Raw genomic sequence first — 115,343 nt, forward strand, 5'->3', positions numbered from 1 at the left:
CCGTGAATCGCTAAATCCATCATCGCCAAACAGGCGTAATGCACCGCTGCGTTGACTACCATGACTCGCCAGCGATCAGTTCGTGCAGGTGGATGAACGATTTGCCGAGCCGGCCGCCATAGTTACCCGCGCTGATGCGTTTCAGTCCCGGGACTTCTGCTGCGGCGAGGATTGCTGCACGGGTTGCCGTTTTTAGGCATTCCAAATCCGAACCGTTGAGAATGATCTCCATGATGCAGTGGACGCCCTCGGGGACCTTGGATTTCTCGCCGAGCTTCTCTTTGAGGGTGGGGCAATACTCTGCATACGTCGACGCGATGGTGAAATCGTAGCTGCTGCCCGCCTTCGAACCACTCGCGGCGACACCGCCCGGGAACGTCGTAATGCAACCCGGAACCGATTCGCTCGCGACCGCCGCTCGTTCGGCGGCATCGATCGCGGTGTCTTCGTCACCGGCGTAGAACCACAGGTTTCCGCCCATCACGCCGTCGGCGTATCCGAATCGTCGCGACAGGAAGAACTCGCCGCCGAGAATCGGGATCACCCATCCTTTTTCACCGTATCGCTCGTCACGAAACTGATGCCGATCGCCAAAGAATGCGATCTTGCGACCGAGTTTGAAATAGTCTTCGCTGTCGATGCGATTGAAACAGCGAGCGGTCGGGCAGGTGAGCACATTTTGGCTAATCCGTGCCAGCATCACGCGTTCGAGATGTTCGCGGCGATCCTTGCGAAACCGCGGCACGTGAAATTGCACGACCGCGCCAATCCGTCCATCGGGCGTTTGACTCGGATCGACAATCTCAGCCACTCCCGCTTCGCAATCACACAGAATCGTGCTGCTGGCGTGACCCGTCGCTGCCGCGGTGGCGCGGTCGAGCCAGCGGCGATCGCGCGCCGTGATCAGGACTTCTCCATAGATGCTGCGGAAACCCTCGGCGTAGGTGTCTTCAACGAGTTCGTTCAGCGGCAGGCGTTCGGGCGTTGAATTCATGATTGCGGCCGCCCTTTGCCAGGGTACACGTCGACTTCTGTGACGACTTTGTCCATGTAAATGTCGTGTGATTGCATGGGGATTTCGTCGAAGATCTGGCATTCAAAGGCGAGTGAAACCAGCGGCGTGTCGGGGCGTGCGTTCTCGAGTAGTTTGTCGTAGTAACCTTTCCCGTGCCCCGTGCGACCACCCTGTTTATCGAACGCAACGCCCGGCACCAGGATTAAATCGAGCCGTTCGACGGGCACTCGTTTGGCCTCGACCTCACGCAGTTCCTCTCGTGGCTCGAGGATGCCGTACATGCCTTCGGCGAGTTCGTCCATCGATTCGAGATGAAACAGTTCCAGCTCACCATCGACGCAGAACGGAATGATGATCTCTTTGTCGCTGGCGACGGCCGCGGGCAGAGCCTGGCGCGTGCGAGCCTCGGCGCGTACATCGACGTACCACATCACGCAATTTGCTTGTTGATACTCCGGCAGCCCCATGACGGTATCGGTGATGCGTTGGCTGACGCTGTCTTTGTCGGGTTGAGCTTTCCGGGCCGCGTGAGCCGCCGTGCGGATTTCTTGCTTGCGGCGTCCGAGTTCATCTTGATCGAGCGTAGTCATGAAGGTGGGATCGTTGGCAGTCGGAAAGAGAGAAATTAAGCACCGTTGCGTAAGTTTTTCGCAAAAACGACAGGTGCGCGGGCGTCCCGCCCGCTGGTTTTGAGGGATGCCGACGGGACGCCTGCGACCCCTTCCATCAAGAAACGAATTCGAGAGGGGTTACAGCTTAGCAAATCGTGCGGCGGGGGCGTCCCAGGCTTGCGTGTTTTGCGGCGAGTATGTCTTGGTCGGGAAACTCGTGCGGATCAGCCCACGTGCTTCCTCGATCGAATGCAAGTGACCGGTGCCGATCATTTGCATGACAACGTTGCCGATCGCTGTGGCTTCGACCGGGCCCGCAACGACGGTGCGGTTGCATGCGTCAGCGGTCATCTGGCAGAGCAGTTCGTTGAGCGAGCCGCCGCCGACAATATGAATGGTGCTAATTGACGACTCCGTCAAACGCTCGAGTGAACTGAGTGTCAGCCGATACTGAAGCGCCAGTCCTTCGAGTGCGGCGCGGAACAGAACGCAGTTGTCGGTGGGCACGCGCTGCCCCGTCCGGTCTGCCAACGCGTTGATCTCGTCGATCATATCCGTCGGCGCCAGCAACGCGGCGTCATCGGGATTGATCAGCAGAGAGAAGGCCGGAGCGGCCGCGGCTTGCTCGACCATTTCGGCCCATGAAGGTGCGGTCCCCCGACGCTGCAGTGCCGCGCGAATCTGCTGGAAAATCCACAGCCCGCCAATGTTCTTGAGCAATCGGGTGCTGCCGTGAACGCCGCCTTCGTTGGTGAAGTTCAGCTCCGCGCAGAGCGGCGTGATCTTCGGTTCAGGCAATTCGACGCCCATCAACGACCAGGTACCCGAACTGATGTAGCACCAATCCGGCCGCGCGGGGGCGAACCCGGCCGCGGGCACCGACAAGACCGCTGAGGCGGTATCATGCGTGGCCGGGACGACCACGGGCACGTCGTGCAGGCCAGTCAACTCGGCCACGCTGTTTTGCACCACGCCAATTTGCGTTCCCGCCGGAGTCGGCGTGGGGAACCAGGCCGCGGGCAGGTTAAACGCGTCGAGCAGTTTCTGCGACCAGGTTCCGTCGACCGGTGATAGGAGTTGGGTTGTCGAGGCATTGGTGGCCTCGATCGTCCGCTCACCCGAGAGCATCCAGTGGAACAGGTCGGCCATCATCAATAGCGAGTTCGCGTTTCGGTAGCCGACGTCTCCCGCCCGCTCAGCGGCCAGCAATTGATAGAGGGTGTTGATTTCCATGAATTGGAGGCCCGTCTCAGCAAAAATCTCCTCGCGGGAGACCCGCTGCATCGCGTCTCGCATGCGGCCCTGGTTCCGCGGGTCACGGTAGCATCGGACGGGGCTGACGAGTTGATTGTGCTCATCGAGCAGTCCGAAATCGACGCCCCAGGTATCGACGCCGACGGACGCAATTTTCGCTCCGGGAATCTTTTCGAACTGGTCCGCCGCCAACCGCAATCCGTGGGTGATGTTCTGCCACAGACCGAGGTGATTCCAGAGCAGGTCCTGCTGCATCCGGACGGGCTGATTCTCAAAACGCCAGATTTCGGCCAGCTGAATCTTTCCATCTTGGACGCCGCCCGCGATCACACGCCCGCTCGAGGCGCCCAGGTCAACTGCCAGATGAACCGGCCCGCGTAGGTCAGTGGCCACGGTATCACTCACGGTCTTGCATCCTTCAATGGTTGTTTTTTCAGCCCGGGGGGCGGCAGATGAATTGCCGGTGGCGCCCGCCACCGGAACATGCCTAGGAATATTCCAGTCGCCCGGAGGGTGACACGCTCGAAAAATAACGAAAAAGGTGTCGTCCACCGGACTGAGTCCATGCTGTTGTAACCCGAGACGGGTGGCTGACGCCACCGGCAGACCATATTTCGCCCGCTGGGCTGGGAGGTCGCCCTGGGCCTGTCCCCCCGATTGAAATTCCTCGCGAAATCTTCTTAATTTGCTAGCAATACCGGCCCGGATGGGGACGGCTGCCGCAAGGTCCGGTCTGGACGCTCGTTACAGAACCGACTGTCTCGCCCACGCGACCCGCCGAAGAGGGCTCGAAATGGGGACGAATCTGAATTTCGTGAAAACAGATGTTGACCCGGATCGTTCGGTACGTAGGCTAGTTCATACCTCCGCGAGTTCGCCTTCGCGTGGAGCCGAACGCGGTCAGCTCGCGGCCATGGGCTGACGTTCGTTGAATCGGCCGGGGAATCCAAAACGCCCCTCAGAAACCTTGGTTTTTGAGGCGATTTGGGTTATTTCGGTCTCTTTTACGACGACTCCACGGGCCGGGTACAGGATGTGCCCGGTTGCGGACGCTCGCTCGGTTTCTCGTGGTCGCGATCCGGTGGGACAAGTCCCCCAGACCGCCCCTCCCCCCAGCCGATCATCGGTCGGTTATGCTATTGGGAACCTTCTCGTCGTGATTGTTTGATATCCGGCTGCCCCCCCTAACCGAGTGACCCACCATGCCGTTCCGCTTTGTTCCGATTGCCTGTTTGCTGCTGTTCTTCGGGGCTGCGACTTTGACGTCCCCCGCGCATGCGGAAGACCCGCAGGCTGGTTCGCAGTTCTACGAAGTTCGCACCTATGTGCTGGGAGAGAACGGCGACGAAGCGCTCGTCGATGCGTATTTAGAGTCCGCACTGCTGCCCGCCCTCGAACGCCAAGAGATCGGCCCGGTCGGTGTCTTTTCACCGTCCGCCGACGACAAATCAGGCACGCCAGCAATCTACGTTGTCATCCCGTTCGATCGACTCGAGCAAATCGCCAGCGTGCGTGACGCATTGGCCGCCGATGCCGACTACCAAGCCGCCGCGAAAACCTACCTGCAGCGTCCGCATACCGATCCTCCTTACGCGCGTATCCGCAGCGAACTGCTCTCGTCGATGGAGTGCTGGCCGACACTCAAGGTCGCCGACGGCAGCCTGGAGAACGACGAGCGGGTGTACGAGCTGCGAGTCTACGAGAGTGCCAACGAGCGGATCGGCGATTTAAAAGTCGAAATGTTCAACAACGGCGAGGTGCCGATTTTCCTGAACGTCAACATCACTCCCGTTTTTATTGGTCAATGTCTGTTGGGGCCGCAGTCGCCGAGTCTGACCTACCTGACCGTTTACGAGAACGAAGCGGCGCGGCGTAAGGCCTGGGTTGACTTTATCGCCGATCCCGATTGGAAGGTGCTCAGCAAGAATCCGAAGTACGCCGGTACGGTCAGCCATATCGACAAATTCGTATTGTCCGCCAAGCCGTACTCGCAAATGTGAGCTGCCGGTTCTGTCCGCCCATCGGCTAGCTCGCTAGGATTCTCGTCATGACACCAATGATGAGACAATATCACGACGCGAAAGAAGCGTGCGGCGACGCACTGCTGTTCTTTCGCATGGGCGATTTCTACGAGCTTTTTCTCGAGGACGCGAAAACTGCTGCCGGAATCCTTGGGCTGACTCTGACCAGTCGCGACAAGGACAGTGAAAACCCGACCGCGATGGCTGGGTTTCCTCACCACCAGCTCGATCAGTATCTGCAGAAGCTGATTCGAGCGGGCTACCGAGCAGCGGTCTGCGAGCAGGTCGAGGATCCCAAACAGGCCAAGGGGCTCGTCCGTCGCGAGGTCACCCGCGTCGTCAGTGCGGGCACGCTCACCGATGACGGACTGCTCGATCCTCGCGAGCCGAACTATCTCGCTGCGGTGATTGTCGCCAAGCCCACGGGGAAATCGAAAGGCGCGGCCGTCGATCCTGCTGCCCACACGGTGGGGATCGCCTGGGCGGAGCTCTCGAGCGGTCGTTTTGAATCGGGCGTCTTCCCTCGCAATCGGCTCGACGATGAGCTCGCTCGGATTTCGCCTGCCGAAGTGATCTACTGCGAAGACGATCCGCACCTGTCCCCTGACACCACGATGCCTTGGGCGTGGACCCGGCGCCCGGGATGGAGTTTTGCTCGCGAGGCAGCGGAAAAATCGCTCACCAAACAACTCGCCGTATCGAGTCTCGAAGGGCTGGGGTTCGAGTCCGATTCGGGCCCCGCGATCCGGGCCGCTGGCGCCGTGCTGTCCTACCTGCAAGAAACGCAGCGAGGTTCGCTCGACCATTTTCGTACGCTGACCTGTCACAACCGTAGCCCCGTACTACAGATCGACGCTGCCACGCGGCGCAGCCTTGAGATCAACCGCACGATGCGCACCGGCGGTCGTGACGGAGCGTTGCTCGGCGTGATCGATCGCACCGTCACGCCGATGGGGTCGCGACTGTTGGCGGATTATCTCGCCGCACCACTCGTTTCACCCGATGAGATTGCCTACCGCGCCGATGCCGTGTCGGAACTCGTTGCCAATCATTCGCTCCGCGGCGATGCACGCAAAATTTTGCGAGAGACCTACGACCTGACGCGATTACTCGCGCGGATCGCGACCGGTCGCACCGGGCCGCGTGACCTGCAGCAGATCGCCGCCACGCTGGCGGGTTTACCCGCCCTCAAAGCGAAACTCACCGATCGCGTCAGCCATTGTTTGGGCGAACTCGAATCACACTTGCATCTCTGTCCCGAGCTGCGAACGAATTTGCAGAACGCGCTGGCCGACGAATGCCCTCTATCAGCGGCCGACGGCAATTTCGTACGCGCCGGGTACGATGAAGATCTCGATGCCCTGCGAGAACTCGCCAAGGGAGGCAAGCAGTGGATTGCCTCGTACCAACAACGCCAGATGGACGAGACCGGCATCGCCAATCTCAAGGTTGGTTACAACCGCGTATTCGGATACTTTCTCGAAGTCTCCAACGCGCACAAGAGCAAGGTGCCAACCGAGTTCATTCGCAAACAAACGCTGAAGAACTGTGAGCGGTACATCACTCCCGAACTGAAAGAGTACGAGGAGAAGGTGCTCGCCGCCGATGACAAAGCCAGTCTGCGTGAGCAGGAGATTTTCCAACAACTGCGGCAGATGGCTCACGCGAGCTTGGCGATTTTGCAAGAGGTCGCCGACGCAATCGCACGCGTTGATGTACTCGCCTCCATGGCGGAAGTGGCCGCCGTGCAACACTGGGTTCGCCCTAAGATTACCGACGACAACACGCTGCGGATCGAGGGCGGGCGTCATCCCGTACTCGATGTTTCAATGCAGCATGGCGAATTCGTCCCCAACGATTGTGTCCAGAGTCCCGCCGACGGCATGGTGTTGTTAATCACCGGCCCCAACATGGCTGGCAAGAGCACCTACATTCGGCAGGTGGCACTGATCACGTTGCTCGCCCAGACCGGCAGTTTCGTACCTGCCGACGCGGCGGAAATCGGTGTCGCCGATCGTATTTTTGCTCGGGTCGGTGCCAGCGACGAACTCAGTCGCGGGCAGAGTACGTTCATGGTCGAAATGGTCGAGACCGCTCGCATCCTCAATACAGCCACGTCCCAAAGCCTCGTGATACTTGACGAGATCGGACGTGGCACGAGCACCTACGATGGTCTCTCGCTGGCGTGGGCGATCACCGAGCATCTGCATGAACAGATTGGCTGCCGCACACTCTTTGCAACCCACTACCACGAACTCGCCTCACTCGAAGAAACGCTGCCCCGCGTTCGCAACCTCAACGTCGCGGTCAAAGAGTGGCAGGACGAAGTCGTTTTTCTGCACCGGATCGTCAGCGGCAGCGCCGACAAGAGCTACGGCATCCAAGTCGCTCGTCTCGCGGGCATTCCGCCGGAGGTCAACAGCCGCGCCAAAGACATCTTGTTTCAACTCGAGACCAATCACCGCGACAGCCACGATCGACCCGCGATCGCTCCACCGAGCAGCGTGAAATCTGGAGACACTTTCCAGCTCACCCTGTTCGGCTACGCCGACCATCCGATGATCCAACAGCTCTCCAACCTTGACTTGGACAGCATGACGCCCATGGACGCATTGCAGTTCCTGCAAAAAGCCAAGCAAGAGATCACGAAGTAAGACTCGCGTGGATGACCCGTGACGAAGTCTCCCTTACTTAAGCACCTGTGCATAAGTTTTCTTCTGCATCTCCGCCTCCTGACGACCAGACTCAATTGTCCAGTCTCCCCTCTCCTCCGAAGCGGGGCAGAGGGGAGACTGGGACGTTGTTGCTTCGCTCGGAATCAAAATGCAAGGCAGGATAATAGCATCAACCCCAAAGATTTAGCGGTCCAGGCTAGCGCCTAATCGGCTCTTCTCGGGGGCCTATCCCGGAACTTATGCGAATGTGCTTGCCGTCGCCAGAGCGTGGGACGCACGCTCTGGTGAGCGTCGCTACGCGGTCGATTCATTCGCGGTCGCTTCGCTGAAAACGAATCGTTTGCGGTGCCAGATTGGATTGCTCGGCACATTTTGCCCAGCGATACTGGTGGAGATTCGGGTGGGGAGGCATGCTGAAAACACCTCGGACGCACGCTCGCATCGGATGAGCCTTTAAGAAAGGCAGGGATCCGGATATCCTGTCGAAACGGCAGCGATAAACCCACGAGTACTCCAGCAATCGAGAGTCTGAATATTGTCGAACACCAGTCTGGCCCAGCGCCCCACCACCGACCCCGCCACTATCCTGCGTTTTCGTGATCGACAGTACGCCGCTGACCTAATCGCCGCAGCAATTCTGGAGTTCGATCTCTTTAGCTTTCTACAAGAGCGAGCCGGGATTTCCTTCGCTGAACTCTGTGAACACTTTGGTTGGCAATCACGGCCTGCCGATGTGCTGATGACGCTATGTCGGGCCAGCGGCTTTGTCGTCACCGATTCCAACGGCGGCACAAAGTTAACCGATGTGGGTCGCGAATACTTGACCAAGGACAGCCCTTGGTTTCTCGGACCCTACTACCGTCCGATTGCCGACTCGGCGGTGCTCAAAGACTTTGTCACGATCTTGAAAACTGGCAAACCCGCTAATTGGCAGGCCAAATCGGACGGTGCCGATTGGCATGAATCGATGAAGGACGAAACGTTCGCCAATAGCTTTACCGATCTCATGAACTGCCGTGGTATCGCGTTTGGTCAGCATCTCGCCGAAGCGGTCACGCCCTATATGAATGATCGGACTCACATGCTCGACGTTGGCGGTGGGTCGGGGATCTACAGCACAACGATGGTCGCCCGTCATCCACACTTGCGAGCCACCGTGCTCGAACAGGCACCCGTGGACGCGATTGCACGCCGCGAAATTGAACGAAACGGCTTGAGCGACAAGGTCAGCGTCGCGTCGGCGGATATGTTTTGCGATCCGTGGCCAGATGACGCCGACGTGATTCTGTTATCGAACCTGCTCCATGATTGGGACATGGTGGAAGCACAATCGATCGTCGATCGGGCGGTCGCAGTGCTGCCTCCGGGCGGCTTGATCATCATCCACGGAGCCATCATCAACGCTGAGAAAACCGGCCCGCTGCCCGCTGCCGAGTATTCATCGCTGTTGATGAATATCACGCAAGGCAAGTGTTATAGTGTGGAGGAGTACCGTGATTTCCTGCGTCCTCATGGCTTCGAAATGCATCCCTACCAAGACACCGTTGGTGACCGCGGCTTCCTCACGGCGACGAAGCTGAAATGATGCTTGCAAGGCACGAGCGAGGAATCGGTATCCGAACGCTCCTCGCTCGGTATGGTCGTTCGCGGAGCGTTCGGCCGCTCATTCAGACAGCCGTTTCCTACTCGTTCCTAGCGCCAACGATTGTATTTCTATCGCTCTTGATCTCGGCGGCATCCGGGATCGTGACGGCAGGCGACCGCGAAGCCTCCGCTTTCAACATCACGTTACGCGATGCCGACGACACGGCAAAAGTGACCACGGAAGACGAACGCGTTATCGTGTCGATTCGCAGCTCGCGGGGCATCGGCAGAGCTACGATTGAGCGACGTGGCGCCTCGTGGCCGGAACGCGTCGTCATGCGGTTGCACGTCAGTGGCCTCGAGAGATTCCAGGTCACCAACGGTACCGTCACGCTGCACGCCTCCGTTTCCAGCCATGCCGCGACACCACGTGTTCGGCGTTGGAAAAACGATCAGGAAAACGTCCTGCTCGACAAAGAGAGTCGATATTGGATGCCCGTGAAACTTCTGGATTCCAAGGGGCAGCAGACGAGAGAAGTCCCCATCAAGGAGGGATACTTTGAAATCCTGCTTCCCACGGCATTTTTTGCGGGCAATCCGCCTGAAGTGACACTGCAGTGGATCGACTTTTACCGCGGGTAGAAAAGTGGCGGAGGTGGATTCAGCTCAGGTCATCCGGAACCGGGCCGCCAGCAGGCGAGAGGGGATCAGCAGGGCGAAGATCAGCACGGCAATCTTTGCTCCGACCGCGAGCATCGTGATGGTTGCCGCAATCGGGATGATCGCCATCAAGCCCGAACCAATCGTGGCCCCAATCCGTTGCGGCGAAGGGTTTCTCGCGGCGACGTAACCGCGGTACAGAGCGGTGGCCAGCATCAGCAAAATCGCCGCTGGAAAGATCGCCACGGGATCGACCCGCCAAGCAGTCGTCCACGCCCTTCCCAGGCCGTCGGCCGACCAGGCAGCCATTCGCGGTGCGAAGGCGAGCATCATCGCGCCAATTCCCATCATGACCAAACCGACCGGTAGATGGACCGTGCGATCCCCCACCGCCTCACGGCGACCGAACGTGGTCAGGCCGGCAATGTACGTTCCCATGCCGATCGCGAACGCTAAGGCAACCGGAGTGAATCCCCACGCGAGCGGATCACCCAATGTGACGCGTTGGAGCGCGGCCAGGGTTTCCTCGTCAACGAGTTTCGACAACGCTGCACTGGCCGAAGTCGCACCGAGCAGGAAACTCAACGTCCGACACGCGCCCATCAGCAGCGGCGCTAGGGGCGTTCGTTTGAATGGCCCGTCATAAAAAACGATGCAGATGCTTAGTATCACGGCAACTACGGCAGGCACCCAACCGAGACGGTTGTCGCAACAAAAACCAACGGCAATCGGGGGCAAGACGCCGAGGAATAGCAGCCCCCACCCCGCGGCGCGAGCGCTGCGGACCGAGATCGCGCGGCGGGCGAGCGGTCGTCCGCGGCGGGCTCGCACGTCGCGGCGCAGATCGAAGACATCGTTGAGAATCATGCCACCCCAGTAGAGCGACACCGCTGAGATTAACGTCAGCCCCAGCACGATCCAAGGCTCTCGCTGGTCGCCATCGGGAGCCGCTCGTCCCAGTGCGCCCGCGTACCAACCACTGCCCCCGAGAACCAGAAGGAAGGCGGCGGAGACGTCGGCGATGATCGTGAACATATTGGGCAATCGCACCAATTCGGCCCAGGACTTCCAGTTCGCGCTGCTCATATTTGATCGCTTCTCATCGTGCTTCTTAACGCCGCAACATGCGACTTTGACGTTCGGTGATATGAATTCCATACCGTGACAAATAACGGCTGGTGTCGTTCGTGAAATTCACTTCCATGTCTTGGTTTTCGAATCGAAATCGACCGATCGGCGGCGATGAGATCGGACGAATCGAATACAGTTCAATCACGCTGATGAGGTGAGCGGGATCTGTCGATGGGGCCGCGGTGCTGGGTTCGGTCGATTCCGAATCGGATTCGTCGGTGGAATCCGGCACGGTGGACATCGCGACAACGGGATCGCTCCAGAATTCGATCCGCAGCGGCAGCCCGCGTCCAAAACCGGTCTCGGTAGAAGCTGATTTGGCGATCGCCACGACCACCTCGGTGGGACACAGTTCGGGCCAGGTTTCGGTACCGAATTCAGTGAGCCGATGCTCGCGAACATCCGTTCGCAGATTCCCGCGGATAATCCATACCTCGCGTTGCTCGAGTCGGCCCGAGGCGAGGGTGAGGTCATGGTCGGCAGCGATCCGTTCGAGCATCTCGGTCCACGCGCCCACACGCACACTCGGCGGTAAATGGTTGGCGACGGGTTCGCCCGACATGCCACCCTCATGATAGATGGGGGCCACCGCACCCTGGACCCATTGGTCCAGGCGGCCCACGTCGACGCGTTGCAACGTGACCTCCTCGCCAATCTGTTCACGGGTCCACGCCAGTCGCCCGTCGCTGATTTGTTGCAGGGTATGTTTGCCGTCTCCATCGTGCATGGCGACCTGGAGATTGAACCAGCCACTGCCGCCGCCCGCCTGTTCATAGGTGCCCACGCCAATGACTTCCCGATCGCCCACCCGAACTCGCTGGCGAATTTTGGCGTCAAAGGCGGGACCGAGGGCAATCTGCTCGATCACCCGTGCTAATAACCGCCGGGCAGGGTCGGTGGCTTGCGGGGGTTCTGGATTTTGAGGTTCCGATGCGCCCTGAATCGTCGCAGCCGATTCGCCGACGGCATATTGAGGCACCGCGCCGACCAACATGGCAATCCAGACCAAGACTAAGAATGCGGTTGGGTAGGTCCAGCGAAAGACGCCCGAATCACGGGCCAGGCGTACTAAACGGGGCGGATGACAGGCCATGCGGTGGTAGGAATCAATCTTCATATGCAGGTTGTGACGATTTTAGCAAAGATTCGGAGCCCAGATTGCCGATGCAACCCCATAGCGATGGGTCCGAGAGCGGATTCAGAGCGTGTGGCGACGCGATCGTAAAGATCGGCGGTCGTCCAAGTCCATCCCATTCGATCCCGATTCGTCATCAGGCGAATCACCACCTGTTCGGTTTCCGTAGCGTAATTCACTCTCGAATTGCCGGGGAATTCGAACCCAGCGACCCATGACGGGGGAAAACATGAAACGAATCGTCACTCATTTGGCGCTCACGGCGACCACGGCGTTCATCGCCACCGGGTGTGTGCCGGTTCGCCACAACATGCCACCGGAGCAGCGTATGATGCAGCCCGGACCTGGCGTGGGCGGCCCCGGCCCCGGCGTACTTGGGCCTCAAGCCTATAACCCTATGATGGGGGCAGCGGAATCTGCGACCCCGATGGCGGAAGCACTTGCTAGCAGCAAAGCGGCCATCGGAAAGCAGATCGCAGAAGCATCTGCCGAGAATACCAACCCGGAAATTTCGCAGGTTGGATACGATCAAGTCGACGTTCAGACCGCCGGCTTCCGTAGAATGATCCAGGACGGCCCGTCGCCTACCGGCGGAGCTCAATGTGGCTGCGGCGGTCATGGTGAAGCTGCTGGCGGCCTCGCCGGTTCGAGCTGCCTGGCCGGTGGCAATGGCGGTCAGTTCATTCCGCCCGGTGGCGGCGTGACGATGACGTCGGGCATGCCCGGCATGATCAGTACCGCTCAGGTCACCTTTGGCAGCCCTGATGGGATGCACGTCCGGTACGATGTGACCGGATCGGGCTTGTTCGATAGCGAACCGCTCGTCGTGCCCGCCCGGCAGAACTTCCCTCAAGGCGGTCTCTATCGCCTGAAATTGACCAATATCCCCAGCCGACCCGGCGTGGAACTGTATCCGACCGTTGAATTGGCCTATGCCAATCCACGCACCGGTGCCTACCTGGCTCACAACTCGGTACCGCTGCAGTTCAGCGAAGAGGACTTCGACCAGGTCTTGACGGGTAACTTCGTCACCAAAGTCATCTACCTTCCGGATCCGGAATTCCAAGGACCGGCCATTGCGGGCATCGATACGCTCGTTAGCACGCGGCTCGATCCAGGCATCGATCCGATCGTCGAAGCCGACCGTCGTGGTAGCATCCTGGCCATCATCCGGCTCGGTGACAAAGACATCGAAATGGCCGGTGGCAATATGGTCGGCGTCGCGAACAACAGCATGATGGGACCACCGATCACCGGTCTACCCTCGCCGTTTGCTCCCGCGATGACCGATGGTTGTGGCGGCGGACCTGGGGCTGGCAAAGTCGGTGGACCACCGAGCCTGCCCGGCATGGTCGCTGGTGTCAACGCTCCACAGTACGGCATGCCGTACACCGGCACGCCGATTGGATTGCCCGGACCGCCCCACATCCCATTGGGGGCTCCCGCGGGCTTGAAGAGTCACACGATTCGCAACCACACTGCGATGCACATGCCACAACCTGTCAGCAACGTGAAAATCGATGTTCGTCAGCAACCCGGCATGAGCTATCCCAACCCGGTCAGCCGCATCAAAGTGACCGAGCAGAACATCCATCCCGGTGTTCCCAATGCTCGACCGCTGTATGACCAAAGCAGCCAGCGAGTCTATTAATCACGATGGACGGTAACCGACAGTGAATGAATCAACCGAGTAGCGACGTTCGCCAGAACGTGGAGTCCACCGCCTCACGGTGGTAGCGACTCTGTTGATTCGATGCGATTGAATGTGTCGCTGTCGCTAAATGAGCGAAGCGGACTCCTGTGGTCCGCTTCGCTTGTGTTGAAGTCGCTGGGGGCCCTTGCCCCGAGCGAACAGGCTCAGTCTGGGACGGGACAATGGTCCCATCCTACGTCCAATCTTACGGATGATTTGAATCGGTACCCGATACGAAACGATCAAGAAATGACCATTCGATCCGTCCTCCTGTTGTTGATCATCTCCGTGGTAGCGTCCATCGCGCCCGCTGCGGATCCGATGGACCTGCTCGGCCCTTCAAGCCGTCATCGCCTGCTGACCGGCGACATGCCGGCCGGTGTGATCGCATCGGCTCGCCAAAATATGGGGCGTCAACAACCGCCACCGACCTATTATCAACCGGTGGCATTTCACGGCCCCAAAGGCGTGCGTTTCTCGTTGGCCCAGTATGGGTCCTTCGGCGAGGGCGAATCCGACTTGATGGCGGGGCTGATGATCGGCCAAGTCTATCGTTTTCGGGTTACGGGCATCCCTTTTCAAGCCGGCGCCGAACTGTATCCAACCATTGAAATGGTCGACCGGACGTATCCGCCCCCCGGCCTGGCGACAACGTATCCGATCCCAATCAACCTTGACGAAGATGACATTCTGGCGGCACTCGAAGGGCGATTGGTCACTCGCGTGATTTATCTCGAGGACCCACAAACGGCCACCCCGCTGCCCGAAGGCCCGAACGGGCCGACGGCGATGGACGTGCCGGAGAACCAAGACCCCTTGGAAATTGCGGACTTGCGTGGGCGTACGGTCGCCATCCTGCGGATCGGTTCCCTCGCGCCCCCTCGGGCTGAAATCCTACAAGCTCAATTCTTTTTCGGTCACCCTTCCTGGGCACCCATTTTCAAGCCACAGCCATGATCGATATCGCCGAAGTATTGAAACGTTCACGAACGACTCACGCGTCTTCGCATGTCAGCGTACTGGTATGCCTCGCCACGATTGCCACTGGTTGCACGGGAGTTCCGAACGCGAACCCCTTGGCAGCGCCGCTCAGTCAGGCACCCGTCGCAAAAGCCGCACCGGGCGCTCATTCAGCTGTTTCGCCCGTCCAGCCCGCTCAACAGGCCAGTCGCGAAATTGCCCAGGTTGGCTTTCGGAAATCAGTCCACGTGGGCGATGATAACTGTGTCAGCAACGATTGCGGTTGCACGTATGGCCCCTGCGCAAACGGATGCAATGCGACACCCTACGGATATGTGATGCCCATGGTCCAACAACCGTGGCAGTACGATCCGCAAGAGTTCCTGTGCGATGGCGGTGACCAACGGCCCCATGCCGTGCTGACTCGTGATGATTTCATCCGCGGCTTGCAGCCCGAAGATACGGTGTCGCATTACACGACCGAAGCTGGCGACATCGAATTCGCAGCATCCAATCGAGTCTGTGTCTACTCACCTCGCTTTGGCAACGTGCGGCGAATCACTGGCGCGATCCAAGGCGACGGTGCGATTGCCGTGGCGGGTGCCACCCGTCCGGTCGGCCCGCAAGACGTCAACTACGATTTGCCCGGTCTGGTCATGCGTGACACGGTTGAGGTGGGCCAGGAAGAATTCACACGCCGCATCGACTCGATGCGTGATCGCAATCGCGGCGTGCGGATTGAAAATGTTCAACAACCACTCCAGTCCGTCGATGTACGTACGGTGCTCGCAGGGATCCAGAACGTTGGCATCTCAGAACTCGACGAGTCGCTGCTGGCGTTGTTAGAGCGTTACGCCGTCGCTGCCACCATCTGGACCTTGGACGAGAGTGTCGAGGTCGCGATTGGAGATCTCGCACCGCCCGTGCTGACCCGCGATCAAAAGGTCGATGCCTTGGTCGTCTACGACTTCCCAGGTCCCGGCAGACTCAACCTGATCAAACTCGCCGACAAGACAGATGCTCCGATTGGAGACACGGTCACATTCACCTTGCGGATGCAGAACGTAGGCGACTCAGCCGTCTCAGGGGTTGTCGTGACAGACAATCTCGTCACACGACTCGAGTACGTCGCCGACAGCCAATCGGCGAGCGTCGAAGCGGAGTTCGAAACCAAACCCAACCAGGTCGAGTCGTCACAATTGATCTGGCGTCTGAAAGAAGAGCTCGCCGTCGGCGACAGCGTCACGATTGAATTCAAATGTCGCGTACGTTGAGCTCCCGTTTTTCGGAGTGGATCTTGTAAAAGATCCCAACAGCACTACTGTAGTCGCTGGCAACGTTTGTGATTTGAGCTCATCCGACGGCAGGGTGCGTTGGTGTACAGTGGAAGGTTTTTTCAAGGCATCGCTCCAGTATCCAATCTGTTTTCAAAGACGCGTTCCTGCCGAACGAATATTCGGCAGAGACTGGCAACACCATTGGCGTACCATCGACCGGGATATCCCTTGCCAAGCCCGCACCTCTGCAGAGCTTTGCTCCGTTTTTCCCGGCAGGCCCAGTCGAATTTCCCGGCAGGTCCAGTCGAACGCTGTCAGTCCAATCCCCATCAAGAAATCGTTGGATACTTGAGGCACGCTTCCAAAACCTCCGGCGCACGCTTCCGTCGGATGATCCGAGATTTTTCGAATGGAAGGTATCGGATCTATGTAACCGTGTCACTTAACCAATGACAATACGCTCACTCGTCGCGGTGCGCCAGCCACTGCGCCCCGATCGACTCTGGAATTTGCAAACGCAGATCCAAATACGTTGCTCGGCATCCTCCAATCTCGTCGCTGGGAGTTCTTCCTCCGTTTCAAAGTTCCAGTCGCTGCAGAATGACGGCTTGCAATTGGGGCACCGCTGGCCCTTCAGTCCACACACTCAAACCAATTTAAGTATTCTCTACCTCGCCACACGAAGGTGGCGATTCGCCTGGACCGCGAGCGGCCCGGCAAAACAAACCGACAGTGGGATCGCCAGCGAAGTCGCCATCAAGACTGTGACGAACTGAACACCGGCGTACGGCCAGAGAGCGTACCAAGAACACGCCGCGGCGATCACGACGACGCACCAACCGGTGATTGCAATGGCAATCTCACGCCAAGAGAACATGTGCCGGCTGGCCAGCCACACCACGCCCGCATCGAAAACGATCTTGGCCACAAGAGCAATATAAAAGAGTCGGTAGGACCACACCAACCAATCGTTGGCCACGCGAGTGACCTGTTCCCAGTCTCGTTGCTGCAAGAACCATCCCAACATGCCTATCAAGGGACTCATCAAAGCCGTGCAACAGGCCGCAAATAGCCACAAGATAATGGTTTGTCGTCCCCGCAAAAGCACACACACACTGCGTAGCGATCCGCCCAACATGACCATTAAAATGGCAAGGTAGATCGCGGCGACCATCCGCAGTGGCACCGTCGAGGATGCACTCGCTTCGGCAACGGTCGCCCACCACCGCCAGGCTGTCTCACGATTGCTTTGCCAGGCGAAGCAAGTCAGCCAGAGCAGCGTCACGCACAGCATCGTCAGCACATATTCGGTTGCGAACTTGCGTAGCCGGATGAAGGCCATCGGCCGCGACGGGATTGGACTGGCGATGAGGTAGCTCGGCAACGAACTGCGAGCTCCCCAGACGGCCGGTTCGACCTGCACTGTTAGGACCCCGCCTAACGCTGCAACGAAAACCAATGCAAAGATCGCACTCCCTGCCGATACCGGGATGACCCAGAAAAGCAATGCGACGACCGGAAGCATCCCCAGCAGTCGCCGTAGCATGCTCGCTCGCGACCGCTTGGCATCGTACCAGTTCAGTGCCTCCGGCCAGTGAGAGAACGATCGCCGGGCCACGGGCTCGGTCGACTCGCGAGCCACCCTGTGGTGAGCCCGCTTGGTTTGCTGAAAACGCCCCACCCGCGACTGCTTCACGCTGTAGACCGCAAACAAGACTGCAGCGATGTAGCACACCCCGATGCCCGCAATCGCCCAGCGCATCTGCGTGGGGTGATCAAAGGAGACGGCCACTGCCCCCAAGCCGACAAAGTACAGCAGCGGCATCGCGGAGATCGCCAGCACGATCCGCTGCCACGCAGCACGAAAGGGCATCCACACGAGTGCGCATGCGGTAATCCCGCATGCCGACATGCCCAGGGACTGTGAGACAATCGGGAGGGCGGGCGCCCCGAAAAAGCGGCAGACCAGCACCGTGGTCCCCCACACCACTGTGATCCAGACTGTGATCCAACCAGCCGGAATGATCGCGAGCTTCCAGTTCGCAATCGGCAACCGCAGTAGCCATCTGTCGTAGCCGCTGGTCGGGTCGAGTAGGTTGGACTGACGTGAGAACCCAAACAAACCAATCGGGCATACGAGGGCAACCAGCACCGACAGGAAAATGAACCCCATCGACGTTTGTGTCAACCAATGGGGAGCCTGCGAGAGAGTCGATACAACTGTGAGTGTGCATGCGACAACAAAAATCAAAAACAGGATCCACAAAAAGATCCGATACCGGGTCCAGACGTACTTCGTCAGCGCGATGGTTTCGTTCATGCTGTCACCTCTTCTACGATCGCTCGCGATGGAACGGGTGCCGGATCGTCATTCATCACCCGAGCGGCAAACCAGCGTTCGAGACTGAGCGGCCGGATCTCACGGATAGACTGACCGCCGAGGGCTGACCGCACCGCGTCCTCGTCGGTATAGACCGACCGATCCACCGCGACCGACCATTCACGACCACGGTTCTGCCAACCAAAGAACCCCGGCAACTCGTGTTTGGAAAGGTCCTTTGCCGAAAGTTCGCAAACGATTTCAAGGTACCGCTCGGGCAATTGCTCCATCGCAATGACTTCCAATAACCGACCTTGCCCGATCACGCCAACGGTATCACAGACCCGCGAAACTTCGTCGAGTAGGTGACTAGAAAACAGCACCGTGCGGCCTTCGTCCGATGCCGTCCGCACAACCGCCTCCAGAATGTCCTGACGGGCGATCGGGTCCAGCCCATAGCTTGGCTCGTCAAGAATCAGCAGTGCGGGACGATGAGCCAGTGCCACAAGCAACCCGGCCCGAGCACGCCCACCCTTGGACAGATCGGCAAGTCTAGCAGTTGGATCCAGCGAGAATTGCTGCACGAGTTCATTGCACAGATCGACGTCCCAGTTGTGGTACAAGGCACGCATGAATTCAATCAGCTCGCCCACTCGCATCCAACGCGGCAGGACATCCTCTTCGGCGACGTATCCGACATGCTGCATGACGCTTTCAGGTGTCCGCGCCGGATCTTCGCCGAGCACGCGAACATGCCCCGATTGCGGTCGCAGACCGCCGATCAAATGCCGGATCAAGGTCGTCTTGCCGGCCCCATTGAGACCGACCATGCCGAACACGCATCCGGCGGGGATCGACAGCGTGATGTCATGCAGCGCCTCACTGCGGCGGAATGCACAACTCAAATGATCAATTTCGATCGCAGGATTGGAGACACTCATTTGGATTCCTTGGCAGGAGTAGGAACGGGGACATCTTGGAGCTTCGCGTCACGCTGGGTCATCTGCGCCAGCAAATCATCGAGCGGAATCCCAAGCTGCTTGGCTTGAATCAGCACGCGATCAATGTGCGGGGCAATCAACCGTCGACGCTCGGCCGCGTTCAGCTTCGCCTCGCGGGCCGCAACGAAGGTTCCGACGGTTCGGCGTTTCTCGACCAGCCCCTCGTTCTCGAGTTCGCGGTAGGCTCGCGCGACCGTGTTCGGGTTCACCCGGCTACTCTCGGCCAGCCCGCGGATTGTCGGCAATTCATCGCCGACGGCGAGCTGGCCGGAAACGATTCGAAAACGAATCTGTTCGACGATCTGTTGATAGATCGGCGGCCCATCAGTGGTAATGTGCAGGAGCATCTTGTTTCCTTGTGTTAATTCAACGATACAAGAGTGGGCTGGCGGAGTCAAGTGCTTTTCAGACGTGGTCTTACGCGGTGTTCCCTGGCACCGTCGGTGCCTAGCCCCATGCGCTGCCGCAGCGTGTATTCTGAGGCCATGCTGCGTTCCTCTTTCGTCTTCCTGTTTGCCGCTCTCCGCATGTCGAACCTCCTTCCCTGGCCAGTCCGCCAGTTTTGGCGAACGATCGCTGTCTTGTCTTTGTTGCTGTCACCTCTGATCCAACCTGCATCGGCAGCCTCTCCGGTGCCACCGCCGTTTGTGACGTCGGTCGGCCAAGAGGACTTGGATGCCGACGTTTTTGCGGACTGGATTGGCGGGGTCGAAAACAAAATCGATGAAAGTCGATGCAAGCGGGGGCCGCTCGATGTGATCTGGACGCGCGAAACACGACCGGATTGGCGCGGCGTTTCTTTCGGTCGCGACAAGGCGGCAGGCATTCGGCACCTGCGCATCGGTTTTCGCAAATCGATCACCATCGGCACGGTCGTTGTTCGCGGCGGAGGGGCCCTCAGCGTGCTCAAACCGGACGTTGCCTACCCAGGTGATTTGGGTGACGACACGCAGTGGATTTCTGCGGAGCGGTTGGTCACTGGAGAGGCAGGCACTCGAGTCGTGTCACTGGATGAAGTGGATCAAGACGAGTACGCGTTTTGGGTATTGCCACCGTCGACGCACACACGCGCAATCCGATTCACCCATGATGCTTCGCCATCGCAGCATGATCCAGCGGGAGAGGTGGGCAACGTGTGGGTCTTGTCCGATCGTGTTGCGAATATCGGGCCTCAAGGCAACGCTGTTTCACGCAGTCATAGTGAGTCGGTTGATCGCGTGATCGATAGCACCAATGACACGATGTGGAAGGCCTGGGCAAACACCGAGCAGGATGCGTCCCAGGGCGAACTCATCAATGCGGCAAACCCCGAGTGGATCATTGTCACGTGGCGGCAACCGATTCGGCTTAACGGCGTAGCGTTGATGTGGGCAGGTTTCTCTGCTTGCGATTTACAGGTGCTGCGTGAGGGTGTCGGACTGTCACCTACTGTTGCGCCGGAGTCAAGCTGGGTCAACGTCGCGAACGCTATCGAGATGGAAGAGCATTATCCGATGCCGCTCTGTCCGACGTGGCTGGCGGTGAAATCGCCGTCGACTGATTTCGTCACAACGACCGCGATGCGGCTGCGGATCAAGGCCCCGTCATCGAGCAATCACGATCATCTACGCAGCCAAATCGCGGGTGGCAGACGGGTTTGGTTGGGTGAACTCGCCGCGATCACGAACCTAAAGAATGCCCCACTCTCGTCTGCCATTCTCGAAACCCCTGAACGTGCCCATGCGCCGGTACCCGTCCGCTTCCGCCTCCCTCGCCCCGGGCTCGTGACTCTGGTCATTGACGATGACCATGGGCAACGGGTGCGGAATCTGATCAGTGAAACGCCGTTTGAAGCTGGCGAGCACGTGGTTTGGTGGGACGCCAGCGATGATTTGGGTCGCGATCTCGATTCGCCGCAGCACGGTCTGTACAACATCCCCACGCACCTGGTCGCGCCCGGTCGATATCAGGTTCGCGGCATCTGGCGAGACCCGCTCAAACTCGTCTATGAAATGAGTGTTTACAGCAGTGGACATCCTGCCTGGGAAACCGAAGATGGGACGGGTTGCTGGATGACGAACCACACACCACCGACGAGTGTCGCGTTTGTTCCGGGAGATCGAGCTGCTGATGGCGAGTCGCTGGTGTTCATGGGTGCCTATGTGTCCGAAGGTGGCCACGGTTTGCAGTGGGTGCGTGAAGATGGCACGAAAGTCGGCGGCCAAGGACGTGTGGGTGGGCATTGGACGGGTGCTCCGACTCTCGCCGTGGACCAGGGAGATGGATGCATTTCGGATGACCTGTGCTACGTGGCGTCGGTATGGGAAGGCGAACTGCGTATCACTGCAAAGACGAAGTCGCTGGCGGACCGTGAGATTCTTAAGCGGACCATTGGTGACGACCCCCAGCCCAACAGAATTCCCGTCGACGAGCGACCCATCGTGCTAGCCGGATTCGACGGTGGCGATCATCGCTTCGTGCTGGCGGGACTCGCTGTTTATAACCGACAGATCGTCTTGTCGTTCCCGCGACAGAACGAACTGCGGCTGATCTCCGTCGACGCGCCCGACGCCGAGGTTCGCCAACCAATCGATCGACCCCGCGGAGTGGCCTTTGATCAAGCCGGGCAATTATTCGTGATCAGCGGTAATCGCGTGCTGCGCCGCGAAGACGCCAGAGCGAATTCGCCGACCCAGTTTATTGATACGGGGATCGATTCGCTGCAGGATCCGAGACAGATTGCGATTGATGACATCGGTCGTTTTTACATCAGTGATCGCGGCGACGCTCACCAGATCAAAGTCTTCTCCGCCGATGGGGCCTTTCTCCGTGCCATTGGCAAACCCGGGCCGCCATCAGTGGGGGCTTATGATCCACTGCACATCAACACGCCCAACGGCGTGGCAATTGATCGACGCGGCTATGTCTGGGTCGCGGAATGCGATTTTCGCCCCAAACGAATCAGCGTGTGGAATCCGAGGCTGGAAACGACTCGAGACGCGGAGTTGGTCGATGCATTCTATGGGCCTGGCGAGTATGGCGGCGGAGGTGTGCTCGATCCAATCGATAAGTCGAAATTCTACTACAAAGGCCTGGAGTTTGCCTTGGACTGGGAGCACGGCACCAATCGGCTGGTACGCGTTTTTGATCGCCCCCCGACCTGGCTGCACAGTCACTACGGTAGTTGGTCTCCCGACACGCCGTTGTATCCCAACCTTGATCGACACCATCCTGATCGCGCGGAAGCCTCCCGATACTTCACCAGTTGTTACACGTCGAACCCAACCAATGGTGACGCGGTCGCGTTCGTTTGGCGCGATGGAGCGGACCATGCGAGACTGGTTGCGGGCGTGGGAGCGGCGCAGCATTGGGATCTGCTCAAGACGGCGGCGTTTCAAGACCGTTGGCCGGCGGGTATCGATCTCGCGAGCGATCGTGGTGACGCGGCAGCGTTCTTTTGCTGGAGTGACACCAGCGGCGATGGGGAACCTCAGCCGGAAGAGGTATCGATCCGCCCCGGTGCGTCGGGTGGCATCATTATCGACAACTCACTGTCCGCCATTGTCGCCCGGCTCGATGGTGAGGCAGTCCGATTTCGAGCCACCATCGATCCGGCGACGGGTGTGCCCTCCTACTCGATCGACGATCCGGACGTGTTGCTCGATGAGGTTCAAGGGCCCGTTTCATCAGGCGGTGACCAAGCCCTCGCTACTGAAGATTCGGTCATCTTCACCAACGCCCCACGGCCATTTTCTAATCATGGACTCGGTGGGGCCGCTGGTGGCCATCCGACTTGGAGTTACCCAAGTCTATGGTCGGGGTTACACGCCAGTCACGAGGCCGCCGTCCCTGATCGTCCGGGCATGATTGTCGGACACACGCGACTGCTCGGAGGACTGATCCGTCCCTCTGAAGCCGCTGGGCCGATGTTCTGTGTCAATGGAAACATGGGTAACATGTATCTGATGACCACCGATGGCATGTTTGTCGCGACCCTGTTTCATGACATTCGACTGAGACCCAAATGGTCCATGCCCCATGCCGTCCGTGGCATGGACGTCAGTGATGTGTCGCTGCACGACGAGAACTTCTGGCCCTCGATCACGCAGACGACCGACGGCGAGGTGTACCTGGTTGATGGCGCCAATACCAGCATTGTCCGTGTCGATGGTCTCGATTCGATTCGCCGCTTGCCATCTCAATCGATTGAGATCACGGCCGCGGATCTTGGCCGTGCGAGCGAATGGACGGCAGCGGCCGAACTGGCCCGTCAGGCTGATTCCGTTCACTCCCCGCTGCGGGTTTCGATTCGCAGCGAAATGCCTATTGTCGACGGAGATCTCAGTGATTGGCCGGCCGACGAAGGCTGGGCGATTATCGATCGCCGTGGTATCGCGGCGAATTTTAACAGCAACTCGCGGCCCTATGACGTGGTGGCATCGGTTCGTATCGCCGACAATAAACTCTTCGCTGCATATGAGTCCGCCGAACCAGATCTGCTCCGCAATCGTGGCGGTGCCTCCGAAACGTTGTTCAAGACCGGTGGCTGTTTGGACCTGATGTTGGCTACCGAACCAGAACACAATCATTCGAAATCGCGTGACACGCAGGAGGGTGATATTCGGCTATTGGTCACACAGGTCGACGGGAAGGCTCGTGCGATGCTATACCGCGCCCTTGTGCCGGGGACTGACGAGCCAGTCAAATTTAGCAGCCCATGGCGGACAATCGAGATTGACCAAGTTCAAGATGTCAGTGATCAGGTGGATTTCGCGACCAACAACAAAGGGCATTTTGAGTTCAGCATTCCCCTGTCGTCGCTGGGCTGGGATCCACAAGCTGGCGAAGTCTATCGCGGCGATCTCGGTGTGCTCCGTGGCAACGGACGCGAGACCACGCAGCGTGTCTATTGGTCCAACAAAGCGACCGCGATTACCAGCGACGTTCCCAGCGAAGCTCAACTCTCACCATCGCTATGGGGAAGTTGGCAGATCCAGTAGCAGACGATCATCAGGCATCGAATCTGGTAACCGCTGCGACAAACATTGCGGGCACGGCTAGCACGGGATCGCTAGAGTAGAGGCTGGGATCGAGCGGTCGCAGAATAGATTTCCGGGAATCGATCCGTTTCGCCTTCACCCATTTTTAAAATGACAAAGCATTCAAGTCTTCAGATCACTCTTCGCGGTGCGGTCGTCGTCGCGATGGGCGTGGCAGCAATGACAGTCGCGGCCCGCGATGGCATCGCCGCGCCACCTCGCCCGACCAGCGAGGCGGGGGATGCTGGGGGCACAGGCGGTGGCCAGCGTCCCAACGTGTTGTTCATTGCCATCGATGACATGAATGATTGGACCGGTTTTCTGGGCGGACACCCCCAAGCCCATACGCCCAACATGGACGTGTTGGCTCGCCGTGGTGTGAACTTCACCAATGCGCATTGCGTCGCTCCGGCCTGTTCGCCGTGTCGGTTGGGGCTGCTCTATGGCGTCGAACCATTTCACTCGGGGCTATACCCGTTTTACAACCACGACAGAATCCAGCCCTGGATCACCGAGAACTATACCAGCTTACCCAAAACGCTGCGTGACCAAGGCTACGAGACCTATGGTGCGGGCAAGATCTTTCACTCCAGCACGCATTACGACATCGATTGGTCGGACTATCACAAGCCCCAAAGAACGAAACTGGTTTACGCGCCCGAACACGGGTATCAGATCGGACAGTCCGGCAAAATGGCGTTCTGTCCGACGACCAACCCGCTGTCGGAGCACCCTGATTATCAAGTTGCCGATTACGGTATCGAGGTTCTTGGCGACGAGCACGACCAGCCTTTCTTTCTGGCGGTGGGGATTGTCAAGCCGCACTTGGCATTCGTGTGTCCCGAACGGTTCTTCGAGATGATCGAACAGCCCGTCGAGGCGCCCCTGATTCGCAATGATGACCTGGCCGATGTGCCCTGGGCCGGGCGTTCGATGGCCAATTTAGGAGACGATCTCAAGTTCCGAAACGATGCAGCCTGGCAGCGAGTTCGGCATGCCTACCTGACCTGCATCACCTGGGCTGACTTCAACATCGGCCGAGTCCTCGATGCACTCGCCGCCAGTCCCTATGCAGAGAACACCGTGATTGTCCTGTGGTCGGACCATGGATATCACCTCGGCGAAAAGCGGAGCTTTCGCAAGTTTTCACTCTGGGAAGAATCGACACGAGTGCCGCTGATTGTTTACGATCCACGCCGGCATGAGGGCGAACCGGATGATTGCGCTGAGCCGGTTTCGTTGATTGATCTGTACCGAACCATCACGGAACTGGCGGGTGTCAACACGCCTCAGTACGTCGATGGTGACAGTTTGGTGCCCCAGTTGGACAACCCAGCCAAACCGATCTCAGAACCGGCTATCACAACGTGGGGGCGTGGCAACTACAGCCTGCGAGATGCCCGCTACCGATACACGCGATACTTCGATGGCGGGGAGGAGCTTTACGATCACCACACCGATCCGCAGGAATGGACAAACCTGGCCGACGACGCTGATCACCAAAACATCAAGCAACGACTCGCCAGATCGCTACCGCAAGACGAGGCGCCGTTAGTTCGCACTGGCGTCGCCCTATGGAACGTGACCGACGCCGATCGACCGGACAAATTGAAAAGCTTCGAACAAAAAACGTGGCCCAGCTTTGTCAAAAAGCTCCGCCCCAAAATCGAATAGCCGCGAGCTTTCCGGACTTCGAAGCGTATCACGCCATTTTCGCTAGCCCAGTCGACGCGGTCCTGGACCGATGCGAGGGCATCGTGTCTGCCCCGCCATTCTCCTCAGCTGCCGCCTGTAGGGCAGTCCACTGGTTCGTCGTTACTGATTACTGACTGCCGGCTTTCCGATGAGTGGCGAGCACTAGATGTCACCCCCCCGCCATTGCCAGGCACTGGACATATGACTATGATGGGTAGGCTACAGAGTTCTATTTTAGGAGCATCCGGTTCATGTCTCTGAACTTCGGTCACTGTATCAATTTCTTCGCAGGTACGAGAGGGCGAGAGGCATGCCAACTGAAAACGACACTCGCGTGCGGAGAACCAAGCAGCTCGCCGTTTACATTATCGGACTGATGCTGTGGTCGATGGCGGGCGGTGCGAGCGGTCAAGATTTCACGCGTCCCCGGGAATGGACTGACGTATCCGGTCGCTTCAAGACGGAAGCATCGCTGGTGAAGTTAGATAGTGACAGTGTCAAATTGCGGGTGGCCGACGGACGCGAGATTTCACTTCCCACCGGCAGGCTGTCTGAAACCGATCGCGACTTTATAGGTGCAGTGAGAATTCTGCAGCAGTCCTCTCAGCAGTTCGCCATCCTGCAGGAGTATTTGAAAACGGAAGACCTGCATTTGGCTGGCACGGTTGCAAGTCTGCAGAACGCGGCACGTGGTCAGCCCGACGGAATCGTGGCACCGTTCTTCTTGGTTGTTGCTCAGCCGCTGCTTTCGCGAGAATCTCGCTCGCACGATCAAGCTCAGCGAGCCAGTCGGCAGGTCATTGGTTTGATTGAAAAGGTACAGAAGTACTGGCCGAATCTGCATCGCCAAACGCTCTCGTCGACCTACAACAACCTGGCGGTCATAGCGGCGCGAAAGAAGAGCGAATCGGCGTTCGTCAACTATCTCCGATCCAGTGCGAAGACATCGGCACCGGAAATTTCATTTGCCACCCATCACAATGTGTCCGTGGCTTTATCGGACAAGACTATTTCGGCGAGCTTTCGGAGCGACCTCTCAGGGGTACTCACGGGCGGCACGCCGCAGCCTGGGCCAGCAGGGCCACAGCGTTTGGCTTACACCTTGGATCATGACTCGTTTGAACTCACCGCGCGCGGTTCAAATGAGCAGACTCCTCCACTCGATTCACCGGAAATGCGAGCCGGCCTCGTGCGATTGGGGTCTGGCAGCGCATTTTTAATCACGCCCAAACTAGCGTTAACCAATCGTCACGTTGCCGAAAGTGCGAAATCATTTTCCGTTCGCAATGACCATGATTTCAAGTCGTCTGCAACGACATTTGTCGTGAGCGATGATCCTCGTGTCGACCTCGCATTGCTCCAGCTAGCATCGCCAGCTCCTGAAGCCATTTCGACGCTCTCTATATCGCTGACCAATGCACGCGAGCAAGAAGAGATGATCCTGCTAGGGTACCCTCTCCCTGATATCCTCGAGCCAACTTTGACCAGCAGTCGAGGAAGTGTCAGCAAGTACATCAATGATGATCTCGGATTCATTCATGAGGCGTCTTCCGATCCCGGTAGCAGTGGTGGACCTTGCATCAATCTTTCCGGTGAGGTGATCGGTGTTCACTTTGCCGGGAATTTAGCGAGCCGGAATGTAAGAAACCACGCCGTCAGCCCGGCGGCAATCCGGCAGTTTTTGGCGGGAGTGAATGTCGAGCTTACCGATCCGACACGAGCTGCGGCAACGAACTTTGCCGACGTCGTCGAGGCATCCAAGGACGCAGTGTTGTTTGTGGATGTCTATGGCCCGCCATCGGCGCTGGATATTCCGCAACAGGGAGGTTCGTTGGCTGAACCCGTGGTGGTATACGACGACTGTTGCTTGATGTGCAGCGGGAATGGGATGGCAAAATGCGCACGCTGCATCAACGGTTACGTCGAAACGCCTTACATCGAAGTGGTCGCTCGCGATGTCAAGGGCCGACCCATGACGGCTCAGAAATTTGCGAAGAAGAAGTGTTCGCACTGTGACCAGCGAGGCCGGTATCGCTGCCCTCTCTGTGGCGGTTCGGGTAACGCGAAATAACAGCCCGCTCGCCGAAGTCTCCTGTCGTTCCGTAAGAAAGCTTTCATGCCTGCCGCCACTACCAATGCAGTACCACGTCGCGCCGCCGACAAGTCGAGTTCACTGACTCTGTTGCCTCAGCTGACCTGTCCTCACTGTTGGCACCAATTCGCTGCCGAGGATGCGTTGTGGATCGCTGGCCACTCAGACTTGCGCGGCGATGTCAAACTCGGTGAATCTGAGATGCGACGCTTTCTCCCCACTCGGTTCAACGCCAGCGGGGATGCGATCGATGTTGCCGGCGCGGCATCGACCGATACCGCTTGCCCGCGATGTCATCTGAAGATTCCACGTAGCCTGTTTGAGCTGCCCATTTTGTTTTTCTCCATACTGGGGGCGCCCGGCAGCGGAAAGAGCTACTTGCTCACATCGATGGTTTGGCAGGCGAGGCAGATTTTGTCCTCCGAGTTTTATTTGCGTTTTGCCGACGCCGACGCCGCAATGAATCGACGGGTTAACGAGTACGAAGAACAACAATTCCTGGCGCACCATCCCGATCGCCCGATCTCGCTAGCAAAAACGGAGGAGCAGGGCGACCTATACGACCGCGTTCGATTGGAGGAACGCACTGTCAATTTTCCTAAACCATTTTTATTTCGCGTCGGCCCTGGTCTCAAACATCGCAACGCCGATCGCGCGGCGGCGCTTTCGCGGATCATGTGTTTGTACGACAACGCCGGCGAGTCTTTTCTGCCAGGCGCCGATGAGAGCAACGGACCGGTCACCGGGCATCTCGGCCGTAGCGAGGTACTGTATTTCTGTTTTGATCCGACGCAGGATCCTCGGTTTCGACGTGCCTGCGATGGGATCAGCGAGGACCCTCAGATGTCGATGGATGATGCTGGCCAGCCGCGGGCGACCGTTCGGCAGGACTCGATTTTGACCGAGGCAATCACCCGGACCCGACGCGGTGCGTCACTGCGTGAAGACCAAAAACTCTCCGGGCTGCTGTGCGTGCTGGTGACCAAGTGGGATGCGTGGGAGGGCCTGCTGCCGGACGTCTCCACCGAACCGCCCTATGTGGTTACCAAAGACGACGGGCATGTTCTTTACGAGGAACGAATCGAGGAAACCTCCAAAGCGGTCGAAGAATTATTGCGACGCACCTGTCCCGAATTGGTAGCGGTGGCCGAATCGGTGTCCGAGGAGGTTGTTTTTATTCCCGTTTCCGCGACAGGAACGCCGCCGCATCGAAATTCCGAGACTGGGCAACTGGGCATCCGACCGGCGGATATCCAACCATGGTGGGCGGAAGTCCCGATTCTCTACGCGATCTCGCGGCGAACCCGTGGGTTAGTGGGTGTCGTGTCTCGCCAGGGCGTGGGAATGCAAGCTGCCAAGCCAACCCCGTGGCCAAAATCGGATTGATTTCACAACAAACAAATATCGCCTTTCGCGGTCTGCGAGGCAGTAACTTTTAGCTCCCGCAATTCACCCGCTCGCTCCTCTTTCGCCCCATCCTGCACTCGTCATGGCCAATCATTACGAACTGATCTACACCTCGGTACCACGAGGACTGCGGGCGGGCAGCCAAGGTTTTTGCACGGTCGCGACGACGGCCAGCATGCCCACCGGATTGATCGGCCCGCTAGAGAATTTATCAGCGTACCGTCACATCGAGGCTGCGGTGATGCCCGTCAATTTCTCGCATGTGCGGATGAAAGTGGCCGGGCGAAACATCGACGTGCTCTCGCGCATCGGCGACGCGGGCGCGGATTACACCGGGCGGACCAACAAGATTGCTCACCACATCGTGGTCGACGCGGCTGACCGTCCCGCGGGTGGACCGGCAGCGCTGTTGATGAGTGACTTGACGCGTGATGTGTGGGACCGTGAGCCCGGTGAACTGCCGCCGCTGGCATCGTTGCCTCAGGTTCAGTCCAGTCCACGAGTGGCTCGGCAGTGGGCGGCGATGGCGGGTGATGCAGGCTGGGCCGGGCACGTTGCGTCCCATTTCGTCAGTGGCGGGCCAACGATGTGGTTGGTCTATCGCCCTGACCAGAACGCCCAATTACTGGAGATGATTGACGAGTCGCTGTCGATTCTTACTCCCGCACAACGCTGGGCCGCCACCTTTGCGACCTATTGTGGTGACGTGGCGCCAGGCGTGACGCTTCGGCTGCGATGCGTGTTGGCGGGATCGCCAGAGGCCGCGTCCGCAGCGGCGCATGGCGGAATCGATCTGGCGTCGGGGACACTGGGTTCGCCTCCGGAAAGCCCTTACGTTGACGCAGCCCGCCACGGAGTGGCGGTGGAACCCTTGTTGGCCAGGCCCGTCGCCAGCATTCCCTCGCAAGCAACGCGTGCGTCGGCATCCGATCACGAGGCAGACACAGACGATCTGTTCGCTCTGCAGCCCCCGCCCCCGCCGGTCGCCGGGGGACGCCCCACGCACTCCAGCAACGTCGTGCCACCGGCACTGGGCACCTCGTCGAAGAATTGGTCGTGGTTGCTGCCGGTCATCGCAGTGGGCTTGTTGCTAATGTTAGTGGGAGTTGGCGGCGCGGTGTGGGTGCTCAACGAGCGGCGTCAGAACGACTCGCTAACACAGTTAACCCAAGAGAATGGAAGCACGCCGACTCCCGTTACTAAGCCTGCACAGGATGGGAACCCAATGGAGGGCGATAGCGAAACGGCTGAAATACCCGCTAGCACCACCGAAGAGCCGCAAACGAGCACAGTTGATCCGAAGTCTTTAGAACCCGCGGTGCCCTCGCCTGAAATTCAACAGCTAGACGAGGCAAAGAACCTGTTCGCGTCAATCAAGCAAGCCAAAGAGTCGATTATCGAAGGTGCGGATGAGGTACAGAAAACGTTAAATAATATGCAGGAGAGAAACGCAGAAATCCAGAGCGAACTCTCCAGCCTTTCGACAAAATATACTAACCTCACGGATCTTGATGTTCTGCGCAAACCAGGGTCGCTGGAGGAAATATTTGTTGAGCCAGCCAAGAGACTCAATGATGACATTGGGAAACACCAGCAAGATATCGTTAAGCTTCAGGAAAAGAAAACGGAATGGATTGATAAGCTAGTTAGACTGAAAAAACAGTCTGAAAACGCCCTCGGCAATGAGGTAAGTGAGTGGCAAGACATCCCGGTTGACGTCCAAGCAAAAGTCGACCCAGACGAGCAGATGCCAACGTGGACGGAAAGTATTAAAAATGTCAAGATTGGGATCGATCCCCTGCAAAGCCTTTCAGCCGACGCGGATAGTTTATCCAAGCGTTTTATCGTACTTGAAAGTAGTGACCTCGGAGAAATGTCGATAGACGAAACGCGTGCAGATTTCGAGAAAGAACGCGAGTCCCACACTCTGCATGTGTACCTGTATTTGACTGGTAGTGGCAATAATACCAAGCTGAGAGCGGAGATGCGTTGCGAGCTAGCAAACCAAGGATTGATGGATTGTAGTGTCGCCCTAGCAGATGCGCCTAAAGACTCTGGCATCGGCAGCCAAGTCGTCGACGAGCTTCGGGTTTTTCCGAACCAGCAGCTGTATTTGGTTGAGGGCAACGATCACCTCTATTTTCAACTGAAGCCCGATGGCGGTGACAGGAAGTCCAGCGCGGACAGGACGTTCAGCGAGCTCGTAGCGGATCTCGTAAAAGCGGCTGAACCTGTGATTTTGCAATTTGAAAAAATAAAAATCAATATAAGCACAGTAAAAGAGGTAAAAGAGCCCACTGACCTCGATGCAAATGCGACGCAACGAGCTCCATATAACACATATGCATTGATTCAAAAAGCGAAGGAAGTGGTCCCCGAATTCAAGAAGAAGCAGGGTCTAGAGAGCTTAATTAAAAGCACTGATGATTTATTTGGCAACGTTGATCTCAAAGGCGATAACGGCCCGAAAGAAAAAAGAAATCTCTCCAGTTCTGAGCAGGATTTCAAGACTCGCCTGTTGGCTGAGCTCGAGGGAATGCCCAATTCGTTTCCGGAGAGCAGTGATTCCATTTCCAGGGTCCGGGTGGTTGCAAAGCAACTTCATCAGTATCTCAAGAACAGAGACATTGCTAATGAAAAACTCACACAGTTGCTGAACAAGACGCTAGTCGACTTTGGAAATGTTCTTGTATTTACATTATCCAAGAATGTACTCAACATAAACGGGGTGCCTGAAACTGAGATTAAGGAACGCTTTGATTTGGTGTTCATCCCCGAATTACACTATGATTCGCCATGACGATAAACGTTTGCCTGTTGTGCTCATTGTTTCTTACTCGTTTCTCACCTTCCACTCTTTACGTAGAATTTGATGTCGCCGATTGTCCGCCGAATTCAAACCCTGCTCGATAGCCAGGGAGCCGTTCTTGACCCGCAGCCGCTGGGGGAACTGAGCGAGGAATACGCTGCGGCGGTAACGGAGGTAAACGATCGGCTCAATGAGGCCGCCGATCTGGTCCGTCGGGGACTGCGCAGCGAGGCGATCGCGATGATTAGCGGGCCACCGTCGGTGCTCGATCAGGCACTGGACTTGGAGTTCCCCCGCTTCGAAGAGTTCGTTGAGTTGATGGGGTTTTTCGATTGGCCATTACCGCCACACGTGGACCATCATGCGATCGAAATCCTCAATGACGCGATGGTCGAGATCACGCCGATCGAGAAGCTTCTGCGGCGGCAACGGCAACTCGCTCTAGCGCGGGCTCCACTGGCATGGCGACTGCGAACGCTGCGCGCCATCGCCGCAGCAGATCCCGTTTCCATGCACTGGCAAGAGGATATCGAAAGCTGGGAAAAAGTCAGGCAATCGCAACTCGCCGCTGACGTTCGTAGCGCCATCGTCGAAGGCGACTTGAACCAAATCGATGACCTCCATCGCGAGCTAACCGATGAGGCGTGGAGTAGCAAGCCGCCAAAATCCTTGGTTGACGCGGTGCGTAAAAAACGCCGGGATTTGCAATCGTCTGACCTCGTGAATCAACTGGCCGGCGCGGCGGACCAACTGGCCGAGGCATCGCGACAATTTGACGAAGCCGGTGGTCATGCTGCGGCTGACCACTATCGCAATTTACTGGGGCAAGTGACCAAACTGTCCGGGGCCACGGCTGTTCCCGAAGAGACCTCGGCGAAGGCGCGAGAGGGTTTGGAATGGATCGATGGATTGCGTTCCGAAACTGAGCGACAACAACAGCGTGCGGCGGCATTGGGACGGCTCAATGAGATTCTCGATCGACGCGGCGTCAAGGTCGCTGAAGTCGAATCTGCCTACCAGCAGGCCGCAGTGTTCGACGAAACGTTGCCACCCGAATTATTCAATCGTTACCGAACGTTGGTGGATGAATTGAAACTGGGATCGAAACGTCAATTCATGCTGGGTGTGGCTGCCGTTGCGGCAACGACACTGATCCTCATCGGGACGCTTGTTTCGATGCAAATCAGTCGAACTCACCGACAACGCGTGGCCATTGTTGAAACTCAACTGAACAAGCTGCTTGAGGCTGGCCAGTTGACCCAGGCCACTGAATTTATCAACGCGTTCCAGAGCCAGGAAGCGGGAATGGCCAGCGAGCCATCAATCGCCCCCTTAATCATTAAGCACACCGACTTGCTTCGCCGCGAAGCCGAACGGATCGCAAAATTTAAATCCGATCTGGAAGCAGTCGTCGCAGTCGAAACCGAAGCACTCGAATCTAGCCAGATTAGTGAATTGGAGTCCACTGCGGTCACGGACACTGAGATTGCACAGGCCCATGAGCAGCGAATGCGGTATCGGGGCCTGGCAGCTGAGCGGACTCGTAACGACACCGAAGCGTTAGCCGCGGGTTTGGAGAAATCTCGGGACGCTATCGCAAGAATGTCGCAAGTCGACATCAACGAGATAGGTCCCGATGAACTCGTCAAACAGGTGGACGAAACCCACGCGGTCGTCGAGAATCTCAATCAGCTCAAACTCACGCATTCGTGGGCGGCACCGCCGCTGCTGAAGGAGGTTGATTCTCAAGTCGCACGGGTGAAATCGCTGCGGCAACGATTCCAAAGTCAGGTCACGCAGGCACATCTGGCTGCTTCTGAGATGGATTTGGTCCTGTCGGCACGTACACCGCGAGATCTATTATCTCGTTTAAAAGGTTTTGTCGAAGCGGTTCCCAGCCACCCTCGATCGGATGATTACCGTCAAGTGATTGAGGAATCCAAATTTTGGGGCACCATGGATCAGTGGAATCAATACTTGAGCACGACCGCTGCCTTTTTTCGGCCTCCTTTTAGCAAACAGAACGCCGAGGCACAGTCCGAAGCGGAGCAGAAACTCAAGGAAGTCGTTGCCGCGCCCCCGGCAACGATTCCTGCGCCGCTAACTGATGCGATCGACGCGGCTGAATCGCGACGTCAGGAGTTAGCGGCTATCGACGCAGATCTCAGCCGGTCTTTGTACCGGCAATTGATCTCCGTTACCGAACGCAACGGTGCAGGTGAGCGTTATTTTGTCTATCGAACCTACTATCAGCGGAACTCTGATCAATTTGAATTCGAAGAGTCCGCGAGTGTCAAAATACGCAAATACGATACGCTGGCGTTGCTCGACGGGTCTGTTCGCAAGGTGAGCCTCGAGGGAGACTTTCTTATCGAGGACGAACCCAGAGCATCGGTTGATGGATTGCGGGCTGAACTCGGTCGCGACCCTGGTCGCTTTATTTCGGATTGGGATGGTGCCATGTTGGCAACGATGGCTTGGTTGCGAGGCCGTCAAGCACTCGACTCCAATCTCCGTCAGATGCTGACCTATTCTCTCGCTCAAACAATGCTCACGGGAACCCGCCAGTTGAAAACGCAGACGACCCGGGTGCTGCGCGAGATGGAAGGGAATCGACCGCAGTGGGAAAACTGGTATCGCCCGGCACCGCGAATGGTCAAGATCGAAGCGCTGATGTCGACAAAGGTGTATGGCGAATTGAGTCAATTGTATGGCGCGCGGCCCCAACTAAAACAACTCGCCAGCGGACTGGGCGAGTTCCGACTCGAACCGATCGGGATGATGCGTTCGAATCGTCTCGAGAAAGCCTCGGCGGCGCAAATTCCTCAACCTAAAGTTCAGTTTTGGCGAGACGAGGCTGAGTTGAAAAGCGGCAGCCTGCTGGTTGTACGACGCGATCGTAACGATCCGCTGCGGGCCCGCTGGTTCACCGTCGCAACCATCCATGGCCCATTGCTTCAATGGGCCGATACGGTAGATCTTCCGACGACTGGTCAACTGCTGTTTTTTTCCCCTGGCCAATCGCAATCGTCCTCCACTGGCCAACAGCCACTTTGATTCATGCAACGTCGCGACATGACAGTCGAGTCACACCCAACCTTAGTTTTTTAAAATGCAATACTATGTTCGATTCAAAGGTAAGCGCATTGGGCCGCTCGATGCCCAGCGTGTCGAGCAGTTACTGCATCGCGGTCAACTGACAATCCATCACGAAATCAGTGAGACCAAGGGCGTTTGGCTACGCATTGGTGAATGGCAGAAGTCGCAGACGACGTCCGGGGCATCCGGGACGGAGTCTGAAAGGTCCCATCAGGATCCTGCGGGCGAAGTTGCTCGGCAGCAGGGGGCCGATGATGAGTTGCGGCCAGCTTCCGGATCGTCCTCAGTGGCCAGCGATCAGTGGCACCTCGCGATCGACGGCGAACAGGTTGGTCCCTATTCGGAAGCCAAAGTCGGCGAGATGATCCGCGATGGCCAGATCGTCAATGGATCTCAGGTATGGCGGAGCGGAATGGATCAGTGGCGAAATGCTGAGGATGTTTTCCCCGGTGCAATCCGTGCCGCCCACGAGATGCCACGCGTTGATCGCGCGGATTCCGGTCTCTCCGTAGCGAATATGCCTCAGTCCGTCGTTGATTCCGTCGCGTCGCGGAGATCGTGGGTCACCATCGCATGTGTTTTTGCGTATGGTCTGGCGTTGGAAATGTTTGCGTTTGCCGCCGGGCTGATCTATCTAATCGCCAAGGGATTCATCCCCGAGGGGCCCGGCATTTTTTTGCCCATCATGACGGTGTCTGCATTCGTTCTTGCATTTCTTTTGTTGGTGATTGCCATTCACATCACACGACTGTCATTAGCGATGAGTCTATTTGCCATCTGTGGAACAGCCGCTGGCTACCGTAGGCTGGCACTGCATGAAAATCGAATTTGGTTGACAACTGTTGTGATCGGTTCTTTTCTTGGCATCGTGCAAGTTACGGTGTTTTTCGTGTTTCTATCAGTATGAAATTTCACCAGGATATCGCTTTGACTAATGACGCAGCCCACTGCGACAAGGCTCGCCGTATCGACTTGGCTGCCTTCGCCGAGAGCGAGGCAAGATCAGCCTCCCGTTGCACTTGTTGTTTTAATATAAAAGAACGGTGTGAGCGATGAGTACGAACACGGTTCCGGAGGTTCGTCTTTCCATTAGCCGCAGCGATCCTGAAGCGATATTTGGTCTGTCTCCCAGTGGTGGGACATCCGTGCGCACGGGTCTTGCCGGACTGATCGGGCTGGTCGCAACGGCGGCATTCTACGGATTGTTGATGCTGATGCCGAAGGGTGCGTTTATTGAAATGATGACCGAACGAGGGCCGACTCAGTATCTCGCCGTTTTGTTTGGGTTTTGGTCGGCGACGATCCTGTTATTCAAAAGGCAGAAGTTGGCAATTCAACGACGCGCATTGGACTATCCTGTCATCCCTGCGAATCACGACTTTGTGCTAACCCGTCAAACGGCGCCGGACATTTTGACGACGATCTATGCGTTGGTGGACGCACCGGAGCGGTTCATTGTTTTCAATCGAATTCAAATCGCGCTTTCGAGTTTGAAGAATCTAGGTCGGATTGGAGATGTCGACGATATTTTGGGATCGATCGCCGATCGAGACGAGTCGGCAGTCTCCACTTCTTTCGGGATGCTCGCCGGATTCCTATGGGCGATTCCCGTGCTGGGATTTATTGGAACGGTATTAGGTTTGGCCAATGCGATTGGCAACTTTTCTTCTCTGCTGGATGGTCAGAGCGACGTCCAGGGGATCATTGGCTCTCTGCGCGAGGTGACCGGCGGGCTTGCCACGGCATTTGAGACTACTTTGGTGGCTCTGGTCATCGCATTAGGCCTTCAACTCTGGATTACCGCCCAGCGAAAAAGCGAAGAGGAGTTCTTGGATCGCTGCCAAGATTATTGCCTACGTCAAATCCTCAGTCGGATGCGAAGCGAAGATGGTCATTCCACACCAAGTGAATCTGCGACGGTTGCGACCGCACCACGACCGAATATGCCTGTCAAACCTCGAGATGGTGTGCCGCGATGACGCGACGTGTTCATCCACCCGGAGTGTCCTTTTTTGCCTTTCAGGACATCATCACCGCGGTCGCCGGCATCTTTATTTTGATCACATTGGTTATGGTTCTTGATCTGATTGAGAAGGTCGACGCCGCCAGTAACACAACCGTCGGTGACGCGGCGGCGATCCAGCGAATCATTGAGCAAATGGATGCGGAATCCGAACAGATCGAGGCGGAGCTGAATCAGCGATCGCAGCAACTCGGTCGCGTGACGCAAGCTATCGAGGCGGCGGGGACCATGGACGTTGAGCAACTACGTGAACGCGTGGCATCGCGGCGCAAGATCGCTGATGATGTATCCGGCCAAGCGAGCGCCGCCCAGCGACAATTCGACAAAGCAAATCAGCGATTGGAAGAACTGACGCGTCGCGATGCCGCTGAAGAATCAGCGGCCACTACCCAGAGCGAAACATTGCTCGAACAGGCCACGCTGTATCAGAGCCAGTTGGAAAAACTCTCGAGCAGCAGTTCGCCGTTGTACAACGATACCCTCGCCGATGGACGTGACTTGATCATCATCCGTTTGGGTGACCATCCTAGTAGTACCGATCGCTTGTCGATTCGCGACGGGGGATCGCAACAGCGACTGGCATTTAACAATATCCAGTCGCTGATCGATCACCTTCGGCACGCCGACCATCGAAAACGTCACTATTTCATCATGATCGCCCCTGGTGGGGCGAGTGATTTTAAAATGCTGAGGGATTATCTCGATAGTGCGACGCGGACAGCGAGGTATGGGTATGACGTCGTCGGTTCGGAAGATGACGTGATGCTATATTTTGAGCTGGAATTATGAAACGACGCGGCGCCGTCTCAGAAGACAGTTTCGATCTGTTCCTGGACACGATTTGCAACACGTTTGGCGGAATCGTCTTTTTGGCGATCCTGGTGACGCTACTTGTTCAGGTACGTTCGGATCCATCGGGGCATCAGACCCCTACCAAAATCGATGCCGCGAAGTTGCGTGAGCTGGAACTGAAATTGGATCAGGCATCCGTTCGAGTGGAGGCACTTCGAGAATCGCAAGAGTCTTTGCCGCCGCCGGTGATTGATCCGACCAATGTGAAACTGGTGGAATTGGACCAGGAATTTCAGCAGCTACGGTCACAGATCGATCTCGCTTCGGAGAAACGCGATCGGTTGGGGATTGAATTGCTCGACGTCACGCAGGCTGCTATCGAGATCGAGCACGAATCCGAGTCCCATCAACAAATGGTCCAAGAGGCCACCGCTACACTGGCCAGCACGATGAAGCGGTGGCGAGATGCGAAGCAAAACGCCGTCGAGACAATGTCAGTGCCCCGCCAGCGAACCGGTAGGGGGTCGCGAGCCATTGTCGTCCTGTCTCGTGGCCAGCTCTTTCTGGTCGCCTCGCCGGATGATGCCCAGGGAGATTTTTTCGAAAGGCACGTCGAAGCGACAAGCCTTGGCGATGGCGGCTATCGAATCAAACTTCGTTACGGCAAGGGATTGCAACTGGGCGGACCAAAGTCAATTGCCGCCGTTCGTGGTACCGCGCAACGAATCAGCCGCTACGAAGGAACTTTGATCATTGTCGCGTACCCCGATAGCTATGACGAATTTGCGCCCGTAAGAGACGAGTTCAAGCGGGCCGGTCTGAATTATGACCTGTGGGTCATGAAACATGGCGAGCCGCTCGAGATCCACTACGGTGGTTCATCGGGGACGGTGCAGTGAGTTTCGCTCCGTTATGATAGCCATGGATAGATTCGGCGGCGGCGTTTCAGCGGCCCGCCGCGAAGGAACGAGGGGTTCTATTTTTATGATGCGTACTTGAGTTGATTCCCGATGAAAGCTTCTTTTACATGCCCGCAATGTGGATATACCCAAGCTGCCCCGGAGGCTTATATCGGGCGGAAGAGTAAGTGTTTGAAATGTGAGGCAGTCGGCGAGATCATTGCCGGTCCGCCGCAACCGCAGCGACAGGCATCTAGCCGCACAGTTGCCGGTTCCAGCTCAAAATCGAAAGGCGTACCTCGTTCGGAAACCCAAACACACATCCCGGACGCTGGGCGAGACAGTTCGGGTGTGGACGCCCCATTTGCGATTGATACGTCGACGCCGCAGCGATCCGCCGCGGCAAGAGAGCCGGTCAATGCGTTTCAAGCATCCAATCGCACCGGCAGCGCGGGCGTGCCCGAGAGGTATCCGAATCTGACGCTCTACCTAGCAATCGGGACAACCGTCACCAAGGTTCTTGCCATTCTAGCCGCTGGAGTTTGGGGCTTGGGCGGTCTGGGGGCGTGCGCCCAAGCACTCTTTTTCACCGATGCGCCTATGCTAGGCAGAATTGGAGTCACCTTCATCACACTTCTCGTTTTAGCGTTCGGCCTGTTGCTGATCTATCTCTACTACGTGGCTTTCATGGCGATCATCGAATTGATTCGGGTTGTCATGGATATCGAACGTAACACTCGAAGGGTGTGAGTTTAGCGCTGCCTGCAGTTGATCGCCGGTCGCCGCCTCTGAAAGGAACGAAGCCCGATGCTGCGTGAGATGTCAATCTGCGCAGCGCATTGTTACCTCATCGCATTCACAGGCTGGCGGACGTCTGTCTGCTATCGTCGCCTCGAGGCATTCTTTCCGGCAGGTTCTTCCGGGAACTGTCCAACAAAAAAACGGACTGGTGTCGGGTACTGAGTACTTCCATCGCTTCGCGGTTCAACGCTCAACCGTGGTAAGAAGTGAATCACCCGCATTCCATCCCGAAACGCACGCTGGCCTCGAGCTGGGAGGGGGGCTCACTCGCAGTCGCGGATCTGTTTTAGCAGCGCCATGAAAACCATTTCGTTGGCGTCAAAGTCGCGGCTCTCGGCTTGGAATTGGACTAGAATCCGGCCGGCGATGGGCATTTGGTCGCGGGTCGATGCTGGCGCGTCGAGCAGGACGATGCGGGAGAAGACCACCAGGTCGAGATGGCAAAAACTCAGGTCAACCGCCCGCTCGCTATCGTCGGCACCGGCGAGTTGGATCTCTTCGAACTCGACATCATTGTACTGCTGACGCAGCAGTTCTGCGATTTCGTCAATCAGCTCGTCATCGCCACGGGTGATAGGCAGTGTCTCGATCGAGACGAACCCACCGCTGGGCAGATCGAAGGTTGCCCCCTGATCGCCTTCATCGTCACCGCGGGGTGCGAGGGTCCAGTTCTCGGGATAGAGCAGTTTAAGACCGAATCCCTCAAAGGTAGCAGGCATGGGCTGGAGCGTTCGGTTGCGAGTCGGAGGAATCAGGAAGGAGTCGACATCGTCAGCGCGAGACGCATCGATTCAGGCACGGGCATTTTGATGAGTTTGCCGCCTGGTGCAAGTCGACAGCATACGACTGAAATTCTCCCGACCGCGACCACTTGGGACTCACACTCGATGCGGTGGCGATAGTGGATACTGCTCGTCCCCACCCGGTCAACGAATAGCGAGATATCGAGCAGGTCCTCGAATCGAGCCGGCCCCATGTATTCGCAGGCGGCGGCAATGCGGGGCCAGGTCAACGAATCGGGGGTGTCGTGCCGAGGCAAGACTGCGACCCCGATGGACCGCAAAAACTCGTGCTCAACGGATTCCATGATGGGGAAAAACGCTGAGAAATGAACGATCCCGGCCGCGTCGGTGTCGCGAAACTCGACGCGGCGTCTCGTCTGAAAACGGGCTGTTGGATCGCCTGTAGCTTCAGAATCGTTCACTAGCGGAGGTCTACTCGCCCACGAAGGGCAGCAGAGCCATGAAACGCGCTCGTTTGACCGCAGCGGTCACCGCGTGCTGGCTGACGGCGGTACATCCGCTCTTGCGACGACCCATGATCCGACCTTGACGGTTGACCATTTTAGACAGCAAATCGATGTCTTTATAGTCAACGTACATCGGCCGGGGGCGATGACCATCGACGAAAATCGGGTCTTTCTTGCGAGTTCGGCTGCGGACGCGTGAGCGTTTGCGGGCACGGCTACGCGTGCTCATTGGACGTGGGGGCATGCTTTTCCTGTAAATGGAAGGCGAATGGTCTATGTCGGTCGGCTAATTGAACCGAAGTTCTCCAGCCGACTCGCCGAAGGGCCGCATAGTGTGACGATCTCAGCGCAGATTTGCAATGCGTCTCGAATCACAAATTTGAGGAGCCGATTCTCTGTGAGACGGCGGTGTTTGTTTCGGAGACGTGCGTACGCCTACTCTGCTCCAAAACCGCCGCCGCCCGGGGTTTCGATCCGCAGTCGATCGCCTGCCTGAACGGACATCGAGACGCAGCCCGGAAGAGGGGTGATGGTCTCGCCACGAGCTAACGATTGCCGGCCCGATTTTCCCGGTGATCCGCCCTCGGCGCCGGAGGGCTGGGTCGTCCGGCGAGAGGTGATCAGCGACAGCGTCAGGGGCCGAAGGAATTCCATCTCACGAACCATGCCATCACCCCCGCGGTGGCGTCCCGTCCCGCCGCTGTGGCGGCGAACCCCAAATTCCCATAGCCGTACCGGCAAGCGGGACTCCAGCACCTCGGGGTCAGTGATCCGCGTGTTGGTCATGTGCGTGTGGACGGCATCGGCACCGTCAGCGTGACGGGTCGCCCCCGCACCGCCGCCGATCGTTTCGTAGTATCCAAACGTGCTGTCTCCGAGCAGTAAATTGTTCATCGTTCCTTGAGACGCCGCGGCCACACCGAGTGCGCCTAGCAACACGTCGACGACCCGGTTGGACGTCTCCACATTCCCGGCGACCACGGCCGGGCAACGCCTGGGATCGTCATGGCCGGGGGGATCGAGCAGTCCTGGGGGGATGATCAATTCGATTGAGTCGAGCACGCCATCGCACAACGGCAGTTCGTTCGGTGTCACGCATCGCAGCACATACAGTACCGCCGCAGTGACGATGGAGCGGGTCGCGTTGAAGCCGTGCGGATGCACGTCTCCGGTGCCGGTAAAGTCAACGGTCAAACGCGGCCTCGAGTCGGATTCGCGGGTGCCGCTCGGTCGCAAGGAAACCTGTACCGGCGTCCCGTCGTCGAGTTGATCGGAAAAGGACCTTGGCGATGTGCCGAGGGATTCGATCCATCTCGCAGTCGCTTCGCCAGCGACACTCATCAACCGAGCGAGCAGCTCAGCGAGTCTGCCCGGCGGAAGCGAACCTGATAGCATTGACATCATCCGTGCTCCCTCACGCCCCGCCGCTTCGGCTGCAGCGATGTCGGCCATGTTCTCATCGACATTTCGCGACGGATAAGGAGCCGTTTGCAGCAGCTCACTGAGTTTCGCGTGATGCGAGACACCGCCCCGGGTCAACGCCATGTTGCGGATCAACACACCTTCTTCAGCCAAACAGGTCGCCGCGGGCGCCATCGAGCCGGGCACCATCCCGCCGATCTCTGCATGATGGCAGCGGGAGGCAACGAAGTAATCGCATGGCCATCCGGCCGGTCGCCTCGGTGCCTCTGACTCGCAAAATACCGGTGTCACGACAGTCACATCCGGTAGGTGCGAACCGCCTGCAAAGGGATCGTTGCTAATGTAGCAATCACCATTCATCATCTCGGGAAATGACGCAATCATACTGCGCACGGTATGGCCCATTGCTCCCAAGTGAACCGGCACGTGTGCGGCATTGGCGACGAGCGACCCGTCACCGAGGAATACCGCACAGCTATAATCACGCCGTTCCTTGACGTTCACGCTCACGCTCGTGCGGCGGATGACCTCGCCCATCGCTTCGGCAATCCCTTGGACACGGCGGCTGACGATCTCCATCTCCACGGCCTCGTGCCCGGATTCGGTACCGCGACCGGCATTCACCGGTGGGACGCGCGTTCGCCGCAACTCGATCACCCCATCCCCGCCCATCGTCGCGGTCCAGTCGGCTTCGACGACGAGGATCGAATGCGGCGAAGCAACGATCGCTGGCCCGGCGATGGAATCTCCGCCGATGAGCTGTTCGCGATCGAGCACCGCCAATTCGCCATTGCTCGAGCGAGGGGGTTCCAGGCATCGTTCCCCGCCGTGGTTCTTACTCGGTTCATGTGGCGAAAGTGGATCTGGCTTTTGAAGGGTTGTTTCGCAGCGCAGAGAAACGATTTCGATCGGCATGCTGATGCGGTCATATCCGAACGTTGACTTGTGCTTGGCATCCATCCGAGCGGCCAGCGTCTGGGTCGGTTCGAGCGGTAGTTCCAGTGTCGACTGCGTGCCTCGGTAGCGCAGGTCGGCCCATACCTTGACGTTCACTTGCTCGTCTCGGGCGGCCAGGCCCGCGGAAGCTGTCGCGGCGGAATGGTCACGGATCGTTCCGCGATCCGAACGAGGGGCCACGGAACGATCGACGACTTTAAGATCAGCAAGCGACTCTTCGTCATATAGGAGCTTGAAACAAGCATGCCGCAATGTCGCTGCGGCATCGTGCAGTTCCGCCAAACACGCCGCTGAGCTGACACGCGCCAACGGCTCTGCATGGGACGGATCGTCCTTGGATCGGCCCGGGGCGATCGTGCCTTGTTGTGCGACGGTCATCAGGCGACCGATCGCAGCTTGGCCGATGCCGACGGCCGACAAAATACCAGCTTGCGGATGATCAACGATATGCGACATGCCGAGTGATTCGGCGATGCGGCAGAGGTGCCCGCCTGCGGCGCCGCCGAAGCCGACCAACGTCATACCCCGAACATCGTTGCCCGCCGCCGTGGTCACGCTCCGCACCGCCTCGGCCATCTGCGTGACCGCGATCCGCAGAAAACCTTCCGCCAACTCGTGCGGCGATGTTGCAATCGAGTCGGGGAGCGATTGATGAATGACCTTGAGTGCTCGGTGCGCCGCCGCGGTATCCAGGGGGAACGGGAAACGCTCAACGGGCAGTCGCCCCAGCACGACATTGACATCCGTGATCGTCAGTGGCCCGCCACGCCCATAGCAGGCCGGTCCTGGATTCGCACCGGCACTTTCAGGACCGACGAACAAGCGACCGTCACGGCATCCACAAATCGAACCGCCCCCGGCCGCGACCGTATGAATATCCATCATCGGGCTGAGGACCCGGATGCCACCGATCTGGCTCTCGTGGCGTCGACCCGTCTCACCGTCGAAACGGCTGACGTCCGTGCTCGTACCGCCCATGTCCAACCCGACGGCGCCGGCCAAACTTCGCTTTCTCGCAATGTCCGCCAGTGCGACCACACCACCAGCGGGCCCGGATAGGACGCTTTCACGACCGTGGAAGCCGTCCGAGGCGACCAAGTTTCCGCCGCTGGTCATCCACCGCAAATGACATCTCTCCGGTCCACCAAATTGTTTCGATACTCGTTCTACGTAGTCCTCGAGTACCGGCTGTAGGTACGCGTCGAGGGTTGTCGTTTCGGCACGGGGTACGATTCTCGGTAGTGCGGCGACGCGTGTCGAACGGACCACGCGATCGAAGCCGACGTCCCTGGCGATCCGCTCGACAATGCGTTCATGGATATCGCTGCGATAGGAATGGAGCAAGCAAATCGCCAGCACTTCGGGACGGTCGTCCGATTCAAATAGCTGGCGCAGTTGCTCTCGCAGCAGGTCTTCATCGATCGGAATCAGCTCTTCGCCATCGGCCGACAATCGTCCCCGCACTTCGATGACGTGCCGCGGCAGCGGTTCGGGTTTGATAATGTCCAGAGCGAATAGTGTGGGCCGATCTTGAGTGCCGATCGATAGCAGGTCACCGAAACCCGCGGTGATCAACAGCGCCACGTTGGCTCCGCTGCGGGTCAGTAAGGCGTTCGTGCCGCGGGTCGTGCCGAGCCGCACCTGCAGCGGTGGTAGCGGTTCGCTGAGTGCAATGCCCAGCAGTAACCGCGTCGCCAATACAGGGGCTTCGATGCCCGCATCCAAAGTCAGTCGCCGCTCGCCACAGTCCGCATCGCTCAGGCCGTGAGCACGATTGAGACGCAGCAGCACATCGACGCGATCCCAGCCGAAACTCTCGCGGGCCGGTGCGTCTTTGGGGGCTCCCAGTTCGCACGCCAGGATTTCGCCGAGTGCTTGACCATCCGATGCGATCACACTCGCACCGACCCAGAATCCGCGATGCACCAGTGGGCTCGGCATCCGCACGAGAAGTTCATCAGCCGCACCCACGCCGACGACATCCACACTCACCAGACCGCTGCTGAGGACCTTGAGCGAGACCTGGTCGCTGGCGGCGTCGCCGGTCTGCGTGACCAAGCAATCGGTAAACGTGCCGCCAATGTCTGCCCAGACTTCGATCATGATCGAGACGCTTAGCTCGGGTTGAATAGCCGTAAGATTTCGGTGGTGTCATCGAGGTCGATCAAGGCGACAATGATATCACCCACCTTCAATACATCTTTAGCGGTGGGCACACGCACAAACCCATCACGCTGGATCGCTGCGATCAAACATCGTCCGGCCAGTGGTAGGTTGGCCAGTGACGCCTGCGTGATAGGGCTGTCGGGCATCACTTCGAGTTCGTAGACGCCGATCGATCCGTTGGGCAATTTTGCCTGACTGATGACTGCGCCCTCGTTGAGGAACCCCAAGACTTGGCGGGCCACGACATCTCGTTCGCTGACGGCCAGGTCGATGCCGAGTTTCCCGACGACGTTGGCGTAGTCGGGGCGACCGACGACACACATCACTCGCGACGCCCCGAGCTCGCGGGCTTCGACTCCCGCCATGATATTGTTCTCATCGTTCCCGGTGCAGGCGACAAAAAAGTCCACGGTGCCGCCGCCCTCGTCCTCGAGCACGCTACGGCGGTTGGCATTGGCCAGTACCACGGTGATATGCGGCAAGAGTTTGGAAAGCTGTTCGCAGCGGTGAGGGTCCGTTTCCAGCAACACCACGCGGAAATCTTCTTTACCGAGGAGGTTGATCAAGTGGTACCCGGTCTCGCCACCGCCCGCGATCATCACCTTCGTTTTCTTGCGTGCGCGTTTTTCGCCGCCAATGATTTTCCTCGCCACGCTGATCGCATCGGGCATCCCGACCAAGCTCACGCGGTCCCCGACGTGGGTTTCATCGGCACCGCTTGCAATCCACATGCGGCCCTCGCGTGCCAGCGATCCAATCCGCACGCCCGGCGGCAAATCGAGTTCGATCAGCTTCTTACCTGCTGCGCTCGCCCCCGCGGCAACTTCCATCTCATAGACCTGCAGTTGGCCACGGGCAAAGTGCTCCAGTGGGATCGCGTCGGGATTGCGAATCGCTCGAGCCAGCTCTGATGCCGATAGCTGTTCGAGCGACAGCAGGCTGTCGATGCCAAAATGCTGTTGATAGTCGAACGTCGCCAAGTCGCGAAAAGCAGGGGCATAGACGCGGGCGATCGCCCGGCGGGCACCGAGCGCCTTGGCCATGCTGGCGGCAACGATGTTAACCTCATCGTTGCCGGTTACCGCCAGGCAGAGGTCCGCACTGAGCACATCGGCCGAAAAAAGGACCGTACTCTGCGACGCGTTGCCTTCAATGGCACGGACATCGAGTTCGCTATTGATCTCGCGGACGATCTCTGGATCGCTATCGATCAGCGTCACGCTGTGTCGACGTCGGCATAGCATGTCGGCGATCCACCGTCCCACCGTGCCACCGCCGAGCGTCAAAATTCGCATCGGCCTATACCATCCAATCCATCACCAGCATGGCGACAAACACGATCGCCATGAAACTCGTGATCCAGCGCGCCGTATGCAGGGCGTGTTTCAGAATTAGGTTCATGTCCTCGTGCCGCGTCGCACCAAACACCAACGAAATCGCCACGATCAGCGGCAGATAGTACAGCAGGTAAGTCCAAGAGATCGTGAGCATAATTGAATTCGCCGGGGAAAAATGCCGTCCACGGAGCCGTCTACCGAAGGAACGCCGCACGGCATCGTAGCTCAACGCCCGCTGTCAGGGCAATGCACCCTCCAATCGGCCGACACTACGAACCAGGCTCGTGCCCGTGTCCCGCCCCGCAGTTCGCCGTCCCTGACAGGATTCTCGGTGGCAGATCGGTGAATCCGTTCACAAACGAAAATACTTCGGCAGGGATGCTTAAAAGAAAACCTGCTCAGCGGTGTCTCTCAGTATGGATTGCTTTTCGGCTGGTGACAGGAAATCAGCGTGATCGCGAATCAGTGCAATTGAGGATTCATAGCTGTGATCGTCTTGCACCTGATAGGGGCAATCGCTGCCCCACATCAAGCGATCCGCTCCAAAGCAACCGGTGACGCGTTTTATCATCGGAAGCAAATCTTGGTAGGGTGAGGTCTTTCTCCCCAACGCATAGAATGCGGATGTCTTCACGAACGTGCGGGGGAATCGCGACAGTCGACAGAGCCGATCAAGCGATTCAGTCTCGACGGTTCCGTTGATGCCGATTCTTGCGAAGTGATCCACGACGACGGTGGTCTCCGGAAACTTTTGGCAGAGCCTGTCAACGAATTGGATCTCATTGGGGTTGATCAGTGGACAGACCGCCAGTCCTTGCTCGCCACACGTTTTCCACAACGTGTGGATTCCCGGGGCAGCATTCCAGTCCTTCGCGTCGCCGGTTGAGTGCAATCGAAAGCCGCGAATTCCTTCGCCGGCCAACGTACGCATTCGCTCCACCAAGTTTTGGCTGCGGTAGTCAACGATCCCCACACCCGCAAAGACGCCTGGGTGGGATTTCATGGTCTCGATCATGAACGAGTGATCGTATTGGTAGAAACTCATTTGGACGAGAACAATCCTGGCGACGTTCGCCGGCTTGCTATGGCTGAGCAGTTCGGCCGGCAAGAAGCTGGGCGGCTGCATGTCGGAAATCTTGAAGTCCGAGCTGATCGGGTACTTCGTCGTGTCAGGGCTCCAGACATGCACATGGGCGTCGATCCACTCCGGAACAGCCTCCGCTGCAGCGACAATTTTGGGAGGCCTTGCCACCGCGATCCATGCTGCGGATGCGGTACTGACCATGAGCGAACGCCTTGAGGTAACACTCCGTTGGACAGTATTCATGGTCTCGTTATTCATGGTCTCGTCTCGTGATCAGGATGCTGTTTGTCGCTGCCAGGCGATCGGTTGAATGGGCCCGACAAGAAACAGGTAGGATAGAACACCCGCCAGCATCACTGCCGCGGCAATAAAGAAGGCTGTTTGATACGTCCCCGTCGCTTCGACTGACCACCCCGCCACCAAGGGCGAGGCCACGCCGCCAAGGTTGCCGACGCAGTTCTGGATGCCGGTCCAACTTCCCGCGGCGGGACCGGCCATGGTTTGCGTCATTGCCCAGACGTTCGAGGTGAACATGCCCAACGCAACGCAGGCCAAGGTGAGGACAACGATGCACGTGGTCGAGGACTGCACGCGTGACGCGGCTACCAATAGTACCGCGGCGATGGACAGTCCGCTCAACGCAATCGACTTGCGGGCCAGCGTCGGGGATCGTCCGCGTCGGATCAGCAGGTCGGCCGCCGAACCCCAGAACAGCGAGGAAACCGCCATCGCCAAGAGCGGCAGCGCACCCAGAACGGCAGTCTCTTTCAGGTCGAGCCCGCGCGCGTCCATTAAGTAGGACGGCAGCCATGTGAGCAGGAAATACCACACATATCCCAATGAAAACATTCCCAGGGAACTGCCCAGAACCGAGCGGTGCAGGGCAACTTGAGCCAACGAAGGCCGGTGCGTGATGGAATGCTCATCCCGATCGTCATCCTCCACGGCCTGAGCCGATGGTTGGGAGCGTGACGGAACGTACTTGATCCAGGGCACCAGCCAAAAAATGCTGCCGGCACCTAAAGCGATGAACAGGGATCGCCACCCAAATTCGTTGACCAGCAAACCGCCTGCCAAGATGCTGAGTGCTGGCCCGACCTTCGTGCCGGCATCGATCGCGGAGTTGACCACGCCTCGCTGGTCCTCAGGGAAATTCTCAACGATCAGTTTTGAGATCGCGGGATAAGCCGCGCTTTCACCCAAGCCCAGCATCAAACGCGCCGCGATCAACGCGGCGAAGCCGTTGACGACCCCCGTCAATGCCGTTGCCAACGTCCAGATGAAAAAGCAAATCGCATAGACCCATTTGACGTCGAATCGGTCGACCAACCAGCCCGCAGGAAGCTGCATCAATGCGTACGTCCAAAAGAACACTGACAGCAGTAGTCCTTTCTGTGACGGCGTCAGCGAGAACTCGGCCTCGATGTCGGGAACTGCCACCGAGAGCGCGCCACGGTCGATGTAATTGATCAAGATCGACAACACCAGCAACACCAAGAGTACCCAACGGGCCTTATTCGCATTCGCGTTTGCAGGATTCAAGACAGAATGCCCTTAACGACTTCTCCGGCGACGTCGGTGAGCCGAAAGTCGCGTCCCGCATGGCGGTAGGTCAGCCGCAGATGATCCAGGCCCATCAGGTGCAATAGCGTGGCATGCAAATCATGGATATGGACTTTGTCCAGGACAGAGTAGTACCCATATTCGTCCGTCGCACCATATTGGATTCCAGGTCGGACCCCACCGCCGGCCATCCACATCGTGAATCCTTCGGGGTTGTGATCGCGTCCGTCGTTGCCGCTGCCCTGGCATGTGGGGGTGCGACCGAACTCGCCGCCCCACAACACCAGCGTATCCTCAAGCAGGCCACGCGATTGGAGGTCCTTCAATAAACCGGCAATGGGCTTGTCCACCTCCGCCGCATTTTGTTGATGGCCCTTTCGCAGACCGCCGTGTTGATCCCATTGGACTTCACTATTGCTGTGCGTCACTTGGATGAAACGCACGCCCCGTTCGGCGAACCGCCGGGCCATCAAACACTGGCGACCAAAGTCCTGCGTGACCTCATTGTCGAGTCCGTACATCTGGTGGGTTGATTCCGTTTCGCTCGCTAGGTCCAGCGTTTCGGGCATCTCGGTTTGCATCCGAAATGCCAGTTCAAACGATTGGATTCGCGCATCCAAAACAGAGTTGTTTCCCGTTTGCTCGATGAAATCACGGTTGAGCGACTGGGTGAAATCAAGTTGTCGACGTTGTTCTTGCCGAGAGAGATTCGCATTCTGCAAATACTTGACTCGCGCTTGCTCGGATGACTGACTCGCGTTCCCCAGCGGGGTTCCTGAAAAGTTGGCGGGCAGGAATGCTGAACCCCAATTTTTTGCGCCACCGTGCGCCAGCGTCGGGCAGATCGTAATGAATCCGGGCAGGTTCTCGTTTTCGCTCCCCAATCCATAGGTCACCCAGGATCCCATGCTGGGCCGCACGAACACGTCGCTGCCGGTATGCAGTTTCATCGACGCCCCACCGTGCGCGGGATTCGTCCCGTGCATGGAGTTGATGATGCACAACTTATCAACGCACTCGGCCACATGGGGAAACAGTTCACTGACAAAAATCCCACTCTCGCCATACTGTTTGAACTTCCAGGGCGACGCGAGCAGGTTCCCGGTGGGGGCGAATTGCACTCGCGGTTTATCAAACGGTAGCGGCTTGCCATCATCTTTTTGAAGCTGAGGCTTGAAATCAAAGGTGTCCATATGGGACGGGCCACCTTTCATGAATAGAAAGATGACTCGTTTCGCACGGGCGGGAAAATGGGTCCGCGGCAGTTCGCCACCGACCGCGAGAGGGCTCGCCGCACGAGTCTCATCGGCCAGTAGCGAATGGAACGCTAGCGATCCGAAACCAGCAGCACAGGTTTGCAAAAGTTTCCGGCGTGAGTCAATCATGGTATTGGCCTTACTTTATCGCAGATAGAAAAATTCGCTGGACGACACGACCGATTGGCAAAGTGCCTGCCACACGCGGAGGTCACGATCCGTGACGTCACCACTTTGAACGAGGACCTCTTGGTACTGAGCAGCAAATTGGACCGCTCGGGCTCGCTCTTCTGTCGAAGGGGGCCGTCCGTAGGCTCCCATGTAGAGTTGTTCAACGCGGTCATCAACGTCGTCGTTTGTTTCCAGCAGGCGTTCGGCCATGGACAGGGATAACTGCTCGACGAGGGGTGAGTTCATCATGAAGAGTGCTTGTGACGCGATCGTGCTGGTGCTCCGATCACCCGTCAAAACACTTGCGTCGGCATAGTCGAAAAGCTGGAACATGTCATACAAGTGATTGCGAATGACCGGCACATAGATGGACCGGCGCATGGTGTCATAGGTCGACTTGTCTTCGGACGTGTGATTGAACACATACTCGCGATTGTCGTATCCCATCAAGTTACCACCGACTTCAGGATCGAGTTTTCCGGCGAGGGCTAACAGTCCGTCACGGATCGCTTCGGCCTCCAGACGCCGAAGATCGAAACGCCAGTAGTATTGATTGTCGGGGTCAATGCGAGCGTTCTGGGGATCCGCGTCACTGGCGGCTTGGTATGCGTCAGACAGCATGATCATCCGGTGCATCGCCTTGATCGACCAGTTCTCCTCGACGAATCGAACCGCTAGCCAATCCAGCAATTCGGGATGACTGGGACGGTCGCCACGAAGTCCGAAGTTATCAACCGATTTCACAATCCCTTTTCCAAAGTGCCCATGCCAGATTCGATTGACCATCACGCGCGCGGTCAGCGGATGCGTCCCGCTGGTCAACCAGTTCGCGAACTCGAGTCGGCCGCTGTGACCTTCAGGGACGTTGGGCTGCTGTTGGTCGGTCAAGACTTCGGGGAATCGACGTGGCACCGAGTCGCCTAGCGTCAGGTGGCTGCCGCGAAGGTGTATCGACGCATCAGCGATCTCGCCTTCGACGACGCCCATCGCCGTTGGTCCGGCAGGCGGCTTCGCCTCCAGTTCCTTGACCTCGGCGCGGAGTTTCGTCAGTCTCGCTGTCGTTTCTTTTGGAAACTGTGTTTCGCTCTCTTGGGAAAGCTCGTCGGGGGCAATGTCCAACTCCGCGGCAGCCGCCAGTCGACAATCTTCGATACTCTGCTTGATCGCCGCAATTTTCGCGTCGTGGTCATCCCACAGGGCAATCTGTTCACGCGTCCCGACGGGATTTTCATGCCATTTTGCGACCGTGCGATAGTGATCCATCGTCCGTGTGCTTTTGAAAATCCCGGCCAGGGCGTAGTAGTCGTGATGACTGATCGGATCAAATTTATGGGTGTGGCATCGTGCGCAGCCCAACGTGAGTCCCATCATGCCACGGCCGAGGGTATCGATTTGCTCGTCGATGATATCCATCTCCATCTTGGCTTCATCTTGCTCGGCCAAAAACTTCGGCCCCAGCACTAAGAACCCTGTCGCGATCAAACGCTCGTTGCGAAGATCGATGTCATCGTTGGACTCCAGTAGATCGCCCGCCAGTTGTTCAACCACGAACTCGTCATACGGCTTGTCTTGATTGAGAGACTTGACGACGTAATCGCGATAACGCCATGCGTTCCCGTAGGCCACGTTTTCATCCAGCCCGTTGGAATCGGCGTAGCGAGCGATGTCCAACCAGTGGCGGCCCCAGCGTTCGCCATAGTGAGGCGAAGCCAGCAATCGATCGATTAAACGGGAGTACGCTTGGTCCGACTCATCGGCCAGGAATGAATGAACCTCCGCCGGTGTCGGTGGCAGACCGGTCAGGTCGAAGGTGGCTCGGCGGATCAAGGTCGCTTTGTCCGCGGGAGCTGCCCTGCGGAGTCCCTTTGTCTCCAGGCCGGCGATAAGGAAGGCATCAATCGGATTGCTAGCGGCAGCGTTCCCACACGCACCCTCTGGCAACGCTGGCGACGATGCCAAGACGCGGGGCGGGATTGGTTTGACGGGGGAGCGAAAGGCCCAGTGCTGACGACCTTCTTCGAGATCGACGTCGCCGACTGGGCGTGCGTTGCCCATCTTGTCGGAGTCCGGGTGCGGCACGCCCATTTCGACCCAACGCCGAACATCCGCGATTTGAGAATCGGACAACTTTTCAGAAGGCGGCATCTCCAGTTCGCTATCGCGATAGCTGATCGCGGTGACCAGCAGACTACGGTCGGGCTTGCCAGGAGAAATGGAAGCCCCGGCATGACCGCCTTGAAGCATCCCTACCAATGTATCGACTCGCAACTCCGACTCTTGAGTGTCGGCCCCGTGGCACTCGTAGCAGTGCTCAGCCAAGAGTGGCCGGATCTTTGTCTCGAAGAATTGGATCTGCTCGGCAGTCGCCGCCGTAGCGTCCGCGTTGCCAGGATCGGCTGCCCGGGTGACGGCATGACCGATCGTAAGACTCCCTGTAAACAACGCTGCGACGACGCTAAGCGTACGGAGTGTCGCGGCTGCGGTCATGGTTGATGTGTCCATCAAAAGTCTTCTATCGGTTCAGGTTACCGTCGCTGTGCATGCCCAAAATCTCGTCATCGTCGATTCGGATTCAACCGTTGAAGTCCAATGGCGTTTGGTTTGCGGCTCGGTTGGAGGCGGGACGGCCGTTGACGTTGTGACTCATCGATGCTCGCTTGCCGACGTCAACTGACGTAACATCGATCCAGTCACCCTGGCCGTGGAGGTGGGGAGCGATTCAGTGTATCGCCAATCCGCGCCCAAAGCAAAAATATTGCCCGCCCTCCCGTGGAAACGTGCCGGTGTTCTGCGTGACGCCTTCTGCTCAGCGGATCAAGTCACTGAAAGCAGTGTCATCGATATTTCGCCCGCTGATGATGGCGACGATGTCGCCATCACCGTCGACGGAGACGTGCCCGGCCAGCAACGCAGCGATTGCAATGGCACCGGATGGTTCGGTTCGTAGGCCGTGGTGCTGGTAAATCCAAGCCATCGCTGAACGAACTTGAGTGTCCGAAATCGTTTCACACGCCGAGACGCAGCGTTGCAGGATTGGCCAATTGTGCGCGCCCACCTCGTACGACAATAGGCCGTCGCAAATGCTCTCCGGCTTTTCCAGACTGACCCGGTGCCCGGCACTCAGGGATTGTTGGAAGTCGTTGGCGTGCTCGGGCTCCACCGCAAGAATTCTCGCCTGTGGAAACGCGTCCTCGATCGCCAACCCGATTCCAGAAAGCAGTCCACCGCCACTGACGGGACAAACCAGGTGGGATAGCCCTCGGTTCATCGCGGTCAGCGACGAAACGATTTCCAGCCCCCCGACGCCGTTGCCGGCGATCACGGCATTGTCATCGTAGGGGGAGGCTTGGACCGCGTTCTCCTGTTCAGCGATCTGCCGGGTCATGCGCTCACGTTCGCCTGTTAAGTGATCACGTGAGATATCATAGGTCCGGACTTCGGCGCCGAACGAACGCGTTAGATCAAACTTGATCTGCGGCGCATTGTCGGGCATCACGATGATGGCTCGTTTGCCAAACTTTTGACTTGCAAAAGCGAGGCCGGCTGCAAAGTTACCGGACGAGCACGCCGCGACCGGTCGTTGGCCGATTACCGCGTCATACAAGATCATCCAACCCAGTGCCCCCATGACCTTGAACGACCCCGTCGGTGACCAGCCATAGTCCTTTAACCAGACTCGGCGTGACGCCGAAAGATTGAGCCTATCTTCCAGCGCGTACGAACGAATCAGAGGGGTTGGTGAAACAAAACGATGCATGTGAGTTTCCAGTCCACGAACATCGGCGATCGTCGCAATCTCGTTAGTATCCATCGGCAGTTTTTTATTGAGGCAAATGCCAGTGCGTCACGGGTTCGATGCTATTGTAGGCGAAACTGTTTGGTGCTGTTCGCCCTGCCCTTTTTCCTCTCAACGGAAACGATCGATGACCCCGACAGAAATTCTTTGCGACCTGATCCGTTGTCCGAGCGTCAATCCCATGGGCGGCGACGAAATGGGAGATATTTTCTATGAATCTCGCCTGAGTGATTGGCTCGAAGGATTCTTTGCTTCGATCAACGCACCCTGCGAACGCATCGAAGTCGCGCCGCAGCGAGCCAATCTTCTGGCGAAGTTCGAATCGCGGGGGGCAACGCAAACGATTTTGCTCGATGCCCATCAAGACACGGTGCCCGTGGTCGGAATGACCATCGATCCATTCAGCCCCGTCCAGCAGGATGGTAAAATATATGGACGCGGTGCCTGTGACGTCAAAGGCGGCATGGCCGCGATGTTGCACGCGTTCGCTCGACTGCATCTCGAACGGCCCGCCGGTGCCGCCAATGTGATCCTGTCCTGTTCCTGTGACGAAGAGGCGACGACCTTGGGCGTTCATGATTTGGTCAGCTACTGGGGTGATTGCAAGGGGAAGTCAACGTTGATCAGCGACCCACCGGACGTTGCGATTGTGGCCGAACCAACGGGCTTGGATGCTGTCGTCGCTCATTTAGGAGTCTTGCGATTCCGCGTGCACACACACGGCAGGGCATGCCACAGCAGTGTTCCAAGCCGCGGTGAGAACGCGATATATAAAATGGCGAGGGTGGTTGCGGGCTTGGAGCAAATTGCATTGAGGCTTCCCGTCACGGTGCCATCGCATTGCCTTTGCGGACCGGCCGCGTTGAGCGTTGGTCGCATCGACGGCGGCACGAGCGTGAATATCGTTCCCGCCCGTTGCACGATCGAGATCGATCGCCGGGTCGCTCCCGGTGAGCAACTCGGCGAGCTCCAACAAAAGATCAACGAACAGATATTGTCCCTCGACCCGACTGCGACCATCGATCCTCCCTGGGTCAGTTCTGCGGCACTGGATGATCGCGAGAACCATCCGATCGCCGATCGTATTTTGGCCATCACCCGTAAACTCTCGGGGCCACATCACAAAGTCGGTGTCGCCTATTGCACCCACGCGGCGACGATCGCGGACAGTGGCCGCCCCGCGATCGTTTTTGGGCCCGGCTCGATCGAGCAAGCACATACGCAAGACGAATACATCGAAGTTGAGCAACTCGACCAAGCTGCGGAAATTTACTATCGTTATTGCGCCGGTCATCGCGACTGACGAACAACGATCGGGTGGATCGTCGGTCTGGCGAAGCGACCGTGTGGGAGGACTCGACTTCGTTGCATTTGGGGGCGAATTGTTGGGGTTCGCTTTCCTGCGGTGTTCGACCAATCGTAAGTCATTGACCCACGCAGCTGCGTGGGATCCATTGATCTCACCGTTTGCCAGCCAGTGATGGCCGTGGGTTGGCATTGATACCTGGACGGTTTTCTAACGACGTCCTCTACTAGCCTTGGCGGCAATCCGCTAAGTACTATCGAGCCAGTCGACCAGTGCAAGGCTGATTTTGTTTCCAATCGAATAGGATATTGACCGTGAGCCAAGAAGCTGAACCCACCTCGTCGACACGCTTAAAGCGGAGTCGAGTCTTCAGGCTGCTCATCGGCGTCGTCTTGCTATGGGCCGTCTTGGCCTATCTGCTCGTCCCTTTGGTCTGGGACGGTTATGCCAAGATCGACCCCGCACTGGACGACGTGCCGCGGGTCACCGAAACGGGAGATCACCATCCCGGCGACCCGTTGAACGTCGAACTGATCGGCACCGAGCTCCAACTGGAATCCATCATGAAGGCGGCGGATTGGTATACGGCAGCCGCATTGGGGATTCACAGTGACTTTGACATCGCGGCCGACACCATCCTTTCACGGCCCGATGACGAAGCGCCAGTCAGCAGTTTGTACTTGTTCGGGCGAAAAGAGGATTTTGCTTTTGAACAACCTGTCGGCGACAATCCGCGGCATCGACATCACGTGCGATTATGGAAGACAGAGCATTTAAGCAAAGATGGTCGCCCGAAGTGGATTGGCTCGGCCGTCTATGACGAGCGAGTTGGCCTCAGCCGAACGACGGGCCAAATCACCCACGTCACCGCCCCGGATGTCGATGTCGAGCGAGACTATCTATTTCAATGTCTCGCCAAGACCGGCGATCTTGAGTCGCAATTCATTGTGCACGGATTCCATCAGCAGCTTTCCGGACGCAACGGGGGCGGCGATCCATGGCGAACCGACGGCGATCTCTATGGCGGCGTCATCAAAGCGACGGCCGAGTAAGTGCTACCGACCTCGCTCGGTTCGCATTTTCCGGCATTTTCTAGCCGAATTGTTGTCGTAGTCTCGGACTGTTCTTCCACCGGTAATTCGGTAGGCAGCAGCCCGCCCCTCTTTCGACTCAATCGTACCTCGTCTTTCCCCCGCCCCCGACTCACAGCTCGCGGGCACTTTTGGGAAGGACGTTAGTGTCTCGTTGGCCAGCTATCTGGAATTGCTCGACTGGACGGGCCGTCAACTCCGCAGTGACAAGGTCGGTGCGATCCCCGCGCACTTGCAGCCGATCCTCACACGTATGGGCTTGGATACCCATGCCTGGTGCGACGTCGTGAGCCGATTTGGGCGGGTGTTCAAGCGAGCAGCGGGTAGCCCAGAACACCTCGCCGAGGAAGCCGGCCGTCGCGGTCAAGGCTGGCTCTGCGCCCGTGACAACCCACTCGGGATATCTTCGGCCTGACCGTCTTCGCAAAAACCCTGTTTTTGATTCCATCCGAGTTCGCTGCTGCGCCGTAACCGGAGAATCGGATAAAAATCAGTCAGATGCTCGGTGGCAGCATTCTGCGAGGACCGGATCGTAGTTAAATCGGCCGAAAGACAAGCCGCAGCCCGAGCTGAAAAGTGAGTGGCCCACTTTCTTTTCCTTGAAGCGTCGTTTTGCTCCGGCGCAGAGTCCGGCTTATCGCCTAATCGGAACCGGACACCCTAATCTTCTCCGGTGCAGTCTATCGCTTACTCATCTAAGTTCCAGTTTTGCACTTTCCGCATGCTATCCGGCGAGCGTCGCCAGGAACGTGAGCAGACGTCTGGAATTATCGTCGGGTGTCGCAGCGAGCGACACCCCCGATAATTTCTCTTCCCAGGATTTGCGGCGTAGCGTCGTGAGCATGTCCGCGAAGCTCGGTTCAGACTTCCAGTGGTACCAAGGTCGATTCGGAAACTGGAGTTCCTCGTGGCCTTCGGTCGCGAACCACAGGATCGACAGGCTGTACAGGAACATCGCCATCGGAGCGGTTCGTTCGACCGCTTTGGGAGTGCGGTTCGCCGGATCTTCTAGTCCGAGATGTTGCTTGCAATCGAAGTGCGTCACTTCAATCGACCAACGTTGCGAGAAGATCGAAAGAATTTCCTGGGGCTTCATCGACACGTCGGTGCAGTAAAAGATTCGTGTCGGCCGCTGACCCACGGTGTCTTGCGAGAGCACCAGGCGAAGCAGTCGGTCGTTGCCGGCTTTGTAGTACAGTCCCGTGCGAGTTTTCACCCGCAGCGATCCGTGCAGCCCGTATTGATCGTAGTGGAGCGTTTGCCAACGTGAACTGTCCTGCTCCCAAGCAGCGGCATCTTTCAACCGCTCACCTTTCTTACGGCGAGGCCCACGACGGACGGTTGTTTCTTGAGGGGCCGGTGAGTAGAGCGCCGCCTTGGCATGAACTGGGCCAATCAACTCAAAGTTCTCAGGCAACTTCGACAGCACGCTCTTGCCGCTGTAAAGACTGTCGACGACGAGAATGAACTGGCGATCTGGGAACCATGCAGCAACCATGGCCACCATCTCAGCCATCAGTTCAGGCCGTGTTTTATGGGCTTTTGGATCGGGTTTGTTTTTCTTCTTGGCGTTCTCAGCTGCCTTCTTCTTAGCTGCTGCGGCTTGCTTGGCCTGCTTGGATGCGGCACGCACCTGCGCGGCGGTGGGATTCTTCTTGCGTTTGCCTTTCCCTTTGGCGAGCCCCTGGCGATTGCGATAGAGCCTCATGCAAATCGGCAGAGAAAAGACTTTCGTCGGTGCCCACCATGGATGAGCAATCACGATGCACAGGTCCACCCAATCGTGCCCCCAGTGACAAATTTTCTTGGACTTCGACGAACTCAACGCATCGTGGTGCATTCCAGCACCAAAGATCCCCAGGCCGCGTTTACGACAGAGGGTGTCATCCCCCGAAAGCACGATCGTGGCATCGGCACCGATCAAGTTGTTCAGGATCAACTGGGCCAACAGTTTCCAGAGATGATCGATGTCCCAAGCCGCTTGCGAGAAGAAGCGGTGGTAATCAGAGAAATGCCCGTTGCCAACGGAGTCGCTGGAAATAATCAGATCGGTGACATAGCGATGTCGGGCTGACAGAATCCAGCCGGTCATCAACAGGCGAAACGTTTGGAAGCTGGGAGCGGTGAAAGCTGGGGAGAACGTGCGTAGCAGAGTCTCGAACGAACTGGTAAGTTCCATGGTGGGCGGCTTCCGTGCCAAAGGATTTGAAAGTTTGAAGGTTCAAATCTCATTGGAACGGGCCGCCTTTTTCGTGCCAATATCAGTTAGCAAAAAGTGCAAAACTGGAACTAAGAGGCCTGACCCATTAGATGGCTTATCGCCGAAAACCCGGCTATTTAGCCAATGCGATATAGATACGACAGCAAAGACGCAGATTAGCAAGTCCACCTGCATCTTGCCGTAAAATAACCCATGGAGGACAAACGTGAGCGCGGTGGAAAAAAAAAGTAGAAAAATGCTCGGTCCTGACTACTTCTAATCATTCGGACACTCCGCGCAATTCGCCATGCATTGGCTATACCTCATCTTCAATAACGGAACGCAACGCATCTTCCCCGCCATCGGGAACGTTACGCATATGACAGTGGCCGACATGCCTTCGAGTTGGCAACCCTTTTCACAGGTAGAACGACTACAGCAGTCACTTAAAGTTGCAGGCGGGTCAGATTCAGCTTCCTCGATTTCAAAATCACCTGTCGCGAACCCATTTCCAGGTAGCTCACCGCAAGCAGCACTGCAGCAATCCTGCGCGCTGTTAGTGCCGTTTCCCGCGCTTTTTCCGCAGGGTGTAGTCACCGTTGTTGGTGGCTCCAAAAATCCTGGCAGTATTATTGAACTCTCTTGGCAAGTGCATGTTATCTGCGTTGGCGTGAAAGCGGGAGGGAATCCCCTTCGCGGCGGCGGCAATGGTGGATGAACGTCGATAATCGTCGGAGGCTTTGGAAGGTGCCAAGATCTTGGCGGTCGTCCCATACCCGGAGGTGGGCCATCGCCGAACGTCTGCAGCCCCATAGGGTCTAGGCCTGCGAGTGGACCTCCATTTACGTATTGAAAAAGGTTCCACGGGCTCCCTCCATATCTGATCGGGTCTCTGGAGCAAGACTGGTGGGGAGCAAGGGTAGAGGCACTTGTAGTCATCGTAGATGCCGAATCGTCACGCTTGGCGATCTCGGAGTCGCTGCTGTAAGGCTGCGAGCTGAGTCGTAAGTACATCTGTTTCCTGCGATTGGAGTGCGGCATCCGTCGCAGGCGGTTCCTCAAGCAACTCCTGGAGCATCTGAATCTTGCCAGCAAGTTTGCCCTTGGCTAGCCCACGCTGCTCCCCCTCTTCACGCCCTTCTTCACGCCCTTCCTCGCGGGCGCCAGAGATGGCCCATTCGTAGTCTCGTTGGGCCTTTTCGCGTTGGTCGTACATGTCTTTGTCCTCGGTCTTGGCGGAAATGATCTCGATCGTCGATATCGCGATGTCGAACTCGATCCCTGGCAACAATCGCCTGAGCGCGTCCGCATCGTAGTTTTGGGCAAAGAGTAGCAGGAACGCCCACTGCTGTAGTTTACCCGCCCCAGCGATCGACCGCTCGTCCAATTCGTATTTCGGCAATTCTAACGTGTGCACCTCGATTGCGTTTGACAGCTCCCGCTCGCTCTCCCGATCCATCATTTGAAATCGATGATGGGGCTGGCGAGATTCCCGGAAAAGGATGCCATTGAGCAGGCAAATCGAAATCGAAGGCGCGGCCAGGGCGTAGTTGCCACCTTGAGACAGTTGGTCGACGTACATGCTGCAGGCGTAGTACACCAGTCGCTCGATCAGCCCTGCGTAGACGGAGACCTGCATTTCCACGTTGAGCCAACGCCCCGCCGAGTCTCGGCAGCGCACGTCGAGCACGATCAATTTGCTCTCAGAAAACTCCTGGTAGCTGAACGGATTGAGGACTTCGACCACTTCGATCGGGTGCTCGAAATCAAGAATTGCATTGAGTAGCCCAATCAGCGCTGCGGAATTCTGTGGCGAGCCAAAGATCTTCTTGAAAGCAAAATCGACGGTCGGCCGGATTCCCAACGGCATGGCATGATCCCAAATGTGTGAAGGAAAACGACAGAAACAACACCCATTCTAGCTGCGCCAAGTTGTCAGGTGTCATCCAAGTCGAACGCAGAAGTCGGATTGGGCATCCTGATTGAAGTTGGTTGCGACGTCTCTGGATGTTGGTGGATCGTCCAACCTTGGCGAAACGACGGCCGAAGAACTCGCAGGTGATGAAGTAGACTCCAGAGTTTGACAAGGTTGGTGCTTCCGGTTTTGGTGATCGGCGAACTGGTCGGCAAGGATGAATAACGATTTCTACCCGCCACTCGCTGCGTCGATCTTCTGCTGAATTTGTTTGATGCAGTTGGTGGCGTAGGCCGAATGCTCAGGCCAACGATCGACAATCTGGCGGTACGCAGCAATAGCCTCATCCCAATCACCAGTCTTGTCTAACCGCAATGCAGCGTCCAAAGCGTCATCGGCGGACAGATCTTGTCCTTGCTCCTCATCGGCGTCACCGAAATCAAAGTCATCGGACCAGTCAAACGTTCCGACGTCCATGAACGCATTGCACTTCGGACAGTTCTGCGTCGTTCCTTCTTGCAAGGCGGGGAACTCGCTCGTCTCGCCGCACTCTTCGCATTCCGATTCGATCGGCGGCGAGTCGTCCTGCTCCGCCCGGCGCTGGTACCGTTGGATCTCGAACTGACGTAAGAGTTCGCCAGCTCGCTCGAGGTCTGATTTGTCGACGAAGACTTGCGGCTTGTGGAATTGGCTGATCGTCCCGAATGCGAACAGGCTCACACCCGAATTATCTTCGACAGCATGGGACCGAACGCCGTTCGCCTGCAGCCAAGTGACAACCGAATGGGCTTCGAGATTCCCGCTGGCAGTGTAGGCCAGCACGGGATCTTTCAGCGGAGCATCATCGTTACCGGAGGAAAACTGGTCACCAGTTCCGCTGTAAAACGATTCGTCGGATGTGGGGTCTTTCATGCGTCACCTTCCGATTCTCGTTCTTGCAATGCGTCGCCAAGTTGAGCCATGAAGTGGCCAAGTTCGTCGGCGTTTTGGAGTGCCTGCACTTTCCACTGATCTTCGGTCAGCTCAAACGCTCGCTCGCCGATACGCTCGACCTCTAGCCGCGTGCTTTGGATCACGACGCGGCCGTTCGCGTTGCTGTACCACTCCAAGTACAAACACTTTTTCCATGTGAAGGGCGGCTTTTCACCGGCCATCAAGCGACGCACCAATTCGCTGTCGGGAATGTCGTGATGCTTGATCATCTGGTCCGCGGTGATGTCGCCGACGTGACCAGACTGGTCGAGACTGATGCCTGAGTAATCGGGCGATTCGTCGGCGTCGAATAGCTCCGGTTCGACACGATGGATGTTGAACTTCCAACCGGCTAGATCCGGGTGGCAGTTGCCCGCTAACTTGAGCTGCAATCGCTGGTCGATCCCATCAAGTTCAAGCCATCCGACGGTCCAACCAAGGGTGGTGTTATCGAGCTGGCCGGCTTTCACAAGTCGTTCGGGTCGCCACGCCATGTTAAAACCCAGGGAAAAGAACTTTGGGATGAATATGGTTGCGATTTTAACAGAAGAGTTTCAGCCTGGCATGGTGGACGCGTAATGAGAACACTGAAACGAGGTGTCACGCCGGGGCCGTTCATCGAGTCGGTTTTCTTGGATCCCAAGACACTTGAGGCTGCGATGGATTGGTGATGCTTGGCTGGAAAAGAAGAGCCTTCAGTTAGCGACAAACATGACGGCCGAAGGTTCGGACCGGGATCCGTGGAGCATCGGCGTCTCGTTGAGTTGAATCTCCCCGTTCACTCGAACGACTCCTGGCTGAGGACATCCTTGATGTAGGAGTTCACTTCGCCAGGGTGAGTCAGCGAAACGACGTGTCCGCCGCCTTCGACGATCTTGTCTGGATCTGTGTAACGCAGTGGGAGTGTCCAGTCGTGGTCGCCGTGCAGATGGAAAATCGGGCAAGACACCGTCGGTGCGACCGACCAATCCAGGATGCGACGCAAAGACCATTTAAAAACGTCCGGGTTGGAGTCGCGGAACTGACATGCCAGTCCGTATGCGAACGGTGCATGCCGCTTAACGAGTCGCGTCGCGATCGGTCGAGCTAAAAGTTGAAGAAGGCGTATTGGAATGAAGGGGATCAAGAATCGAAGCGGTCGAGCGCAGCGGGCATACATTGGCAGTTGTGATGGCGACTTGATACTTCCGATCAAAATCACTGCCTGGGCGTCAACGTATTTCGCCAGATGAAGAGCGACGATTCCGCCAAACGATGCGCCGCCGATAATGCATGAACCTTCGCCGAGTGTTCCGGCTAAACGCCCGGCGTAGTCATTGATGGTTTCGGAACGTTCCGGCTCCAGCCAAGCTGGGCAATGCATCTGCGGGAATGCAATCTTCTGCGGCGTGAAGATGCGCGCGTCCGCGGCAAGCCCGGAGAGAAGAACGAGTGGCGTCGCCGTATCGACTGGAGTCGTGAACATTGCCATGAATTAACTTGGGATATCGCCGACGCACCGAAACCCGAGACACCGGCCGCGGGCGTTGGGATTTCGGCCGCGGCGGTAACTTGGCCGGCATAGTTCAATCGGACCCACCCAACTTCCGCCACGCTCACTTCGTATTCCGGTTTCAACTTCGGCGACCGGGTCGAGTTTAGTGGCTGGTTGGCTGGAATAGAATTCAGGCGAGAACCAATCGCGGCACCAATGCCAGATCGTGCCGCTCATGTGCCTGAGGTCAAACCGCGATTGGCCGTAGTTTTGCTGCACCGCCGGCATCGGCAAGCCTTCCGATTCGTACGTCTCGCCGCGCTGGTGAATCCTAGCGTAGACATTGTCTTTGTCATTGAACGATGCCTCTGCGGAGTATTCCCACTGTGCTTCCGTCGGCAGATAGCTCCGCTCCGACCCATCCGCCGCCCAGTCGTGGCCGTTTGCCCAACGCGAGTAAGCATCGGCGGCGTACCATGAAACCATCACGACTGGTTGCATCGCCGTGCCCGCTCGAGGCTTCCGCGTTTGTTCGCTCCGTTCAAATTGCATGTCACCCTGGCGATCATCGTTCGGGGCAAGAGCGATCAACATTTCGATGTCGTGCTTTTGAAGGTCGATCGCATTGAGGAATCGGCAGAACGCGGTGACCGACACCGGTTCGATGTCAATCAGAAACGGTGAAAGCGTGATCGCGTGGCGTGGTCTCTCGTCGTCATGAGCATCCTCGTCATCGCTTCCTACCAATACCGAGGCCTCCTGAAGTTCCACGCAAACCATGCCGTCTGTGACTCGGCGAAACATCAGACGCTCTCCGTCCGCATCCAACTTTTCGTACCGTCCGATTCGCTGCAGATCGTCGGAGTTAAAGCGTCCACCGAGTTGCGAGAAGCCGGATTCCGCTGCCGGCGGATGCTCGATCGGTTTTTTCCGCCAGCCGCTGCGAATGGGTTTGCCGGTGCCCTGGTTCAAAAACACGAACTCCGCGAGGTCGCGAATTCTGAACGGTTGCCGCGCGAAGATCAGTTTGCCGACAGGTGTCTTCGGTGTGTCTGGGATTGTGATGCCGAATTCATCTTCGGTTTCCATAATCAGCTCGATCAGATCGAGACTGTCACAATTGAGATCTTCGATCATTCGGCTCTCGGGCTTTACCTTATCGAGGTCCATTCCAACCTGTTCGGCCGTCAACACACAAAGCCGTGCCTCGACTTGCTCCAACTCCAACCAAACCGAAGACGCGTTCACGATGGATCTCTCTGCAGTGGAATCGAATGGGGAGGCAATTACGAGGGTTTGAACACGACCATTGTATGGTCTTCGCCGACGAGTTCTTCGCAGATGATTTCAGAAATCGTGTCCCAATCCCCGCCAGCCAGTCCGGCACCGATCATCGGGTGCCCGATTCGCCTGCCCGCGAAATCACGTTGGATGCTCTTGAACACTTCGCGGATCGCTTCATAGTCCGCCTTCACGCCGGCACCTCGCCAATGGAACTGCGTGTAAGCGTTCACAACGTCGAACGAATGCTCGCCGACGATGACCTTCGCAGAGGAATACGTCCCGAGCTTGTCACGGTCGCCTTTGGGGGTCGCCAAGTCCGCCTCGTATGCGGCCGGAAATTGATTGCGGATCGACTTGGCGATGCCAGCTCCCATCGTGCAGAAACAATTGCAACCATGAACGATGACATCGAAACGTCCTTCGCCGGCCAGTTTTAACAGGTCCCCTTCAATGCTTTTCATCGTTCATCCGTCCTCATCGCGTACTCTGACACCGCCTCCACGATCACAACGGAGTCGCAATCGTACAAGTCCGCTCCACCGAACGGATTCAATTCGACCAAACGATACTGATCGCCAACTTGGCAAATGTCCAAGACATAGACGGGGCAAGGTGGCAACATTGTCGAGGCCACTTCATCGGCCAAAGCACGAGCCTCAGCGTCGCCACCACTGTCGGCCGCACGCCGCGTGTCCGCGTCGTACCCACTGCCGGCAACCACTCGCCCCTCAACCACGACAAACCGCCACTCGCGGCCAACGTCGACGACGGGTGCGATGACCACGGGCAGGGTCTCGTCCTCGTAGTAAAACCCGTGATCGAGTGTTTGGAGCGAAATCGAATTCACATCCAGCACTCGACCGCTAAACGGCTTGAGCGGACTGTCCGGCCGAACAAACACGCGCTCATCGCATCCAATCTCAGCGGCCACATCGGCCGCATTCGCGATCAATTCGTTCGCTGGCAAGCACCGCCACTGGCGATGCAACAACCACCGACTCGCCCGCGGATACCAAGACGTGCAACTGAATTCGTTGACCGGGCAAAACGAACCAGGAAACCAAATCGCCTTCATCTCGATCACCGCGGCATTGCCAAGCGAGCCATGAAAAATAATCGGTGTCTCCCGATCAAACTCCGGCGGCTCATGCAGCCACCATTCATCACGAGACTCAACGATCCGATGCCCCTCCGCAGCAATCGCCTTCCGCAAACGATCATGCGAGTTCGGAAAAACATCCGATTCAAGAATCCAAGTCACGGCAGTCATTCGTCTCGCGCCCAATAGAGTTCTTTCATTCAACAGCACGGACCGGCTTCAAGGACCGAAGGTTCATGCGGCCAAAACCCTCAACAATATAACCCAACATCATCTGATTCACACCAAGCAGGCTCACGAGGCAATCGGGTAGCCACGGATGGACAAGTATTTTTAAGCTGCGATCATCGCGAGACGAATCTATGTTTGATCAGTGAGAATCCGTGGAACAAGACCGATTGAGTCCATGCAAGTGATGAATAGAGACGCAGATATTGTTGAACTTGTCGAAACGAGTGTGCGGGAACGCATGGACGGGCATGCGAGCCTTTCTGGATCAGTTCAGCGTGAGTGCGGAGGGGAAATCTATTCTCTCAATGTCAACTCCATGACGAAGTTCGTCAACTCGACACCGAGACACTCGACCGTTTGTTCGGCGACGATTTTGAATCCTCGCGACAGAAAGAACGGCTTCGCTGTGATGCTGGCTTGCGTGTGGATGCGAGTTAAGCTGTCATTCTTTGCGGCTGATTTGATCGCGCGGAACAACATCGTCGCGATGCCTTGTCGCTGGTGATCGGCGGACACAAACAGGCGGTCGAGGTAACCGTCGGGTGTCATGTCATGGAATAGGGACAGGCAAGATATAGTTGCCTTCGATTGCGTCTTGCGTACCATTACCGATGGTTTCGCTGCTCAAAACCGTGACGCTGACGGAGGTGATGAAGATGCCCAGGCAAGCTCGTGGGGAAGTGATCGATCCGAATGAGGTTCAGATCCTCCACTGTATCGAGAGGTGTGTACGCAAGGCGTGGCTCTGTGGGACCGATCCCGCTACTGGAGAGTGCTTTGAGCACCGCAGGGGCTGGATCCGCGACCGAATGGAATTCCTCGCCTCCGTGTTCGCGATCGATTGTCTGACGTTTTCGATCATGAGTAATCACCTACACCTCGTTTTAAGAAGTCGCCCGGACGTCGTCGCGGCGTGGTCGGACGAAGAGGTCGCCCAGCGTTGGCTGCGGCTGTTCCCCGAACGTCGTAACCCTGACGGCAGCCCCGCCGTGCCGACGAGACCGGAACTGAACATTATCCTGAATCAGCCGGAGGTTCTTGCCTCGCGGCGTCAGCGATTGTCTGACGTGAGCTGGTACATGCGCTGTCTCGCCGAGAATATTGCCCGCCGCAGTAACGCCGAGGACGAGGCTCGCGGCCACTTTTGGGAGGGGCGTTTTCGGGCACAGGTGCTCCTCGATGACGCGAGTTTATTGGCGTGTGCGGCCTACGTGGATCTCAACCCGATTCGCGCCGCCATGGCGGAAACGCCTGAATCAAGCAAATACACCGGAGCCAAGGATCGGATTGACGACTTGACTCAATGCTCAGATCGGACCCGCGAGAGCACCCATGACTGGGAGCGAAGCCGCGGCCGCCAGCACAGCGGCTGGATGAGTCCAATCGAAATTGACGAGCAGAGCGATCCCGTCGGGCCGCACCTGGATCATTCGGGCAGACGAGGCAGCCTGAAAGGTTTCCTAAGTGTCTCGTTGGCCAGCTATCTGGAATTGCTCGACTGGACGGGCCGTCAACTCCGCAGTGACAAGGTCGGTGCGATCCCCGCGCACTTGCAGCCGATCCTCACACGTATGGGCTTGGATACCCATGCCTGGTGCGACGTCGTGAGCCGATTTGGGCGAGTGTTCAAGCGAGCAGCGGGTAGCCCAGAACACCTCGCCGACGAAGCCAGCCGTCGCGGTCAAGGTTGGCTCTGCGCCCGTGACAACCCACTCGGGATATCGTCGGCCTGACCGTCTTCGGAAAACCTTCCACTTTGATTCCCTCCGGGGTCGCTGCTGCGCCGATATCGGAGAATCGGATCAGAATCAGCCCAATGCTCGGTGGCGGCATTCTGCGAGGACCGGATCGTAGTTGAATCGGCCGAAAAACAAGCCGCAGGCCGGGCTGAAAAGTGGGTGGCCCTCTTTTCCTCTCCGCAGTAACGCCGAGGACGAGGCTCGCGGCCACTTTTGGAAACGTGCGGTGCCATGCGTCGAAACTCTCAATTGGAAGAAGTTGAATTTGTCGTGTGCTTACGCAGTAGCTGCGTGAGTTTCTAGCTTGTCTTTCGGACAGTACGTTGCGGGGTCCGAAGTGATTCTGGTGGTGCAGGGCGACCTTGACCGCTTTGGTGCTCAGATAACCGACGCAATCGCTGTACCTCGTTCTCGTCTGCCCAGAACAACCAGACGCGTCCGAACGGTCGTTGGTCGGCAATCGCCCAACCACGCGTCACCCAGTCTTTCAATTTTTTCTCAGCGACTCCAATCGCGGATGCGAGATCGCTACCAAGCCATTGGTCATCAAGTGGCTCGGGGGCAGTCAGTTGCTGACGACTTGTTGGATCGTCCGCTAGCAGCTTACCGATCATCGACGCTGAAATCGGCTTGGTGTGCCGCGGCGAACGATAGCCTTCTTGCTCAAGTATCTTGGCCACCTCAGGAGTTCGACGCCTTTCCAAAACCAACTCAAGCATACGTGTCATGAGTTCACGATAGTTGTCCATCTGCGGATACAGTGTGACCGTTCGTGTCATCTCGTAAACGCTCTCATATCCACCTCGCCACTGCAATCGAACGTCGACACGCTGAGTGTTGTTCTGGACCGCTACGATCACTTGTTGTAGTAGCAGTCGAATGATCTCTTTACGATCGACAATGCTTAACGATTCGTTCCAAAGTGAATGCACATCGCGAGAACACTGAAGGATCACATCGCGTTGAGCCTGTGCGAGTTTTGTTGAAACTTGGCCTCGTAGCTCGTTCAATTCCTGCTCAGTGGCTTGCAGTTCAATGAGCGACTGCTCCCAATTGTTTTCCAACTGTGCCGCTACCAAACGATTGGCCGGATCAACATGACGATAGCCTCGCTCAGCAACCTCAACTGCATAACGTGCTTGCTCGACGCGATCAACAAACAGTTTCTCCATTTGTTGCCTCCGCGTCTCTTCATTCTCGATCACTTGCAGGCTCAGTTCGACGCCTGCTGGCGAGAGAGCTTCAAGGATTTTACTTTCAACGAAGCTATCCAATATCTCACAACGAATCGAGCTGTGACATGGCGTGGCAGCGGCGACCGTTCGGTGGCGAAAGCAGCCATACATTGAATGAGAATTCTTCGGATAGTTGGCCGACAAGCGACGACCACAATGGCCGCACTTGATGATTCCACCTAACAACGCTGTGCCACCGCGAACCGGACCACTGCGGTCGGGACGACTATCGTTTTCGGCCAGACGTTGTTGGTTATCACAGTACTGCTGCCATGTAATGTAAGCAGGATGTCGATCAAGCAGTAGCACCTTCCACTGTTCGGGCGGAAGATGTTTTTTTGACGTTTTTTGTGGTGATTTAAGACCGTACTTTTTTTTACGTCCATAGCCATACGCGCCAGCGTAGAGCGGGTGTTTGAGCATCTCGTAAACGGTCGTCTTGGCCGCCAAACGCCAGTCGATCTCGTTCGTGACCCCTGCTTGTCGGTTGCGAAACGGAAGTCGAATGTGATGCTCAGACAAATAATGAAATAAGGCGTGAGAGCTACCAATCACTTGAAATTGTTCAAAGAATATTTTCATCACGTGACGTGCGGATTCGTCAGGATCGAGTTGTGGCATTCCACGCGCGTCGAGGACATAGCCAACCGGAACATCGTGAAACAACTCCCCGCGCTGAGCTTTGCTCAAACGCCCTCTTTCCAGTCGGACCTTCATGGTGTGCAGTTCCATCTCACTGATGATTCCCTTGAGGCCCAGGACGAGTCGATCGTTCGGATCATGGGGGTCAAAGACACCATCTTCATCTGCAATCAACGTATTGAAAATCGCACATACTTCAAACAGATCGCTCCAGTCCTTTGAGTTGCGAGCCAAGCGGCTCATTTCGAGTCCCGCGACAAGACCGACTTTTTGATCGGTGATTAATTCGAGCAGTCGGCGAAAACCTTCTCGCTGGGCGCTGCCGCTTCCGCTGAGACCAAGATCGTCATCAATGACCATCACTTTGTCGGGCTCCCAGCCCAGTGCAATGACACGATCTTTCATCGCGTACTGACGTGCGGTTGATTCCTGATGATCTCGTAGTTGGGCACAGGTGGACTGTCTGACATACACGGCCGCATCAAGCTCGAGATGCTCCGCCGTCACTTTCGGATGAAGGAAGTTCCTTGGGCTCGCTTCGAGAACTGCCTTCGCGCTAATTGCAAAATTATTCATCACTGTCCTCCTCGCCGCGGGGCGACTTCAGTGATGACTTGGCCGCTGCTTGCGACAGGAGTTGCAGAATTCGATGTTTGGTCTGCGGGTCGATCGCATGCTCCCACACGCGATCGAGAGGAACCGCTTTTACTATCGATGGCGACGATAGGCGCGGGGGGGGACAGCGGCGGGTTTTCCGTCGGGGCGCATGGGAGACCTTCCGTGATTTGTTTGCGGTGGTACCGCTCCAGCCAGCAAACGAGCGATTTGAGTGCGGAAAAGTCAATTATCCCGATTTGGTCAGATCGGCCAATCCCGATTTCCATCGCGTTGCGAGGGATGGTTCTGGGAGGGGCGTTTTCGGGCACAGGTGCTCCTCGATGACGCGAGTTTATTGGCGTGTGCGGCCTACGTGGATCTCAACCCGATTCGCGCCGCCATGGCGGAAACGCCTGAATCAAGCAAATACACCGGAGCCAAGGATCGGATTGACGACTTGACTCAATGCTCAGATCGGACCCGCGAGAGCACCCATGACTGGGAGCGAAGCCGCGGCCGCCAGCACAGCGGCTGGATGAGTCCAATCGAAATTGACGAGCAGAGCGATCCCGTCGGGCCGCACCTGGATCATTCGGGCAGACGAGGCAGCCTGAAAGGTTTCCTAAGTGTCTCGTTGGCCAGCTATCTGGAATTGCTCGACTGGACGGGCCGTCAACTCCGCAGTGACAAGGTCGGTGCGATCCCCGCGCACTTGCAGCCGATCCTCACACGTATGGGCTTGGATACCCATGCCTGGTGCGACGTCGTGAGCCGATTTGGGCGAGTGTTCAAGCGAGCAGCGGGTAGTCCAGAACACCTCGCCGACGAAGCCAGCCGTCGCGGTCAAGGTTGGCTCTGCGCCCGTGACAACCCACTCGGGATATCGTCGGCCTGACCGTCTTCGGAAAACCTTCCACTTTGATTCCCTCCGGGGTCGCTGCTGCGCCGATATCGGAGAATCGGATCAGAATCAGCCCAATGCTCGGTGGCGGCACTCTGCGGGGACCGGATCGTAGCTAAATCGGCCAAAAAACAAGCCGCAGGCCGGGCTGAAAAGTGGGTGGCCCTCTTTTCCGCTTTTCCGGGCTGAAAAGTGGGTGGCCCTCTTTTCTCCTCTTTTCCTTTTCTCTCTTTTCCTCTTTGGGATGCGAAATCAAGTTTGATTAAACCGACGTGACGCGGTGGGTGGGTTCGGGGCGTCCGGGGCGGAAGGCTTCAATCTGTTCGATTTTCATGGTCGCCTGAAGTTTCTCGGCGACTTGCGCGAGTACCTTTTCGACGAGTGGACGGAGCGACTCGGGGGCCAAACATACGCGAGCATTGACGACCATCTTAACCTCGTCGGCCGAGCTTTCACTGGCCACCGACAGCATTGTCTCGGTGTCGCTGCTGACGAGGTTGGCAACGCTCACGCGGTCGGCCGAGGAACAAAGGATTTTCAAGTGAGCGGGCTCGGCATCGATTTCCGCTAACTGATTGCGGATCGCTTCGAGCGTTCGCATGGCGAGGTCATCGATCACCATGCTTTGTTCGGAGTTGAAGTTGGCGGTCGCATTGAGCCACCCGAGTTCCGCTTCGCCTTCGGCGTACACGTCGTAGTCAACGTCCATCAGGCTGCTGCGCGGGGACGCTGGTGCTTGCAGCGCCTCGTAGAGTTGGTCGAGATTCTCACCCGTGCGTGCGGAGAGACAGATGATTTTTCGACCCGGATATTGCTCGTCGATATGGTGGCGCAGCAACTGAACTTGTTCGTCGCTAAGTTCATCGATCCGGTTGATCAACACCAGTTCGGACTCTTCGAGTTGCTTGCGAAAGATGTATTCAGCCTGCGGCGAAAATCCGGCTTGCCCGCTGGCGAGAATCCGCAGCGCGTGACTGGGTTTGAGCAACACCGCATAGGGACTGTGGTCGAATTGCTCTCCCATCTGCTGCATCATGGGCAGAGCGATCGTGGCAACCAAATCGGTACAGCTTCCGACGGGTTCCGCCAGCACCACGTCAGGGCGTTGGCGAGTTTCGAACTCCGCCATCGCATCGGTCAGGCCGTTGAAGTTGCAGCAAAAGCAGGAGCCTGCGACTTCATTGACATCCAAGCCTTCACTGCGGAGCAATTCCGTGTCCACCAATCCCGCAGCCTGGTCGTTGGTGACGACGCAGACATGCTTGCCATCGGCTTGGAATCGCCGCGCCAGTTTTGAGATCAACGTGGTTTTTCCCGCACCGAGGAACCCGCCGATCATGATGAATTTAGTTGGGCTGGACATGGCGTGAGCTCAGAGGGGAAGGGGCAGGGGCAGGATGAATGTCCTGGTGAGGCGCCCACATTCTAGTAGAACATTCTGACGAACGCCAGAATGTTCGGCCGAGATACGCGGGCTCGTAGGATGGGGCCATCGTTCCGTCGGAGACCGTCTCGCGCGCTCGGGACAATGGTCCCAACCGACACTACGATGCGTTTCCTCGTCGCGATGAGGTCAGGTATGTGTATCCTGCCAGTGCCTTTTCGTAGGCAGCGACGGTTTGCCCGGCTTGCTGGTGGTTGATGCGACCGCAGTCGATCGCGTTTTCGACGGCACCCTGAATCGCTTCGACCAGTTCTCGACCTTCATACTGAACATAGCTGAGGACTTCGGAAACGGTATCGCCTTTGACGATAGAGCGAATCTTAGTGACGTCGCCATCAAGTTCGACGTGCACGGCGTGGGTATCGCCAAAGAGGTTGTGCAGATCGCCGAGGATTTCTTGATAGGCACCGACCATGAACACGGCGAGTTGGTAGGGTTCCCCGGCTCGCAATGGGTGCAGCATCAGCGTTTGCGTGCGGCGTCCATCACCGACGAACGAGTCGATTTTGCCATCACTGTCACAGGTGATATCGCCGAGGACCGCATGACGGGTGGGGCGCTCGAGCAAGCGATGAATTGGCATGATTGGAAACAACTGATCGATCGCCCACGAATCAGGCATGGACTGGAACAGCGAGAAATTGGCGAAGTAAATATCCGACAGCATGCGGTCGAGATCACATAGATCTTCGGGAATCTCATCGAGTTCAGCGGCAAAATCTCGGGCGCGGTGACAGATCGCAAAATACAGGGTTTCCGCGGCAACGCGTTGCTCCAGAGGCAGGTACCCGCCGCTGAACAGGTTCATGCACAAATCGAGTGCGACTTGAGCATCGTGAAATGTTTCCAGCATATTGCCGGGGGTCATCAGCTTGTACTGTTCCCAGAGGTCATGGACGGGTTGTTCGAATTCGAGGGGCGGTCCGTCGGGCTCGTCGCTGCGTAGTTGTCGTCCACGAACCTCTTCGCTGAGCTCGTCTTCGCCGAGATTGTTGTCGTCGCCCACCTCACTTGCTTCGGCGGCCCGGGCGACTAGTTTTTCATCCGCCGGCACGCGCGCCCAGCTCGGCAGGCTCCCGCCGCCTTGTGACGTCACGCCGAGCGTCTCCATCACCAAGACACTGTGTTGCGCCGCGACGGCTCGACCGCTCTCGGAAATCAATTGCGGATGCGGCACTTCGGCTTCATCGCAGACGCTTTGAACATGGTAGACGACGTCATTGGCGTACTCTTGAATCGTATAGTTCATGCTCGATTCGTTGTCGGATTGGGAGCCATCGTAATCCACCCCGAGGCCCCCGCCGACATCGAGGTATCCCATTGCGGCGCCGCGTTTTTTCAGATCCACGTAGACCCTCGCCGCTTCCAGAATCGCAGATTTTAACTGCCGGATATTGCCGATCTGGCTACCAACATGAAAATGCAATAGTTGGAAACAGTCACCCATGTCCATCTCGATCAAGCGATCGAGTTGGGCCAGGACTTCGGCGACCGTCAGGCCGAATTTGCTGCGGTATCCGCCGCTGGCCTGCCACCGTCCGCTTCCGCGGGTGGCGAGTTTGACCCGGATCCCAAAGGTCGGTCGCACGCCGACTTCTTCGGCAACCCGCAGGATCAGATCCAGTTCGCTGACCTTCTCGACGACGGGGATCACGGTCCGGCCGAGCCGTTGGGCGTGCAGCGCCAAGCGAATGAATTCCTCATCCTTGAAGCCGTTGCACACGATCGGTAGTTCGAGCGTGCCCATGGCGACGGCCGCAAGCAATTCTGGTTTGCTACCAGCCTCGATGCCAAAACCGAGCTGCGCGCCCTCGCTGACGATCTGCTGCACGACTTCGCGTTGTTGGTTCACCTTGATCGGGAACACGCAGCGGTATCGATTGCCGTAGTCGTGGTCCTCGATCGCTTTTTGAAAGCACTGGGCGAGGCGGCGGAGCCGATCCCGGAGAATGCCATTGAAGCGGATCAATATTGGCAGCTCCAACCCACGGTCGACCAATCGATCGACCAGCTTTTTCAGATCAATGGATTCCGGTTTGTTGGGGTCGGGCGATACCAGGACGGTGCCGTCCTCGGAGATCGAAAAGTATCCGTCGCCCCATCGCTCGATCCCATACATCGCCGCCGCATCCTCAATCGCCCAGGACTCGTCGGTAGGGGTATGGGCCATCGCCAAGTGTTCGTTCACAGGTTTCACATCCGGGGTGCAGGTGTCGTCCAATTCTCACAATCGGACCGCGTTGCATTATCCACGTACCGAGCATCTCGGCAACGCGGCTAGTTGTGCTGGGCAAGGTCGCCACGGGCTGCTCCGCTGCGGATGTTTACTTGTGACGCAACACGCGAGGTCAGCGGCGATTCTGGAAGCCGGAGATGCCTTTGAAGAGTAGGCTCAATCCAGTCGAGCCACAGAAGAAGATGCCTGCGATCGCTTTGAACGGGCGTTTGGCCTCGACTTCGCCCATCAAGACGAGAGCGAGCAAGACGATACAGGCGATTGCCAAGCCCAAGAACACCACCCCGCCGCTGATACAAGCAACGGCCCCGAGCGTCGAGCCGGCTCCGCCCCCGGACGACTGTTGTCGATTGGCCTCCTGTTGGGCTTGCTCCAGGTGTCCACCGGCCGAGCGATAGCTGGCCGCGGGCGCTGGGTTGGGCGGAGCGTAGCCGCCGCCCGCATAGGCCGCCGGCGATGGAGAGGTGCCGAACAGGCTGATGAGTCCCCAGATGGCTCCCCCCAAGGCAAAGGGATATAGAAGAAAGCCGACACAGGGACCGCACATCAAAATGGCGGGCACAATCGCCACGAGGCACGTCGCGATATTGAGCCACCGAGGGGCTCCGATGAGCATGCCGACGGCACCGGCGATCACGACCAAAAGATTCATCGCCACCACGCCGAAGATGATAAAAATCACCGTCGAGGCGCCAGCGGTCGTGGAAGCATCGCCGCGGAGATTGAGGACGATCGTCAAGCCAACAAGCAGCAGCGCCAGCGCATTGGGGATGGCAATCAGCAACCCTTGCCATCGCAGATGGGGTTTGCCGGCACGGGATTTCGTCAGGCGCCCCGTAGCAGGGGCCCCCGGGGGTGAGGCGTATGGATTCTGACCGAGCGGGCTGGCCTGGTGCGAAGCGGGTCTTGCGCCCCCACCATACGTGGCTGCGGGCGAGGTGGGCAGGTTGCCGAAAATGGAGTCGCTGGGGGTTAGGGCTGCCGGTCGCGGGGATACCGGTGACGCAGGCCCCGTCCCCGATGACGGGACCGTCCCCGATGAGGGGACCGTCAGTTTGGTGGAGCACTTCGGGCACTGGAACGTGGACGTCCCCGCTTGGGTGGGCAGTCGCATCTGCACCTGGCACGTCGGGCACCGGGTCGTCCGTGGCTGGGGGGACCCTTGCGGAACTGCCTGCTGGGGGGCGGCCGGCTTGCGGGCTGGCCGGTTGGGCGTCGCGGGGCGAACGGGGGCTTTCCCCGTGGTGGACTGGGGCGACGACGTCGGCCCCGGTGTTACCTTGCGATCGACCAGGTACACTTCCCGGCATTTGGGGCAACGGACCTGCTTGCCCCGCATCTCGTCGGGGATGCTCAGTCGCTGAGCACACTTGGTGCAGGTCAGAACGAGAGCCATCGGCGTCGCTCGCAAGTGGGGGGATGAGAAAAGAGCGTTTATTCTAATCCCCGCTGCGGCACCCGCATCAGGTTCGAACGCAAAAACTCAGTGTTCATCTGACGGAAGGTGCGCGGGAGCACAGTGGAAAGTTTTTTAGGGCATCGCTCCGGTATCCAATCTGTTTTCAAAGAAGCGTCCCTGCCGAACGGATGTTTGGCAGGGACTGGCAACACCATGGGTGTATCATCGACCGGGATATCCCTTGCCAAGCCCGCACCCCTGCAGAGCGTCGCTCCGTTTTTCCCGGCGGGCCCAGTCTAATTTCCCGGCAAGCAGTCGAACGCTGTCAATCCAATCCCACAAATGAATCATGAGGCAATTGAGACAGTACTCCAAAACCTCCGGCGCACGCTTCCGTCGGATGATCCAGAACTCAGCGTTCTCGGAACAATTCGCTGATCGATTGGTCGTGGTGGATGCGTTTAATCGCTTCGGCCAACAACGGAGCGATCGACAACTGGACCAAATTGGGGAGCAATTTGTCTTTTGAGAGCGGAATGGTGTCCGTCACGGTGATGGAATCGATCGGTGCATCCCGCAGTCGCTCGACCGCGGGACCGCAAAAGATGCCGTGCGTGCATGCGATATGGATTTCCTTGGCGCCGAATTCGTGGACGAGTCTCGCCGCACCACAAATGGACCCTGCCGTGCTGATCATGTCGTCGAACAACAGCGCGATCCGGCCTTCGACGGGGCCCCCAATGATCGTGCTCTGGCGCACTTCGAGCGCGCTGCTGCGTCGTTTGTCGACAATGGCGAGTGTGCCGCCGAGTCGTTTGCCGTGTCCGACGGCGCGTTTGATGCTGCCCTCATCGGGACTGACGACGACGATTTCTTCGCCATCAAAACGACGACTGAGAAAATGATCGTTGATGACCGGGGCGGCGTAGAGGTGGTCGACCGGAACGTCAAAGAAGCCTTGGATTTGGGCCGCGTGAAGGTCCATCGTGAGCACCCGATCGGCACCCGCACGGGTGATCAGGTTCGCCACGAGTTTGGCCGTGATCGGCACCCGACCTTCGTCTTTGCGGTCCTGGCGGGCGTAACCGAAGTACGGGATCACTGCGGTAATACGCTCGGCGCTGGCGCGTTTGCAGCAGTCGATCATCGTCAGCAGTTCGATCAGATTGTCGTTGACCGGTGGGCATGTCGGCTGCATCAAGAAGACGTCGCGACCGCGCACATCTTCATCGAGTTTGCAGAAATTTTCACCGTCGGGGAACTGTCCGAGCGTGATCCGGGCCGGTTTGAGGTGCAGGTGCCGGCAGAGTTTTTCAGCGAGTTCCGGATTGCCGCGGCCGCTGAAGATTTTGAGTTCACGCATATCCCATCGCTCGCATCGTTTGATCGACAAGTTGAAGTTCGGACGGATTGTTGATCGACAACGATTCGCAATCCTTCAGTACCGGCAGCGCCTCGACCGGACGACCGGCCTCATTGAGTAATCGGGCGCAGTCGGTGAGATAATATTCGCCTTGGGCGTTGTCATTACTAAGGTGTTCAAGCGCCCAGAGGAGGTCGGGCGTCGAGAACAGATAGGTGCTCATGTTCACTTCGGTGATTTCAAGCTGTTCCGGCGTGGCGTCTTTGTGTTCGACAATCCCGGTGAAGTGACCCGCGGAATCTCGCACAATTCGCCCCAATCCCGTCGGGTCGTCTTTCTTGAGCGTGCCCAGCAGCAGGGCTGGACGGGTCTCGTCAAAATGAGCGACCAGTTTCCGCAGGCTTTCCGCTTGGATCAGCGGAGAGTCACCCGCGATCACGAGGGTCAGGCCATCGTGGCCGGCGAGGTGCTCGCAACACATCTGAACGGCGTGACCGGTCCCCAATTGTTCGTTTTGCTCGGCAAAGACGATGTCCGCGTCACCGCGAGCGTTGAGTTCGTCCCGAACGGCTTGTTTTTCATATCCGACAACCACCACCTTTTTGCCGAATCCTGCCTCCGACGCGGCATCAAGCACGAAGTGGATCATCGGGCGATCGACGACGGGACACAGGACCTTCGGTAGGTCGCTGTTCATGCGAGTGCCCTTGCCAGCAGCCAAAATCACGGCCACTGCAGTAGGGACGGGAGCGGGGACAGGGTCAGTCATGGGGTGGTCAGTGGGGGCCGATGGAATAAGGAGTGATGTGCTTGGGCACTCTGCGGTGCCCAATCGTCCTCTGTCAAGCTGAATCGGGCAACCGGGCTGCCATGGCAATGCTGCGACTGCTCTTGCGACACGGTCAACGGGGTTGCTAATCTGATTGTTGACCCATGCTCCGGGAATGTTTTCTGTTCGAACGAATAAAATACGCTTTAGAAAACGCGATGACCGAGTCGATACTAACTGTGTTCTCACTCATCTGCGCTTGCGAAGTCTCCACTGATTCTGACGGAATGCATCCTGGGACAAGGATTGCGGCGCTGGTAACCGAACCCGAGAATTGTCACTCAGACGTACGAATTTTGCTGGGAAACCAACCTGTTCGTGTGTTCACGAGTCGACTCGGTTGCCGCACAGCCCAATTCTAAAACCGTTTCTGACGAGATTCACTTTATTGTCAATTGTCCACCTGTTTGGAGGGCGAGCACCCACGACGGGTGACAATTGGAGATCGTCAGGTTCCGCTTTCCTCCCAGGGAGCCAGTGAAGATGCAAATTTACGGACCATTTCGACTTTCGACCGCCGCGCCAACCTCGTCGGCTGCAAGTACTGCTGCGACGAATCGCAGTACCAATCGACTCGCGACACCGAACGCGTCAAAAACGTCGTCGGCGCCCGTGGATCAATTGGATTTATCGTCGAGTGCCAAAGCTGCCACCAGTGCGCCAACGAATCGGATGCTGGAAAGCTCCCCGATCGCCGGTGGCGGAGACATTCGTGTCGATCGAGTCGCCGACCTCCGCCGCCAAATCGCTCAAGGCAATTACGATACGCCTGAGAAGATGGACATGGCATTGGACCGCTTCCTCGACGGCTTCGCCTGATGAACCGAATGCCGTAAGGCATCGGGTAACACGCGCGGCACCCAGACTGCGAACATGCACGGGTTGGCCGGTGGCCGAGCTGGCTGCATGCTCTTGGGGAATGCAGCTGTGCGGCGGGCTGGATATTGAAAAAGCTAAACTGAAAAATGCAAATTGCCTTGCGATGGCTTAGCAGTTTGCATTTTTCAATGAATCACACGTCTGAGTTCAGCCTTTGAGTGACTCAAACGTTCGCAAGCGATATCCAATGCGCGTGTAGTCGAGCAGATTGCACAGCGCGCGGGCCGCGATACCGAATCCATCGGGGCCGCTGAAGCCGCCGAATTGGCCGCCGCCACGAACATGCGGTTCGAGGTCCAAGAACACGCCGTCGGCACCACGGTCGACCATCCGCTGGTTCAGGGTTGGCAAAAACTCACGCAGATCTTTCATGATCGCTTCGTGCGCGCTGTCGCCACGGTCGGCGGGGACGAAATGGCTGGCCGATTCCTCGTCGACGTGCTCGACGCGGCCCCGCAGTCCCGGGTCACTGTAGTCCTTGATGTGCAGCCAACCGAGTGAGGGTTTCATCGCTTGGTACTCTTCGTACACCTGATCGGGTGTGAATCCTTGCATGGCGATGTTCGCCCCATCGAAAATGGTCAGCATCGCAGGATGGTTAACCTTCGCAGCGATATCAGCGAGCAGTTTCCCTGTTTGTCCGACCAGGTTGGCTTCGACCTCCAGCCCGAACGTCAGGCCGCGGGCGTCGCAGGCCTCGGCGATTTGGCCCAATTGATCAGCGACGAGGTCAATATGATCTTCCGGCGCGGTGCCTTTGGGGTGATAGAAGGAGAACCCTCGCAGCAATTTGGACCCAAACGCTTCGGCACGATCGCAGGCGATCGACACGTCTTCACGCAGGTACTTCTCGAACGGGATGAACTTATTTGCCGTCCCGTCGTCGATATCGAGCAATTTGACTTTGCCGATCGGTGAGCCGATGCTCGAAACCTTCAGCCCATAATCGGAGTGCATCTGCTGCAGCAGTTTGATTTCGGCGTCGTCGAGTGCCATCACGTTCTTGATGCCGCCGCCCACATCGACAAAACGAATCGAGTAGTACTCCAGTCCAATGGCGGCGAGGGCAGCAAACTGTTCGTTGGCTTGCTTGGAGAGTGCGGACTCGTCAGCGAAACCGCTGAGCAAAACGATTGGTGCGGAATTCATTAAAAAGGATATCCGAAGGCGAAGGTGATCAATGTCAACGGCTGTTCAGTGTGCGATAATATGGTCCGGGAGTGAACCCCGCAGCTCGAACCAATTTCTCGAACGCAGCAACGCTTGGCACCGATGAATCCCTTTCAGTTCCAGCCCGCCTTTACGATCGACGTTCCCGTCGACCAAGACCGAGCGATGGCACGCTTGAAGTCGGCGATCGCGAGTGAGGAGCTGCGCGGGGGCGCTGAAGCGGCGGGAATGGTGATTGACTTTAAAATTGCGCCCGCGGAACGCCGATTTTGGTCCCCACACTTGTCCGCCCAGTGCAGTGCGACGGAGGAGGGGACGCGAATCTTTGCTCGCTTCTCGCCACGTCCCGAAGTTTGGACGATGTTCATCGCAATCTACTTTGTCGTCGCGATCCTGATCTGCCTGGCGATGACGGTTGGCTACGTCCAGTGGTCACTCGGCTACGCTCCCTGGTCGTTGGCAGCTGTTCCGATCGGCCTGCTGCTGATTGCGGGCTTGCACGTCGCCAGCTTGGTCGGCCAGCAGCTCAGCGCTGACCAGATGACGCTACTGCGTAGCCGGCTCGACCGCGCAGTCGAAATCGCATTTGACGAATCGGACTCGTAGCTTCGGACCATTGTCCCGGGCGGGAGTTTTGACGAGGGACGCATCCCAGCGATATTTGGGGAGGGGGGAAAGGTTTCCTCCTGCGATCGCAAGCAGCGTTACTCCTAACTTCCGCACGCATCACACCGCGTCAGCGGTTGCGATCGCTGTGTCGAATTCATCGCGTGAATGTTCTGTATGCGTGATCCCTGGCACGCGGGGCAGTGTCTCACCGCCTTGATGTCCCAGGTATCGGCGGTGGCAATGCACTTCGAGTCGTGGGCATGAATCCAGGAAAGCGACTCGTGCAATGCGGTCTCCAGCTGCCTCAGCGTCGGCGAGACGAACTCACCGAGGGCGATGAGTTGTTGCATCTCCGCGGTATCGCTGCGGGTGGGAATGATGGCGACGAAGACCGCTCCGGCTCGGGCGGCGTGGATGACGGACTGCACAGCATCGTCGATACAGCGATTCGGATCGGCGTGCGGCAACTGCAGCATCACGAAACACCGCAGAGCGATGTCATTGCGGCCCAGGAACTCGGCCGCACGAGCGAAATCGTCCAGTGTCATCTGTTTCTGCTGGCGTGCCAACACATCGGGCTGGGCTGTCTCCAGCCCCACGGCGACTTCGAGTTGGGGAGTGAGCCGATCGCGAAATCGCAACAAGCGATCGCCACACATGGTGGCGTGATTTTCCACGATCACGCGTTCGAAGGGTTCGCAGAGTTTGGCAATCGCGGGCCAGTCCGCGGGCGGGATACTCAGCGGATCGGTGAAGTTGCCACCATTGTAGAGTTTGATGGCCCAGGTCCCGACAGGGAATGTCATGGACGCCGTGGCGGCGGCGATCTGCTGCGGGATCGACCCAGCCGGAGTCGGCTCGGGGTGGTTGTGTTTCCAGAGATCGCAAAACACACATTCAACCGGGCATCGCCGGGCCGTTAGCAACAGCGTCAGTGTGGGGCGCGTCCGGTTTTCACCGATCGGTTCCTGCTCGACGCTGACCCCGTAGGCACGTGGTTCACGCGGATTCGAAACGGGGTCTGACCCGTTAGAGTGAGCGTCTTGTGCCATCGTGCCGGTGGTTGATAGAGCGGGGCCGACGTCTTCTTGAGATCACGAACACAGTTCGCGAAACGCCCTGCGATATTCCATGGGCGATTGCGGGAAAATGCGATCGAAGGTGTCTCGCGAAACGGCGCCGTGTTGGAAGCGTCGTTTCTCAAAGGTCGGCATCTCGATGCCTGTCACCGATTTCACTCCCGCGGCGACCACGCTGCCTTTGAGCTGATACAGCGACTCGTGATCCCAGTCGGTCAGGTCGATGAATGGAATGGCTTCGGCGACTTCGATGACCGAAGGGACCGCAAAGGGGCTGAAGCCGGAAAATCCGAACGCGCGTGCGACGGCGGAAGATCGTGAGTGCCCTCGACTCTGGCCGCCGCTGTAGGTTAGCGAGTGCTTGATCGAGTCAACGCCCCAGCCTTCTTGATACAGCATCAGGTTATTGAGCACGCTGCGGATGGTTAGCTCGGGGTTCTCCTCGATCGGATAGTCCTTGAGGTTTTCGTCGCCGCCGTCGCCATCGACCAACCATCGCCAGTCCGGATATCGTTCTCGGATCGCTTCGGAGAGTGCTGCTGCGAAAGTGGCGGACTGGATATCGAGTGGTTTGTAGTCCTCGACCAGTTCGATTGCCCGCCGCCAATTGACGCTTTCCACTGGGACTTCGACCACTTCGAGCAGTTCGGGAAAGCCGCACTTGTTGGCGAACTCAGCAGCTTGTTTGAAGTCCTCGGACTGGCCATCGACGGCGAGCGAAAACGCTTTCAGTCGAGTGGGGGCTTGCCCGCGTCGCAGCAGCAGATCGTAGAGCACGCAGAGGACCGCCCCGCTATCAATGCCTCCGGAGAACGCCACCCCAATGGGCTCGGTTTCTCCGATTCGATCCAACCAGGCATCGCACACCCGTGCCAACCGTGTGATGTATTCGTGGCCGATCGCGGGGATATTGGCTGGCAAGCGGTTCCGCTGGGGCGTGAAGAAACGCTGGTGGACGGGGTTCGGATCAGGGCATCCGAGGAGCTGCAGTTCGATGAGGTAGTGGGCCGGCACCATCCGCGTGTAGGACGGGTCGAACTGATCTCGCAAGCCTTCGCGTTCGAGCCAGGCAGCGATTTCATCGATGCGCTCGGCGACGACTAAGCACGGTCCAGCCTTCAGTTTGGCCATGAAGTAACGCATCGGTCGCCCGATCGTACGCACCATCCGCACGGTCCGGCCGTCTTTTTCGCAGATCGCGAACTGGCCTTCGATCTTTGAGATGCGGTCGTGGTCGCCACTGCGCACGATCTCCGCAGCCGATTGGCTGGTTTCATTGAGGAGGACGTTGGCCTCCGGGTCCATTAAATTGACAAGCCGGTCAATGGTTTGTTGAGTGCGCATTTAGTGGGTCTCCGGGAACAAGGCATCCAGACACAGTTGACTCCATGTTTCCAACGCATCGTACTGCGATCGCAATTGGGCGATCGTCAGAAACTCTCCGTCGGCAAGCTCGGCTTCGTTGCTGGTCACGTTGGGTTGATCGAGTGTGAAGCGGTGGATCACGCCGAGATGAACGCGTCCGACCTCGTTGGTTGGGTCGTACAGCAAGCCTTCCTGCAGGTCGGTGTAGTCGCACTGGATCGTGACTTCCTCATCGAGTTCACGCCGCATCCCAGTGATATAAGGATCCTCGTCGCCCTCCGCATCCTCGCGGCTGATGTGGCCGCCCACTCCGATGCTTCGTTTGGCGTGCAAGCGAGATTCGCCTGAGCCACCGCCGCGAGTGTAGGTGAACACGCGCACGAGACCATCGCTCGGATCGGTCCACTGCAACACGACGTAGGGGATCAGTTGTTTAAAGCTCGGGTCCGATTCCATCGCGGCCCGAGGCCGATAGGAAAGCTGATCGCTGGCGAGGATCGGGATGAGAAATCGATCGACATCGACCTCAAATCCCTCGAGATGTCCCAGTGAGGAGATGAGGTCGGCGGGAACGACCAAGACGTGTTCTTCAGACATGGGCATTTTTCAAGGGAGGAGGACTTGTCGGATCGGTGTCTACTTTAGCGGCGGCAACGCGCGGACGTCCCAGATGTCCTGAGCGTATTGTGCGATTGTACGGTCGCTGCTGAACCATCCACTGCCGGCGGCATTGAGGATGCTCATCTCGTTCCATTTTGCCGGGTCTTGGTAGACGTTGCCCACTTCGACTTGCGCGTCGATGTAACTTCGCAGGTCAGCGATCGTGACCCAGGGGTCGTGAGGGCTTCGCAGACCGCCTGTCAACAGATCGTAGAGACCGGGGTTTTTCCGGTTGAACGTTCCGCTTTCGAGGGTGCTCATTAAGCGGGCGATGTCGGGGTCCGCTGCGATGATATCGTTGGGGCGATAGTCTTTCTTCGCTTCCACGACTTCCGGGGCGTCGAGGCCGAACAGGAAGAAATTCTCTTCGCCCGCGTTCTCACGAATCTCGATGTTGGCGCCATCGAGGGTTCCGATCGTCAGCGCCCCGTTCATCATGAATTTCATGTTTCCGGTACCCGATGCTTCCTTGCCCGCAGTCGAGATTTGCTCCGACAATTCGGTCGCCGGACAAATGACCTCCATTGATGAGACGCGGTAATTCGGGAAGAACACCATCCGCAGTAGATCACGGCACTTCGGATCCGTGTTCACAACGCTGGCGACGTCATTGACCAATTTGACGATGAGTTTGGCCACATGGTATCCCGGTGCGGCCTTGCCACCGATCAACACGCATCGCGGCACCATGCCAGTGGTTTCGCCGGCCTGGATGCGATCGTACAGGTGGATGACGTGCAGCACGTTGAGGAGTTGGCGTTTGTATTCGTGAATCCGTTTGACTTGCACGTCAAACATAAACGAGGTGTCGAAGTCGACGCCGGTGGTCTGGGTAACGAGCTCAGACAAACGCTTCTTGTTTTCGAGTTTGATCGACTGCCAGCGTTGGTGGAACGTGGCATCGGTCGCGTGTGGGGCGAGTTCTTTGATCTTCGTCAAATCGGTTTGCCAACCATCACCGATCGTTTCATTGAGCAGTTCCCGCAGGCCTGGATTGCAGTGAGCGAGCCAGCGGCGTTGGGTCACCCCGTTGGTCTTGTTATTGAATTTGCGTGGCCACAGTGTGGCGAAGTTCTTGAACAAACCGCTCTCGAGCAGTTGGGTGTGCAGCCCAGCGACCCCGTTGACGGAGAAGCTGCCCACGATTGCCAGGTAGGCCATGCGGATGTGTGGGTTGTCGCTTTCCTCGATCAGCGACATCTCACGCCGCATGCCCACGTCGCCCGGCCATTGTTGATCGACGATTTTGAGGAAGCGGGCGTTGATCTCGTAAATGATCTCGAGTAGTCGCGGCAGCAATCGGCTGAACAATCCGACCGACCAACGCTCCAGAGCCTCCGGCAGCAGCGTGTGGTTGGTGTAGGCCATGCAGCGAGTGGTCACCTCCCATGCTTCGTCCCACTCCAGGCCGTGTTCGTCGAGCAGCAGACGCATCAATTCGGGGACAGCGCAGGCCGGGTGGGTGTCGTTGAGTTGGAAGCAGTTCTTTTGCCCGAACTGCGAAAAATCCTCACCATATTTCTTTACCCATCGGTCCAAGACGTCTTGGAGGGATGCTGAGACGAGGAAGTACTGTTGTTTCAGTCGCAGTTCCTTGCCGTTTTCGCTGGCGTCGTTGGGGTACAACACCATCGAAATTTGCTCTGCATCGTTCTTGGTCGCGACCGCTTCGGTATAGCTGCCGGCGTTGAATTCAGCGAGGTCGAACACATCCGTTGTCGAGGCTTTCCAGAGACGCAGTGTGTTGACGGTGTGGTTGCGGTAGCCCGGGATGGGCATGTCATAGGGCACCGCGAGGACATCTTGGGTATCGACCAATCGCGGGCGCATCTTGCCTTGCGCGTCCGGATACTGCTCCGTGCGACCATAGAATCGGATCCGCCGGCTGCTCTCCGCACGCACGATTTCCCATGGGTTTCCGTCGCGGAGCCAGTGATCGGGGTCTTCGATCTGACGCCCCTCTTCGATGCGTTGGTGGAACATGCCGTACTCGTAACGGATGCCATATCCAACGACCGGCAACTGCAGGTTCGCGCAGCTATCCAGGAAACAGGCAGCCAGACGTCCCAGGCCACCATTGCCCAAACCTGCGTCGAGTTCACGGTCTGCGATCTCTTCGATTTCCATTCCATAGGCATGCATCGCCTCGCGAGTGGCATCGTCGAGATCGAGGTTTTGAATCGCATTGGTCAGCGAACGACCGATCAGGAACTCCAGCGAAAGGTAGTAGACCTTGCGGTCATCGCTCTGCCTCATGCGACGTAATGTCTGTTGCCATTCCGGCACCAAGCGGTCACGCACCGAAATCGCCAAGGCCCGATACAAATATCGCTGGTCGGAATCGCTGGTGGGTGTCTGGCCATCGTCGAAGTGACCCAGCGTGACCGTTAGATGTCGGCGGACAGCGGTCGGAAGGTCGAGCTCGCCGAGTGTGAGCGGCGGCTTGGTGGCCGATTTGGGCGTCGACGCAGCTGAATTGGTGAGCGTGTTGGACATGTTCGTTGTGCTTTCGTGGAGAACGTAATGGAGTCCAGAAGAGACCAGTGACCCGTCCCCCCCAGGACATAGGGCCGCCCTGTTGATAGGGTCGAAGTATAGAGTGATATGATTTCCACGCCAACGTCGTATCGACTGCGACAGGTGCGCAAGGGCGAAATTGATTACGGGAGGCGGGGCTGCGGTTGGCGATCGAAACAGTAGGAAACGACGCCCAAGACTGGTCTCAGCGAACGCACTTCGATCCGGCGCCGGATCGAGAAGTCGCGTCTTCGGACGTCGACGCGTCTTGATCGATACCGAGTCAATTGCAAGCTCTCAACCCGGGGCTCACGCCCGGGGCTCAACCCGGGGCTCACACCCTGGGTGCGCCCCCGTTTTCGCATCGCACCGAAGACGCTCAAGAAATTGGCCGGCAGTCGCGTGAAGCGAACACTGCCCGATACGGGGGAACAACACGATTGCTGCCCCCGAAGGGACTGTGTTCGCTGCGACTCAAACCACCGGCTCATTAACGTGATCCTGTCAGGATCAAGACAGTGGAGTAATCCACAGGGCTAACGCGGCAGGCTAGATGCTGCCGTTGCAAAACGCGTGATTTCACGACACGCCAGCACTCACCGGGCGGACGCCCGCGGCTGAGTTGCTACGTCAGCTGTGCGTTGCAGACGTAGATCTTCATCGAATGTCGTGGCATGTCGATGATCCGGTTGCATGGCGCGACAGGGCCATCAATGTCGGGATAGACATCTTTCGGTGGAATTGCGGCGGTGTCGGCGAATAGATTCCACACCACACCGCGACCGATCGAGGGCAGTTCGAAGTCGAGGTTGTCTCCGGTGCTGTTGAACATGATGACCAAATCGCGGCCCAGGCCTTCCAGGTCGTCGGCGCGACTTGGGGCGGCAATATAGGCTGTCATGGCCAGCATTCCTTGGTCCCAGTGCAACGAGTTGCCTTCCGTGTCATACCAGGAAACATCCGGAACTTTCCGGCCGTCGATCGGTCGACCCGTCAGGTATTCTTTCCTCCGGATTGTCGGTTGGTTCTTGCGGAATTGGATCAGTGCGCTGACGAAACGTGTCAGGTCTGCATTCCTTTCCACCAGCCGCCAATCGAACCAAGAGATGTCGTTGTCTTGGCAGTAGGCGTTGTTGTTGCCCTTTTGCGTGCGGCGAACTTCATCACCGCTGACGATCATGGGAACGCCTTGGCTGACCAATAGCGTGGCCAGCATATTGCGGACCTGCTGAGAGCGAATCGTGGCGATTGCTTTCTTGCGGGTCGGCCCTTCCACACCATAGTTGTCGCTGATGTTGTGGTTGTCGCCGTCGCAGTTGTTCTCGTTGTTGGCTTCGTTGTGTTTGTCTTTGTACGACACCATGTCGTTCATCGTGAAGCCGTCGTGGCTGGTGATGAAGTTAATGCTGCAAAAGGGAGGGCGTCCCGCGTGTTCGTACAGATCGCTGCTGCCGGCCAGTCGTGTTGCTAGGGGGCCGAGCGTCCCACCGTCACCCCGCCAGAAGCCGCGGACGTCGTCTCGATAGCGTCCATTCCATTCGGCCCAGCGATGGTTGCCAAAGCTGCCGACTTGATAGGCACCGGCCGCATCCCAGGCTTCCGCGATGATTTTGGTGTCCGCCAACATCGGGTCTTCGGCGATCATTTCCACGATAGGAGGGTTGGGGATCAGGTTCCCGGTACGATCGCGACTGAAAATACTGGCGAGGTCAAATCGAAAACCATCGACATGGTAGTTGTGTACCCAATGCCGCAAGCAATGAAAAATCATCTCGCGGACGATGGGATGGTTCCCATTGAGTGTGTTGCCACAACCGCTGTAATTGCAGTAGTGCTGACCTTCGCTGAGGATGTAGTAGACCTGGTTTTCGAGGCCTTTGAAGGACAGAGTCGGACCGTTCTCGTTGCCTTCACAGGTGTGATTGAAGACCACATCGAGGATGACCTCGATGCCCGCCTGGTGCATGGCCTTGACCATCTGTTTGAACTCGTTCACCTGCGCGCCAGGGGCCTTGCCTTGGGCGTAGCCGCGGTGGGGCGCGAAGAACGCCATGGGGTCGTATCCCCAGTAGTTCGGGCGTTCGAGTTTCTTGCCATGCGGGTCGAGAATGGGGAATTCGTGGATCGGCATCAGCTCGACCGCGGTGATGCCGAGCGATTTCAGGTACGGGATTTTCTCAATCACACCGAGGTAGCTACCCGGCGCGGATACCTTGGCGGTGCGGCTCTTGGTGAATCCCTTGACGTGCATTTCGTAAATGATCGTCTCGCTCATCTCGCGGCGGAGATGTCGGTCGCCTTCCCAGTCAAACGAGTGGTCGACGACGACGCACTTGGGTGGACGGACCAAGCCGTCTTTACCGGTTTGGTAGGTGCCTGCAAGCGCTTGCGCATAAGGGTCGATCAGACGTGCTGAGGCGTCGAAACGATGTCCGTTTTCCGGCTCCCAAGGACCGCTGGCTTGGAAATGATAAAGTCCACCCGCTTCCATTCCGGGAACTTGCAAACTCCACACGTCGCCCCAGCGATCGGTCTCGCGATCGAAATCGATGATCTCCGCCGGTTCCCGATCGCTGACTTTGTTGTAGAGCAGCAATCGCATCTCGGTCGCCGAACGGCTGAACACAGAAAATTGTGTACCGGCCGCCGAAGGCGTCGCCCCAAATGGCGGTGCGTAAGCAAATTGTAGATCAGGGCACGGTTGTCGCATCAGCATTGAAAGATCGCTCCTTGAGTCATTCAGATCGGAACGGCCGAGCGAATCAGTTTGCCTCACGAACCCAATGTCGTGGGCACTCATTACGCCGGCTGTCCGGTTAGGTTCCAGTCGTCAGATCAACCCTATCACCCGGTTCCGGCCGAAGCCGCAAAACCGCCCTGCGAAACCACAAAATCGGCACGCGGGGCGACCATGCACTCCAATAAGGCAATCGGTTCATTCCAGGTAATTCATGAGCGCCGTGACGGATAAACCACTCCCGCAAATCGATGGGGATGATCCAGCCCTTCAAACGCCAATAGTGGGGTCTGCTCGGAGGGGGGGAACCCTGCCGGGATGAACGCATTCATCCCAATAACTCGGGAACAATCTCCTTAATATGAAGGAATAGTAAAAATGTCTGAGGAATCGCATCTTATCTCCACCAGCGGGCGAAACCGAGAACGAAATCACGTGTTTCGGTGGGGAACACTGCTACCGTCCCTAAATTACCCCTAGTGGGGAATTACCTCCCCACGGTTCGCCGGGCGCGGGTAAGATTTCCAGCGGACGATCGATTTCCTCTTTAAGTACTCGTAAAGAATAGGCATTTTAGTCGCGATGGTGGACTATTCAATTCAGCAGCGGATCAAACAGCTCGTCGAGCAAATTCGCCATCACGACCGGCTCTACTACCAGGACTCGGCGCCGGAAATTTCGGACTTGCAGTACGACCAGATGATGGCAGAGCTGGTCAGTCTCGAACGAGAGCACCCCGAATTCGCCACGCCGGATTCGCCCACCCAGCGTGTCGGCGGGGACATCGTCGAGCACCTGGTCTCGGTCGAGCACCGCGTCCCGATGCTCTCTATCGACAATACCTATCGTCGGTCCGAACTGCAGGCTGCGATGGAGCGGATCGAAAAGTCGCTGGCCCCCTCGCTCGCCGAGGGGGAAACGGTGGCCTGGGTGATGGAGTACAAGATCGATGGGGTCGCTGGTTCGATTCGCTACGAAGATGGGCGCCTCGTGCTGGCCCTGACGCGGGGCAACGGTGTGGTCGGTGACGACATCACGCACAATGTCCGCACGATCCGGGACCTGCCGCTGAAGTTGGAGACCAACGCACCGCCGGCGGTCGCCGAATTGCGGGGCGAGATTTACATGACCGATGCCGATCTTGCGGATCTGAATGTGAGGCAAGCCGAGGCGGGGGCAGAACCCTACAAGAACACTCGCAATGTGACGGCCGGAACCATCCGGCTGCTCGACCCCAAAGTCGCTGCCGCCCGTAAACTGCGGTTCTTCTGCCACGGCAGTGGTGAACTGGTCGGGGTCGATGCCGACAACCACATGGCATTCCTCGACTGGGTGCGACGGATGGGTGTCCCAGCAACACCCCATGTCGTGCGGCTGGAGTCGATCCAGGCGGCGCTCGATGCCGTGGCCAAGCTCGAGGAAGAGATGCCCGACCTGCCTTTTGAAGTCGACGGTATCGTGTTCAAGGTCGACTCATTCTCCCAACGCGAAAGGCTCGGCGTACGCAGCAAGAGCCCGCGTTGGGTGATCGCATACAAATTCGAGCGTTACGAAGCCACGACACGGCTCGAGGCGATCGAAGTGCAAGTCGGCAAGACGGGCACGATCACGCCCGTGGCGTATCTGACACCGGTGGACATTGCCGGGACGACGGTATCGCGTGCGTCGCTGCACAATGCTGACGAGATCGAGCGTTTGGACGTTCGCGTGGGGGATCTCGTCGTCGTTGAAAAGGCGGGCAAGATCATTCCCAAGGTCGTGCGGGTGGAGAAACATGAACGCACCGATGAGCTGCCCGAGTATGTGTTTCCAACAGAGTGCCCCGAGTGCGGCGAGCCGCTGACGCGTGACGAGGGGGGCGTCTATATCCGCTGCACCAATCCGTTGTGCCCTGCCCAGCTACGCCAACGACTGGTTTACTTTGGCAGTCGTGCAGGCATGGATGTTGATGGATTGGGCGAGGAGGTCGTGGACCTGTTATTACAGAAAAAGTTGGTGACCTCTTTTGCGGATCTGTATCGCCTCGATCTCGACACGCTCTCGGGCCTGACGTGGCCGCGTCAGCGAAAGGGCAAAGGCGATGAGTTGATCGACGTGCAGTTCGGTCGCAAGAACGCGGAGAATCTGATCGCGGGGATCGACGCCAGTCGCACCCGGGGCCTCGCACGCGTGCTGTCATCGATCAGCATTCGCCACGTCGGACCTCGCGTGGCGAAATTGATCACAGCCAAGTATTGGACTCTCGCACAATTGCAAGCTGCCACGGCCGAAGAGATTGCGTCGATCCACGAGATCGGTGAGCGGATTGCTGAGAGCTTGACCCGTTTCTTGCACAGCAACCATGGCGGGCAGGTGCTCGCCGACCTACAGTCCGCCGACGTTGTTCTGAGTGAACCTGAACCGCCGGAGTCCGTTGCGGGAGAGGGCGATTTACCGCTCACGGGTAAGGTTGTCGTCGCCACCGGCACGCTCACCCACTACACCCGTGACCAGATCAAAGCGAGAATCGAGGAGCTTGGTGGACGGGCGGCGAGTAGTGTCAGCAAGAGTACGGATTTCCTGATCGCGGGAGAAAAAGCTGGCAGTAAACGGAACAAGGCAGAGGGTCTCGGCGTCGAAGTCATTAGCGAAGACGAATTCCGCTCACGATACGAGTCTCTGTAGCGATTGGCTGATGGGCTGAATTGTCGCTCGGCGCTCCGAGCCAAAAGCGTCTGCCCCGACACGATTCGACCGATGACGATGCGGATACTCTATTGAGTTCAAGACATTCGCGTGATCGTTCAAGTTGCAACGCCAATCGACAAATGCCATGATCCTTGCTCAAGGGCTCCGAACCATGCCACGCCCCGCCCTTTTTTACAGCATTGCTGTTGCTATCGGCCTGCTGTTGCCCGGGTTCTGCTCAACGGCCCAAGCTGATTACACCGTCTATCAATTGCCCGGCACGCCTCTGCAGCTGTTACTCGAGGGCTCGGTGACGTATCACGCGGGCGGTAATGTGACGCACCAGCACCCTCGCGGTTCACTGCATTTCAGTGCGCAGGACATACAGGTTCTCAAGAGCCCGACGCCGCAGAGCGTCTATGCCAAGCGGCTCCGCGAAGTCCGCAAATCGGGCGACGTCAACGAGGTTCTCGAGCTAGCCCAGTGGGCGCTCAAGAACGGCATGCTCGACGAGTCCAAGTCCCTGTTGAGCGTGGCGTGGAAGATTGACTCCAGCGACGAACGGCTGGTCAAGCTGGCGGGTTTGATGCGATACATTAATCATTCGGTCCCTGCCAACCCTGAGGTCGAGCAACACGCTCGGCAGTTTGTCGGTAGCGATAGCATGGTCGCAACCCGTAGCAAACACTTCTTGCTGCTGCATGATGCGAACACGGCCACTGATGAGGTAACCCACAAAACGCGGGCCGAGATGCGGTTAGAACTCCTCGAAAAGGTATACGAATCCTACTTATTGACGTTTGCCTTTGAAGGCGTCTTTCTGCGACCGCCCAACAAACCTTTGGAAGTGGTGCTGTTCAGCCGGCAAGCCGACTTCATGCAGATGGAACGCCGACTCGGTGGCTCGCTGAAACAGACATCCGGGTTCTACCTGCCCAAAGAGAACATCTCGATGTTCTACGACTCTGGCACTTCCCAAGAATTCCAAGTCCTGATGGAGCTCGACCGTCAGCTCGTGAAACTACGAGAGACTGCCAAGCAGACCCGCGGCCCCGGCGCCGGTCAATTGATCCGGTTTGCCAAGACGATTGAGCTGTTGATTGATATCACGCGTGAGAGCGAAGATGTATCGACCGTTTCGCACGAAGCGATCCATCACCTCGCCGCCAATACCGGCGTCTTCCCCCGGGACGGTGCTTTTGTGCGCTGGGTCCACGAAGGCATGGCCTCCTATTTCGAGTCCGCCAAACTTGCCAAGTGGAGCGGTGTGGGAGTGGTTGATTCGAGTCGGATCAGTTACTACCGCGTGCTCGAGGGCGACCCGCATCGTGGCAGCCTCGAGTTCATCGTCTCGGATCTGGGGTTCTTGGTCGAAACCGCTCTGGGCGACCAACTACCCGCCTACGGTCAAGCGTGGGCGCTGACTCATTTTCTGTTCAATGAGCACTTCATGGAGCTCATGCAGTATTACAAGAAAGTAGGTCAGTTGGAGGAACACGAAGGCGACATGACAGCCGCGATTTTGAAAGAGCGATCCGAAAAGTTGTTATCTATATTCGATGAATGCTTTGGTGATCGGACCAAACTCGAAATGGAATGGCGACGCTACATGCGTACGCTACGAACGGATATGGAACGACTGGCCGAGAGTCGACCGTAACCTATCCACCGTCGGATGATCCGAAAATCGGGCGGGGCACGCCGCTGATCAAAAGCGGGGAGAGCCGGTTCTTACCGGACATCGCCCCGTTTGTTCCCGATGGAATCGATTCTCCCACCCATGTGGCCGGTGGAACCGGCCCTACCCGTTGAATACAAAGCTTCCGTCGCGGAAGTCGACTTGGATTGTCGAGCCTTCTGGGTAGCTATTCTTCAGCAATGCGCTGGCGAGCGGGTTTTGCACTTCGCGCTGGATGACCCGCTTGAGTGGCCGGGCACCGTAGGCGGGGTCGTAGCCGACCGCGGCGATTTCATCGACTGCGGCGGGGGTGAGTTCGAGCGCCAGACCGCTGACGGCCAAGCGGCGACGCAGTTCATCGAGCTGCAGTTCAACAATACGTCGGATCTGCGTCTGCTGGAGAGGATGGAAGATCACGATATCGTCGACGCGGTTGAGAAACTCGGGTAGGAAACGCGCCTTCAGGGCGTCGTGCACTCCCGCTCGCATCTCGTCCTCGCCACCGCCCTCTTCGGTGACTCGCTGGATCATCTGGCTGCCGACATTGCTGGTCATCACGATGACGGCGTTGGTGAAATCGACTGTCCGGCCTTGGCCGTCGGTCAGCCGACCGTCATCGAGGACTTGCAGTAGAATGTTGAATACGTCTGGATGGGCTTTCTCCATTTCGTCGAGCAGGATCACCGCATAGGGGCGGCGTCGGATCGCTTCGGTGAGCTTGCCGCCCTCTTCATAGCCGACATAGCCGGGAGGGGCACCGATCAAACGCGAAACACTGTGCCGTTCCATGAACTCGCTCATGTCGATTCGTACCATTGCCGAATCATCGTCAAACATGACTTCTGCGAGTGCCTTGCACAGCTCCGTCTTACCCACGCCGGTCGGCCCGAGGAATAGGAACGAGCCGATTGGGCGATTCGGATCTTGCAATCCGCTACGGCTGCGGCGGACGGCGTCGGACACCGCGGTGACGGCTTCGTCTTGCCCGATCACGCGTTGGTGCAGTCGCTCTTCCATGACGAGCAGTTTTGCCCGTTCGGTTTCCATCATCCGCGAGACCGGAACTCCGGTCCATGTACTGACGACTTCGGCGATCTCTTCTTCGGTGACTTCTTGACGGAGCAGTCGGCGGTGTTCCCGATCGTCCTTGCCCGCGTCTCCCGCGTCCCCGGCGTTACCGGATTGGGATGCCGCTTTCTCGGATTCGGCGGCTTCCAATTCCTCGATGCGAGTTTGCAGTTCTCGCTGACGGGTTTGGACTTGCAGCATTTCGCGGTAGAGGTCTTCCGGGCTCTCGCCGCGGAGTTGTTTCTCTTTCGCTTCGGAATCCAGTTTGGCAAAGCGATGTTGCAATTGCTCAGCTTCCTGGCGGATTGACTGACCATCGTCGAGGCCCATTTTCTCGGCTTCCCACTGCTCACGCAGGCTAGCCAGTTCGGCCTTCACCTCGTCCATTTCCTCTTCGACTTCGGTGCGTTTTTCAACTGCCGAGGCTTCGCTTTCATCGACGAGTTGGCGATGGGCGAGTTCGAGTTGACGGAGACGACGTTGCAAGCGGTCGATCGGTTCCGGGACAGATTCCTTTTCCATTGCCAAGCGACTGGCGGCTTCGTCGACCAGGTCGATCGCTTTGTCGGGCAGGAAGCGATCGGCGATGTATCGGCTCGACAGATTGGCCGCGGCGACCAACGCACTGTCGGTGATCCGCACGCCGTGGTGTGATTCGTAGCGAGATTTCAATCCACGCAGGATCGCGATCGTATCTTCGATGTTGGGCTCGCCGACGAATACGGGTTGGAAACGTCGTTCGAGCGCGGCGTCTTTCTCGATGTGTTGACGGTACTCGTCGAGGGTGGTCGCGCCGATACAGCGTAGGGTACCGCGGGCCAGTTCGGGTTTGAGCAGGTTGGCCGCGTCGGCGGACCCTTCGGCATTGCCAGCCCCGACAACGAGATGCAGTTCGTCGATAAACAGCACGACGCCGCCCTTGGAATCTTTGACCTCACGGAGGACCGCTTTGAGTCGTTCTTCAAAATCACCACGAAACTTCGCCCCGGCCACCAATGCCCCCATGTCCAACGAGATCACTCGTTTGCCCTTGAGGCTTTGTGGCACGTCGCCTTCAAAAATTCGCAGCGCGAGTCCTTCGGCGATGGCGGTTTTTCCCACACCGGGTTGGCCGATCAGAACCGGGTTGTTCTTGGTCCGCCGTGAGAGCACCTGGATGACTCGGCGGATTTCATTGTCGCGACCGATCACCGGATCGAGTTTGCCGGTTTCGGCGAGCAGAGTTAAGTCGATGCCGTATTTTTCGAGAGCTTGATAGGTCGACTCCGCGTTGGGATCGGTCACCCGCGCCGAACCGCGAATCTCGCTGGTCGCTTTGAGTAAATCGTCTGCGGTGACGCCGGACATCGCCAGCAAATTCTTGACTGTGTTTTCGACCCTCGCCAAGCCGAGCAGCAGGTGCTCGGTGCTGACGTATTCGTCCTTGAGCGATTTGGCCGCTTCATCGGCGGCCTGGAAAACCTCTTGCAGTTTCGAGCTCACTCGTGGCTGTCCGCCCCCGCTGCTGCGAGGTAGTTTTTCCAGTTCGCTGGTGGCCAACGCCTGCAGCGACTTTGTATCAACGCTGAGCTTGTCGAGCATCGGTTTGGTGATGCCGCCGGACTGTGCCAGTGCGGCGACGAGCAGATGCAGAGGCGAGATCTCAGCATTCCCTGCCTCAGTCGCCTGGGCTTGCGCCTCGGCAACCGTGTTCTGAGCTTGGGTGGTCAGTTTATCAAATCGAAACGCCATGGGACTGCTCCGCAGTAAGCGGCTAGCGATGGGCCACTAGCCTGAGATGCATTCAATGAATACGGCTGGATCTGTAGCTTGGGACGTTGTCCCGGGCGAGCGATAGATAGATCCCTCGCCACGAGTAGTCGAGCCTCCGCGAGGCTCGAACGCGTGTCTCGGAGAGACACGCCTACTCAGTAAGAGCCAAATGCTACGGGCCGATAGCCCGTAGCATTTGCTAAAAGTTCTACTCTTTGACTTCGAATTCCGCGTCGACCGCGTCATCGTCATCACCGCCTGCAGCGTTTGCACCCGCAGCGGGTCCACCAGCGGATTCGCCGGCGGCCTCGGTCTTCTCGTACAAGACCTTGCTGAAGGCTTGCGAGGCGGCATCGAGTTCGTCCGAAGCGGACTTGATCGCAGCCAAGTCGTCGCTTTCGGCGGCTTTCTTGACCTTTTCGATAGCAGCATTCATCGGTGCCTTGTCGGCATCGGTGAGTTTCTCGCTGTTCTCAGTCATCAGTTTTTCGAGCTGATAGACCTGTTGGCTGACCTTGTTGCGGGCTTCGACGAGTTCAAACTGACGTTTGTCTTCTTCGGCATTCGCCTCAGCGTCTTTCTTCATTTGGGCGATGTCATCATCCGACAACGCACCACTGTCCTTGATTTCGACGTGTGCTTCCTTGCCGGTTTTGAGTTCCTTGGCCGACACACTAAGGATGCCGTTTTGGTCGATGTCAAACTTGACTTCGATTTGCGGGACCCCTCGTGGCGACGGTGGGATCCCGTCGAGGTTGAACTCTGCGAGCAGACGGTTGGCGTTCGCAATTTTGCGTTCGCCTTGGAATACTCGGACCGTGACGGCCGTTTGGCTGTCGGCGGCGGTGCTGAACACGTTTTTCTTTTCCGCCGGCACTGTCGTATTGCGCTCGACCAACGCGGTCATCACACCACCTTCAGTTTCGATACCGAGGGTCAGCGGTGTGACGTCGAGCAGCAGCACGTCGGTACGATCCCCAGCCAGAACGCTGCCTTGGATCGCTGCGCCAATGGCCACGACTTCATCAGGGTTAACGCCTTGGTGAGCCTCTTTGCCAAAGATTTCCTTGACAGCTTGGCGTACCTTCGGCACGCGGGTACTACCACCGACCAACACGATTTCATCGATGTCGCTCGGGCTCATGTTGGCATCTTTGAGAGCTTGCATGACGGGACCGCGGCAGCGATCGACGAGTTTGTCGATCAGTTCTTCGAACTTCGATCGCGTGATCTTCATCGTCAAGTGCTTCGGACCGGACGCGTCCATCGTGATGAACGGCAGGTTGATGTCGGTTTCCGGCAGCGTGCTGAGTTCCTTCTTGGCTTTCTCGCAGGCTTCTTGTAGTCGTTGCAACGCCATCGCGTCGTTACGCAAGTCGATGCCGTTGTCCTTCTTGAATTCGTCGGCGACATAGTGAATCAGGGCGGCATCGAAATCGTCGCCGCCGAGGTGGGTATCACCCGAGGTCGAGATGACTTGGAAGACGCGGCTCTCTTGCTCCTCATCACCACTGTCGGCAACCTCGAGGATCGAAACGTCGAACGTTCCACCACCGAGGTCAAATACGATGATGCTTTCGTCTTTCTTCTTATCCAAACCGTAAGCGAGTGCCGCAGCGGTAGGTTCATTGATGATCCGCGCCACTTCCAGTCCCGCGATCTGGCCAGCGTCCTTGGTCGCTTGACGCTGGGCATCGTTGAAGTATGCGGGCACGGTGATGACGGCTTTGTTGACCTTGTGTCCCAAGTAGGATTCCGCGGACTCTTTGAGTTTCCGCAGCACCTTGGCCGAAATTTCCTGCGGCGTGTATTCGTTGTCGCCGACTTGGATCTTCACGTAGTCGCCCGCACCTCCGGTGATACCGTATGGCACCATCTTCTCTTCCGACTCGACTTCGTTGTGTCGCCGACCCATGAAACGCTTGACCGAGTAGACGGTGCGTTTGGGGTTGGTGACGGCTTGGCGGCGGGCCGGTTCGCCAACGATGGTTTCTTGCTTGTCGGTAAAGGCCACGACGCTCGGTGTGAGGCGGTTGCCTTCTGCGTTCGGGATTACCTTCGGCTCGCTACCTTCCATGATCGACACGACGCTGTTCGTGGTGCCGAGGTCGATGCCGATGATTTTTTCGCCTTGTGCCATAATGTTTTCTCCGCGGAGCTGGGGCCCCGCAGCACGCGAGGCTAGTTTGTTTTAGGAAGTGGTGGTTTATAGGGTATCAGCGAGCCGGTAGTGCCCGGGAACGCTGGTTGATCAGGATGTCAGACTTTTTCAACGAGATAAGGGAATGGCAAGAACTGTGCCAGAGCGAGGAATTACGTCAAATTGAACCCCATGCCAAACCGACACCCTGTTGAAAAACCCGCGTTTTACAGGGGGGGATGGCGTGATGCTGCCAATGAAAAAGTTTTAGTGGCAAAACTGGCAGTCCCGCGCTGCGCCCGTTCCCGGACAAATAGGGAGTGTGTCAAAACGGCAGTTGTCGCAGGCTTGATGCTCACGTTTGACCCTGGCTGCGTTCCAGGTCCCGCTTCGTTCTCACTCTCTCGACGAAGGGAAAGACGCGGTGAAGCAGTCGCTACTGCGAGAACCATCTTCGCCAGCGGGACCATAATGAACTGGCGGGAAATTGGATGCGGGCTGCTGTCACGAGCCGTGACGGGAACGCGGCGCGCCGCGGGGCGTGCTCGAGCGTGACGATGACTTCGTAGTGAACCACATTAGGGATTGTGCCGCTGTGCACAGCTTGCTCACTGCTCATCCAGCCCGCCGCCAGAATCTCTTCGGGCGCGTTGTCGACGGGGTCTGCTGAGATCGATGCAACCCGCCCCCGAACCGAACCGTGGGGCAAGCCGCGATAGCCCAGTGTCACGGATTGTCCGAGCCGGACTTCGCCGATGGATTGCTCGGGTACGTACAGTGACGCGGTGCGGCGATCTGGACTGCCCGCGCGGCCGACGAGCGTACCCTGTCGCAGCGTCGCGCCCACATTGCCCGGCTTCAGCGGTGTGCCGGTCCATCCCCACCGGCCAGCGATTCGTTCCTGGCGCGAGACGTGACGCGGCGGTGGTGGGAACAGTTTCTCCAGCGGATCGATCGCCAGGGTGAGCTGATCAACGCGACCGGCCAGCGTCGCGTGGTTCTCCCGCTCGCTGGCGATTTGGTTGGCCAGGATCGGTTGGATCAACGATCGAGCGGGGCGATCGATGCGATCGATGCGGTTGGCAGCCAACTCGGTTTCCAGTTCCGTGATCCGCCCTCGCGAAGCAAGCTCTTTTAATCGTAGCTGCCAATCATCCAGTCGCACCTCAGTCTTCGATTCACGCGGTAGCATGATCCCTGGGGTTGTGACAAAGATGGGACGCTCACCGAGCGGTCGGATGAGGGCGCCGACCCGCAGGCTGTGCGGCAGCGGCACCAAGATCAGCAAGAGAATCCCGAGCAGGATCGCACCGGTTAGAACGCTTCCCCGCCAGCGATCTTGCCGAGATGTTTGGGGGTGTGGTCCGCTCGCGATGAGGTTCGACCAACGCTGTTTCAACAGGATGAACCCCAGTACCAACACAATCGGTAACGCAGCCCCGTAGCCAATCGAAACACTCAAGAACGAGAACGCCGCCCAGCCGATTACGCCCAAAATGAACAGGCGGTACAGATTGCTGGCCACGCCATAGACAACCAACCATGTCGGGGGCGACGCCGATGGAGTGTCACCGCCCTCGGCACGGGTCCATTTTGCCCATGTTCGATGGATCGCTGAGTTGGCTTCGGCCGCGAGATTCGGTACGCCCGCTGCATCGGAAAGCACGTAGTAGCCATCGTATCGCAGCAGTGGATTGGCATTGACCAAGAACGTATTCACGGATGCCACGACAACGATTAACGCCGCGACATCATGCAGCAGTCCCGGCTGTGTCATCGCCCACACGATGACGGCAACAGCGGCAACGATCCATTCGGCGATCACGCCTGCCGCGGATACGAGAACCCGATCACGGCGTCGAGGCATCAGCCATGTATCACTGACGTCGCAGTACAAACAGGGGATCCCGAATAACAGCAGGATGCCGATCTCACGGCACCGGCCGCCGAGTCGGTGGCACACCCAGGCGTGAGCGATTTCATGAAAGATCTTGGTGACGACAATCGCAATGGCAAATACAAAAAGTGTGCTGCCAAGGGACCGGGCCACGAGCGGGTTCGCTGGCGCCGTCATGGACGCGACCAGATGCGAACTTGCCGCCGCAAAATCGTCGATAAAGTCTTGTTGCCGTAGCATGATGATTAAGAAGGCAAGGCAACTGATCGCGACGATGGCGCTGATAACGAGAGGACTCGTCTTTCGCTCGGTAGAGCCCACGCCCGGCGCCGCATTCGCGGAGCGACCAGGCATCATTCTTTTCCACGAGATCTTAGAAAGGCCGATGCGGTCAGGCGTGATCCCCGGAATCCGAATCGCCAGTGGGTTCTCCCACCACGCGGGACGATGGAGCTGCCGGGCAGGCCGCCAGGCCGGTGATGCTGGCATGCCATCAGGAGTCAGGAGGATGCCCGCCCGGGTGGCTGAGGAGAGGAATTCGGCCAGGACGGCGGGCGGCAGGCGATCGCGGTAACGAGCCGCCAGGTCGGCGAACGAAACGCCGCCGCGCAGTCGACGCAGGATCGCAAATTCAGCGTCGTCAAAAAAATGAAACCGCGTCGATAGAGGATCCTTCAGGACCCACACGCAGCGATCGCGCAGGGCGATTCGCCGCATGATCAGATCGGGACGCAATTGTAAAAGGGGAATCGACATTAGCGAACCTCGATCGAGGCCTTCGATCCGGGGTAGACTCTGCCGTCGCGATTGTCGAATTCAATCCAGACTCGGACTTCTCCGGTCACCGCATCCATCTCGGGGCTAACAAACCGCTTGACGCTGTCGCGTCTGACGTTCGTGCCATCGCCGTTGGCAACCAAGACGCTCACCTCGCGTGCGTCTCGCATCCCCTCAGCGTGCTCGGACGTCACATAGCCTTCGGCACGCAAGCGTTCTCGGCCGATGATACGGGCAACGACTTGTCCGCCACGCACCCAATCGCCCACCTGCGCTGAAATGGAAACGACGATCCCATCGATGGGAGATCGGATGTGGTGGTCGTCACTGGCAACGCGTGCCAAATCTAGTTTCAGGCCTTGGATTTTCGTTTCGAGTTTCCGCACCTCGTCCGCCGATCGTGCGGCTTGGAGAGCCACACTCGCGGACTCGAGTTGCCACTGCAGCGTTTTGCCCATGGCTTGATCGAGCCGGACGTCAATCGCTGCCATCTCCATTTGAAAGATCGCTTCGCGAGTTTCCAGTTGACTGCGTTCGTAGGCGAGTTGCAGTCCTTCGATTTCAGAGTCCGACACGGCATCGGCAAAATTCTGGCGGGCCGCCTTGGCTCGCTGCCACTCATTGTTGGCAACCAGTTCGGCCTTCTCGGCGGCTTTGACCTTGAGCTCATTGGCGGCGCGGCGGCGATTGAGTTCGCTGCGAATCTCATGCTCGGCAATCATTTGCTCCTGTTCGGCGACAGCTACTTTGGCCGCATCCACTTCGCTGGTCTCGGTCTGTCGATGATTCGCGATTTCCGCCGCACGCTGTGCCAAGGATTCTTCCAGGCGTGCCTTGCGATCATCGAGTTGGATGATGACATCGCCCGCTGCGATGGCGTCCCCCTCGCCGACGACGACTTCACTGACCGAGCCTTCAATGGTGGCAGCGATGGAGGCTTCGTCCACCAGGACAACGACGAGACCGTCGATGGTGCGAGTCGAGACCGGGGGTTCCGCACCGACGCGGGCCCATGGGAGCAATGTCAGGGAAACGAAGATGCCGGATCTGATTAGCCGCCCAGCCTTCGCTGCGGTTGGCAACGATCCCCGGGGAGCGAATGGCCCGCCGCAGTCGCTTAAGGATCGCTGCAAGCGTTCGATTCTGCATTCCTGTTTCAAGCGTCGCGAAAACCGTCCCGCATGGCGGGTTTCGATGGGCTTCCGATTGATGTTTACCATCCGTAACTCCGGAGAAACTCGATGATGGGGCGGAACCAAACGAAACCCAATGCGCGATGGCCAACATGGATAGTGCCGACCACGGTGGCTCCGATGTGCACGTCCTCAGGAAGCGATTGGTCGATAGGAATCGTGACTTCGATCGCAGGTTTGCCACGTTCATTGAATTGGACGGTATCGGCAACATGGGCTACCCTGCCACTGAAGTGGACATCAGGTGCCGCCAACAGACGCAAGGCCCCGGGCACGCCGGCGCTATCGACGCTGAACGCCCGGCGTAGGTATGTGTCGTCGCTTTCGGGGAGATCAATGATTGCAACATAACCATCGGCTGGATCGATGATCTGCATCAACCACTGGCTCTGGCTGATGTTCTGGCCAACGAGGTCGGCCTGTTCGTCGCGGATGATGGCGCGTCCGGCGATTGGCGATCGGATCGTCAGAGATCGTTTGACGGATTTCATGAGGTCGGTTTGTGCTTGCAAGGATTGGATCCGCGACCGCAGTACCATCTGCCGCGATCCACTGTTGCCAGCGTCCCGACCGACCGGCGAGGGGTTGACGGAATCAGAGGCCGCGGCGTCGGATTGCCTCAGCCGTAATGTGGCGAGTTCCGTTTCCGCAACGGTGAGCTCACCGGCGAGCCGTTCTTGCTGGAGGTCGATTTCGACATTGATGAGTTCGGCCAGGACAGTACCTTTCGCAACGGGCTCGCCGTCCGCGACGAGCAGATTGGCAAACGTCCCGGAGGCGGGCGCGAAGACACCGAACGAGTTGGCTGGTTCGAGCCGCCCCTCAACGGGCAATCGGAATGCGATAGGCAGGTTCAGCAACGCGACGATTCCGATGCACAGCACGGCGACGACGGCCAGTCGCTGCCCGTTGGGTGCTTGTCGCCACCATGCCGTACTACGCCGGACCGTCTTCGCCGTCCGCGATCGCAGTGCCGTGGCGACCTCCGCGGCCGCTGCGTCGATGGGGGGGCGGATTCTGGCCAGGGAGGCCGCCAGGGAGGTTGGCTTGAGCGTGTATCGCTGGATTACGATGACCGCATCGACCTGGTCAACCGACTCACCGGTGACGACAGGAATCGCCAGCGTCTCGGTCGCCCCCGCCAGGTCTGAGGGGGCGTTGGTGGGCTCGTCAACCGTCCGAAGGTCGGTCCCCGTCCGACAAACTTCGTCGGCGAGTTGTCGGAGCCAGGCCGCCTCGGTCGAACGCGGGTCGATCGCCGCAGTCGTGGACGTCGCAACGAGTTGGGATGTGGAGCCGTGTTTTGTCAGATAGCTCACCCGGTCGGCGGGGACCCGGCTCGCGATTTCACCGCACAGGCTTTCCGCACGCACGATCGGATCGGTCAAAATATCGGTGCGGCGCAGCCACGCGACTTCAAAACTGTCGCCGAGAGGATCAGTGTTGGGATGGGGAGGATGACTCATCGACGTATCTTAGCTTGTCTGAGCGAGAATCTTGTCGTTGCGTTCGAGTTTCACGCTGTGAAACTCGGTGGGGCATCGTTTCATAACGATTTCACTGGATGTGGTCGTATGGAATCGTCGAATAAAGAGGGGTGTACGGATTGTTACATCTGTCGGACATTGACTCTATTACGCAGTATTTTGATCGCATCATCGAAATCAGTCGGCCAACCGAACCCCCACGCTGTGCCTGGGTTGCGGGAATCGCTAGGGGACGGACTGTTGTCCGATCCGCCTTCGGTGATGCTGGTCGGTGAGGTGATGGAGCGATCCCGTCGAGCGCCCAGCTCGCTGCACCGCTGGCCATTTTTCTCAATCGTCCTATGGGCGCTTGTCACCGGTGTGTTGTTGTCCGCCTTCGCGGGCCTGTTGGGGTGTCGGGCCGTCAAGAGTCTTCCCGAAACGCTCGGTAACGACACCGCGTGCGTCGACGCGATTATGGCCAACGTGGATGCGGGGGCTCCTCCGGGTCAAGCGGCCGAGGTGGTGATCCAGACGACCGCGCCCTTGCCGCCGATCACTATCCGGGACGTCACGTCCTTGGAAAACGCAGACTATCGCGATCTAACGCTCCGTGAAACGATTTTAATTGCACTCTCCAATGCGGAGGTGCTCCGAGACCTCAATGCCACCGTGCTGCGAGCTCCCGAGCAAGTCGCCACTGAGCAAACGTTGCCCTTGGTGCAAACGAATCCGCAACTCGGGTTTGAGGCGGCGCTCTCCGCGTTCGACGCTCAGCTCTATGCGATGGGGCAATGGCAGAATAACAACCGCCAATTTAACAACCGATTCTTCGGCGGCGGTGCCAACTCGTTCAAGCAAGATTTGCACGACTATGTTTTTCAGACGTCGAAACGAACGGCCACGGGGGCTGAGTTGGCGCTGCGCAGCGTGACGGACTACGATGCGAATAATGCCACGGGGAATCTCGTGCCGAGCGCCTGGCAGTCCCAGTTTCAAGCTGAGATCCGGCAGCCGCTACTGCGCGGAGGCGGTCTCACGTTTAACCGCATTGCCGGTGCGGCGGCGGTACCGGGGATCTACAACGGCGTGTTGATTGCCAAGACAAACAACGACATGTCGGTTGCCGAATTTCGCCGGAATACACGAAATTACATTAGCAACGTGACCAATGCCTATTGGGATCTCGCGTTTGCCTATCGCGATGTCGACGCGCGGGCGGAGGCGCTCGAACGTAGTCGCTTAACATGGCGCAGCTATGATGCCCAGAAAACGTCCAATCGGCGCGGCGGGTCGGCCGAGGCGCTCGCACGTGAACAGTACTATCGATTTCAAGGTGAGTACCAGGATGCGGTCGCGGGGAAATTGGTGCAGCGGACGCAGGTCTACAACGCGACCTCCGGTGGCACGTTCTCAGGTGTCGGTGGTGTGCTGGCGAGTGAACGTCGTTTGCGTTTGCTTGTTGGGTTGCCCGTCAGCGAAGGGGTGTTGATACGGCCGACAGACGAACCGACTACCGCGCCAGTGATTTTTGATACCGACTCACTAGCCGCCCAAGCCATTCGGATGCGCGCCGAACTGCAAGAGCAACGACTGCTCATCAAACGCCGAGAATTGGAACTGCTCGCCGCGAAGAATTTCTTGCTGCCCACTCTCGACCTGACCTCGACGTATCGGGTTCGTGGGTTAGCTCAGGATCTCGCTGGTTCGGGTTCGGCATTTGAAGAGATTGGCGACATGAATTTTCAAGAGTATCAGGGTGGACTGGAGTTCCGAATGCCGGTCGGATTCCGCCAAGCCCACGCGGCAGTTCAGCATGCGAAGCTACAGATCGCAAGGGATCAAGCCCTGCTGCGAGAGCAGGAACGCCAAGTCATCCATGATCTGCTGGGGGTCGTCGCCGAAACCGATCGTTCCTATGCGTTGGCGGAAACGAGTTTGAACCGATATCTTGCCGCCAAGGATGCGCTCGATAGCCTGGAAGCCAGCCGGGAAGCGGGGTTGCCGATCAGCTTGGTTCAATTGCTCGATACCCAGCGGCGGGTCAGCGAAGCGCAAGTTCGCTATTATCTCGCGGTGACCGAGTACATGGTCGCACTCAAAAACGTGCAGTTTGAAACCGGCATGCTTCTCGAAGACACCGAGATCATGATTGCGGGCGGCTAGCCCGCGCGAAACATTTCCGCCGGATGATCCACATCCCTTCGCCGCCACTGTCGCCAGACGGTGGAACACTCCCCCGGTCGATCGACTCGCGGCGTGTTGATTTCATGAGCCGAGCCGCGTGAGCGGCCGGGTGGCTCGTGTCGCCCGATGCCTTACGGCATTCGGCTCACCATTGCTGGTTGAACTTCGCCTCAATCAACAGGCCGCTAGGCCGCCTCGGCACAATGGGCGAGTTATGTGTCAGAAATTCGTACGGTTAAAACGTCATGGACTCAACAGCAACTCACGAGCGACGACACGTTCTGCTCACCGGCGCAACAGGGCATGTGGGAGGTGCGCTACTTCCTGAACTGCGAAAAGCCGGATTTCATGTCCGCTGCATGACCCGCGATCGCAGTGCGGCCAAGATTGTCGAAGACGAACAAGTTTCGGTAGTGGAAGCGGACGTGCTGCAGCCCGAGACGCTCAAGGTCGCCATGGATGGCTGTCAATTGGCGTACTACTTAGTGCACTCGATGTCCGGCGATGGAGACTTTGCGCAGCGGGATCGCAAGGCGGCGATCCATTTTCGCGATGCCGCCGCCGACGCGGGTCTGGAACGTCTCATTTATCTCGGCGGGCTCGGCCGAGAGGCTGATGGGTTGTCGGAGCATTTGCGCAGCCGCCAGGAGGTCGGTCGAATCTTACGGGAGGGGGGTGTGCCGACCGTCGAGTTTCGCGCCGCCATGGTGATTGGTGCGGGAAGTCTCTCATTCGAGATGGTGAAGAATCTGTGCCATCGTTTGCCGGTGATGATTTGCCCTCGCTGGCTCTCGACACGAACCCAGCCCATCGGCACCATCGATCTGGTTCGCTATCTGATGGCCGCAGCGGATATCGAACTGCCGGCATCCGCGATCGTCCAGATCGGTTGCCCCGATTTGACAACCTATCGTGAGATATTGGCCGAGTTCTCACGACAAAAGGGCCTGCGACGGTTCTTCATTCCCGTCCCGTTCCTGACGCCGCGATTGTCCGGCCTGTGGCTGTCCCTGGTGACACCGGAGACCGCCCGTATTGGATCGGACATGGTGACAGGGTTAGCCAATCCGACGATCGTGACCGACGCTTCGGCAGAACGTTTTCAAATCGACGCCATGCCGGTGGCCGTCGCCATCGCCACCGCACTCGCAGGGGAGAAGAAGGGACATGCAGACGCATGATCTCTCTGCGCAGACCCACCGATCAAGAACTGCTGAAGCTCACGCGAAGTCAGAGCGATGCGGAAGTAACGTATACGGAAGTCGGTCAAACGCGTGGTCAGATGCCAGCGGACTACTTTCACAACGAACACGCGGTGGAACTGGGACGCGGTGAGGCCTGTTTTGCCGCAGCGCATGATAGCCTGCGGCAAGGCCGTTGCTTGCAGCTCAATTGGGTATCACTTTTTGGCGACGGGCCACCCCTGGTGGGGCGGAATACAGTGGTTGTGGCACGCGTGATGCGGTTGTGGACACTCAATTGTTGCCGTGTTGTTGACGTGCAAATGTCAACCGATGCAGATCGCGGTCGCTGTTTTTCAATTGCCCTCGGTACGCTGCCCCGGCATATCATGGTTGGGGAAGAGCGGTTTACCGTTTCGCTGGAATCAAAGACGGAAACCGTGCGGTTTTCGATTCGCTCCTTTTCCCGCGCCAGCAATCTGGCTGCCGTCGTCGGCACACCATTGATCCGCCGCTACCAGCGCTGCTTTGTCAACGATGTCGCCCGTGCCATGCAGTGCGACCTGAATCTTTAGCGTCCGCGAACCAATCGTGTTGCCAAGTATCCGCGTGGAAGATTTTTTGGTGTCACCGCGTGGGCGTCGCCCCACGCTTCCAACCTTGATATCGCGGCCCGCTGGGCACGCGGTTCAAGGAGTTGTTACCCGATTCGTTCTCCGCCGGTGCCTCTGTTTGTCAGGTCGAGGATGGCACTGTCCTGGCGACAACCGCAAGCGTTCATCCGATGTGCTTGATTGGCTCGCTGTCGCGAGGGTTTTTTGACAATCAAGGTACCGGTCGCAACTCAAGATTTGGCTTGGTTGACCGTTGCTCGCCCGTTCAACGAATTCAGGTAATCGGGAGCAGGGCCAACGTAGCAGAGGCAGTGTTTGCATACGGTCGACGCCTCGGACACATCGCGTGAACAGGCCGGGCAGTGACGCAGGATTGGCTGTTCTTCACTGATGACCGTTTCGTTCGGGGATGGGTAGTCACCGAGAATGCGCATCACGCCCGTGTCGGAGAGTGTGTCGCGTTTCGTGGTCGGCGGGTTGACCATGGGTGTGTTGTGGTTATCCGTATCATGCATTCTATCCATCTCCCAACAAGGAATGAGTCGTTTGTCCTGCCAATGAACAAACCCCAACCTCGATCCAAAGTATCGCTGGGCAACGATTGTTTTCGTCGCAGCCGTCGGGGCGACTAGATCCCCCCTTGGCGGACGCGGGCGCACTGCGATGTCAGGCCCGCGATCACTCCAATTTGAAATAACAGCCAGAAACTGAAGTCGTACGACCAATGAACCGTCCAGATTTCAAAACTAACGGCAAAGAGGATACTCGCGTACGCCACCATCACGCGGCCATCACTCGGGTAGAGATACGTGCCCGCCGCTGGCGCGAGATGCAGCGCTTGGACAATCGCGGAAATCAGGAAGATGACAAACAGGGCGAGACCAACCCAACCAAATGCGAGTCCAATATTGATGTAGGTGTTGTCGATGGTCTTCGCATGTCTCATGACCTCCGGATCGGTCGGCAGGCCGGGGATATTGCGCGGCGGAAAACCGGACGAGTCGGTGGTGCCGTAGCCAAGCGGTCCGCCTTTGAGGACAATGGGCCAGTACACCTTTGGGATCAACATGCGATGCCGGGTATTGTTGTAGAGCTCAAGATCACCGTGGTCATCGATTTCTAAAATCTGACTACGAGTGTGCTTGTCGCCACCGCTTTCGAGAAAATTCGCCACGGTGTCAAACTGTACGGTCGTGAAAATCAATCCACCGACGGCGATCACGATCAAGCCCCATCGCGCGACTCGGTAGACACACGCAAGGGCGAATGCACCGGCCAGTGGCACGCAGAGCATGGGGCCTCTCGAGACGGTCGCAACGATGCCGAAGATGAGTAGCAGCAGTCCGGCAAAACCCATTGAACGCTGCCATGGGGCATCCGCTCGACGCGTCGTCAGATCCACCGCAAAGGGCAGCATCGCAAGCAGCATGATCCCGAGGAAAATCGCATTTCGAACCGGGCCGATCGAACGATAGAGTAAGCCATAGCGTTGGCCTACGACTCGTGTGACTTTATCGTCGACGTGAACGAAAACGGTTTCCCAGAGGTTCACCGACGTGAACGATTCGTAGACCGCCGCTGCGGCAATGAAACCCGCCACCGCAACGAAGACGGGTGAGAGTTTCGACAGCGATCCGGGATGCACAAACGCATAGCGACCGGCGGCGTAGGGCAGCATCCACTGCCCGTATGCCAGCAGTGTGAATGCAAGTGGTTGTCCCTCGTGGGCGACATCGACGATGATGTGCCAAACCATCAGTGCGCTGACTAACACATCGAGCAAATTGAGTGACTTGAAAATCTCGCGCCAAGAGTGCGTGCAGTAAACGATCAGCAGCACGATCGCCGTCGCCATGGTGACGTTGATCTCGGTGTTGAAAAGCGTGATTTCAAACCAGGTTCCCGCTAACATCGAGACCGCCATGCCCGCACCGAGCACGTATTGCTTCCCGTGTTGGTAGCCATACCAAGCAGCGAAGCTGCACGAAACCAGTAGCATGATCACGAAGGAGGATTCGTCAGTAAGCATTGCTGGTTTGAATTCGATGTCCGAGGAAAGAAGAGTCCACTCGACGATTTTGCGCCAGAAATTAAGGCAGCACATCGCCGATGAGGTTCTCATCGCTGATCGCGGGCGCTCGCCCGGGGTACGTTAGATGCACGAGCACGATCGTTTGTGCTCGCACTTGTTTGCAATCCGGAGAGATCGTCATCCCGCCGAGCGGTTCGTCCAAGCGTGCAACCAGTCTCGCCGATCCAGCGGGTATCGCATTCGGTGCGAGCAGGCGATCCATCGCATCCGTCATGCCCATGGGGAGTCCACTCGGCACGGACACACGTCCGGACGCTTGCATGCGAATCGATTTGCGTCCACCACTGCCGATCGTGCCCATGGCCGCCATCCGCGTTTCGCCAGTCGCGTTTCGCTCGATCACGAACGCATCGAGCAATTCCAGCGAGGAATCATTGACGACGGATGCTCCCTCGAGCGAACGGGAGTTTTTCTCCAGTGCAGCATTTTGTACGTGTATCGAACCGTCGACGTCGATCATTTGCTCGGTATGCACGATGCCGTACGAGTTGCTGCCCACGCCGATGTTATTCATCGAAGGTCCCGGTCCGAAACCGAGTTCCAATTCCGCTTCAACGGCACCAAAAAACTTTGCTTCCGGTTGATCCTGGCCTCGCGAATCGATCACGTCGATCGCGGCATCCGGATTGTCGAAATCGATACGGTAGCGGCTCGCCAGCGAGTTATACAAACCGACCACGCGAGTTAAGTGTCCGCGTGAATAGTCCACCGGCAATTCGAGCAGTGCCAATTCGTTGCGGCTCCGGGCGAACCCGACATCGAGCTGGGCCGCGTGGGCCACCCAGAACGCGCCGGCAATCGACAGCGGCACGACGGCCAACCAGGCCCACTCGAGGTGCCCGAGCATGCGAAAGATGAAGTAGTTCAGTGGGATCAAGACAAATAGATAAATCAGCAGGCTGCGAAACACCACTGAGGATTCCGGGATGGATACGCCAATTTCTTGACGCAGTTGACCCCGGCTCCACGTCAGTAGGTCACTCTCGTTCGTCCAGGCACCAAGACCGCTGACCGGGTGCGGCCATACATCGTCACTTTTCCACGCCGCGAAGGGCGAGTCAGCATCCGTGGGAGATCCGCTCGTCTGCGTCTGCGTCTGCGTCTGCGTCTGCGTCTGGGCTGGCTCTGGCTCTGGCTCTGGCTCGATGACGCGTGCTCGCATTTTGGCATCGCGCGAATACAACCGCACGCCGGTATTGATCGTGGGCGAGACCGAATCGCTTTCGGCTCCGACAAATCTCTGACGCACCGGTGGTGGGGGGGCGGCGGCGGTGTCGAGTTCCACGGCCTGATCCGGTGATCCCGGCGGTTGCTCCAGCAAGGGCGCGATCGTGGTCGGCGCAAACAGTCCAGCGGCGGCGCGGTCCAATCGGAATACGCGTGGCGGTCGTGCCAAGACCGCTGAATTGACAAAACTGTCGTACGACTTCCACGTCATCAGCCAAGGACTCGTCAAGTCGATACGGCTCTGTACCATTCGCCCGCGGCCCACCCGCCGCTCGACGAGTAACCCGCCGTCGCCGATTTCCACCGCGTCCGCTCGCGCATTACCCGCAGCGGCGACACGCGAGGAATTGCCATCGAGGTCAGCGATCACTGCGGCGGTCGATGGATCCGTGGCGACGCTGTGTGAACGAAGGAAACTCTGTGCATCGTCTGCCAACAGTTCAGCGGCGCCGCCGGGGGCGATTGGCAAGCGGTCTCGGAAATCAGCATCGGTGAGCGAGTCAACTCCCGCTGGGCCGTTGACGACGATCAGTCCCCCAAAATTCAGCCAATCCAGAATGGCGGTTCGCTGTCCGGCAGTCAGCGATGTCACCGGCAAATCATCCCACACCAAGACGGCTGTCGAGGTCCAGTCCAACGCTGTTTCGGCAATCGGTAACACACCTTCGGTGGGCGGGATGACGATGCGGTAGTTATCGGGCGGTCGCTCCAAGGAAGTTTCGAAATGAATCGGTCTCATCCAGTCGGACGTTTGCCAGCGTATGAATCGCTCGGGCCGGTTGGTGAGAATGACCAAGAAATAAGTTTGTGGCAACATCGCAGCAAAGCGGGCGGGCCGGAGGTCGGAGCGGGCACTCGAATCTCGACCCAAGAACTGTCCGTCCATGACCACATTGTCAATCATCTGCGTGCCGTGACTGGGCACGAGCAATCGCGTCTCCAGTCGCCGCATCTGTCCCTTGGGCAAGACGGCGGGGCGGCGGACCAGAAATGAACTCGCCGATTCAAAATCGGTTGCGTTCGGTGACGCTTCGCCGAGAAAACCATCTTGCGAATCGCCCACCTCGGCGCGCGTTTGCACGACGCCGCGGCGGTCCTCCAGGTTGCTGCGTATGGATAACCGGGCGCTCGTCCAGTGCCCCGGTTTTACCGATCCGTTTGGAAACCCCGAACTCTGTGTGTCGGGGCGTGATGCGGGATAGGCGCCGGCGGCGAGAGATGTGAAGGGCGGTTGCTGCGTTTGGCTCTGTGGGGCCGTTTCGTCCGGTTGGTTTGTTAGCCGGCATCCGTCACAGCCGACGACCAATGGCAAACAGACGAGAAAACACCACCACGCTCGACCGAGCGAGGCTACCATCCCATCACCATGTTCGATTCGATGGCGCGGCGGGCTTGATCGACGTCGCACCCCGTCTCCATCCGATATAAGCGAATCGCATTGACTTTGTCACCAGCCGATTTGCTGAGACAATCCCGCGCGATCATACACGGATCGAGCGTACGGTCGGTCAACCCCAGGGCTCCCTTGCTGATCACCCATGAGTCACGTGGACGCTTGGTGATCCGCAGGATTTCATCTTCCGGATAAGCATCGTCGACGACCAATTGCGCGGAGGCTTCGTCGTCCGACCATGTGATAATGATATGTGCGTCGGTTTCGATTTCAAACAAAGGCATGGCGCTGACTCAGGTGGGGGCAATGGCGAAGAATGCGGGTAACATCGCCGGCGACAAAATCTTGCCGAACCGGCGCGGTCGACCACCTGTTCAGCATAGGCGCACGGCGGGGCGTCGGCAATGTCGCCAGATGGTTCGGTCCCGTCTGGGCGGAGACGCGTTGGTTTCTCGCGACCGACACCGCCATTGACCGATCCATGCCATTGGCGGGCATCCCCTTTAGCGGGCATCCTCTTTAGCGGGCATCGCTATTGGCGGACATCGCCACTAGCGGGCATCCCCGTCGGCCGACCAGGCGTTCCACCGAGAATGATTACACCGCTTCGCTGTTCTCGAACATGATCAGCTCGGCACCATCGAGAAAGCTGACCAGCGATTTTGCTCGGTAGGGCTGCTGCAGTTTGCGAACCGCTTTGCTCTCGATTTGACGCACCCGTTCCCGGGTCACCTGGAAAATCCGCCCGACTTCCTCGAGCGTGTAGGTGTAGCCGTCAGCCAAGCCATACCGCAGTCGCAGAATCTCGCGTTCACGATAATTGAGTGTTTCCATTGCGAGGTCAATTTGTTGCTTCAACGCCTCGCGATTGGTTTCCATCAACGGATCTTGTTCCCGGTGATCTTGCAGGAACTCACCGAAGGCACTGTCTTCGTGATCGCCAACGGGTTGATCGAGCGACAATGGCTGGCGGGCCATCTTCAGAATGATTCGGGTGTCGTCGAGTGATAAACCGCTGCGTGCACATACTTCTTCGGGGGTCGGTTCGCGACCAAATTCTTGGACGAGATCGCGGGTGATCTGTCGAATTTTGTTCATCGTGTCGATCATGTGCACCGGCACGCGAATCGTGCGGCTTTGGTCGGCAATCGCCCGTGTGATGGCTTGGCGGATCCACCACGTCGCATAGGTGCTGAATTTATAACCACGGGCATGTTCAAACTTGTCGACCGCACGCATCAAGCCTGTGTTTCCTTCTTGGATCAAATCCAAAAACGACAGACCACGATTGCGATACTTTTTCGCGATCGACACGACCAGGCGCAGGTTGCCCGCTGACAGGACGCGTTTGGCGGCATCGTAATCGTCGCGGAGTGTGTCACAGCGGTCGACTCGGCGGGATAGTGTCTGAGGGGTTTCATAGGTCAAACGCATCAGGTCTCGCAGTTCACCCTGGAGTTCGTCAGCGGTTGGCATGCCCGCCAATGCCAGCCGATGCGGTGCGCTTAAAATTTGGCGAATTTCGTTCATTCGCATGGCACTGCGACGCAGTTTCTCAAAGATCGGCTGCAGCTTGTTGGTCCGCAGATTCATTTCTTCGACCAATCGCACGGCCTTGTTGCGGCGGATGACGAGGTTTCGCCATGCGGCCCGGCGACGACGCATGGGCAATGATTTATTGATCGCGATCAAATAATCGCTGCGATTGCTCTCCAGAAGATGACCGAGCGTGCGGGTGTTCGGAACGATCCGCTTCATGATCGCCTTTTTCTCGGCCGCGTTGGTCACGCTGACTTCGATCGTGCGGTCCAGCCGAAGCTGCTTGTCGCGGACCTGTTGCAGGAGCTTCAAGGCGGCCTGCAACATGAAATCCGTGGCCATCATGCAGTGCCGGTAGCGTTCCCGGGTGGCCTCGATCTGGACGGCCGCGGAAACTTCTTGATCGCGGGTGAGCAGTGGGATTTGCCCCATCTGCATCAAATACATCCGTACGGGATCCTCGGTCGGATCGCTGGGCATTTCGTCGCGGCGAACCACGAGATCGTCATCGGAGAGCGAGCTGAGC

The 115,343-nt window shown here is 57.9% G+C and carries 82 protein-coding genes (2 of these 82 only partly in view); 31 read left to right on the top strand and 51 right to left on the bottom strand.

Annotated features, from left to right (window positions below; genetic code table 11):
- The 4 genes from SH410x_RS02630 to SH410x_RS02645 form a co-directional block, all read right to left on the bottom strand.
- Positions 1-62 carry the start of an RrF2 family transcriptional regulator gene (locus tag SH410x_RS02630; protein WP_473674338.1) on the bottom strand. 364 nt of this gene lie to the left of the window's left edge, so only the first 62 of its 426 coding nucleotides appear in the window; it begins with the start codon at positions 60-62; its stop codon lies off the left edge, out of view.
- Positions 56-994, bottom strand: coding sequence for a formylmethanofuran--tetrahydromethanopterin N-formyltransferase (gene fhcD, locus SH410x_RS02635; protein ID WP_473674340.1), 939 nt, complete (start codon positions 992-994; stop codon positions 56-58). Before fhcD ends, SH410x_RS02630 begins: the two co-directional genes overlap by 7 nt.
- Positions 991-1,605, bottom strand: coding sequence for a 5-formyltetrahydrofolate cyclo-ligase (locus SH410x_RS02640; protein ID WP_473674342.1), 615 nt, complete (start codon positions 1,603-1,605; stop codon positions 991-993). The genes fhcD and SH410x_RS02640 overlap by 4 nt, the downstream gene beginning before the upstream one ends.
- A gap of 159 nt (positions 1,606-1,764) precedes the next feature.
- Positions 1,765-3,285, bottom strand: coding sequence for a rhamnulokinase (locus tag SH410x_RS02645; RefSeq protein WP_473674344.1), 1,521 nt, complete (start codon positions 3,283-3,285; stop codon positions 1,765-1,767).
- A 797-nt stretch (positions 3,286-4,082) separates the two neighbouring features.
- Here SH410x_RS02645 and SH410x_RS02650 point away from each other — a divergent pair.
- From SH410x_RS02650 to SH410x_RS02665, 4 genes are all read left to right on the top strand, one after another.
- Positions 4,083-4,880, top strand: a complete 798-nt coding sequence (locus SH410x_RS02650) for an NIPSNAP family protein (protein ID WP_473674346.1) — start codon at positions 4,083-4,085, stop codon at positions 4,878-4,880.
- Between the two features lie 47 nt (positions 4,881-4,927).
- Positions 4,928-7,555 (top strand): DNA mismatch repair protein MutS, encoded by a 2,628-nt coding sequence (gene mutS, locus SH410x_RS02655; protein WP_473674348.1) that lies wholly within the window; start codon positions 4,928-4,930, stop codon positions 7,553-7,555.
- Positions 7,556-8,111: 556 nt separating this feature from the next.
- Positions 8,112-9,161: a methyltransferase gene (locus tag SH410x_RS02660; RefSeq protein ID WP_473674350.1), complete on the top strand. Its 1,050-nt coding sequence runs from the start codon at positions 8,112-8,114 to the stop codon at positions 9,159-9,161.
- Positions 9,158-9,802: a hypothetical protein gene (locus tag SH410x_RS02665; RefSeq protein WP_473674352.1), complete on the top strand. Its 645-nt coding sequence runs from the start codon at positions 9,158-9,160 to the stop codon at positions 9,800-9,802. The genes SH410x_RS02660 and SH410x_RS02665 overlap by 4 nt, the downstream gene beginning before the upstream one ends.
- Positions 9,803-9,826: 24 nt before the next feature.
- Here SH410x_RS02665 and SH410x_RS02670 read toward each other — a convergent pair whose 3' ends face one another.
- Both SH410x_RS02670 and SH410x_RS02675 read right to left on the bottom strand, forming a co-directional pair.
- Positions 9,827-10,906: a UbiA family prenyltransferase gene (locus SH410x_RS02670; RefSeq protein WP_473674354.1), complete on the bottom strand. Its 1,080-nt coding sequence runs from the start codon at positions 10,904-10,906 to the stop codon at positions 9,827-9,829.
- A 25-nt stretch (positions 10,907-10,931) separates the two neighbouring features.
- Positions 10,932-12,068 (bottom strand): hypothetical protein, encoded by a 1,137-nt coding sequence (locus SH410x_RS02675; RefSeq protein ID WP_473674355.1) that lies wholly within the window; start codon positions 12,066-12,068, stop codon positions 10,932-10,934.
- Positions 12,069-12,315: 247 nt separating this feature from the next.
- Between SH410x_RS02675 and SH410x_RS02680 the strand changes: the two genes are divergently transcribed.
- The 3 genes from SH410x_RS02680 (at position 12,316) to SH410x_RS02690 (ending at position 16,013) form a co-directional block, all read left to right on the top strand.
- Positions 12,316-13,737, top strand: a complete 1,422-nt coding sequence (locus tag SH410x_RS02680; RefSeq protein ID WP_473674357.1) for a hypothetical protein — start codon at positions 12,316-12,318, stop codon at positions 13,735-13,737.
- A gap of 291 nt (positions 13,738-14,028) precedes the next feature.
- Positions 14,029-14,736: a hypothetical protein gene (locus SH410x_RS02685; RefSeq protein ID WP_473674359.1), complete on the top strand. Its 708-nt coding sequence runs from the start codon at positions 14,029-14,031 to the stop codon at positions 14,734-14,736.
- Positions 14,733-16,013: a DUF11 domain-containing protein gene (locus SH410x_RS02690; RefSeq protein WP_473674361.1), complete on the top strand. Its 1,281-nt coding sequence runs from the start codon at positions 14,733-14,735 to the stop codon at positions 16,011-16,013. Before SH410x_RS02685 ends, SH410x_RS02690 begins: the two co-directional genes overlap by 4 nt.
- A gap of 670 nt (positions 16,014-16,683) precedes the next feature.
- On the opposite strand, the gene SH410x_RS02695 is transcribed toward SH410x_RS02690, so the two are convergent.
- The 3 genes from SH410x_RS02695 to SH410x_RS02705 are packed head-to-tail and all read right to left on the bottom strand — an operon-like array spanning position 16,684 to position 19,684.
- Positions 16,684-18,336, bottom strand: a complete 1,653-nt coding sequence (locus SH410x_RS02695; protein ID WP_473674363.1) for a hypothetical protein — start codon at positions 18,334-18,336, stop codon at positions 16,684-16,686.
- A complete protein-coding gene (locus SH410x_RS02700; RefSeq protein ID WP_473674365.1) occupies positions 18,333-19,277 on the bottom strand; it encodes an ABC transporter ATP-binding protein in 945 nt (314 codons plus the stop codon). The genes SH410x_RS02695 and SH410x_RS02700 overlap by 4 nt, the downstream gene beginning before the upstream one ends.
- Positions 19,274-19,684: a GntR family transcriptional regulator gene (locus SH410x_RS02705; RefSeq protein ID WP_473674367.1), complete on the bottom strand. Its 411-nt coding sequence runs from the start codon at positions 19,682-19,684 to the stop codon at positions 19,274-19,276. Before SH410x_RS02705 ends, SH410x_RS02700 begins: the two co-directional genes overlap by 4 nt.
- Before the next feature lie 138 nt (positions 19,685-19,822).
- Here SH410x_RS02705 and SH410x_RS02710 point away from each other — a divergent pair, with 138 nt between their 5' ends.
- The 11 genes from SH410x_RS02710 to SH410x_RS02760 all read left to right on the top strand — a co-directional run bounded on the left by SH410x_RS02710 (position 19,823) and on the right by SH410x_RS02760 (position 39,921).
- A complete protein-coding gene (locus SH410x_RS02710) occupies positions 19,823-24,316 on the top strand; it encodes an NHL repeat-containing protein (RefSeq protein ID WP_473674369.1) in 4,494 nt (1,497 codons plus the stop codon).
- A gap of 150 nt (positions 24,317-24,466) precedes the next feature.
- A complete protein-coding gene (locus SH410x_RS02715; protein ID WP_473674371.1) occupies positions 24,467-26,029 on the top strand; it encodes a sulfatase in 1,563 nt (520 codons plus the stop codon).
- Positions 26,030-26,360: 331 nt separating this feature from the next.
- Positions 26,361-28,121 carry a trypsin-like peptidase domain-containing protein gene (locus SH410x_RS02720; RefSeq protein WP_473674373.1) on the top strand — a complete coding sequence of 587 codons (1,761 nt, stop codon included), beginning with the start codon at positions 26,361-26,363 and terminating at the stop codon, positions 28,119-28,121.
- A gap of 45 nt (positions 28,122-28,166) precedes the next feature.
- Positions 28,167-29,528, top strand: a complete 1,362-nt coding sequence (locus SH410x_RS02725) for a hypothetical protein (RefSeq protein ID WP_473674375.1) — start codon at positions 28,167-28,169, stop codon at positions 29,526-29,528.
- 103 nt (positions 29,529-29,631) lie between these two features.
- On the top strand, positions 29,632-32,349 hold the full coding sequence (locus SH410x_RS02730) for a GAP1-N2 domain-containing protein (RefSeq protein WP_473674377.1): 2,718 nt from the start codon (positions 29,632-29,634) through the stop codon (positions 32,347-32,349).
- A gap of 72 nt (positions 32,350-32,421) precedes the next feature.
- The gene (locus SH410x_RS02735) at positions 32,422-35,415 is read left to right on the top strand and encodes a hypothetical protein (protein ID WP_473674379.1); all 2,994 of its coding nucleotides are present in this window, start codon (positions 32,422-32,424) and stop codon (positions 35,413-35,415) included.
- A gap of 55 nt (positions 35,416-35,470) precedes the next feature.
- Positions 35,471-36,364 (top strand): DUF4339 domain-containing protein, encoded by an 894-nt coding sequence (locus SH410x_RS02740; protein WP_473674381.1) that lies wholly within the window; start codon positions 35,471-35,473, stop codon positions 36,362-36,364.
- 145 nt (positions 36,365-36,509) lie between these two features.
- Positions 36,510-37,436, top strand: a complete 927-nt coding sequence (locus tag SH410x_RS02745) for a MotA/TolQ/ExbB proton channel family protein (protein ID WP_473674383.1) — start codon at positions 36,510-36,512, stop codon at positions 37,434-37,436.
- On the top strand, positions 37,433-38,269 hold the full coding sequence (locus SH410x_RS02750; protein WP_473674385.1) for a hypothetical protein: 837 nt from the start codon (positions 37,433-37,435) through the stop codon (positions 38,267-38,269). The genes SH410x_RS02745 and SH410x_RS02750 overlap by 4 nt, the downstream gene beginning before the upstream one ends.
- Positions 38,266-39,171: a hypothetical protein gene (locus SH410x_RS02755; protein ID WP_473674387.1), complete on the top strand. Its 906-nt coding sequence runs from the start codon at positions 38,266-38,268 to the stop codon at positions 39,169-39,171. Before SH410x_RS02750 ends, SH410x_RS02755 begins: the two co-directional genes overlap by 4 nt.
- A gap of 351 nt (positions 39,172-39,522) precedes the next feature.
- Positions 39,523-39,921 carry a hypothetical protein gene (locus SH410x_RS02760; RefSeq protein ID WP_473674388.1) on the top strand — a complete coding sequence of 133 codons (399 nt, stop codon included), beginning with the start codon at positions 39,523-39,525 and terminating at the stop codon, positions 39,919-39,921.
- Positions 39,922-40,235: 314 nt separating this feature from the next.
- Here the strand turns inward: SH410x_RS02760 and SH410x_RS02765 are convergent, their stop codons facing one another.
- From SH410x_RS02765 to SH410x_RS02815, 11 genes are all read right to left on the bottom strand, one after another.
- Positions 40,236-40,691 (bottom strand): hypothetical protein, encoded by a 456-nt coding sequence (locus SH410x_RS02765; protein ID WP_473674390.1) that lies wholly within the window; start codon positions 40,689-40,691, stop codon positions 40,236-40,238.
- Positions 40,692-40,723: 32 nt separating this feature from the next.
- A complete protein-coding gene (locus tag SH410x_RS02770; RefSeq protein ID WP_473674392.1) occupies positions 40,724-41,176 on the bottom strand; it encodes an acyl-CoA thioesterase in 453 nt (150 codons plus the stop codon).
- Between the two features lie 10 nt (positions 41,177-41,186).
- Positions 41,187-41,450, bottom strand: a complete 264-nt coding sequence (gene rpsR, locus SH410x_RS02775; RefSeq protein WP_473674394.1) for a 30S ribosomal protein S18 — start codon at positions 41,448-41,450, stop codon at positions 41,187-41,189.
- A gap of 206 nt (positions 41,451-41,656) precedes the next feature.
- Positions 41,657-45,703: a hydantoinase B/oxoprolinase family protein gene (locus tag SH410x_RS02780; protein WP_473674396.1), complete on the bottom strand. Its 4,047-nt coding sequence runs from the start codon at positions 45,701-45,703 to the stop codon at positions 41,657-41,659.
- Positions 45,704-45,714: 11 nt separating this feature from the next.
- Complete coding sequence (gene trkA / locus SH410x_RS02785) at positions 45,715-47,061, bottom strand: Trk system potassium transporter TrkA (RefSeq protein WP_473674397.1); 1,347 nt, start codon at positions 47,059-47,061, stop codon at positions 45,715-45,717.
- Positions 47,062-47,065: 4 nt separating this feature from the next.
- A complete protein-coding gene (locus SH410x_RS02790) occupies positions 47,066-47,257 on the bottom strand; it encodes a hypothetical protein (RefSeq protein ID WP_473674398.1) in 192 nt (63 codons plus the stop codon).
- Positions 47,258-47,485: 228 nt separating this feature from the next.
- Positions 47,486-48,430, bottom strand: coding sequence for an amidohydrolase family protein (locus SH410x_RS02795; protein WP_473674401.1), 945 nt, complete (start codon positions 48,428-48,430; stop codon positions 47,486-47,488).
- 30 nt (positions 48,431-48,460) lie between these two features.
- Entirely contained in the window at positions 48,461-49,729 is a 1,269-nt protein-coding gene (locus SH410x_RS02800; RefSeq protein ID WP_473674403.1) for an MFS transporter, read from the bottom strand.
- Positions 49,726-51,135, bottom strand: a complete 1,410-nt coding sequence (locus SH410x_RS02805) for a DUF1501 domain-containing protein (protein ID WP_473674405.1) — start codon at positions 51,133-51,135, stop codon at positions 49,726-49,728. Before SH410x_RS02805 ends, SH410x_RS02800 begins: the two co-directional genes overlap by 4 nt.
- A gap of 15 nt (positions 51,136-51,150) precedes the next feature.
- Positions 51,151-53,679, bottom strand: a complete 2,529-nt coding sequence (locus SH410x_RS02810) for a PSD1 and planctomycete cytochrome C domain-containing protein (RefSeq protein ID WP_473674407.1) — start codon at positions 53,677-53,679, stop codon at positions 51,151-51,153.
- Between the two features lie 304 nt (positions 53,680-53,983).
- A complete protein-coding gene (locus tag SH410x_RS02815; protein WP_473674409.1) occupies positions 53,984-54,988 on the bottom strand; it encodes a threonine ammonia-lyase in 1,005 nt (334 codons plus the stop codon).
- Between the two features lie 112 nt (positions 54,989-55,100).
- On the opposite strand from SH410x_RS02815, the gene SH410x_RS02820 reads away from it, so the two are divergent.
- The 3 genes from SH410x_RS02820 (at position 55,101) to SH410x_RS02830 (ending at position 57,785) form a co-directional block, all read left to right on the top strand.
- The gene (locus tag SH410x_RS02820; protein ID WP_473674410.1) at positions 55,101-56,276 is read left to right on the top strand and encodes a M20 family metallopeptidase; all 1,176 of its coding nucleotides are present in this window, start codon (positions 55,101-55,103) and stop codon (positions 56,274-56,276) included.
- Positions 56,277-56,593: 317 nt separating this feature from the next.
- A complete protein-coding gene (locus SH410x_RS02825; RefSeq protein ID WP_473674412.1) occupies positions 56,594-57,331 on the top strand; it encodes an LssY C-terminal domain-containing protein in 738 nt (245 codons plus the stop codon).
- Between the two features lie 193 nt (positions 57,332-57,524).
- Positions 57,525-57,785 carry a hypothetical protein gene (locus tag SH410x_RS02830; RefSeq protein ID WP_473674414.1) on the top strand — a complete coding sequence of 87 codons (261 nt, stop codon included), beginning with the start codon at positions 57,525-57,527 and terminating at the stop codon, positions 57,783-57,785.
- A gap of 309 nt (positions 57,786-58,094) precedes the next feature.
- Here SH410x_RS02830 and SH410x_RS02835 read toward each other — a convergent pair whose 3' ends face one another.
- Positions 58,095-59,549, bottom strand: a complete 1,455-nt coding sequence (locus SH410x_RS02835) for an IS701 family transposase (protein WP_473669018.1) — start codon at positions 59,547-59,549, stop codon at positions 58,095-58,097.
- A gap of 328 nt (positions 59,550-59,877) precedes the next feature.
- On the opposite strand from SH410x_RS02835, the gene SH410x_RS02840 reads away from it, so the two are divergent.
- Complete coding sequence (locus SH410x_RS02840; RefSeq protein WP_473674416.1) at positions 59,878-60,288, top strand: hypothetical protein; 411 nt, start codon at positions 59,878-59,880, stop codon at positions 60,286-60,288.
- A 237-nt stretch (positions 60,289-60,525) separates the two neighbouring features.
- Here SH410x_RS02840 and SH410x_RS02845 read toward each other — a convergent pair whose 3' ends face one another.
- The 8 genes from SH410x_RS02845 to SH410x_RS02880 form a co-directional block, all read right to left on the bottom strand.
- Positions 60,526-61,440 carry an Rpn family recombination-promoting nuclease/putative transposase gene (locus SH410x_RS02845; RefSeq protein ID WP_473674418.1) on the bottom strand — a complete coding sequence of 305 codons (915 nt, stop codon included), beginning with the start codon at positions 61,438-61,440 and terminating at the stop codon, positions 60,526-60,528.
- Between the two features lie 276 nt (positions 61,441-61,716).
- Positions 61,717-62,397 (bottom strand): DUF2007 domain-containing protein, encoded by a 681-nt coding sequence (locus tag SH410x_RS02850; protein WP_473674420.1) that lies wholly within the window; start codon positions 62,395-62,397, stop codon positions 61,717-61,719.
- Positions 62,394-62,951 (bottom strand): hypothetical protein, encoded by a 558-nt coding sequence (locus tag SH410x_RS02855; protein ID WP_473674422.1) that lies wholly within the window; start codon positions 62,949-62,951, stop codon positions 62,394-62,396. The genes SH410x_RS02850 and SH410x_RS02855 overlap by 4 nt, the downstream gene beginning before the upstream one ends.
- A 284-nt stretch (positions 62,952-63,235) precedes the next feature.
- Positions 63,236-63,928, bottom strand: a complete 693-nt coding sequence (locus SH410x_RS02860; protein ID WP_473674424.1) for an alpha/beta fold hydrolase — start codon at positions 63,926-63,928, stop codon at positions 63,236-63,238.
- A gap of 3 nt (positions 63,929-63,931) precedes the next feature.
- Positions 63,932-65,179 carry an SUMF1/EgtB/PvdO family nonheme iron enzyme gene (locus SH410x_RS02865; protein ID WP_473674426.1) on the bottom strand — a complete coding sequence of 416 codons (1,248 nt, stop codon included), beginning with the start codon at positions 65,177-65,179 and terminating at the stop codon, positions 63,932-63,934.
- A 38-nt stretch (positions 65,180-65,217) separates the two neighbouring features.
- On the bottom strand, positions 65,218-65,676 hold the full coding sequence (locus tag SH410x_RS02870; protein ID WP_473674428.1) for a macro domain-containing protein: 459 nt from the start codon (positions 65,674-65,676) through the stop codon (positions 65,218-65,220).
- A complete protein-coding gene (locus SH410x_RS02875; RefSeq protein ID WP_473674429.1) occupies positions 65,673-66,485 on the bottom strand; it encodes an ATP-grasp domain-containing protein in 813 nt (270 codons plus the stop codon). Before SH410x_RS02875 ends, SH410x_RS02870 begins: the two co-directional genes overlap by 4 nt.
- 354 nt (positions 66,486-66,839) lie before the next feature.
- Entirely contained in the window at positions 66,840-67,151 is a 312-nt protein-coding gene (locus tag SH410x_RS02880; RefSeq protein WP_473674430.1) for a GNAT family N-acetyltransferase, read from the bottom strand.
- 5 nt (positions 67,152-67,156) lie between these two features.
- Here SH410x_RS02880 and SH410x_RS02885 point away from each other — a divergent pair, with 5 nt between their 5' ends.
- Complete coding sequence (locus tag SH410x_RS02885; protein ID WP_473674431.1) at positions 67,157-68,278, top strand: transposase; 1,122 nt, start codon at positions 67,157-67,159, stop codon at positions 68,276-68,278.
- A gap of 305 nt (positions 68,279-68,583) precedes the next feature.
- On the opposite strand, the gene SH410x_RS02890 is transcribed toward SH410x_RS02885, so the two are convergent.
- On the bottom strand, positions 68,584-70,737 hold the full coding sequence (locus tag SH410x_RS02890) for a recombinase family protein (protein WP_473674433.1): 2,154 nt from the start codon (positions 70,735-70,737) through the stop codon (positions 68,584-68,586).
- A 253-nt stretch (positions 70,738-70,990) separates the two neighbouring features.
- Between SH410x_RS02890 and SH410x_RS02895 the strand changes: the two genes are divergently transcribed.
- Positions 70,991-71,653, top strand: a complete 663-nt coding sequence (locus SH410x_RS02895) for a hypothetical protein (protein ID WP_473674435.1) — start codon at positions 70,991-70,993, stop codon at positions 71,651-71,653.
- A 268-nt stretch (positions 71,654-71,921) separates the two neighbouring features.
- Here the strand turns inward: SH410x_RS02895 and SH410x_RS02900 are convergent, their stop codons facing one another.
- The 5 genes from SH410x_RS02900 to SH410x_RS02920 all read right to left on the bottom strand — a co-directional run bounded on the left by SH410x_RS02900 (position 71,922) and on the right by SH410x_RS02920 (position 78,870).
- Entirely contained in the window at positions 71,922-73,022 is a 1,101-nt protein-coding gene (locus SH410x_RS02900; protein ID WP_473674437.1) for a GTP-binding protein, read from the bottom strand.
- A gap of 181 nt (positions 73,023-73,203) precedes the next feature.
- Positions 73,204-75,273 carry a biosynthetic arginine decarboxylase gene (speA, locus tag SH410x_RS02905; RefSeq protein WP_473674440.1) on the bottom strand — a complete coding sequence of 690 codons (2,070 nt, stop codon included), beginning with the start codon at positions 75,271-75,273 and terminating at the stop codon, positions 73,204-73,206.
- Positions 75,274-75,451: 178 nt separating this feature from the next.
- A complete protein-coding gene (locus SH410x_RS02910; protein WP_473674442.1) occupies positions 75,452-76,735 on the bottom strand; it encodes a hypothetical protein in 1,284 nt (427 codons plus the stop codon).
- Between the two features lie 415 nt (positions 76,736-77,150).
- Positions 77,151-78,101 carry a ribose-phosphate diphosphokinase gene (locus SH410x_RS02915; protein WP_473674444.1) on the bottom strand — a complete coding sequence of 317 codons (951 nt, stop codon included), beginning with the start codon at positions 78,099-78,101 and terminating at the stop codon, positions 77,151-77,153.
- Positions 78,094-78,870: a sugar phosphate nucleotidyltransferase gene (locus SH410x_RS02920; RefSeq protein ID WP_473674446.1), complete on the bottom strand. Its 777-nt coding sequence runs from the start codon at positions 78,868-78,870 to the stop codon at positions 78,094-78,096. The genes SH410x_RS02915 and SH410x_RS02920 overlap by 8 nt, the downstream gene beginning before the upstream one ends.
- A gap of 543 nt (positions 78,871-79,413) precedes the next feature.
- Here SH410x_RS02920 and SH410x_RS02925 point away from each other — a divergent pair.
- A complete protein-coding gene (locus SH410x_RS02925; protein WP_473674447.1) occupies positions 79,414-79,749 on the top strand; it encodes a flagellar biosynthesis anti-sigma factor FlgM in 336 nt (111 codons plus the stop codon).
- A gap of 207 nt (positions 79,750-79,956) precedes the next feature.
- Here the strand turns inward: SH410x_RS02925 and SH410x_RS02930 are convergent, their stop codons facing one another.
- A complete protein-coding gene (locus tag SH410x_RS02930) occupies positions 79,957-80,958 on the bottom strand; it encodes a sugar phosphate isomerase/epimerase family protein (protein WP_473674449.1) in 1,002 nt (333 codons plus the stop codon).
- A 123-nt stretch (positions 80,959-81,081) separates the two neighbouring features.
- Between SH410x_RS02930 and SH410x_RS02935 the strand changes: the two genes are divergently transcribed.
- Positions 81,082-81,585 carry a hypothetical protein gene (locus SH410x_RS02935; RefSeq protein ID WP_473674451.1) on the top strand — a complete coding sequence of 168 codons (504 nt, stop codon included), beginning with the start codon at positions 81,082-81,084 and terminating at the stop codon, positions 81,583-81,585.
- Between the two features lie 104 nt (positions 81,586-81,689).
- On the opposite strand, the gene SH410x_RS02940 is transcribed toward SH410x_RS02935, so the two are convergent.
- The 5 genes from SH410x_RS02940 to glgX form a co-directional block, all read right to left on the bottom strand.
- A complete protein-coding gene (locus SH410x_RS02940) occupies positions 81,690-82,640 on the bottom strand; it encodes a hypothetical protein (RefSeq protein ID WP_473674453.1) in 951 nt (316 codons plus the stop codon).
- Between the two features lie 42 nt (positions 82,641-82,682).
- Complete coding sequence (locus SH410x_RS02945; RefSeq protein ID WP_473674455.1) at positions 82,683-84,011, bottom strand: asparagine synthase-related protein; 1,329 nt, start codon at positions 84,009-84,011, stop codon at positions 82,683-82,685.
- Complete coding sequence (locus SH410x_RS02950) at positions 84,012-84,629, bottom strand: phosphoesterase (protein ID WP_473674457.1); 618 nt, start codon at positions 84,627-84,629, stop codon at positions 84,012-84,014. It lies immediately after the preceding gene.
- A 39-nt stretch (positions 84,630-84,668) separates the two neighbouring features.
- Positions 84,669-87,188 carry a glycogen/starch/alpha-glucan phosphorylase gene (locus tag SH410x_RS02955; RefSeq protein WP_473674459.1) on the bottom strand — a complete coding sequence of 840 codons (2,520 nt, stop codon included), beginning with the start codon at positions 87,186-87,188 and terminating at the stop codon, positions 84,669-84,671.
- Between the two features lie 646 nt (positions 87,189-87,834).
- Positions 87,835-89,925 (bottom strand): glycogen debranching protein GlgX, encoded by a 2,091-nt coding sequence (glgX, locus tag SH410x_RS02960; protein WP_473674461.1) that lies wholly within the window; start codon positions 89,923-89,925, stop codon positions 87,835-87,837.
- A gap of 603 nt (positions 89,926-90,528) precedes the next feature.
- Here glgX and ligA point away from each other — a divergent pair.
- Both ligA and SH410x_RS02970 read left to right on the top strand, forming a co-directional pair.
- Positions 90,529-92,610, top strand: a complete 2,082-nt coding sequence (gene ligA / locus SH410x_RS02965) for an NAD-dependent DNA ligase LigA (protein ID WP_473674463.1) — start codon at positions 90,529-90,531, stop codon at positions 92,608-92,610.
- 175 nt (positions 92,611-92,785) lie between these two features.
- Positions 92,786-94,273, top strand: coding sequence for a DUF1570 domain-containing protein (locus SH410x_RS02970; RefSeq protein ID WP_473674465.1), 1,488 nt, complete (start codon positions 92,786-92,788; stop codon positions 94,271-94,273).
- A 141-nt stretch (positions 94,274-94,414) separates the two neighbouring features.
- Here the strand turns inward: SH410x_RS02970 and clpB are convergent, their stop codons facing one another.
- The 5 genes from clpB to SH410x_RS02995 all read right to left on the bottom strand — a co-directional run bounded on the left by clpB (position 94,415) and on the right by SH410x_RS02995 (position 104,584).
- Entirely contained in the window at positions 94,415-97,090 is a 2,676-nt protein-coding gene (gene clpB, locus SH410x_RS02975) for an ATP-dependent chaperone ClpB (protein WP_473674467.1), read from the bottom strand.
- A gap of 229 nt (positions 97,091-97,319) precedes the next feature.
- Complete coding sequence (gene dnaK / locus SH410x_RS02980) at positions 97,320-99,251, bottom strand: molecular chaperone DnaK (RefSeq protein ID WP_473674469.1); 1,932 nt, start codon at positions 99,249-99,251, stop codon at positions 97,320-97,322.
- A 436-nt stretch (positions 99,252-99,687) separates the two neighbouring features.
- Complete coding sequence (locus SH410x_RS02985) at positions 99,688-101,904, bottom strand: site-2 protease family protein (RefSeq protein WP_473674471.1); 2,217 nt, start codon at positions 101,902-101,904, stop codon at positions 99,688-99,690.
- Entirely contained in the window at positions 101,904-102,947 is a 1,044-nt protein-coding gene (locus tag SH410x_RS02990; protein ID WP_473674473.1) for an HlyD family secretion protein, read from the bottom strand. The genes SH410x_RS02985 and SH410x_RS02990 overlap by 1 nt, the downstream gene beginning before the upstream one ends.
- Positions 102,948-103,138: 191 nt before the next feature.
- Positions 103,139-104,584 carry an efflux RND transporter periplasmic adaptor subunit gene (locus SH410x_RS02995; protein WP_473674475.1) on the bottom strand — a complete coding sequence of 482 codons (1,446 nt, stop codon included), beginning with the start codon at positions 104,582-104,584 and terminating at the stop codon, positions 103,139-103,141.
- Between SH410x_RS02995 and SH410x_RS03000 the strand changes: the two genes are divergently transcribed.
- The 3 genes from SH410x_RS03000 to SH410x_RS03010 all read left to right on the top strand — a co-directional run bounded on the left by SH410x_RS03000 (position 104,576) and on the right by SH410x_RS03010 (position 108,527).
- On the top strand, positions 104,576-106,750 hold the full coding sequence (locus SH410x_RS03000) for a TolC family protein (protein WP_473674477.1): 2,175 nt from the start codon (positions 104,576-104,578) through the stop codon (positions 106,748-106,750). The genes SH410x_RS02995 and SH410x_RS03000 overlap by 9 nt on opposite strands.
- A gap of 266 nt (positions 106,751-107,016) precedes the next feature.
- Positions 107,017-107,952 carry an NAD(P)H-binding protein gene (locus tag SH410x_RS03005; protein WP_473674479.1) on the top strand — a complete coding sequence of 312 codons (936 nt, stop codon included), beginning with the start codon at positions 107,017-107,019 and terminating at the stop codon, positions 107,950-107,952.
- Positions 107,949-108,527, top strand: a complete 579-nt coding sequence (locus SH410x_RS03010; RefSeq protein WP_473674481.1) for a DUF1990 domain-containing protein — start codon at positions 107,949-107,951, stop codon at positions 108,525-108,527. Before SH410x_RS03005 ends, SH410x_RS03010 begins: the two co-directional genes overlap by 4 nt.
- A 269-nt stretch (positions 108,528-108,796) precedes the next feature.
- On the opposite strand, the gene SH410x_RS03015 is transcribed toward SH410x_RS03010, so the two are convergent.
- The 5 genes from SH410x_RS03015 to SH410x_RS03035 form a co-directional block, all read right to left on the bottom strand.
- Entirely contained in the window at positions 108,797-109,081 is a 285-nt protein-coding gene (locus SH410x_RS03015; RefSeq protein WP_473674483.1) for a hypothetical protein, read from the bottom strand.
- 113 nt (positions 109,082-109,194) lie between these two features.
- The gene (locus SH410x_RS03020; RefSeq protein WP_473674485.1) at positions 109,195-110,595 is read right to left on the bottom strand and encodes an O-antigen ligase family protein; all 1,401 of its coding nucleotides are present in this window, start codon (positions 110,593-110,595) and stop codon (positions 109,195-109,197) included.
- Positions 110,596-110,656: 61 nt separating this feature from the next.
- Complete coding sequence (locus SH410x_RS03025) at positions 110,657-113,242, bottom strand: hypothetical protein (RefSeq protein WP_473674487.1); 2,586 nt, start codon at positions 113,240-113,242, stop codon at positions 110,657-110,659.
- Positions 113,236-113,562 carry a DUF6793 family protein gene (locus SH410x_RS03030; protein ID WP_473674489.1) on the bottom strand — a complete coding sequence of 109 codons (327 nt, stop codon included), beginning with the start codon at positions 113,560-113,562 and terminating at the stop codon, positions 113,236-113,238. The genes SH410x_RS03025 and SH410x_RS03030 overlap by 7 nt, the downstream gene beginning before the upstream one ends.
- A gap of 313 nt (positions 113,563-113,875) precedes the next feature.
- On the bottom strand, positions 113,876-115,343 hold the 3' portion of the coding sequence (locus tag SH410x_RS03035) for an RNA polymerase sigma factor RpoD/SigA (RefSeq protein WP_473674491.1). Its footprint extends 221 nt past the window's final position; the window shows 1,468 of its 1,689 coding nt (coding positions 222-1,689); its start codon lies beyond the right edge, outside the window; it ends in the stop codon at positions 113,876-113,878.

This window comes from Rhodopirellula sp. SH410 (assembly GCF_055811895.1).

Excerpts from the sequence above, each read along its gene's own strand:
- fhcD (WP_473674340.1), bottom strand. The coding sequence starts at position 994 with ATGAATTCAACGCCCGAACGCCTGCCGCTGAACGAACTCGTTGAAGAC.
- SH410x_RS02640 (WP_473674342.1), bottom strand. The coding sequence starts at position 1,605 with ATGACTACGCTCGATCAAGATGAACTCGGACGCCGCAAGCAAGAAATC.
- SH410x_RS02650 (WP_473674346.1), top strand. The coding sequence starts at position 4,083 with ATGCCGTTCCGCTTTGTTCCGATTGCCTGTTTGCTGCTGTTCTTCGGG.
- mutS (WP_473674348.1), top strand. The coding sequence starts at position 4,928 with ATGACACCAATGATGAGACAATATCACGACGCGAAAGAAGCGTGCGGC.
- SH410x_RS02665 (WP_473674352.1), top strand. The coding sequence starts at position 9,158 with ATGATGCTTGCAAGGCACGAGCGAGGAATCGGTATCCGAACGCTCCTC.
- SH410x_RS02670 (WP_473674354.1), bottom strand. The coding sequence starts at position 10,906 with ATGAGCAGCGCGAACTGGAAGTCCTGGGCCGAATTGGTGCGATTGCCC.
- SH410x_RS02675 (WP_473674355.1), bottom strand. The coding sequence starts at position 12,068 with ATGAAGATTGATTCCTACCACCGCATGGCCTGTCATCCGCCCCGTTTA.
- SH410x_RS02680 (WP_473674357.1), top strand. The coding sequence starts at position 12,316 with ATGAAACGAATCGTCACTCATTTGGCGCTCACGGCGACCACGGCGTTC.
- SH410x_RS02685 (WP_473674359.1), top strand. The coding sequence starts at position 14,029 with ATGACCATTCGATCCGTCCTCCTGTTGTTGATCATCTCCGTGGTAGCG.
- SH410x_RS02690 (WP_473674361.1), top strand. The coding sequence starts at position 14,733 with ATGATCGATATCGCCGAAGTATTGAAACGTTCACGAACGACTCACGCG.
- SH410x_RS02695 (WP_473674363.1), bottom strand. The coding sequence starts at position 18,336 with ATGAACGAAACCATCGCGCTGACGAAGTACGTCTGGACCCGGTATCGG.
- SH410x_RS02700 (WP_473674365.1), bottom strand. The coding sequence starts at position 19,277 with ATGAGTGTCTCCAATCCTGCGATCGAAATTGATCATTTGAGTTGTGCA.
- SH410x_RS02705 (WP_473674367.1), bottom strand. The coding sequence starts at position 19,684 with ATGCTCCTGCACATTACCACTGATGGGCCGCCGATCTATCAACAGATC.
- SH410x_RS02710 (WP_473674369.1), top strand. The coding sequence starts at position 19,823 with ATGCTGCGTTCCTCTTTCGTCTTCCTGTTTGCCGCTCTCCGCATGTCG.
- SH410x_RS02715 (WP_473674371.1), top strand. The coding sequence starts at position 24,467 with ATGACAAAGCATTCAAGTCTTCAGATCACTCTTCGCGGTGCGGTCGTC.
- SH410x_RS02720 (WP_473674373.1), top strand. The coding sequence starts at position 26,361 with ATGCCAACTGAAAACGACACTCGCGTGCGGAGAACCAAGCAGCTCGCC.
- SH410x_RS02725 (WP_473674375.1), top strand. The coding sequence starts at position 28,167 with ATGCCTGCCGCCACTACCAATGCAGTACCACGTCGCGCCGCCGACAAG.
- SH410x_RS02730 (WP_473674377.1), top strand. The coding sequence starts at position 29,632 with ATGGCCAATCATTACGAACTGATCTACACCTCGGTACCACGAGGACTG.
- SH410x_RS02735 (WP_473674379.1), top strand. The coding sequence starts at position 32,422 with ATGTCGCCGATTGTCCGCCGAATTCAAACCCTGCTCGATAGCCAGGGA.
- SH410x_RS02740 (WP_473674381.1), top strand. The coding sequence starts at position 35,471 with ATGCAATACTATGTTCGATTCAAAGGTAAGCGCATTGGGCCGCTCGAT.
- SH410x_RS02745 (WP_473674383.1), top strand. The coding sequence starts at position 36,510 with ATGAGTACGAACACGGTTCCGGAGGTTCGTCTTTCCATTAGCCGCAGC.
- SH410x_RS02750 (WP_473674385.1), top strand. The coding sequence starts at position 37,433 with ATGACGCGACGTGTTCATCCACCCGGAGTGTCCTTTTTTGCCTTTCAG.
- SH410x_RS02755 (WP_473674387.1), top strand. The coding sequence starts at position 38,266 with ATGAAACGACGCGGCGCCGTCTCAGAAGACAGTTTCGATCTGTTCCTG.
- SH410x_RS02765 (WP_473674390.1), bottom strand. The coding sequence starts at position 40,691 with ATGCCTGCTACCTTTGAGGGATTCGGTCTTAAACTGCTCTATCCCGAG.
- rpsR (WP_473674394.1), bottom strand. The coding sequence starts at position 41,450 with ATGAGCACGCGTAGCCGTGCCCGCAAACGCTCACGCGTCCGCAGCCGA.
- SH410x_RS02780 (WP_473674396.1), bottom strand. The coding sequence starts at position 45,703 with ATGATCGAAGTCTGGGCAGACATTGGCGGCACGTTTACCGATTGCTTG.
- trkA (WP_473674397.1), bottom strand. The coding sequence starts at position 47,061 with ATGCGAATTTTGACGCTCGGCGGTGGCACGGTGGGACGGTGGATCGCC.
- SH410x_RS02790 (WP_473674398.1), bottom strand. The coding sequence starts at position 47,257 with ATGCTCACGATCTCTTGGACTTACCTGCTGTACTATCTGCCGCTGATC.
- SH410x_RS02795 (WP_473674401.1), bottom strand. The coding sequence starts at position 48,430 with ATGAATACTGTCCAACGGAGTGTTACCTCAAGGCGTTCGCTCATGGTC.
- SH410x_RS02805 (WP_473674405.1), bottom strand. The coding sequence starts at position 51,135 with ATGATTGACTCACGCCGGAAACTTTTGCAAACCTGTGCTGCTGGTTTC.
- SH410x_RS02810 (WP_473674407.1), bottom strand. The coding sequence starts at position 53,679 with ATGGACACATCAACCATGACCGCAGCCGCGACACTCCGTACGCTTAGC.
- SH410x_RS02815 (WP_473674409.1), bottom strand. The coding sequence starts at position 54,988 with ATGGATACTAACGAGATTGCGACGATCGCCGATGTTCGTGGACTGGAA.
- SH410x_RS02820 (WP_473674410.1), top strand. The coding sequence starts at position 55,101 with ATGACCCCGACAGAAATTCTTTGCGACCTGATCCGTTGTCCGAGCGTC.
- SH410x_RS02835 (WP_473669018.1), bottom strand. The coding sequence starts at position 59,549 with ATGGAACTTACCAGTTCGTTCGAGACTCTGCTACGCACGTTCTCCCCA.
- SH410x_RS02840 (WP_473674416.1), top strand. The coding sequence starts at position 59,878 with ATGCATTGGCTATACCTCATCTTCAATAACGGAACGCAACGCATCTTC.
- SH410x_RS02845 (WP_473674418.1), bottom strand. The coding sequence starts at position 61,440 with ATGCCGTTGGGAATCCGGCCGACCGTCGATTTTGCTTTCAAGAAGATC.
- SH410x_RS02850 (WP_473674420.1), bottom strand. The coding sequence starts at position 62,397 with ATGAAAGACCCCACATCCGACGAATCGTTTTACAGCGGAACTGGTGAC.
- SH410x_RS02855 (WP_473674422.1), bottom strand. The coding sequence starts at position 62,951 with ATGGCGTGGCGACCCGAACGACTTGTGAAAGCCGGCCAGCTCGATAAC.
- SH410x_RS02860 (WP_473674424.1), bottom strand. The coding sequence starts at position 63,928 with ATGGCAATGTTCACGACTCCAGTCGATACGGCGACGCCACTCGTTCTT.
- SH410x_RS02870 (WP_473674428.1), bottom strand. The coding sequence starts at position 65,676 with ATGAAAAGCATTGAAGGGGACCTGTTAAAACTGGCCGGCGAAGGACGT.
- SH410x_RS02875 (WP_473674429.1), bottom strand. The coding sequence starts at position 66,485 with ATGACTGCCGTGACTTGGATTCTTGAATCGGATGTTTTTCCGAACTCG.
- SH410x_RS02880 (WP_473674430.1), bottom strand. The coding sequence starts at position 67,151 with ATGGTACGCAAGACGCAATCGAAGGCAACTATATCTTGCCTGTCCCTA.
- SH410x_RS02885 (WP_473674431.1), top strand. The coding sequence starts at position 67,157 with ATGGTTTCGCTGCTCAAAACCGTGACGCTGACGGAGGTGATGAAGATG.
- SH410x_RS02890 (WP_473674433.1), bottom strand. The coding sequence starts at position 70,737 with ATGAATAATTTTGCAATTAGCGCGAAGGCAGTTCTCGAAGCGAGCCCA.
- SH410x_RS02900 (WP_473674437.1), bottom strand. The coding sequence starts at position 73,022 with ATGTCCAGCCCAACTAAATTCATCATGATCGGCGGGTTCCTCGGTGCG.
- speA (WP_473674440.1), bottom strand. The coding sequence starts at position 75,273 with ATGGCCCATACCCCTACCGACGAGTCCTGGGCGATTGAGGATGCGGCG.
- SH410x_RS02910 (WP_473674442.1), bottom strand. The coding sequence starts at position 76,735 with ATGGCTCTCGTTCTGACCTGCACCAAGTGTGCTCAGCGACTGAGCATC.
- SH410x_RS02915 (WP_473674444.1), bottom strand. The coding sequence starts at position 78,101 with ATGCGTGAACTCAAAATCTTCAGCGGCCGCGGCAATCCGGAACTCGCT.
- SH410x_RS02920 (WP_473674446.1), bottom strand. The coding sequence starts at position 78,870 with ATGACTGACCCTGTCCCCGCTCCCGTCCCTACTGCAGTGGCCGTGATT.
- SH410x_RS02925 (WP_473674447.1), top strand. The coding sequence starts at position 79,414 with ATGCAAATTTACGGACCATTTCGACTTTCGACCGCCGCGCCAACCTCG.
- SH410x_RS02930 (WP_473674449.1), bottom strand. The coding sequence starts at position 80,958 with ATGAATTCCGCACCAATCGTTTTGCTCAGCGGTTTCGCTGACGAGTCC.
- SH410x_RS02935 (WP_473674451.1), top strand. The coding sequence starts at position 81,082 with ATGAATCCCTTTCAGTTCCAGCCCGCCTTTACGATCGACGTTCCCGTC.
- SH410x_RS02940 (WP_473674453.1), bottom strand. The coding sequence starts at position 82,640 with ATGGCACAAGACGCTCACTCTAACGGGTCAGACCCCGTTTCGAATCCG.
- SH410x_RS02945 (WP_473674455.1), bottom strand. The coding sequence starts at position 84,011 with ATGCGCACTCAACAAACCATTGACCGGCTTGTCAATTTAATGGACCCG.
- SH410x_RS02950 (WP_473674457.1), bottom strand. The coding sequence starts at position 84,629 with ATGTCTGAAGAACACGTCTTGGTCGTTCCCGCCGACCTCATCTCCTCA.
- SH410x_RS02955 (WP_473674459.1), bottom strand. The coding sequence starts at position 87,188 with ATGTCCAACACGCTCACCAATTCAGCTGCGTCGACGCCCAAATCGGCC.
- glgX (WP_473674461.1), bottom strand. The coding sequence starts at position 89,925 with ATGCTGATGCGACAACCGTGCCCTGATCTACAATTTGCTTACGCACCG.
- ligA (WP_473674463.1), top strand. The coding sequence starts at position 90,529 with ATGGTGGACTATTCAATTCAGCAGCGGATCAAACAGCTCGTCGAGCAA.
- SH410x_RS02970 (WP_473674465.1), top strand. The coding sequence starts at position 92,786 with ATGCCACGCCCCGCCCTTTTTTACAGCATTGCTGTTGCTATCGGCCTG.
- clpB (WP_473674467.1), bottom strand. The coding sequence starts at position 97,090 with ATGGCGTTTCGATTTGATAAACTGACCACCCAAGCTCAGAACACGGTT.
- dnaK (WP_473674469.1), bottom strand. The coding sequence starts at position 99,251 with ATGGCACAAGGCGAAAAAATCATCGGCATCGACCTCGGCACCACGAAC.
- SH410x_RS02985 (WP_473674471.1), bottom strand. The coding sequence starts at position 101,904 with ATGTCGATTCCCCTTTTACAATTGCGTCCCGATCTGATCATGCGGCGA.
- SH410x_RS03000 (WP_473674477.1), top strand. The coding sequence starts at position 104,576 with ATGACTCATCGACGTATCTTAGCTTGTCTGAGCGAGAATCTTGTCGTT.
- SH410x_RS02995 (WP_473674475.1), bottom strand. The coding sequence starts at position 104,584 with ATGAGTCATCCTCCCCATCCCAACACTGATCCTCTCGGCGACAGTTTT.
- SH410x_RS03005 (WP_473674479.1), top strand. The coding sequence starts at position 107,017 with ATGGACTCAACAGCAACTCACGAGCGACGACACGTTCTGCTCACCGGC.
- SH410x_RS03010 (WP_473674481.1), top strand. The coding sequence starts at position 107,949 with ATGATCTCTCTGCGCAGACCCACCGATCAAGAACTGCTGAAGCTCACG.
- SH410x_RS03015 (WP_473674483.1), bottom strand. The coding sequence starts at position 109,081 with ATGCATGATACGGATAACCACAACACACCCATGGTCAACCCGCCGACC.
- SH410x_RS03020 (WP_473674485.1), bottom strand. The coding sequence starts at position 110,595 with ATGCTTACTGACGAATCCTCCTTCGTGATCATGCTACTGGTTTCGTGC.
- SH410x_RS03025 (WP_473674487.1), bottom strand. The coding sequence starts at position 113,242 with ATGGTAGCCTCGCTCGGTCGAGCGTGGTGGTGTTTTCTCGTCTGTTTG.
- SH410x_RS03030 (WP_473674489.1), bottom strand. The coding sequence starts at position 113,562 with ATGCCTTTGTTTGAAATCGAAACCGACGCACATATCATTATCACATGG.